Below are 112,549 nucleotides of genomic sequence, written 5' to 3'. Positions count from 1 at the left end.
GCGACATCATGGATGCGATCTTTGCGCGCGTGAACGTTGGCGCGCGGATCGCGCTCTGCGGGCTGATCTCCGGCTACAACGAGACCGACCCGCCGCCCGGGCCGCGCGCGTTCGGGAACCTGCTGATCCAGCGGGCCACCCTCAAGGGCTTCATCGTGCTCGATCACTTCCTTCGTGCACCGGAGGCGAACAGCGAAATCTCCGAGCTGATCGCCGCCGGCAAGCTCACCCCGCTCGAGACCGTCGTCGAGGGCTTCGAGCAGCTGCCGACCGCGATCAACATGCTGTTCGACGGCAAGAATGTCGGCAAGCTCGTGGTGAAGATCTCCCATTAGGGATGGCGGCGCGTGACCAGCGCGGGGGGCGCCCAGCTCGGCCAACTCGGGTCACCGATCTGGGCGCCCCCCGCGAACTGCGCCACAATCTTCGGCCCGGTCACGCGCGAATTGTCGTAAACCGTTGCGACGTCGACGATTCCGATCGCTTCGGCGACCAGGGGCCAGACCCGGTGGTAGCGCTCGCGGATCTTCTCCTCGGGAACGGCATGTCCACCGGCGGCCACCCGGTACCGCACGCGCTGGACCGCCAACGCTTCGGGGATGAGCACCGCATGCAGCACCACCGTGTATCCGTGGGCGTGTGCACCATGGATCAAGTCGATCTTCGATCCATGCGAGAACACCGTCTCGGCGATGAACGAACGCCCCGCCTCGATAAGTTTCATCCGGGTCTTTGCGGCCAGCCGCGCCGCATCGTAGGCGTGCGCGGCCACCTCGTCGGGCCAACGAGTCTTGGCGATTTCGTCGGCGTTGACGAACAGGGCCCCCGGCAGCAGGGGCGCCAGCGTGAGGGCAACAAAGGTCGACTTGCCCGCCCCGTTGGGGCCGACAACGAGGTCGAGCCGCCTCAGGGGGTCGGCTCCACGATCACCGAGGTGCCGTCAGGCCGGTATTCGACGATGCGGCCGTCGTCGTCGAGAGCCACGGTGGTGACGCCGCGCTCGGCTAGGATGTCGCCGTAGTGGGTATGCGCCAGGTGCTCCTCGATCGCTGCGGAGATCTCGGCGTTGAACACCACGCCCTCTTCGGCGGTCAATGCACCGGTCTCGAGGTGACCGGACAGCGCCGCCTCGACCCGTCGCCGCGCCGCACTCTGCTGCGCCGACACCGCACGGCCGACCCGCGCCCAGTGGTCGAGCTGCTGCTTGGCCGACCTGCTTTGGCGCGCGCCTTCGGCGGCCGCGCTGTCCACCAGGTCCGCGGCAAAACGGGTGACCCGGTCGGCGACCTCAGCCATCAGCGACCTCCCTCTTTTGTAGCATCTTGTAACGACGCATAGCAAAATGCTACACGGAGGGTTTTCGCCAGACCAGCCCGTAGTAGAACATCGGCAGCAGCCTCCAGCGCATCCCGGGGCAGCTCCGCCACGGCGATGCGCCGGACGTCGGAATAGGACTGCGCGGGCTGTAGCGTGGCCAAGGTGAATTCGCGTATGCCTCGGTTCGCCGTACTCGCCGCCGGTGTCGCTTCGGTGGCGGCGGCGCTCGCCGGTTGTGGCGGTTCGGACACCACCACGTCGTCGAAGACGTCGTCGGTCACCGACCTGTTCATGCCCCCGAGTGGCGACACCGTCACCGCCTGCCCGTCCACACCGCCGGATGAGGGCGTCGTCGCCGACTGGACGCTCAAGGGTGTCACCGGCAGCGTCGCGGTGACCGGCTCCACGAACTCCGCCGCGCCCAGCGTCGTCGTGACGGGGCCGTTCAAGGTGGCCCAGACCGAAGTGCACACCCTGCACGCCGGCGACGGCCGTGTGGTCTCCGACCACGCCACGGTCTCGGTCTGCTACATGGGTGTCAACGGACGTGACGGGTCGGTGTTCGACAGCAGCTATGAACGCGGCAAACCGGTCGACTTCGGCCTGGACCGGGTGGTCCCGGGGTTCCAGAAAGCCATTGCGGGTCAGAAGGTCGGGTCGACGGTGGCGGTTGCGATGGTCCCCGCTGACGGCTATCCCGAAGGGCAGCCGGCCGCCGGCATCCTGCCGGGCGACACGCTCGTCTTCGCGATCAAGATCCTCAACGCCTCACGCTGAGCCCGGGCCGCCATGGAATCGAGCCGGGTGGATCGGTGGCTGTGGGCGGTGCGGATCACCAAGACCCGGCCGGACGCCGCCGCTGCCTGCCGCGGCGGACATGTGCGGGTCAACAACCGCCCGGCCAAGCCGGCGACGACGGTCTCACCCGGTGACGTGGTCAGCGCCCTGGTGGGTGATCGCACCCGAATCGTCGAGGTGCTGCGGGTGATTCAGAAGCGGGTAGGCGCGGCCGACGCGGTGACCTGCTACCTGGATCGAACGCCCCCGCCTCCACCGGCATCCGAAACTGCGATGGCCACCCGTGACCGCGGCGCCGGACGGCCGACCAAACGGGATCGACGGGTGCTGGACAAGTGGCGGGCCCAGCAGCGCTGAGGTGTCACTGCGGGTGCGCGGCCAGATACTCCCCAACCGGAATCCGCGACGACGAGACATACCCGATAGGCAGCAGCAGATCGCCGGCGGTGGTCCGGTAGTAGGTGTCCCAGCGGTAGTAGCTGGCGAACCCGGCTGGGTCGCCTCCTATGACCGCGGCGTAGTCGTTGACCGCCCGCACGTAGTGGTCGGAATGGTTGTAACCCCAGATCGCCTTGTCGCGATTGGTGGCAAAACCGTTGGCGGCCAACAGGCGACCGGCCGCCATGATGGCATCGCGCGGCGAGTGGATGTCTCCCCCGTTGCCGTAGGCCGCGAACGTCGAGGGCAGGAACTGCATCGGGCCTTGGGCGGCGTCGTCGCTGACACCGTTGATGCGGCCAAAGCCGGTCTCGACGAAGTTGATCGCCGCCAGGTAGTTCCACGGCACCCCGGATGCGGCCTCGGCCGCGCGGTAGCTGGCCATCAGCTCGTTCGCCGGCACCGGCGGCACCACCCGCCAGGGCGGCATGGTGTCTTTCGGGTCGGTGAGCGCCATGAGTGCACGACGTGCGTCGATGTTGCGGTCGTAGACCGCGAGCAGCGCCGCCGGGATTTGCGGGCGAGCGATCGCATCCCACTCCGGGTGCGCACCGAGGGTGCGGTAGGCGACCTGTTGCCGGCGGGCCGCGGCGGCCAGCACCTGCTCCGGCGACGACGTATTCCGCAACGCCTGATCGGCAGCGACCAGGTCAGCGGCCAACGCGGCCGGATCCACGCCCGGCGCCGCGCCGGCGGGTAGCGCCGCCGTCACCGCGCAGCCGAAGGCGACAACCAGGGAGGCGACCAGACGCCACAACCGAACAGCCATGCCGTTCATCTTCTCCCCTGCGCCGCCGCGAACCGCGCAGGGCGGCCGATCGGAGCGTCCCAGGCCACCTAGAACACGTTTCGCTTTGCCTCGTAGGCCGACCAATCACTGCTGGTCACTTCCACAACCAGAGAACTACCGGCTGTTACATTGAGGGCCGTTCAGCTCACGTCGTCAAGGGAGAGCGCATGACCACCACCAGCGTGACGACCGATGTCGTCATCGTCGGGTACGGCGCCGCCGGTACCTCCGCCGCGATCACCGCCCGCGAACTGGGCGCCGAGGTGATCGCGGTGGACCGTGCCAACGGCGGCGGCGCCACCGCGATCTCGGGGGGCATCATCTACGCCGGCGGCGGAACGTCGGTTCAGAAAGACGCCGGCGTGCACGACACCACCGAGCAGATGCTGGACTACCTGCGTCTCGAGGTCGGCGACGCGGTCCGCCCCGAAACACTGCAGCGCTTCGTCGACGGCAGCCCGGAGATGATCGACTGGTTGCAGGCCCGCGGGGTGCCGTTCAACTCCGGACTGTGTCCCTACAAGACGTCTTTTCCGAACAACCGCTACTACCTGTACCACTCGGGCAGTGAGAACGCCGGAGCGTTCCGCGCCCACACCCCGCCGGTGCAGCGCGGTCACCGCGCCTACGGCAAAGGCACATCCGGCAAGAAGATCTATGCGCCGCTGGCCGAGTCGGCGCGCAAGCTCGGTGTGGACTTTCGCCCGCACACCACGGTCACCGAACTGCTGCAGGATTCGTCCGGTCGGGTGATCGGCGTGCGGGCCACGACCATGGGGCAGGCACCGCGGCGCATCCAGCGTCGCTATGCACGCCTGGCCGCGATCTCGTCAAAACCCGGGGTCTACTACCCGCCGCTGCGCGCCGCGATGGACCGGCGACTGGAGAAGCTGCAACGGCGCTACGGCCGGGAGATCGAGATCATTGCGCGGCGCGGGGTGATCATCTGCGCCGGAGGTTTCATCGCCAACACCGAGTGGCGTGAGCGCTACGCGCCGGAATTCAACGGCGGCCTGCCCCTGGGAACCAGCGGCGACGACGGCAGTGGCATTGCGCTGGCCCAGAGCGTCGGCGCGGTGACCGATCACATGGACAACGTCTCGGTCTGGAAGTTCATCACACCCCCGAGCGCATTCATCTCCGCGATCATCGTCGACGCCGACGGCCGCCGGGTGATCGACGAGTCCCGTTACGGCGCCGCGGTCGGGCAGGCCATGGTGAAGAACCATGGCAGCCGGGGCTGGATTCTGGCCGATTCCCGCCTCATGGCCGAAGCCCGGCGCCAGCTGCTCACCCAGACCCTGTGGTTCCAGCGTGCCCAGGGCGCCGCGCTGATGTTCTCCGGCGCCGTGCGCGGCGCGACGTTGGCTGAGGTGGCTCGAGCCGCCGGGATAGACGCCGAGGGTCTGGCAGCCACCGTCGCCGCGCACAACGACGCGATCGACTCCGGCGCTGAGGACCCGGCTGGCAAGCCCGCCGACTTCTGTCGACGCATCGATCAGGGCCCTTTCACCCTGATGGATATCTCGGTGCAGCCCAACGTCTTACGTCCCACGCCGATGCTCACCCTGGGTGGCGTCCGGGTGTCCGAGGACACCGGCGCGGTTATCGACGCGGACGGTGATCCGATTCCCGGGCTCTACAGCGCCGGCCGCACCGCCGTCGGCATCGCGTCGCGGTCCTACGTCAGCGGACTGTCGATCGCCGACTGCGTGTTCGCCGGACGTCGCGCCGGAGCCAGCGCCGCCAACGCGACCAGCTATCGCTGCGCTTCGACGAAATAGCCACGCGGCACGTCCGGTCCAGCGGCTGCGGCCACCGCCGGGAACCAGCGGTTCCACCGGTTGCCCGGCTCCGCCACGTCAGTCACCACGGCCGACCAACCGAGTCGTTCCGCAAGCTCGCCGGGTTCGTCCGTGCCGAACAGCCACGGCGATCCCTGCTGTGCCATGGACTGCAGCAACGGCGCCATCGACGGCGCTTCCAGCAGGGTCTTGCCGACCACGTCGTACAGCAGCACCGAGCCGGGCGCCGATAACGCGTCGACGCGGTCGAACAGCGCGCGTACTGCGGGCGCGTCGAGGTACTGCAGCAGCCCCTCGATGAGCCAGACGCTGGGAGCGGTCGCGTCGAAGCCCGCGGCCTCCAGGGCCGTGGGCCAATCCTCGTCGAGGTCGATGCCGAGCGGCACCCGCCGGCAACGCGGCTGGTCGTTGGCGAGCAGTTCGGCTTTGGCCGCGATGACCGCTGGTTGATCGACTTCGTAGACGGTGGTGTGGTCCGGCCAGGGCAGTCGGTATGCCCGGGCGTCCATGCCGGCCGCCAGGATGACCACCTGGGCGAGTCCGGCGCGCAGCAGGGCCTCATCCCAGAACCGGGTGCGCACGACGATCTGCCAGGTCGACTGCTCACCGGAGTTGGCGATGGCCGCGGCCAGCATCCGCCGCCCGTCCTCCCCCGCCAGCTTGTGGGCGAACGGATCGGTGAACAGGGCGTCATCGCGGGCGGATTCCTTGGCCCGGATCGCGGCGACAAGGATTCCGGTGCTGGCCACGGCTTCTCGGGTGCGGTACATGACACCATCATCTGGGATCGCGGTGGCGGTTGGCTTGGATATTTTTGCCGCCGCTCACCCGCGCCGCGTCGTCGCAGAATCCTCGGCCAGGTCAACGTGCCCGGCCAACCACGAACGGCGGCGCAGGTACTGGGTGGGGGTGGTCTCGGTGAACTCCCGAAACTCCCGCACGAAGTGCGCCTGATCGAAGTACCCCAGTTCAGCCGCCAGGGCGGCGCCACCGGCGGCCCCGCTGTCGAGGCGCTTGAGGGCGGCCTGCAATCGCCGCACCCGTAGGTACGCCTTGGGCGTCAGACCGATCTGCGCACGAAACATGTTGATCAGCCGTTTGGGCGACGAACCGGTGAGCGCGACCGCGTCACCGACGCGCATCGATGGGTTGCGTTCGGCGGCGTCCAACACGGTGGTCACATCCGGGTGCGGAGCGAATTGTGTGGCCTGCAAGCGCTTCACGAGGAAGGCTTCGAGCAGCCTGACACGTGTGGCACCCGAAGATGCCTCCGCCAACCGCTGGCGCAGCGTCACTGCCTCGCGCCCGCACAACTCGTCCAGCCCGACGCAGGCATCGGTCAACTCCCCCTGCGCGATGTCCAAGAACGGCCATGCGCCGCCGGGGCGAAAGTGGACCGTGATGACGGTCTGTGCCGTGTCGATGTGTGTCACGTAGGACACGGTGCCGGCACCGATAAAGAACGCGGGTGGCACCGTCAACCGGGTGTGCGCGTCGGCGTCGAAGAAATCCACTTCCGGCCGGTCGCCGACATCGATGACGATGGTCGCCGCCCCGCGTGGTAAGGCTCGACTGCGGTGTGGGCCACCGGTACGGCGGTCCCAGTACCCGAAGTAGGCGATGCTCTCCGACAGCGGCGGTCGGGGCCGAAACAGTTGCGGCTGCATCACCCCTCCTCGATGAGCCTTCGGAAACGCGCCGCCGGGCAGGTGGCCGCACCCGCCGACGTGACCCGCTCCACCAGGGCGATATCGGAGGTAACCACGGTGATGTCCTGCGGCCGGTCGTCGGCCCGGACCAGCCGCACGATCTCGTCGTCGGCGGAGTTGGCCCCGGGACGCGGCGCCGCGGCGATTGTGATGACGTCCGATGCGATGGGCGGCGACGGCGGCTTTTCGAACACGACGGTGACGTGTCCGTCGTGCGTCGCCGCCCAGGCTTCGAGCTGTCGGGTCAGCCGGACCATCGCGGCATGGCGGTCCTTCCACCAGCCGTCCGGACGCGCACCGATTACGTTCATCGCGTCGACGATCCATCGCACGACTCCGACGGTACGGTGCAGAAATGAGCGCCATGAGCCTGGTCACCTATGAGTGCCACGACCACGTCGCGACCATCACCCTGAACCGGCCCGAGGCCCGCAACGCCATCAATGGGGCGATGCGCGAAGACCTCAACGCCGCCTGGGACCGATTCCGCGCCGAGGAGGACGCCTGGGTCGGGATCCTCACGGCCGAAGGCGACGTGTTCTGCGCCGGAGCCGATCTCAAAGACTCGGCGGGCGCGGTCGGCACCTTTCCGGGCACGTTCTGGGAGAAGCCCACGATCAACTCGTTCGAGTCCGGCATGGAACTCTTCAAGCCGACCATCGCCGCCGTGCACGGCCCCTGTGTCGGCTACGGCCTCACCGGATTGTTGTTCTGCGACTTCGTCATCGCCAGCACCGATGCGGTGTTCCGCTTCCCAGAGGTGTCGCTGGGAGTGCCGACCATCGTGGGGGCGATCCGGCTACCCCAGCGGGTGGGCTGGGCCAACGCGATGGAGCTGCTGCTGACCGGAGAGCCGATGAGCGCGCAACGCGCCAAGGACATCGGCCTGGTATGGAAACTCGTCGAACCCGGCGCCCTGCAGGAAACAGCCGTGGCCTGGGCACGCACCCTCACCAAGGCCGCTCCCCTGGCCCAGCGGGCCACCAAGGAGGTGGCGTGGCGCAGCAGCGACATGAGCTGGATCGACGCCGTGCGGTTCGGCGAAACGATGCGCAAGGTGGCCGCGGCGACCGAGGACGTCGCGGAAGGCCTAGCAGCCTGGCGGGAGCAGCGGCCACCGCAGTGGCGGGGCCGCTGAACCGCCGGGGTTCAGGCCGCGGCCAGTGCCGCCAGCGCCGCGTCGTAGTTCGGCTCCTGGCCGATCTCGGGCACCAGCTCGGTATAGGCGACGTTGCCGTCCGCGCCGATCACCACGATCGCCCGGCCCAGCAGCCCGGCCAGCGGACCGTCGGTGATGGTGATCCCGTAGTCGGCACCGAAGCTGTCCCGGAAGCCCGAGGCGCTGGTGACGTTCTCGATGCCCTCGGCACCGCAGAACCGCTTCAGGGCGAACGGCAGGTCGTTGGAGACGCACAGCACGGCCCCACCGGCCGCGGCGGCCCGCTCGTTGAAGGTCCGCACGCTGGTCGCACAGACCGGGGTGTCGACCGACGGGAAGATGTTCAGCAGGACCGGCTTGCCGGCGAAGCCACCGCTGTCGACCACACTCAGGTCGGTTCCGGCCAAGGTGAAGGCGGGAGCGGCCGAACCCACGGCCGGCAACTCGCCTGAAGTGTTGATCTGGTTTCCCTTTAACGTGATCTGCGCCATGGCAACAGTCTGCCAAGCACGTCAACCGGCGTCGACGTCGGGCCGTGATCGGGGGGCTCAGTGGCCGGCGGCCACCGGCGCGGGGTTCTCCCGGGGCTCCAGGATCGGTGGAACGGTTGCCGCGGCCACGACACTCAGGTAAGCCGCCGTGAAGCACAGGACCACGTACCACAGACATCCCACCGGGTCACCGTTAGCGGTCAGCCCGCCCGACGCGTCGAGGTAGGCCGGCAAGGCCGTCAACCACAGCACCGTCATGACCGACAGATACACCGCGGCGTAGCGGACCATCAGCCGGTTGTCATAGCGGCCTTCCACGAAAAGATTCAGCCGCAGCCGCCGCCATGAGATGACCAGGATTGGTATGGCCACCGCCGTGATGATGAGAAGTTCTGCGGCATAGGCGATCCCAAGGAGCTTTCCGTCAGTGGCGGCACCGAGCAGGGTAGCCGGCAGCGGCAGGATGCCGGTCCCGAGCGAGGCCAGGATTCCGATCACGATCGTCCGCCAGATCACCTGCAGGCCGGTGAATCTCCTGCCGTGGTCGGCCTGGCGACCGACCAACAGTTGGACACAGAACGCCAGCGACGCCGGCCACAATGCCGCGAACACCACGACACTGCCCAGCGGCACCGAGGTGAACATGGGTTGGTTCAACGGGTTGTCCACCGACCATTCCCACCAGCGCAGCTGCGGGCCGAGGTGGTCGAAGATCTCGTAGAACGCATGGTGGACAAAGCCCACGCAGATCGCCCCGACGATGGCCCCGTAGCGGCGGAACACACCCAGGATCCGGACGATCTCGAAGGAAATGGTGGCCATCATCGGATAGATCGCGACGATGTACAGCGGCAGCCGGCCCCACAGGAATTCGACGCTGAACACGTTGTGCGCGAACATCGTGTCGACATGATCGGCGATGCCGAACGCGCCCGGAAAATACAGCGGGGGTTCGATGATCAGCAGATAGGCGATCGCCCCGAACCACAATGCCAAGTTGGTGGCATCCCCGCGGCGGTACCGGATGATCGCGTAGATCAGCGCCAGCACGGCCCCGGTGATCACGGTGATCTCGAGAACCGGCAGCGTCCAGTTCTCCAGCTGCAAGGGGCTGCGGAATTCCAGCAATCCCCCGGCGTCGCCGCAGGAGAAGCCCAGCGACTCGGCGAGGCGCTCGAATGTCGGGGTACACAAGTCGGGCATCAGGCGCTCTTCTCCTCTGCGGTGTACCACTTGGTCACGTCGTAGCCGTCGTCATAACGGGCGAACCACTCGTTGGCCAGGGCCGGGATCTTTTCGTGAGCCGGTTTGTGATTGGGCAGCTGGCTGCGGATGATACCGGCTACCGCGGTGGCCATTTCGCGCTTTGGCAGATGTTTGAAGGCATCAGCGACCGGGCCCTCGTCCGCGGGCCAGCCGAACGGAACCCGCCGCCGCCAGGCCTGCTTGGCACGGTAGGTGCTGAACAGTGACAGCGCGTCAACTTTGCGGTCTTGCAAGGGAATGTGCCGATTGAAACCTTCGCACGCCACCTTGATCACGCTCATCACGTGTTTGAAGATCGACGGCGCCATCCGCATCCGGTACCACGGGTCGTTGATGACGTGGTCGTAGATGATCAGCGCGGAGCTTCGGTGCTCGACTTCTTCAACGAAGTGCCACAAGAACAGTGACGCCACCCGGTCGTCACCCGGAGCGAACAGCGTGTTGTCGTGGTCGAGCATCAGCTTGAAGACCGGGGTGAAGGTCGCCTCGAGGTCGGCGGTGTAGGCCAGCCGGTAGTCCAGTGATTTTTCGGCGGCCATCTTGTCGAACATGGCGTTGCATTCGTCGACGGTTTCCTTGAGTCCCGGGTAGGCCCTGACCAGCGCCTTCGCATGGCCGCGATGGGCCATCGAGTGCTGGCCCTCCTGACGCACGAAGGCGTCGGCCTCTTCGGCGACCACGGGGTCGGTGATCAGCGGCATCGCCTCGGCGATCATGCCGCCGATCATCTTCTCGAAGCCGATCGCAAGCAGCGAGACCGCGTTGGCCATCGACGAGAACGCCGGGTTCGCTTCGTTCCACAAGAATGGCACCGGATACTCGGCGAACGCGAACCGCAGTTTGCGCACGATCAGGTCAGTCATCGCCACCTCAGCTCAAAACATACAACTAGACGTCTTCGCGTATGATTGTTCGATGCTCCAAGCTTGTCAAGCAGGTCACTGATGGCACGGCGACGCGGCTGGGGAGGTAACCCGCCGCACACCGACGAGGAAGCCAGCCGGCGGATTATCGCCGCGGCCGTCGAGCTGGTCGCCGAGACCGGTTCGGCGGTGTCGCTGGCCGACGTCGCCACGTCGCTCGGAGTGATCCGGCAGACGGTGTACCGCTACTTCCCCACCGCCGAGGCGCTGATGCGCGCCGTGGCCATCGCCTCGGTCGACGACTTCCTCGACCGGCTCACCGACCACGTGCACGGCATCCACGATCCCGCCGACGCGCTCGCCGAAGGTGCGGTCTACACCCTGGATGCGGTGGCCCGCTCGCCGCACCTGGGCGCCATGTTGTCGTCGTCGTCCGCGCACAACCGAGAGATGACCTCGCAAGAGGCCCGCGCCTTCGGCATGCGAATGATCGAGCGGTTCGACATCGACTGGAAGCGGTACGGCTACGACGAAGCGGCGCTGCGCGAGCTTGTCGAGTTCACCCTGCGGATCATGCTCTCGTTCGTCGTGGCGCCCAACGACCCAGATCGCTCCCCCGACGAGCTGCGCCGGTTCTTACGCCGCTGGCTCGGCGAAGCCGTCACCGCCCAGTCGCGGCACGCCGTCGACTGACAGTTCTCCGACACCCCGCGGGGTTCTTCGGGAATATTTGATATACCCTACGGGGTATAGTATTCACGAAGTGTTCGAGCGGATGGAAACGAGAGGTGATGGGCATGCGCGCGATCGTGAGCCGAGCCTGGGTGCCCGTCGTGGTCGCGTCGGCGGCGATCGTCGGAACGCTGGCAGTCGTGAACCTTCGCGGTGTGTTCGGCGCCGATGAGATCTTCCGCTGGGACGGCAGCGGTTCGCAGGTGATCAACTCGATCAACGAAAAACAGGTCCGCTACGAGGTTTTCGGGGCCGGCGCCGTCACCGGCTCGGTGAGCTATCTGGACCGGGAGGCCCAGCCCGCGCAGGCGACGTTCAGCGGCCTGCCCTGGAGCCACACGATGACCACGACGAGTCCGTCGGTCATCGGCAATCTGGTCGCCCAAGGTGACGGCGACCAGATCGGCTGCCGCATCACAGTCAACGGCGCCGTCAAGGACGAGCAGCTGGCCACCGGGCACCACGCCCAGGTGTTCTGTCTGGTCAAAGGCGCATGAGCGGCCACGGCACCCTTCGCCCGGGGTATATGCGGGCGGTTCGCCGGCTGGCCTGGCCGCTGGTGATCTTCTGGCTGCTGCTGACCGTCGGCCTCAATGTGCTGGTTCCGCCCATCGAGTCGGTGGCACGCGACAACGCGGTGACGATGTCGCCTCAGGACGCGCCGTCGATGATCGCGGCCAAGCACATCGGCGCCACGTTCGCCGAATTCGACTCCGACGCCATGGTGATGCTGGTGCTCGAGGGCGAGACGGAACTGGGCCCAGAGGCGCACCGCTACTACGACGCCGTGATCGCCAAGCTGGCGGCCGATCACGAACACGTCCAGCACATCGCGGACCTGTGGGGTGACCCGATCACCGCCGCCGGGGTGCAAAGCACCGACGGCAAGGCCGCCTACGCCCAGATCAACACCGCAGGCGACCAGGGCAGCACCCTGGGCAACGAGTCGGTCGACGCGGTCCGCAAGATCGTCGCCTCGGTGCCCGCACCGGCCGGTGTGAAGGCCTATGTCACCGGCCAGGCCGCGCTGACCACCGACATGAACGAAGCCGCCGACAAGAGCATGCTCAAGATGATGGGCGTGACCGGTGTGGTCATCATCATCATGCTGGCTATCGTCTACCGTTCCGCGGCCACCGTCGCGCTCGCGCTGGTGATGGTCGGCTTCGAAATGGGCAGCGCGCGCGGCCTCGTCGCACTTCTGGGACACCATGGCCTACTGGGCTTTTCGACATTCGTCGTCGCGATGCTGTCCTCGTTGGCGATCGCAGCCGGAACCGACTACGCGATCTTCCTGATCGGGCGCTACCACGAAGCCCGCAACGCCGGCGAGGATCCCGAGACCGCCTGGTACTCGATGTTTCGTGGCACCTGGCACGTCATTTTGGGCTCGGGGCTGACGATCGCGGGCGCGTCACTGTGTCTGCATTTCGCCCGGCTGTCCTACTTCAAGGCTCTGGGCATCCCGTCGGCACTGGGTCTGCTGGTGGTCATCGCGGGTGCGCTCACCGTGGCGCCGGCCATCGTCGCGATCGCCACCCGGCGCGGCCTGCTGGAGCCCAAGCGGACCGAGGGCCGCGGCTGGCGGCGTATCGGAACCGCCAATGTCCGCTGGCCCGGTGCGGTTTTCGTGGCGGCATTGCTGGTCACACTCGCCGGCATGCTGGCGGTGCCCAGCATGAAGATCAGCTTCAACGACCGCTATTACATTCCCGCGAGCCTGCCCGCGAACGTCGGCTACGACGCAGCCGAACGTCACTTCAGCGCTGCCCGGATGAACCCGGACGTCCTGATGGTCGAAAGCGACCACGATCTTCGCAATCCTGCCGACATGATCATCTTGGACCGGATCGCCAAGAACATGTTTCGCACCCGCGGGGTGGAACGCGTGCAGAGCATCACGCGGCCGCTGGGCAGCCCGATCGACCATACGTCGATTCCGTTCCAGGTCAGCATGCAGGCCGTCCCGATCCAGGAGAACCTGCAGTTCATGACCGACCGGCTATCAGACATGGAGCGGATGAGCCACGACCTGGGCGCCACCATCGACTCCATGGTCCGACTGCGCGACCTTGTCACCCAGATGAACAGCACTACGGACAAGATGAGCGCCGACATGGCAACGGTGACCGCGACCGTCGACGAGATCCGGGACCACATCGCAGATTTCGACGACGTCGTGCGCCCGATTCGCAACTACTTCTACTGGGAGCAGCACTGCTTGAACATCCCCGCGTGCGACGCGATCCGGTCGGTCTTCGATGCCTACGACGGGATGGACGAGTTCAGCGAGAACATGCGGCCGTTGCTGGCTGACATGGCCGACCTGAACGCGGTGATGCCGCAGATAGTCGGGCAGTTCGACCCGATGATCGCAGTGGCGAAATCTATGCAGGGCAGCCTGCTCTCGATGCATTCGACCTTCTCCGGCCTGGTGACCCAGATGGCGCGGATGACCGACACGGCGGCCGAGATGGGGCGGGCTTTCGACGCCTCCAAGGCCGACGACTACTTCTACCTGCCTCCGGAGGCCTTCGACAACCCGGACTTCCAGAAGGGCCTCAAGCTGTTCTTGTCCCCGGACGGCAAGGCGGCACGGTTCATCGTCACCTACGACGCCGACCCGGCCACCCCGAAAGGCATCTCGTTCGTCGAGCCGATGCTTGCGGCCGCTCACGATGCGGTGAAGGGCACCCCGCTGACGGGTGCGAAGTTCTATCTCACCGGAACCGCCGCGGTGTACAACGACATCCAGGTCGGCTCCACCTACGACATCCTGATCGTCGGGGTGGCGGCGGTGACGCTGATCTTCATCGTGATGCTGTTGATCACCCGGGCGCTGGTGGCCTCCGCAGTGATCGTCGGGACGGTGTTGCTGTCACTGAGCGCCGCCTTCGGCCTGACCGTGGTGGTGTGGCAGCACATCCTCGGCCTCCAATTGAACTGGATCGCACCGGTGTTCGGGGTGATCATCCTGCTTGCGGTCGGTTCGGACTACAACCTGCTGCTGGTCTCCCGGTTCCAGGAGGAGATCGGCGCCGGGATCAAGACCGGAATCATCCGCTCGATCGGCGGAACCGGATCGGTGGTCACGGCAGCGGGCCTGGTGTTCGCCTTCACGATGATGTCGATGGCGGCCAGTGACCTGTACTCCATCGGTCAGGCTGGCAGCACGATCGGGCTCGGCCTGCTGTTCGACACCCTGATCGTGCGCTCGTTCTTGACGCCCTCGATCGCGGCGCTGCTCGGCCGATGGTTCTGGTGGCCTCAAAAGATCCAGAACATCCGGCGAGCGCCGTCGGCGCCGTCCCGGCCCGCGCCCATCGAAGCCGACGCGGCCACTACCCCGCTGCCGGCGACCGCGGGACCACCGTAGGCCGAAAGTCGTACTGGGTGGCCGGACCGCCTACGCCACCGCGCGCGGCCAGGCTGCCGAACGGCACCATCGGCGGCACCGCCGCCGCGTTGCCCATCCCCGCCGCCGAGGCCGCTACCCCGCCGCCCGACGGCAGCGCCGCGGCCATCGGAGCGCTGGCCACACCCGGACCGGTCCAGGCCGGCGGCACCGACAACGCGCCGATCGAGGCGGCCCGGCCCAGACCTGCGGTCGCCGCCGATCCGCCGGAGAAGCCCGCCAACGTCACCGTGCCGGCCGCGCCACCAGCGGAGCTGAGCATGCCCGAGGCCGCCCCGCCGGCGGCCGCCACACCCGCCGCGGCGCCCTTGGCCCCGGTGGAGCCTCCCATGAGCATGCGCATCAGCATGCTCATCGGCATCATCGCCATGCGCATCGGCATCATCAGCGAGTTGAGGCTCGACATTGACGACGACATCGACCCGCCCGTCGAGGCCTCCTCGGTGGGTGAGGCCAGCGCCTGCAGCGCCGTCGGGGTGGTCGAGAGCAGTTGCGGCCCTTGCGACATCAGTGCCTCAGTGTCGGTACCGGTGGTCGCGGCCGCTGACTGCGCCACGGAAGCGACCTGGCCGGCCTGCCGGGACGGGTCAGTGGTCTGCGGTGGCGAGGCGAACGGCGTGACCTGGGTGGCTACCGCCGACGCCCCGGCGTAGCCGTACATGGCCGCGGCGTCCTGCGCCCACATCTCCAGATATTGCGCCTCGGTGGTGGCGATCGCCGCGGTGTTCTGCCCGAGGAGATTGGTGGCGATCAGCGTCTCTTGCAGGGTGCGGTTGGCGGTGATCAGCGGCGGCGGAACCGTTGCCGCGTAAGCGGATTCATAGGCCGTGACGGCCGCGGTCAATTGGGCGGCGGCCTGCTCGGCCTGTGCCCCGGTGGCACCGAGCCAGGCGATGTAGGGGCTTGCCGCGGCAGCCATCGTCGCCGCAGAGGTCCCCAGCCAAGGACCACCCGTCAGGCCCGTAATCACCGAGCCGTAGGACGCGGCCGCGGAGTTCAGTTCGGCGGCCAGATCCTGCCAGGCGGTCGCGGAGGCCAGTAACGAAGCCGGGCCGGGGCCGGCGTACATGCGCGCCGAATTGATCTCCGGCGGCAGGACTCCGTAATCCATTGCCTCCCCTTGTCTCTTGGCCGGCGAACGAGCCGGCGAGATGCCTTAGGAAGGCTAGCTAGCTATTTTTGGCGCCCGGCAGGTCTGCGCTGTGCGCCCGCTGTGCGCCCGGCAGAGCCGGCAGACCCCAGCACAGTCGTCTCAGTGCACGCCGAGCGTGCCCGCCACATACTGCTCGCGGCACGCGATCCGGCCGAGCTTTCCGCTGGTGGTCCGCGGAATGGCGCCGGCAGGGACGAACCGCACGTCCGAGGCGTTCACCCCATGCACCCGCTGCACCTCCGCTCGGATGGCCGCGATCGCCGGCGCTGGGTCTTGGCGGCCGGTGCCGGTCGCGCGCTCGGCGACGATCACCAGCTGGCCGGTGGTATCGGCGGGCGCCGCGAACGCCACCACATAACCGGCACGCACCATCGGTGAGGCCGCCGCCACGGTGGCCTCGATGTCCTGCGGATAGTGACCGCGTCCCCCAAGAACCATCAGATCCACCGTGCGGCCGGTCACGTAGAGCTCACCATCCAGATAGAAGCCCAGGTCGCCGGTGCGCAGCCAAGCCCCGTCGGCCGGTGTCGACCCGGCATGACTGCCGTGTTCCAGCCGAGACCGCAGCCGGGCACCGAACGCGCGCTCGGTCTCATCGGGCCGGCCCCAGTAACCGGCGGTGACGTTGTCGCCATGCAGCCAGATCTCGCCGATGCGACCGTCGGGCAGTTCCGCGTCGCCGTCGACGATCACCGCCGACAGGCTGCGGGCAACCTGCCCGCACGAGACCTGAGCCACCGCACCCGGCGCATCGGCGGCAACCGCTGAAGCGTGGCCGGCACCGAGTTGCTCGCGGTTCAGGTAGAGCACGCTCGCCTCGGCATCGGGAGCGATGGTGGCCACGAACAGCGTGGCCTCAGCGATCCCGTAGGACGGCTTGATGGCGGTGGGCGGCAACCCATACGGTGCGAACGCCTCGTTGAAGGCGGTGATCGCTGCCATGTTCACGGGTTCGGAGCCGATGATCATCACCACGTTCGAGAGGTCGATGTCGGCTCCCGGCCCGGGCAGGCCCCGCGCCGCGGTCAGTTCATAGGCGAAGTTCGGTGCGGCGGTGACCACCCGGCCGCGCCGCGAGGCATCCGACAGCGCAGTGATCCAGCGCTGCGGCCGGCGGATGAACGCCGTCGGCGAGATCAGCGTGGAGTGTCCCCCGTAGACGGCCGGAAACCCGATCATCGACAGACCCATGTCGTGATAGAGCGGTAACCAGCTGAGCCCGTGCGTGTTCCGGTCCAGCATGTCGATCGACAGGATCATCTGCAGCAGGTTGGTGGCAACCGAGCGGTGCGTCACCTGCACACCGACCGGCGGCCGCGTGGTGCCCGAGGTGTACTGCAGGTGCGACACGTCGTCGACGTCGATGTCGACGGGCACAAAGGCCTCCCCCGCCGAGTCCGGTATCTCGTCGATGACCAGAACGCGGGGCTGCAGCTGCTGGGGCAGCTTGCCCAGAAAATCGTCGACGATGCGCCGCACCACAGCTGTCGTCAGGACCACGGCCGGGGTGGAGTCGCGCAATGCGGTGTCGAGCCGCTCGGCGTGACCCGGCAATTCGGGGGCGAACAACGGCACCGCAATGGTCGCGCATTTGAGCGCGGCATAGAACCCGGTGACGTAGTCGAGTCCCTGTGGCGCCAGGATCGCCACCCGGTCGCCGGGAGCAGTAAGGCCCTGCAGCCGGGCGGCGATGGCGCGCAATCGCTCGCCGAGTTGCGTCCAGGTCAGCTCCACCGCCTGGCCCTCGTGCTGGCCGGCATAGTCGAGATAGCGGAACGCCACCGCGTCCCCGACGTTGGCGATATTGCGGTCGATCAGCGAGATCAAGGTGTCACCCGGTGGCAAAACGATGCCGCCGTCGGCGTCCAGGCACTCCTCGATCTGAACCAGCCCTTTGAGGGTCGTCGGGCGCTGCGACTGCGTCATGCCCCGCAGTCTAAGTCCCCGGCTTCTTCGACCAAGCCCGCTCGGACATCAAAGGACCTCCACCACAATGGAGTTGGGTGGTGATGATCACATAGCCGGTTCGCGCAGCGCGAGGCTGATGAAGAGGTAGCCCATACAGATCAGCAGATTGAGTGCGGCGAGCATCAGGCCGGCCACGATGAGCGCGTTGACCAGACGTCGCCGATTGCGTCGCGCCCGGGCCAGACGCTGCTCGTGCTTCATCTCCGTCGCAGCCAGCGCGAACGCGTAGTCGACTGACTCCGCCGACGCCAGCGGTGCACCGACCGCCAGCTCTCGTAGCCGCGCGGGCGGAATGCGGACGCCCACCCCGGCGAAGCGCCGGCTCATCCGCCGTGCAGCCCAGCGGCCCACCACGACAGGCTGCGGCGGCTGTTCCCAGTGCTCTCTCCACCGGTCCGACCGGGACGTCATAGAGCCTGAGCTTAGCCACCTCAGCCCACTAATCCGAGGCCTTCGTGCGAGTTCGGCGGCGACGGCCGCGCAGTGCTGAAGATGTAGGCAAAACCGAACTATCGCTCAGCGTACGGCGGCACAATACGGGGAAGGAGCATGCGGAACCCGGCGGTTCAGCGAGGCTCGACGGAGGAGAGACGAAGCTGGAACCGCCGCATCAACCCGGGCGAACAGGAGCGATATTCCATGACGACCATCGAGACGAACGCGGCGGCGAGTGCACCGGTCGAACGTGATGTGGACGCCGACATCGCAGCGGTGCAGAAGTACTTCGACAGCCCGCGTTTCGAAGGCATCACCCGTCTCTACACCGCCCGCCAGGTCGTCGAGCAGCGCGGCACCATCCCCTCCGACTACCCGGTGGCGCGCGAGGCGGCCACGGCGTTCTACGCCCGGCTCCGCGAGTTGTTCGCCGCCAAGAAGAGCATCACCACCTTCGGCCCGTATTCGCCCGGCCAGGCCGTGGTGATGAAGCGGGTCGGCATCGAGGGCATCTATCTGGGCGGCTGGGCGACCTCCGCCAAGGGCTCCATCACCGAAGACCCGGGCCCCGACCTGGCCAGCTACCCGCTGAGTCAGGTGCCCGACGAGGCGTCCGGGCTGGTGCGTGCCCTGCTCACCGCGGACCGCAACCAGCAGTACCTGCGCCTGCAGATGACCGAGGAACAGCGCGCCGCCACCCCCGCTGTGGACTACCGGCCGTTCATCATCGCCGACGCCGACACCGGGCACGGCGGTGATCCCCACGTGCGCAACCTGATCCGGCGCTTCGTGGAAGCCGGTGTGCCCGGCTACCACATCGAGGACCAGCGGCCCGGCACCAAGAAGTGCGGGCACCAGGGCGGCAAGGTGCTGGTGCCCTCGGACGAGCAGATCAAGCGCCTCAACACCGCCCGTTTCCAGTTGGACATCATGGGTGTGCCCGGCATCATCGTCGCGCGCACGGACGCCGAGGCGGCCAACCTGGTCGAGAGTCGCGGCGACGAACGCGACCAGCCGTTCATCCTGGGCACCACCAACCTGAAGATCCCGTCCTACAAGGCCTGTTTCCTGGCGATGACCCGGTCCTTCTACAACGCCGGGATCACCGCGATCAACGGTCATCTGCTCTACGCCCTGCCGGAGGGCGAGTACGCCGCCGCCGACGCCTGGCTGGAACGCAACGGCATCACCGCGTTGATCACGAAAGCCGCCGAAGGCTGGCGCGACAACGGCCGGCAGTCCGTCGACGTCGTCTTCGACGACATCGAATCAAAGTTCGTCGAGGCATGGCAGAACGACGCCGGGCTGATGACGTTCGGCGACGCCGTCGCCGAGATGCTCGAGTTCGCCGAACGCGAAGGCGAGCCGAAAGACATGAGTGCCGCGCAGTGGCGGGAATTCGCCGCCCGGGCACCGCTTTACACCGCCCGCGAAAAGGCGGCCGAGCTCAATGCCGACCCCGGCTGGGACTGCGAACGGGCCAAGACACCCGAAGGCTACTTCCAGGTGCGCGGCGGTATCCCCTACGCGATCGCCAAGTCACTGGCCGCCGCCCCGTTCGCCGACCTGCTCTGGATGGAGACCAAGACCGCCGATCTGGCCGATGCTCGTGAGTTCGCCGAGGCGATCCACGCGGTGTACCCCGACCAGATGCTGGCCTACAACCTGTCCCCCTCGTTCAACTGGGACACCACCGGCATGACCGACGAACAGATGCGGGCTTTCCCAGCCGAGATCGGCAAGCTGGGCTTCGTCTTCAACTTCATCACCTACGGCGGCCACCAGGTCGACGGCGTGGCCTCCGAGGAATTCGCGGCCACGCTGCTGCAGGACGGCATGCTGGCGCTGGCCCGCCTGCAGCGCAAGATGCGGCTGGTGGAGTCGCCGTACCGCACACCCCAGACACTGGTCGGCGGACCGCGCAGCGACGCCGCGCTGGCCGCATCGTCCGGGCGCACGGCCACCACCAAGGCGATGGGCGCCGGCTCCACGCAGCATCAGCACCTGGTGCAGACCGAAGTGCCCAAGAAGCTGCTGGAGGATTGGCTGGCGTTGTGGGCCGAGCACTATCGGCTCGGCGAGAAGCTGCGTGCGCAACTGCGGCCCACCCGTCCCGGATCCGACGTGCTGGAACTGGGGATCTACGGCGACAACGACGAGAAGGTCGCCAACGTGATCGTCGACCCGATCAAGGACCGGCACGGTCGCAGCATCTTGACGGTGCGCGACCAGAACACCTTCGCCGAGAAGCTTCGGCAGAAGCGGTTGATGGACCTCACCCACCTGTGGCTGATCCACCGGTTCAAGGCTGCGGCGGTGCACTACGTCACGCCCACTCAGGACAACCTGTACCAGACCGAGAAGATGAAGGAGCACGGCATCTTCAGCAACGTCAGCCAGGAGGTCGGCGAGATCATCGTCGCGGACGTCAACCAGCCGCGCATCGACGAACTGCTGGCATCCGACCGGGTGGCGCTGGGCAAGCTGATCGACAAAGCGGACTGACGCCGCCGACTCAGCGCACTGTCGTGCGGAACCGGTCGCGGTAGGCCTTCGGCGACACGCCCAAGTGGTCGACGAATACTCAACGCAGGGTTTCGGGGCTGCCGAATCCTGCTCGGCGTGCGGACTCGGTGACGCTGTGGCCGGCATCGAGCGCGGCACGCGCGGCATCGATGCGTACCTGTTCGACGTAGCGGGCCGGGGTGGTCCCGAGCTCAGCCTGAAACAGCCTTGTCAGTTGCCGGCTGCTCAAGGCGGCGCGCCTGGCAAGCGCGTCCACGCTGTGGTCGTCGGCCGGGTCGGCCACAATCGCATCGGTAACCTTGCGCAGCGCAGACTGGGGAGCCGGATCGGCCTCGACCAGCGCGGAGAACTGTGACTGTCCGCCTGCGCGTTTGAGATAGACCACCAACCATCGCGCGACCTCGCGAACCAGCTTGCTGCCGTGATCCATTTCGACCAACGCCAACGCGAGGTCGATGCCGGCTGACACCCCGGCCGAGGTGTAGACGTCGCCATCACGGATGAAGATGGCGTCCGGCTCCACCGCGATGTCGGGATATGCCCGCGCGAACAACCGGGCGTCATGCCAGTGGGTGGTGGCACGACGGCCGCTGAGCATGCCGGCCTGCGCAAGGATGAAGGACCCGGTGCAGATGGACGCCAGGCGCCGCGTTCGACCCGCCACCGACCTGACGGCTTCGACGAGTGCGGGATCGATGGGCCGCCGGGGTAACTGGTCGCCGCCGGCCACCAACACGGTGTCGGCCGACCCGATGGCGGCAATGCTGTCGGTGACGCCCAACCGGGCGCCGATCGAGGTCGTGACATCGCGGCCATCCACCGAGGCGATCTTGACCAGGTAATCCGCGCCAAACCGATTGGCTTCGACGAAGACTTCCGCGGCCCCGGCGACATCGAGCATCGTCACCTCGTCAAAGACGATGATCACCACCAGTCGCGCCCCGGCACCGGCGTCTGTCACGCAGCCATTATGTCGCTTTCGCTGACCAATCCGCTCAGGGAGCATGTCGCATTCTGTGGGAAAGGCGGCGTGAACGGCCGCGGTCGACTCGACGCGCCAAACACAGAATGGCTGCAGACCCAAGCAAGGAGATGCGTCCATGACCCAGTCGATCGAGACAATCGCCGACATCACCATTCCCGACTCTGCGCTGGCACGGGAGATCACCGCGTTCATTCGAGATGCCGAAGACGACTTACTCTTCGACCATTCGCGCCGGGTGTTTCTGTTTGGCGCGCTGCAGGGCCGCCGCCGCGGGCTGCGGCCAGATCTGGAACTGCTTTACGCCGCGGCGATGTTTCACGATCTGGGCCTCACCCAGCGCTACCTGGAATCAACCGTGCGCTTCGAGGTGGACGGCGCCAACGCAGCGCGAGACTTCCTGCTGCAGCACGGAGTCGGCGAAGCCGAGGCCCACAAGGTGTGGCTCGCCATCGCCCTGCACACCACCCCCGGCGTGCCCGAGTTCCTCGATCCGGAAATCGCCTTGGTCACCGCCGGCGTCGAAACCGACGTGATAGGCATCGGACGTGATGACCTCTCCCCCGCGAACATCGCTGCGGTCACGGCGGCCCATCCACGTCCGAACTTCAAAAAGCAGATCCTTGCCGCCTTCAACGAGGGGATGCGGCACCGGCCGCACACCACCTTCGGCACCATGAACGACGACGTCCTGAAGCACTTCGACCCCACCTTCGAGCCGGTCGACTTCGCCGACCTCATCCTGGGCAACTCATGGCCCGAGTAGGCGCCGACATGCGCGTGGTGGTCGCCATCACCGGTGCGACCGGAGCCGCGCTGGGCATCCGTCTACTGGAAGCTCTCGGGCAGCTGGGCGTCGAGACCCATCTCGTCCTGAGCGACTGGGCACGGGCAACCATCAAGATCGAAACCGACTTCACCGTCGAGCAAGTCCGGGCCCTGGCCTCGCACACCTACAGCGTCGGCGACCTGGCGGCCGGCATCTCCAGCGGGTCGTTTCGCATCGATGGCATGGTGGTGTGTCCCTGCAGCATGAAGACGTTGAGCGCCATCCGAATCGGCTTCAGCGACAACCTGATCACCCGAGCCGCCGACGTCACGCTCAAAGAACGCCGCAAGCTCGTCCTGGTCGCACGCGAAGCCCCGCTCAGCGAGATCCACCTGGAGAACATGCATCACCTGGCCCGCGCTGGGGCGGTGATCTTTCCGCCGACCATCGCCTACTACGGGCGACCTGGTTCCGTCGGCGAAGTGACCGACTACATCGTCGGCCGGGTCATCGACCAACTCGGGATCGAACACTCGCTGATCGACCGCTGGAAGGACCACCGGCCCGGCGGCGACGACGAACCGGCTCCGTTGGCCGTAGTGAGGGGACCGAAATGACCACCGGGACAGGGCTTTCCGAGTACGGCACCGGCGTCGACGGTCACCGGGCGGAACCCGACCTGCGTAGCTGGCTCGCCACGCTGGCGGCCGCCGGACAGTTGCGCCGGATCAGCGTGCCGGTGGACTGGGACGAGGAGATCGGCGCCATCACCCGGGCCAATCTCTGTCTCGGCGGCCCGGCACTGCTGTTCGAGAACATCATCGGCCACCAGGACACCCGGTGCACGAAGCTGCTGACCTCGGCGATCGGCAGCCGGCGCCAGGTCACCTTGATGCTGGGTCTGCCCGAGGACACCAGCGATTCGCAGATCGTGGCTTACCTGCGGGAGGCCTTCCGGCGGCCCATCCCGCCGCGGGTGGTCGATACCGGGCCGGTCAAACAGAACATTGTCGAGGGTGCCGACATCAACCTCTGGGAGCTGCCGGTGCCCAAGTGGCACGGTGAGGACGGCGGCCGCTACCTGGACACCTTCTGCGGGGTGGTCACCCAGGACAAGGTCACCGGATGCGACAACATCGGCCTGTACCGCGGCATGATCGTCGACCGCGACAAGATCGCCAAACTGCTGGTGCCCAGTCAGGGCTGGGGCGGCCACATGGCGGACTACCGGCCCGAGCCCATGCCGGTCGCCGTCGTCTACGGGTGGCACGACGTGCTGCCGTTCTGCGCCGGCAGCCCGTTCCCGAAGAACATCTGCGAGTGGGACATGATGGGCGCTCTGCTGGGCCGCCCCGTTGATCTGGTGGCCTGCGACACGGTGCCGCTGCTGGTGCCGGCCACCGCCGAGATCGTCGTCGAGGGTTTCATCGATCCCGATCCGTCCACCTTCGTCATGGAGGGCCCGTTCGCCGAGTACCCGGGCTTCATCGGCGACGCGGCGCCCGCCCCGGTGCTGCGCGTCACCCGGATCACCCACCGTGACGACCCGGTGCTGCGCGGCACCCTGGAAGGCATCCGGCCCGGAATGCTCAACGAGGACAGCATCATCAACTTCGCGCGCTCGGCGATCACCTGGAACACCCTTGACGATCTCGGCATCGGCGGCATCACCGACGTCTGGATGACCGAGGTCACCAACGGTCAGAACACCCTGGTTCAGATTCAGAAGCGGTACCGCGGGCATGCGCAACAGGTTGCGGCCGCGCTGTGGGGCACCGGCGGGTCGATGTGGTTCCACAAGAACGTCGTCGTTGTGGAGGAAGACGTCGATTTGCACGACCCAGCGGCCCTGGACTGGGCGATGTCCTACCGGGTCAACGCCGGCAGCGGCGACATCGCCTTCTTCGGTCCGGGACTGGGCTCGTCGCTGGATCCGTCGACCCCGCCGGAGCGGAATGACACCAACCTCTACGGCAGCGGCGAGTGGACGCGGGTGCTCGTCGACGCCACCCGCAGTTGGGGCGTCGCCCCCCGGCCGGCATGGGGCGGGCGGCGTTTCCCGCCGACCGACCGGCTGCCCGCGGAACTGGAATCGCAGATCGCCGCCCGTTGGTCCGAGTACGGGATCGGTATCCCCTATCTCGACGCCCGGGGCCGCGAGATGCTCACGCTGGAGAAGCTGAGCAGGCGGATGCCTCAGGTGTAGCCGCCGGCGGACGGGGCTACGCGCGGATGCCCGCCACGGTGTCGGCCAGAGTTTCGCGGACGTCACGGAACACCACGCTGAGGTCTCGCTCGGCAGGGGTGTCATCAGATTCGGGCATCTGGGTGTAGTACTGCATCCCGGCCTCGGTGAACGGAGTCGAGATCGGAAGCGCCCGCTCGACTTGATCCAGGAACCGGCCCGCCCAGCGCAGGGCGATATCCGGTATCGGCAGCGCGACCATGGGCGAACCCGACAGCTCTTGAAGCAGGTTCGCCAACTGCCCCGGCGGTATCCGCCGGCCGCCGGCCATGTAGCGGCGCGGGCCACGGCCCGGCTCCAGCAACGCGAGATGCATTGCCGCCAAGTCACGAACGTCGATCACCAGCCAGGCACTGCCACGCCCGGGGATGACATGCATCTGCGGCGCGGCCCGTACGCCTTCGCCGGCCTCCCCCAACCGGTTTCCGACCGGAGGTCCGAGCACCATGCCCGGATAGGTGATGTTGACCGGGGCCCCGGCGTCCTGCAGGCCGCGCGCGTAGAGGTCTTCACGGGCCTTCGACCGGCCATAGCCGTCCGCGCCCCCTGCCACCGGCAGGTCAGCCCGCAACGTCGTCAGTCCGGGGTGAAACAGCGCGGTGAAGCTGGAGACGTGAATGATCGGGTCCAGCCCCAGCTCAACCGCTCCGCCGAGCACGTTGTGGGCACCGGCCGAGTTCGTGGCCAGCATCTGCGCCGTCTGCCGCGGATCGGTGGCCACCACCGCGGCGGCGTGCACAACCGCATCGCAGCCGCGCAGGGCCTCGCGTACCGAGTCCGCGTCGGTAATGTCACCCACCACGTAGTCGGACACGTCGACACCCAGCCGCGCCACGCTGTCGTGCAGACCCGCCGGATTTCGCACCAGGAAGCGGACCCGGTGTCCGGCATCGGCGATCGCCTTGGCGGTCCAGCCTCCGACGAATCCCGTTCCGCCGGTGATCAACACCTGCATGTTCGCCAAGTCCCTTCTTCGCCCCCGGTCCGTTTCCGCTGCGGTCAGGTCCGTTTCGGCAGCTGGGCGCCGATCAGCGGTGCGATCTTGTCGGCCATGTAGGCGTGACCGGCATCGGTGGGGTGCACCCCGTCCGGGCCGATCAGGTCGGGCAGGCCGACGAACCACCGCTCGGCGAGCGGATCGACGAACTCCGCGCCGACCACACGTGCTTGCGTACTGAGGACATCGCGGATCCGCCACACGTTGCCCGGGACGTCGGCAACCGGCCACGGCGGCCCGATCACCAGCATCCGCGCCCCCGGCGCGGTGCGGCGAGCCAAACCCAGGGTGTCGGCGATCAGTCGGCTCAACTCGCCCGGCTCGACGTCCTGGTCGTTGCGCGAACCGAAGAACACCACCAACGCGTCGTCGGGTTGCACCGCACGGCGGGTCAGGTCGCCGAACAGCCCGCCGAGGTTGCCACGCACGCCATAACCCGCACCGCCCTCGGCCGCCACGTCGGCGCTGACGTACACCCCGCGGCCGGCCAGGTTCTGCCACGCCCGCTCGGTCCAGTTCGCCGCACCGCGACCGGTGTCCTCGTACCCGGCCGTGTAGGAGTCACCGATCACCGCAATCCGATTCGGCGAGGAACTCAGCGGCACGGTCTCGTAGTGGCGCGTCGACTCGTGATCGCGCGACAAGTAGCCGGTCCCTGCGACGACCGCGACGACGCCGGTCACCATCACGACGGCGAATGTCATCACCCGACCCACGGGCTACCTCCCCCAATCAACTTCAGCGCAGACTAGCCGGAACCGCGACCTTGGGCTCGCCGAGGACACCGTCGTCCGAGCCGGTCGACTCGTTCACGTCTCCCGAGTTGTGCGGCGGGCCCACCGGTTCGACCGGCTCGACCGCCAGGGGATCTTCTGTCGGTGTGACCTGCGCCGACTCGGGCCGGGCGCCGATCATCTTGCGCATCCAGTGCCGACCGGGCTCCTCAACAGCGTGGAACAGCAGCATCGACAACAACGTCGCCGCCACCAGCAAGCCGCACACCATCCACTTGGCCGCGGTCGCCCCCTCGTCGAGCACGATCTCGAATTGCTTTGCGGCCCAGTTCCAGGACGTGTGCACCAGCTCGTGGACCATATACAGGCAGAACGAGATCTGCCCGCCGTAGACCATCACGCGGGTGGACAGCAGCGCCGGAAGGCTTCCGATACCGATCGCCAGGGCCATGACCAACGGCACGAACAGCACATCCACCAGTCCGCCGCTGTCGTACAGCCCCGAGATCGGATGGCTGTCGAAGTAGTACAGAACGCCGACCATCGCGGCGATGAGCAGTGCGGAGCAATAACCCGCGGCACTGCGGAACCGGTCGGTAGGCGCCAGCTTGCGCACCGCGGCGCAGGCCAGGGCACCCGCGGTGAACTGCATGACGATGCGCGGCAACCAGCTCCACGGGCTGTAGAACTGGCCGGTCGCCAGCAACAGCAGCAGCGGCGGAAGCGAGGCGATGACCGCCAGTGCCGCCAGCCCGCGCGCCGAGGTCACCCGCATCATCCGGTAGACCGCCAGCACCAGCACGCCGAACAACAGGTAGGCCAGCCACTCGGCACTGATGGACCAGGCCGGGCCGTCCCAACTCGACCCGTCGAAGAACGGCTCGAACCACAGTTGCATCAGCAGGACCTGACGGACATAGCTGATCGCGGTGATCCGGCTGAGCTCCTCGGTGGGCACATGCCCGACATGAAGAGTGAAGATCACCCACAGCAGGGCCAGGTGCATCGTGACCAGGTAGATCGGCCAGACCCGGGCCAGCCGCAGCCACAGAAAGTGCACCGTGGCGCGCACCGAGAAGGTCTCCCCCATGCGCTCCAGGTAGTTCCAGGTCAGGACGAAGCCACTGAGGATGAAGAACAGATCGACGCCTTGGGCGCCTCGGTCGAGCACCGGGGCGAGCGCATCGCTGAGCTCCGGGGACGCCAGTCGCAACAACGGCCGGAAGTGAAACAGCACCACCCATACCGCGGCGATGATGCGAAGCCCGGTCAGGGCCTTGATCTCTCCGCTGCGCACAACACTCTTTCGCCGGTGGGCTTCGCATGCCTTGACTGCCTCGGGTGCGGGCCCGCCGAGACGACCCGGCGATCGGCAGCCGCAACCCGGTGGCCGGCAGCCCTCGAAGACTAGCAGCGGGACTGTCCCGGGTGAAGTTGTCGGCCGGGCACGTCGGCGACGATGCCGGCGGGGCCGTTGTGAATACTGTAGCGATGCCAGACGACTATCAGGTTGGGCGCGGAATCGCCGACATCACCGGCGAGCCGGCCGAGTGCGGAATGCTCGGCTACGGCGTGGCCTCGCAGCAGACCGACGGACTGCACAACCGGCTGCGCGCGCGGGCATTCGTCATCGCCGATGCGGCCGCCGGCACCCGGCTGCTGCTGGTGGTCTGCGAGATACCGCTGCTGCTGGAAAGCATCCACCACGAGGTGCTCGGACGCCTGGCCGCGACCTACGGCGGGCTGTACACATTCCACAACGTGATGTTGACGGCGACGCACACCCATTGCGGCCCTGGCGGCTACTCCGACCACCGGCTCTACAACTCGAACACCAACGGGTTCCGGCACCAGACCTTCAACGCGATCGTCGATGGGATCTGCGACGCCGTCGACCGGGCGCATGCCGACCTCGCCCCCGCCGGCTTGAGCCTCGCCGTGGGCCGGCTGCACGACGCCAGCAGCAATCGCTCGCCGTCGTCGTTCGCCCGCAACCCGGAAGCCGACCGTGCCCACTTCCCGGACAAGATCGATCCGCAGACCACGCTGCTGCGCATCGAACGGGACGGCCGGCTGGTCGGTGCGGTGAACTGGTTCGCCACCCACGGCACGTCCATGACCAACCGCAACACCTTGATCAGCGGCGACAACAAGGGCTACGCCGCCTACCAGTGCGAGCGCCTGGACCACGGCGTCGACTACCTGGCAGCCACGCCACCGGACTTCATCGCGGCCTTCGCCCAGACCAACTCCGGGGACATGTCGCCGAACCTCAACCATCGGCCCGGCAGCGGCCCCACCGAGGACGAGTTCGAGAACACCCGGATCATCGGGTCCCGCCAAGCCGCTGCGGCCACCGAACTGACCCTGGGGCATGGCACCGAGGTCACCGGCGGGCTTGACGCCCGCGCCACCTACGTCGACCTGACGGATTTCGAGGTCCGGCCCGAATTCACCGGCGACGGCCGGACCCATCGCACCGGTCCCGCGATCGCGGGTGCGTCGTGCCTAGCCGGCACCGACGAGGGCGCCGGCCCGCTGTACCCCGTGTTCAAGCAGGGCCGTAACCGCATCTTCGACGCACTGGTCGCCAACACGGTGTTCCGGCTCTCCCCTCGACTGCGCGACGCGCACGCCCCCAAGGGCGCGGTGGGCCCGGGAATCCGGCTGAACAAGGCGCTGTCGATGCTGATGCCGGAGGGCGGCCCGGTGCAGTTGCTGCGGATCGGGCAGCTCTACCTGATCGGTATTCCCGCCGAGGTGACCATCGTGGCGGGTCTGCGCCTGCGCCGCACGGTGGCTGAGATCGTCGGCGCCGAGCTGCGCGACGTGCTCGTGGCGGGCTACAGCAACGGCTATCTGCATTACGTGACGACGCCGGAGGAATACGACGAGCAGCGCTACGAGGGCGGCAGCACATTGTTCGGGCGCTGGGAGCTGCCGGCCCTGCAGCAGGTGGTGGCTGAGCTGGCCACGGCGATGCGGGAGCAGCGGCCGGCGCCCGAAGGCCAGCGGCCGGCCGAGCCGTCCCGCCGGCGGCGGTCACGTCGCCGGGCAAAGCCGGATGAGCTGCCCGGCGGCCAGCGGTTCGGCGATGTCTTGGCGGCTCCCCTGCCTGGCTACGCTCCGGGCACCACGGTGTCGGCGGTGTTCGCCGGCGCCTACCCGAATAATGACCTGCACCGCGGTGGCACCTACGTGCGGGTGGAGCACCAAACCGGTGGCGAGTGGAGCACCGTGGCCGACGACAGTGACTGGTCGACGACCTTCCGCTGGCGACGCGCCGGCCGGCGCGGGTCGACCATCACCGTGACCTGGACGATTCCCGACGACACCCCCGCCGGGCAATACCGGCTTCGCTATGACGGCGACGCCCGGGACCGAAATGGGCGGATCAGTGCGTTCACCGGGGCAACCGAGCCGTTCGAGATCTCACCAAAGCGTTAATCGGCCGCCCAAGACGCCTTAACTTCACCGCATAACGTCGGGAACATCGAGGTTGGCTCATCTGCCGACAGCGATCGACATAGAAGGCGGGGGCTGGCATGGCAATCGACATCACCACACGGGGCACCGCTCGGATCAACCCGGTCGTCGAGTGCGGCGACGCGCAGATTCGGGCCCACTACCGTCACCTCGCGACGGTGATCGCGATCCGGGGCCGGATCGATGCCACCAACGTAGACCAGCTCAGCGAGCACGCCCGGCGCTTCGTCCTCGCGAAGGAACCGCTGGTACTCGACCTGAGCGGGGTCACCTCGTTCGCCGCCGCCGGCATCTGGCTGCTGTGCGTCCTCGACGGCGACTGCCGTGCCGCGGGCGTGGGATGGACGCTCATCGAGAGCTCATCCGTGCACGAGCTGCTCGGCGACTTCGATGAGGACGCCATGTTCCCGACGTCGCGTTCGGTGGAGCAAGCGCTGCACGCGCTTGCCGACGGCAACGACCAGCGCCGCCAGATGCTGCTGCCGCTGTTCCAGAAGTCGGCCTGAGATAGGTCCCTGACATAGGTCGGGGTCTCGCCACCGCCTGGCGCTGGTGGCCGCTGGCCGGCGTGCTGGCGACATTGGGCCTGGGCTGGGCGGTGGGCCGCGACTCGACACCCATCGACAACTGGTTCAGTCGCGCCACCTTCACCCTCATCGGCGGGCAGCCCCGGTGGCTGTTGATCTTCACCAGCGGCTGGTTGGTATTGGCGGTGACGGTGGCGTGCCTGGTGGTCGCCTTGTCGCGGCGGCAGTGGGCGCTGGCGGCCGCGGTGCTGGCCTGCCCATTCGCCGTCACCGTCGCCACGGTGGCGCTCAAGCACTTCTTCGACCGGCGTAATGGGCCCTACCTCGAATACCCCAGCGGCCACACCGCGCTATTGGTGGCGGTGCTGGGAATGATGGTCGTGGTGGCCAGTTCGAAGTTGGCCCGGGTCTGGGCCCTGGCCGCAGCCGCGCTGGTAAGCCTGCTGGGGATCCTCGGGTTGGTGGCCTGCGGCTACCACTTCCTCACCGATACCGTCGGTGCGACGATGCTCGCCACCGCGCTGGTGTCTGGAACGGCTCGGTTAACGTCTGCGCTGTGATCGTGCTGCTGCCCCCGTCGGAGACGAAACGCGCCGGCGGCGACGGACCACCGCTGTGCCTCGATGCACTGGCATCCCCGCAACTCACCAGCCTGAGGGCGGAACTGGTCGACGAGCTGGTGGCCTTGGCCGCTGATCGGGACGCCAGCCGCAGCGCACTGGGTTTGTCGGCGTCCCAGGACGGTGAGATCGAACGCAACGCCGCGCTGCGGACCGCTCCTACCGCACCGGCGATCAACCGCTACACCGGTGTGCTCTACGAGGCGCTGGACGTCGACTCGATGCGCGGCGCCGCGGCCGCCCGGGCCACCGCCAGGCTGGCCGTCGGATCCGCCTTGTTCGGACTGCTGCGGGCAACGGACCCGGTACCCGCGTACCGCCTCTCGGCAACCTCGAAGTTGCCCGGACAACCCGGATTGGCCAAGCGCTGGCGACCGGTACTGGAACCGGTACTGGCCGAGATCGCCGCCGCCGAACTGATCGTGGACCTGCGGTCTGGGTCCTATGCGGCACTGGCCGCCATTCCCGGTTCCGTCCGCGTCGATGTGGTCGCCGAGCACGCCGACGGCCGGCGGACCTCGGTGAGCCATTTCAATAAGGCGCACAAGGGGCGACTGGCGCGGGCGCTGGCCACCACCCGGGCCGAACCCGACGACGCCGCAGCAGTGGCGGCCACGGCTCGCCGGGCCGGGATGCGGGTGGAACGCGACGACCGTCGGCTGACCATTGTGGTCGCCGCATGATCCGGGAACTGGCCGCGATCGCACTGATCACGACGGGATGGCTTGCCGGCGTGGCTTCCGCCGCCCCGGAGGTGCCACCGGTCAGCGCGCAGGCCGGTGCGGCCGGGTTCGTCGACGTCCGCACCGCCGTGCCGGACGCGATCATCGACCTGCGCTACGCCACCGCGAACAACTTCGTGGGCGAACAGCTCTACCCGTCCAACGCTCGGTGTCTGGTGCACGAGTCGCTGGCGCCGGGTTTGGCGACCGCCGCCGCCGCGCTGCGCAGCCGAGGCCGCATTCTGGTGTTCTGGGACTGCTACCGGCCCCACAGCGTGCAGGTGCGGATGTTCGAAGTGGTGCCCAACCCGAACTGGGTGGCCCGGCCGGGCTCACTGGCCCGCAGCCACGAGACCGGGCGATCGGTCGACGTGACTACCGCGGACGCGCAAGGGCGGCTGTCGGAGATGGGCACCGGGTTCGATGACTTCTCCCCGGCTGCAACGGCATTCGCCGACGGGATCAGCCCACGTGCCGCGGCCGAGCGTGCCGCCCTGCGCGACGCGATGAGTGCCGGTGGTCTGGCCGTGTATTCGGGCGAATGGTGGCATTTCAACGGCCCGGGCGCCGACGTGGGACGGCCGATCCTCGACGTGCCGGTCAATTAGGCGGCGGCTGCGCCAGGTGACGTTCCACCGATTCGACCTTGGTGTTCATCGCGTCGACCGCGCCGTCACGCCAATCGGCTTTGATTACGGTGCTGACCCGCGGTGACCGGGCCGCTACCGCTTCCACCGCCCGTTGCACCACGGCCATCGCCTCGGCCCAGCTGTCGCTTTCGATCACGGTGAACATGGAGTCGGTGCGATTGGGCAGGCCCGACTCCCGGACGACGCGGACCGCCTCCGCGACGATCTCGCCGACCCCCTCCCCCACACCGAGCGGCGTAACCGAGAACGCAACCAAGACCGACACGCGACTCACCCCTCCCGGAAGGCACCACGGCGAGCCTACCTAGCATCGATGCCGTGCGAGTTCTGGTCCAGCGTGTCTCGTCGGCCCGGGTCAGTGTCGACGGTCAGACGATCGGTGCGATCGACCCAGACGGCCAGGGCCTGCTCGCTCTGGTCGGTGTGACCCACTCCGACGATTCCGCCACGGCGCAGCGGCTCGCCGAAAAGCTTTGGCAATTAAGGATCCTCGACGATCAGAAGTCGGCAGCGGACGTGGGCGCGCCGATTCTGGTGGTCAGCCAGTTCACGCTCTACGCCGACACCGCCAAGGGGCGCCGGCCATCGTGGAATGCCGCCGCACCGGCTCCGGTCGCCGAGCCGCTGGTCGCCGAGTTCGCCGAGGCACTGCGAGGCTTGGGCGCGCACGTCGCGACCGGGCAATTCGGGGCGCATATGAAGGTGGAACTCGTCAATGACGGTCCGGTGACGGTGCTGCTCGAGCTCTGAGCCGAAACCGCCGTGCCTTCACCCCGTGGTCGTTAACGTGTCCGCATGAATACAGCCGCCAAGATCCGCTGCGGCGTCTACGCCGCAATTGCCCTCGCCGCGCTCGTCGCCACCTGGAGCCAGAATCTGGCCTACAACGGGGGCGACCGACCTCTGTCCCGGTTCATCCCCGACACAGCGGTGAACCCCGCGTCGCGCTCGATCACGGCAGACATCTTGCTGTTGACCTTGGCGGCGATGATTCTGATGGTTCTCGAAGCCCGCAGACACAACGTGCGGTTCGTCTGGGCCTACATCGCAGGTGCGTTCCTCACCGCGATCAGCGTGACCTTCCCGCTGTTCCTGATCGCCCGCGAACGCCGGTTGGCAGCCGAGGGCTCGGAAACACCCCGGCTGGGTGGCACCGATATAGCACTGCTTTCCGCGCTTACCCTCGTGGCGGCGGGCCTCACCCTGTGGGTCGACACCCGGTAGCGTCAGGAGCAACGACCTGTTCTGATCTACTTGATTGTGTCGGGACACAGTTCCTGTTGTGCGGTAACAGCAATACCGTGGCCGTCTACAAAAATGCCGTTTCCTCCCGGGAATCCGGCCACGGTATCCAGGCTTGACCCGTCACGCAAAGCCGAGCACATGATGTGTCCGAGTCCGATGAGTGTTGAATCGTTCATTCCTTGGCGAATTCCTTTGCTGTGGATGCTAGAGATAAATGATGCATCATCGGCATGGGCCTCACCCGCTGTTCCGATAATCAGCAGCCCTGCAGCAGCCGCGCCAGGACCGAGCTTCTTCTTAATGCGATTCATTGCAGCTTCTTTCGTTGACAAGGTCACGGGCATAGCGTTCGGTCGGCAATTTCCGCAGCTGTGGTTAGTGAATACGTCATGTTGAACGGGTGCGAATGCCAGTATGCGCCGTTGCCATTGGCCACTCGGGCAAGCGGTGCGCACTATCCAGACCATGTGGAACGCTATCGGCACCCTATTCGGCAGCAACGACCTGTTCTAATCTACTTGATGGTGTCGGGGCACAATTCCTGTTGTGCTGTAACGGCGATACCGTGGCCGTCCACAAGAATACCCGCCGGGAACCCGGCAACGGTGTCCAGGCTGGACCCATCTCGCAATGACGAGCACATGATGTGCCCGAGGGCGATGATTGTCGAGTCATTCATCGCGGCGACGCGAATCCCGTTACCGCGGATGGTTGAGATGAATGATGCGTCATCGGCATGGGCCTCACCCGCTGTCCCGACAATCAGCAGTGCTGCGACGGACATACCAGCACTGAGCGTCTTCGTTATGCGACTCATTGCCGTTTCTTTCGTTGACGCGGTCATGGCATAGTACGCGATCTGCGATGTCGAGATGACCGGTCCGGCGCTGGTAGGCCCTCCGGCAGGGGCACTGGAAGACCCGCCCGTATCAAGCCTTCAAGGTCAGCATTTGGAATCGGCGGCCGTACTCGATCTTTTACGATTTCGACCTGGGTACCCGCTGCTTGTTTGAGATCGACGGCCTGCTCTACACCGACCAAGTCAGTGCGGTCCGCATGTACTACGACGAGTCCACACCGAAAACGTTCGACATCACTATCGGCACTGGCGGTGATATGGAAGACCCCCTGGGGCAAGTCGTCCGCACCATACAAACCATGTGGAACGCCATCGGCACCATATTCGGCAGCAACGACCTACTCTGACAACGAGCTAATGCGGAAGCGTGTCGGGACACAGTTCGTGTTGTGCCGCGCCGACGATCTGATCGCGGAATAGCCCTGTGTATCCGAAGTATTGAATCGACTCGACCGGGCGGCCCCCGCGAAGTAGATCGCATATTGCATGACCCATTTGGATCACGCCCCAGTCTGGAAAGTACAAATTATTTGGCACACCGCTAGCTCGCGCGTATTCGAGATATGACTGATCGTCTGCCGTCGCCACGCCTGCTGTTCCGAGTAGTAGTCCCAGCGCCGCCACGCCGGCACCGAGCGTCTTCGTAACGCGACTCATCGCCGTTCCTTTCGTTGACACGGTCATGGAATGGTATGCGATCTGCGATGTCGAGGTGACCGGTCCTGCTGGCTTTACGCGCTACACCGATCCGCTAGGGAGATTGAAGCCGGCAACTTCGGTTACCTGGAGTACTTCACCCAGGACGGCGGCGGCACCGCCTACACCGTCAGCTCAGCTTTGGCTATGCGGCAGGGGCATTGGAAGACCCGCCCGTATCAAGCGTTCAAGGTCAGTATTTGGAATCGGCGGCCGTACTCGATTTTCTATGATTTCGACCTCGGCACCCGCTGCCTGTTCGAGATCGACGGTCTGCTCTACACCGACCAAGTCAGCGCGGTCCGCATGTACTACGACGAATCGACGCCCAAGACATTCGATATCACCATCGGCACCGGCGGTGACATGGAAGACCCACTGGGGCAAGTCGTCCGCACCATCCAAACCATGTGGAACGCCATCGGCACCCTATTCGGCAGCAACGACCTGTTCTAAGCTCCGGGGCACAGTTCCGATCGTGCCACGTCGATCATGTAGTCCGGCACCGAAGCGTTCATTAGGTAGTTGAATCCTGCACGTGGGTCACCGCTGAAGCGGATGTTGTCGCATATCATTCGCCCAGTTTGCATCGCCTCCGCCGGCGAAGTTAAACCGATGATCATGGATGCTGCACCACCGTAGGTCATGCCGTGCGCAGCCAGGCCGTCAAGGAATGACTGCTCGTCAGCGCATGCCACGCCTGCCGTTCCGAGTAGTAGTCCCAGCGCCGTCACGCTAGTACCGAGTGTCTTCGTTATGCGACTCATTGCCGTTTCTTTCGTTGACGCGGTCACGGCATAGTACGCGATCTGCGATGTCGAGATGACCGGTCCGGCGCTGGTAGGCCCTCCGGCAGGGGCACTGGAAGACCCGCCCCTATCAGGCGTTTAAGGTGTCGATCTGGAATCGGCGACCGTACTCGATCTTCTACGATTTCGACCTCGGCACCCGCTGCCTGTTCGAGATCGACGGCCTGCTCTACACCGATCAAGTCAGCGCGGTGCGCATGTATTACGACGAGTCGACGCCGAAGACGTTCGACATCACCATCGGCACCGGCGGCGACATGGACGACCCACTCGGCCAAGCCGTCCGCACGCTACAGACCATGTGGAACGCAATCGGCACCCTATTCGGCAGCAACGACCTGTTCTAGTGCGGCAGGGTGTCGGGGCACAGCTCGTGTTGCGCCCCTTCGATCATCACATCGGTCAGTGCCCAGTTAGCAAGTGGCATAAGGCCGGCGCGCGGGTTGCCCGTCTCATGGATCTTGTCGCACGTCTGGTGTCCCAACTCGATGGTCAACGGAGCCGCATACGCGCCTGGGTGGTACGTGAATCCGTGGGCGAATAGGTAGTCCAGGTAGGACTGATCGTCAGCCTGCGCCATCCCGGCCGTTCCGAGTAGTAATCCCAGCGAGGTCGTGCCCACGCCGAGCATCTTCGTGATGCGCCCAATCGCTGTTTTCACTTCGAGCCTTCCAGGGTGTCGGGACACAGCTCGTGCTGCGCGGCGTTCACCCAGGCCCACCCATCGCTGTTGGTGAAGCCATCGGCGACAACCTGGGGCGGCGTGCCACCCCGAAGCATCGTGCAAACGTTGTAACCGGTCATCAGTCGGCCTGCGTCGGATTGCCACATGGAGAAGTAGTTGCGCGGCGGAATTTGGTCCAGAAACGCTTGATCATCCGCGCCCGCAGCTCCCGCCAGCCCCAGAGCCATTCCCGCGGTGACTACGCCCACAGCTGCTGCTCTCGCAGTCCGTCTCATCATCCATTCCTTTCTAAGGAGGCCGGTGAAACCGCACATCAACCAGCTTGGCCAACTCAAGCTGCCCGAGATTCCCGAACCGGGCCCGGATGCCCACCCGCTCGACAAAGCCATGTGGGCTATTGCCGATGCCCTGAATTGCCCAGTATCACCCGACGGCACGATCTATGACCTGCGGTTTGTCAACATACCGGTGATCGCACGGCACCTGGCCCGCGCCGGAATGGGCCCCGTCGCTGGTCAGGCCGTCATCCGGGCCTGTGACGCCCCGGGCGGTTACCGGCAGTGGATCGACGTCGACGCGCCCGATCCAGAACCGGTCGACCTGGACAGCACACCCCTTTCCGACTTGGACCCCGATGACCCGCGGGTCCGGGCCCTGCTCGCCGAACGCTTCGGTGGCACTGACTTCGCACCACCACCGCCACCCGACGGGTGGCGTATCCGACCGTCCATCAAACTCGCAGAGGACTATCACTGATGACTGCACCCGTGCCCGCCAAGACCGGCGACGTCGTTCACCTGTTCAACACCCTGCTCTCGGCAGCCTGGTACGGGGTCGTCTGCGATGAAGACACCCCGCAGATGATGTCGGCCACCCTCGAAGCCGTCCAGGGCGACGCCGTGCTGACCACCCCGGTCCTGGTCGGCCGGCAAGGCGAACCTGGCAAGAACGCGCCGATCATCGAGCTGGAGTTCATCGATGGCCTTGAGACCTTCGAGGACGCAACCACGCTGCTGCCGGACTGGGATGAGTCGATGATCAACCATGGCGTGTGGCTGGTCGACGACAAGGACAATCCCACCAAGAGCCTGGTCTACATCTGGGACGGCACCAAATGGCACAAGGTGCTGCCCGGCCCGTCGGGGCCCGTCGGTGCCACACCGAACATCTCGATGTCGTATGAGACCATTCCCATGAATGAGCGCAGTCCCGGTGTCACCGACACCGTTGAGGTCTCCGGCGACGTCCGCAACCCGCACTTCACCATCCGGGCACTCTCGCCTCAGGGGCCTCCCGGCCCCTCCGCAGCGATTGAGAATTCGGACGGTTACGACCAGACGAAGACCAAGCACGTCGGAGATGTGCTGACGGTTCTCGATGACGGGCAATGGGGTCCGTCGCAGATGACCCTCAAGCAGTGCCGCCTGTACACGATCCCTGAAGGTGCGTTCACCAACACCCCGAACTTCATCGGTATCGGCCCGACCGACTTCAGCGTCGGGTCCTATGTGATTCCCGCGTAACCCTTCGCGTGGATTCCCTACATCACCGGGCACATCAAAGCCACCGGCCTCGAGCTCGACGACGACCCGACCGAGATCGGTTGCGCCCCTGGGCAATCGATTCCCGGCCGGTGCCACCGATCGCGTGCCGTCGCGGAGGAGCTATCGCCCCAACCTTCCAGCCGTAGCCATAGCTATCCACAATTGGCGATCTTGCTAACAGGTTGTAGCCAGCCGGCCTTTCCTGTCAGTGGTTCGCACTAGTGTTCGATGTATGGGTAGGAACGTGATCGCCGATCGGGACACCATCTTCGGGTGCCTCGACGCGATCGAGGCCGCCTACGACCAGCTGGCGCAGTGCTCGTTCGATGGCCTGAACGCCGAGGAATTGATGGCCGTGCTGACCCGCCGCGAAACGCTGGCCTGGCGCGCACCCGCGGTCGATCACCAGATCCTGGCCCGCCTGGCCGCACAAGCCAATCCCGGACTGCTCGGGGCGTGCTCGCTGACCAAAGCTCTGGCCGAACGACTTCGGATCAGCCGCGCCGACGCCCGCCGCCGGGTCGCCGAAGCCGCCGAATTGGGACCGCGCACCGCCATGACCGGCCAACCCCTCGATCCCGTACTGCCGGCCCTGGCGGCCGCCCAAGCCGACGGCCAGATCAGCCCCGAACACGTGGCGATCGCCCGCAAGGCATACGCGAAGATTCCAGCGACGGTCCCGGCCGATAAGCGTGAGCAAGTCGATGCCCATCTCGCCGTCCTTGCCGGTGAATACGAACCCGAGACCTTCACCCGATTCGCCGATCACCTCGTGGCAGTGCTCAACCAGGACGAAGAATTCAGCGAGCGGGAACGCCATGCCCACCGCGGGCTACGCCTGGGCCGCCAAGGCCCCGACGGCCTGAGCCCCCTGACCGGCAAAATCACCCCCGAACTACGTGCCACCTTGGAACCCATCCTGGCCAAACTCGCCGCCCCCGGCATGTGCAACCCCGCCGACGAACACCCCTGCGTGCAAGGCACCCCCACCGAAGATCAAATCCGCACCGATGACCGCCGACCCGACCAACGCAACCACGACGCCCTGCTGGCCGCCAGCCGCGCCCTGCTCGCCATCAAAGATCTCGGTCAACTCAACGGCCTGCCAGTCACCGTCATCGTCACCACCACGCTGGCCGAACTCCACGCCGCAGCAGGACACCCCCCACCCGACGCTGCACCTGTCACCGGCAAAGCCCACACCGCCGGCGGGACGCTGCTGCCCATGAGCGACCTGCTGCGGATGGCCGAACACGCCTACCACTATCTCGCCATATTCGACGGCAACGGGCGCGCCCTGTGGCTAGGCCGCACCAAACGCCTCGCATCCGCCGACCAACGCATCGTCCTGCACGCCCGCGACCGCGGCTGCACCCGCCCCGGCTGCACCGTATCGGGGTATCTGTCCCAGGCGCATCACCTCGACAACGACTGGGCCCACAACGGGCGCACCGACGTCGACGCTCTCGCCCTAGCCTGCCCACCCGACAACCGCATGGCCACCGAACACAACTGGCTCACCCGACTCGGCCCCACCGGCAAAGTGGAGTGGATCCCCCCGCCACACCTCGAACGCGGTCAGCCCCGCGTCAATCCGTATCACTTCATCGAAGACATCATCAACACACACCTGCGCCCAGACCCACCACCAGACGACCCGGATCCACCCGAAGATTGGGAACTAGCCCAATGACTAACGGGAACCGGGAGGCACCGACGTCCCGGCAGCCGAAACCGGCGACCGATAGACGCCCACCAGGTTGCGGTGCCACCAGGTCCCGTTGCATCGCCGCTCGGAGCGGGTGGTGAAGCGGTACTCGTAGAGCAGTATCCGCACGAAGCTCGGTGGGCTGTCCGGAAACGGGTTGTGGCGCAACAGACGTAACGTGTCCCGGTCATTGCGCAGTAACCGTTGCAGCAGCGCGTCACGCCACGGCAGCGCGTACCGGGGCGAGAGCGCGGCGAACCACATCAGCCAGTCCAGCCGCAGATGATACGGCGCCCATTGACGCGGAAGGCGTTCCACCGCACCGGGTTTCCCTTTGAACTGATATTCGCTCCAGGGCGTCCGCTCGGTGAGTTCGGTCGCCGCCGTGCCTTCGATCACCAGCTCCCGGCGGGAACGACCAACTGTCCCGAACGCACCGTAGCTGTTGACCAGATGAAGCGGATTGAAGCTGGCATTCATGCGCTGATGACGTGATGCCAGGTTGCGCACCGGCCAGTAGCTCAGTATCACCACCATCGCGGCGAACACCATCACCAGAGCGGTGAACCACACCGGGGCTGGCGCCATGGCTGGCGGTTGGAGGCCCGAAATCCTTCCGGTCAACCAGGATTCGTCGAGGGCGCCAGCAGCCAAGACGATCGTGATCCAGTTCAGCCAGGCGAAGTTGCCCGAGGCCACCAGCCACAACTGGGTGACGATGATGATCCCGGCGGCCACACCGGCGATGGGCTGCGGAGCGAATAGCCCGAACGGGACCACCAGTTGGGCGACATGGTTGCCCGCTGCCTCTATTCGGTGCAAGGGTTTGGGCAGGTGGTGGAAGAACCAGCTCAACGGCCCCGGCATCGGCTGGGTCTCGTGGTGGTAGTACAAGCAGGTCAAGTCACGCCAGCAGGAATCGCCGCGCAGCTTTATCAGCCCCGCGCCGAACTCGATGCGGAACAGCAGCCAACGAGCCAGCCACATGACCAGTACCGGTGGCGCGACGCGGTCATTGCCCAAGAAGACAGCCAACAGCCCGCTTTCCAGCAGGATCGATTCCCAGCCGAACGCGTACCACGTCTGGCCGACATTGACGATCGACAGATACAGCCCCCAGAGCACCAGCCAGATCGCCATCACCGCCCACAGCGGTACCAGCTCGCCGGCTCCCACCATCAGAGCCGCGGCCAGGCCCGCGCCGAGCCAGCACACGCAGGCGAAGAAGCGATCCGAGTAGTGCAGGTGAAAGATGCTGGGCGTCAGCCGAAACGGACGACGGCGCACGTACTGCGGCACCGGCGTCATGCCGTGTTCGCCGATCAGTGCACGGAACTGCCGGGCGGCCGCGACAAACGCGACGATGTAGATGGCGGCGATCCCGCGTTCGAGGATCAAGCGGCCCAGCCAGTAGCCGGAACCGCTCAACCACGCCCACTGTGTGTTCACACCTGCAACTCCTCGGTGTGATGTTCATACCACCGGTCGGGGCAGGAATCAGCCGGTTGACAGTGTGCGGTGCAGCAGATGCATGGCCACCGTTGTCGAGCGTTCCCGGACGTCGGCCCGTTCCCCTGGCAACCGGGTGGTCCGCGTGGTCATCCGGCCGTCGCCCAGCGCCACACAGAAGCACACCGTGCCCACCGGTTTGTCCGGCGTTCCGCCACCGGGCCCGGCAATTCCGGTGATCGCTACCGCGGTGTCGGCGGAGAAGCGGCGCAGCGCGCCCGCGGCCATGGCCTCGGCCACCGGCTCGGAGACCGCACCGTGTTCGGCGATCAATGCCGCGTCGACGCCGAGCAGTTCCACCTTCGCCTCGTTGGAGTAGGACACCACTCCGCCGGCCAAGTAATTCGACGCGCCCGGCGGGTCGGCCAACCGGCCCGCCAGTAGGCCCGCGGTGCAGGATTCGGCGGTCGCGATCAGTCGACCGGCTAAGAGCGCCGCCACCAGATCGTCGATCTGCGAACCGTCCTCGGAAAAGATGGCCCGGGAATGCCGTTCACGCAGCAGTGCCAGCAACTGCTCGTAGGCGCCGGCGGCGTCCGGCTCGTAGCGCGTGACGATCTCCAGTTCGCCGCGGCGCAGGCAGGTGGTGATCTCCAGCCGGCGAAAGTCGCCGACGACATCCTGCGCGTGCCGCAGCGTGTCAGCCAGACCGGACTCGGGCAAGCCGAACATCCGGATCATCTGCTGCTCGTAATGCGTCCGTCCGGCCAACGCCTCCTGCACCGCGGCAGTCTGGATGGCCTTGTGCCACATCGGCTGCAGCTCACGAGGCGGCCCCGGTAGCACCACGACGGTCGGCGCGCCGGGCACCACCACGCCGGGCGCGGTGCCCACCGGGTCCAGGACCGTCGCGCCGGCCGGAACCATCGCCTGTTTGCGGTTGGCCGCCCGGACCGTCGCGAAATCCGGAGCGCCCGGACCCGTGTAGCGCGCCATCATGGGTTTGATGATGTCGGCGATCCGGGCTTCCAGTTCGTCGTCGAGCACGACGTCACGGCCGCAGAACCTGGCGACGGTGTCGACCGTCAGGTCGTCAGCCGTCGGCCCCAGGCCGCCGCTGGTGATGATCAAGTCCACACCCTCGGCGGCCAGGAACCGCAGCTGACTCTCGATATCCCTGGGCCGGTCGCCGCAGATCGTGATGTGCGCCAACTCGACTCCGAGTTCTAGGAGCCGGTCGGCCAACCACGGTCCGTTCCGGTCGGTCACACGTCCGGTGAGTACCTCGGTACCGGTGACGACGATTCCTGCGCGTGCGCTCACCGGTCCGAGATTACGCAGTCAGCGTCAGGGCAAGCCCGGAATCAGCATGACCTCCATCGGCGACACCGGCGCGACCGGAGCCGTCGGCAGATACCCGGTGGGAGCCAACGCCGTCGTCGCCGTCACCGGTGCCGGACCGCCGAAGTTCGGCATCGGGAACGGCAGCACCGAGCTCAGGCTCGCCGGAAGGTTCCCCAAGCCGGGCAGCCCGGTGGCCGAGGCCTGCTGCTGCGGCATCGCGCTCGGCGAGGGCGGCACGTTGAAGGTCGCGGTGGCCAGCGGCGCCTGACCGGGCGTCGCGGGCGGAGCGAAGGTGGTGCCGCTCAGCGCCGAGGTGGTGGTCTGCAGCAATTGCTGCGGAATGCTCGTCGAGGACGCAACCATCTGCTCGACCACACCGGGCAGCCCGGGGTTGATCGGCACGGTGTCGGCGTTGGCAGTGGCGCTGGACGCCAGCGCCCCCAGGAACAGTCCCGCGGCGGTGCCGGCCGCGACGGTCAGGTACTTACGGATTCGTGACATGGCTTCTCCCCAATCCCAACAAATAGAAGGTCGGGACTGAAGTTATCCGTGTGAAAACTGTTGCCTGTGTGACACGAGGGGCGGTTATGCAACCGTTGCGAACCGGAGCCGCGACAGTTACCGTGCCGGCGTCAGCGGGCCAACCAGCCCTGAGTCTTCGCGAGATCCGTCGTGTACGTCAGCAAGATGGAGTCCTCGTAGTGCGATCCGCCGTTGAGGGTGTTGTTGTCGCGCCAAATCGCGTGGACGTGGTAGATCCCGCGACTGTAGACATCGACACGCTCGCGCTGGGTGCGCCGCCAGCCGTTCTGCTCCGCCTTTTCCGACAAAATCTCCCGCGCGTCGGTCGCGGTGGTCCCACTGGTCTCAGTGCTCATTGCGCCGGCCTTTTCATCCATAGGCCAAATACGCTATCAGCTGCCCAGATACGTCCTCCCGTCGCGCGGCGCGTGACCACCCCGGACCGCGAGGCGCCGACGTAACATCGACGGCGATGACCGCAGTACCGAGCGATCCGATCGCCGATGTCGCCCGGACCGAATCCGGCGCCCGGATCGGGGCGTTCTTCGACCTGGACGGCACGTTGGTGTCCGGGTTCACTGCCACCGCACATGCCGGCGACCGGATCCGCCGACGCCAAGCCCGCGCCGGTGAGGTGTTCGGCGTGGTCGAGGCCGCCGTTCGGTACCGCCTGGGACGCATGCAGTTCGAGCGGCTGCTGGTGCGAGCAGCGGGTTATCTGCGCGGCGAGTCCATCGGCGAACTCAACGACGTCGGCGCACGACTGTTCTCCGACCACATCACGAGCCGGATCTACCCACACATGCACGAGATCGTGCGGGCACATCAGCGGCGCGGACACACCGTTGTGCTGAGCTCGTCGGCACTGACCATCCACGCCGAACCGGTGGCCCGGTTCCTGGGCATCGGGCAGGTGCTGTGCAACCGGTTCGAACTCGACGAGCGGGGCATCCTGACCGGTGACATCATCAAGCCCGTGGTGTGGGGTGCCCAGAAGGCTGCCACGGTGCAGGCGTTCTGCGCCGATAACGGGATTGACCTCGAACAGAGCTTCTTCTACGCCGACGGCGACGAGGATGCCGCTTTGATGGCGCTGGTCGGCCGGCCCCGCCCGGTCAATCCTCGACCCGGGCTGGCGGCGCTGGCCGCCGAGAACGACTGGCCGGTCCTGCGCATCACCGGCCCCGTCCGCACCGGTGGGCGGTCCTTACGCCGCGCCGCCGGCTTCGGGGTGGCGGTACTGCGCGCATTTTCCACTCGCTGAACTACTAGCCGATGACCCCGGACACGATCGCCGGTAGTGTTAGGTATCACCAGCCCACCTAGGCCCGACTGGCCTCGTGATGCCGAGTCTGGTAGTTAATTAGAACACGTTTCACTTCGATCCCCGCCCCGTTAAGGAGTAGGTCATGCACACTCCCCTCTGCGACGAACTCGGCATCGAGTTCCCGATCTTCGCTTTCACCCACTGTCGCGACGTGGTGGTCGCCGTGAGTAAGGCCGGCGGTTTCGGGGTGCTGGGCGCGGTGGGCTTCACCCCGGAGCAGCTCGAGATCGAGCTGAAGTGGATCGACGAGAACATCGGCGACCACCCGTACGGCGTCGACATCGTCATCCCCAACAAGTACGAGGGCATGGACTCCGGACAGTCCGCCGAGGAACTGGCCGAATCGCTGCGCAAGCTGGTCCCCCAGCAGCACCTCGACTTCGGCAAGAAGCTCCTCGCCGACCACGGCGTGCCGGTCGAGGGCGCCGACGAGGACAGCCTGCAGCTGCTCGGCTGGACCGAAGCGACCGCCACCCCGCAGGTCGAGGTGGCACTGCAGCACCCGAAGGTGACGATGATCGCCAACGCGCTCGGCACTCCCCCCGCGGACATGATCAAGCACATCCACGAGTCGGGCCGCAAGGTCGCCGCGCTGTGCGGCTCCGCGCGACAGGCACAGAAGCACGCCGCGGCCGGCGTGGACATCATCATCGCCCAGGGCGGCGAAGCCGGCGGCCACTGCGGCGACGTGGGCTCGATCGTGCTGTGGCCCGAGGTCGTCAAGGCGGTCGCACCGGTGCCGGTGCTGGCGGCGGGCGGCATCGGCAGCGGCCAGCAGATCGCCGCGGCCCTGGCGCTGGGCGCACAAGGCGCGTGGACCGGTTCACAGTGGCTGATGGTCGAGGAATCCTCGAACACCGAGGCGCAGCACGCGGCCTACATCAAGGCGGGCAGCCGCGACACCGTGCGCAGCCGCTCCTTCACCGGCAAGCCGGCCCGGATGCTGCGCAACGACTGGACCGAGGCCTGGGAAGCCCCGGAGAACCCGAAGCCGTTGGGTATGCCGCTGCAGTACATGGTCTCCGGCATGGCCGTGCGTGCTACGAACAAGTACCCGAACGAGAGCGTCGACGTCGCGTTCAACCCGGTCGGGCAGGTCGTCGGCCAGTTCACCAAGGTGGAGAAGACCGCGACTGTCATCGAACGGTGGATTCAGGAGTACCTCGAGGCCACCAGCACCCTGGAAGCCCTCAACGAAGCATCGGGCGTCTGATCCACTACCCCTCGACGCGCAGAAAGGGTTGTGCGGCAACGGCGTACAAGCCGAACACCGCGAACGGCGCCAACAGCGGTAGCCAGGGCAGCCGCCACGGGAACACCGTCGCGATCAACCCCGCGACGGTGAACCCGACGGCGAAGATCACCGTCGGTACGGTCACCGTGCCGACGTGGCGCAGCGCAAGATAGCCGACCGCGGCCAGACCGGCCACCGCCGCAGAAACGTTGGGCGAATCGGCCAGGCCAATTGCGACGACGGCAAGCAGCACCGCCATCGTCGCCGCCACTCGCCACCGGAACCCGAGCACCACCGCACCGGCAGACAGCAACGCCGCGGTCGCCGCCGTACCCGACGCGCCCAAACCGGCGACTCCGGCCATCGCCAGCCCACACATGCCGGACAGCGCCGGCGGCAGGGCTCTGTCGGCTCCCGACGGAAGCGCCATCACCGCACCGCCCGGGGACGACGCCGCTGCGTCACCAGGCGCATCGCTTCTTCCAGCGGCTCCTGATCAGGCCACGAGGCGACGTCGACGCCGACGGTGGCCATGTCGCGATACATGGCGCTGCGCTGCAACGTCCAGATCCGGGCCACCAACGGATCCACATCGTTCTCAAACGGCGAGCCGGGCAGCACGTCGACCGCGAGTACCACGTGCCCGCGTTTGCGCAGATCGGTCAGCGCCAGCGCGAATTCGGTGTCGAGCAGCGTGGAGAACGCGATGATCAAGGCACCCGCCGGCACCGCGGCCCGGGGGGCCAGCGTTCCGGTGGTCGACTCGACTCGGTCACTGGCACCGAGGACGGCGTCGACGATCCGATAGAACTGGCGCTGCCCGATCTCCGTGCCGACCCAGCGCGGGTGGCGGCCACCGAGGATGACGACCCCGGCACGATCGCCATTACGCAACGCGGTCTGCACCACCTGCGCCGCGCCGAGCACCGACCGCTCGGTTGCCTCGGTCGCCGGGCCGGCAGGCTGCGGGTACGCGTCGATCAGGACCACCACGTCCGCGCCGCGATCGGTCAACCGCTGGGTCACATGCAAGCTGCCGCGTCGCGCACTGACCGGCCAGTTCACCGAGCGCAACGGGTCGCCGGGAACGTAGGCACGGATATCGGCGTACTCCACACCGCGCCCGGTATGCCGGGTCAGGTGGGTACCGACCCGGTCGAGTAGTTCGCTTCGCGGGAGCGGCGTGGACTGCGGCGGCGCCGGTGGGAACACGGTGATCTCGGCGATGTCGACGGTTCCGGTCCCGACCAGCAGCCCACCCCGACCCACTGCGCCCAGGGTGGCACGAATCGGATAGCGGCCCCAGCGTCCGGCCGTGGCAGTGACCGCCTTGCGGCACCCAGGCGCGGTGGTGCCCGCCGTGAGCGTGAGCGCGGGATGGGCCGACACCGCCAACTCCAGGCGGTCCACGTCGGGATCCGATGTCGTTGCGCCGAGCACCAATTCGACGGACTCGGTTTCGAAGCAGCGCTGAACCGCGGGTGTGGCGTGTACTCGTAACGCCGGAACGGGTCGCTGGCGCTCCAGCGAGCACAACACCGCCAGCAACGGAGCGGCGAACGCGATCAACTGCCAGCGCGATGCACCTACGGCCACCACCAGGGCCAGTGCGGCACCCGTCGCCAGCGCCTTGGCCAGTGGGGAGGCCCGCCAATGGATGGCGACATCCACCTCGTGGAAGTCGGGGTCTGGCGTCACGTCGGCGTCGCCTCGGGGGTTCTGGGCACCGGCAGCCGCCGCAGCAGCTCCTCCACCACGTCGGCGCCCTGGACTCGGCGCACCCACATCTCCGGCCGTAGCGTGATCCGGTGCGCGATCGCCGACGTGGCCAACGCCTTGACGTCCTCGGGGATCACGTAGTCGCGGCCGAGCAGCAGAGCACGGGCCCGGGCGAGCTGGACCAAGTCGATTTCCGACCGCGGGCTGGCGCCCACCGCCACCTGCGGATGGCGCCGGGTCCCGGTCGCCAGCGACACCACATAGCGCAGCACGTCGTCGTGCACGCTGACCTGTTCCACCGATTCGCGCATCGCCACCAGGTCGTCGGCGTCGACCACTTTGTGCACTATCGGTAAGGCGGCACCGCGATCCAGGCGCCGGCGCAGCATGGCCGCCTCCCCCTGCTCCGAGAGATAACCCAACCGCAGCCGGATCGCGAACCGGTCCAGCTGCGCCTCCGGCAGCGGGTAAGTGCCCTCGTACTCGATCGGATTGTCGGTTGCCAGCACGATGAACGGCGACGGCAACCGATGCGTGTGGCCGTCGATGCTGACCTGACCTTCGGCCATCGCCTCCAGCAGGGCCGCCTGGGTCTTGGGCGGCGTTCGGTTGATCTCGTCGGCCAGCACCAGGTTGGTGAAGATCGGCCCGCGCCGGAATTCGAAACGGCCCGAGGACATGTCGTAGACGGTCGTGCCGAGCAGGTCGGCGGGCAGCAGGTCGGGGGTGAACTGCACCCGGATGAAGTCCAGTCCGAGCGCGGCGGCGAACGACCGTGCGATCAGCGTCTTGCCCAGGCCGGGCAAGTCTTCGATGAGCACATGTCCGCCGGCGAGCACCGTGGTCAGAATGAGGGTGAGCGCGGACCGCTTACCGACCACGGCCCGTTCGATTTCGTCGAGCACCGCGGTGCAGCGCTCCGCGGTAGTGGCCGCCGCGCCGGACAGCCCGGTGCTCATCGCTGCTCCAGGCGGCACAGGATCTCCTCCAGGACAGCGCGTCCGGGTCCGGGTCCGCGGTCTCCGGTGGGCGCGACGTTGCCGGGATCGACCCACGGCCACAACTCGTCACCGAACAACAGCGCCCCGGTGGCGTCGAACGCCGCAGGGTCCTTCGTCCTGCCCCGCCCGGTGGAGGTCTCGAACCGCCGTGCCAGGATCGGTCGCCAGCGCCGATCCCAGTCGGCTCTGGTCGATTCCGCCCAGCGGATTCTGGCTTCGGTGCCCGTCAGCCACTGGCGTATTGCCTCACCGGGTTCGTCGATAGCAACCGGGGCTGCGGGCGGTGCCGAACCTCCGGTGGTCAACAGTCGCCGGATGCCGACTAACGGCAGCGCGACCGCGATGGCCGCCGCCCACAGCAGGAGCTGATGTTGGTGGGTGATCACCGCTACCAGCTCAGCGCCGGCCATCAGCAGGACACCTTGCAGGGCAAGCATTTTCATCGTGGATTCCGCAATTCGTCGAGTACCAGCCGCAGCGCAGCGACCGCGTCGGCGCGGTGTCGCTCGGTCATCAGGTGGGAGCTGAAGCGCGCCTCGGTGAACAGCGCCACCAGCTGGGCCGCGTTCTCCGCGGGCAGGGCATGGTGTTCCACGGCCCGGGCCAGCACTTCGGTGGGTGTGTCGCAGGCGCGGGGGGCGACGTCGGGAACGGCGCCGAGGTGGCTTTCCATCACCGCGTAGCAGGCGATGATCGCCGCCCGTGGCTCGCGACTGCGATCGACCACACGGGCCAGGCCGAGTTCCGCTGCCCGCGCAAGGTTTTCGCCGGCACTCGACACTTCCGCCTCAGCCGGAATGGCGATGGTCACGGGCGGTCTGGGATCGGGGCGCCGGGTGCGTGCAGCAACGACCGCGGTGGCGATCAGAGCCAGCAGCAGGGCGGCGACGGCCAGCAGATAGGCGGACGCGCCACCGGCCGGTCCGCCGGGAACCGCCCGCGACGGCGGGGCCGCTGCGTCGGGCGAGCCCGGCGGTGCTTCACCCAGCCCGGGCACCTCCGCGGGGATCTCGAAACGGTGCCCGCCGCCGAGCTTCGCCAGCACCACGATTGTCAGCAGCCACAACGCCAGCGCCGCCACGACTATCAGCACCCTGCGCCAGGCCGGCCCCCGACCGGCTCCGGCGGTCAGAGACAACTGGCCGATGCTGCCGACTCTCGCGGGGTGATGACGAGCCCGGTGCACGACGGCGGCCGCGATGATGGCGCCCGACACCGTTAACAGCGCCGCCAAAACGATCGGCTGTACCGTGCCTGGGTCGCTCGTCCGGTGCGGCTCGGGCGGGGCGCCGGGAACGTATCCGCGAATTGCGGCGCCGGCCGCGAACAGCAAGACGATCAGGGCGATCACCCGCACGGTCGTCCTGTCGCTACCGGCTGTCACCGGAACACCAGTCATCTGGGTTTCCCGCCGTCGCCACGGCATTCCCCATACTGGCATGCCGGGGCTGACAGCGGCCAGCATCGCGTGAAGGAAGCTGCGCTGTTCAGCCGGACTTCTCGTCGTGCCCGCCGAACTGCTTGCGCATGGCCGAAAGCACCTTCGCACCGAACTCGAACAGCTGGCGCGAGGCGAATCGCGCGTACAGCGCAGTGGTCAGCACCGGGGCGGGCACGCCCTCGTCGATCGCGGCGATCACGGTCCATCGTCCCTCGCCGGAATCGGAGACCCGGCCGGCGAATTCCTCCAACTCCGGTGATTTCTGCAACGCACTGGCGGTCAGATCCAGCAGCCAGGAGCCGATCACGCTGCCCCGCCGCCAGACCTCGGTGACCTGTTCGATATCGATGTCGTACCGATAGAACTCGGGATTGCTCAGTGGCGCGGTTTCGGCATCACCCTGCTGGTCCTGCTTGCCGATGTTGGCGTGGTGCAAGATGTTCAGACCCTCGGCGATCGAGGCCATCATCCCGTACTCAATTCCGTTGTGCACCATCTTGACGAAGTGCCCGGCCCCCGACGGACCGCAGTACAGATATCCGTTCTCGGCCTGCGAGACCGCACCCTCGCGCCCCGGCGTGCGCGGTGCCGCGTCCACCCCGGGAGCCACGGTCGCGAAGATCGGCTCGACATGGTCGAACGCTGCCCGATCCCCGCCGACCATGAGGCAGTAACCCCGTTCGCGGCCCCACACTCCGCCACTGGTGCCGCAGTCGAGTAGATGAATACCTTTGTCGGCCAACATCTTTGCGTGCATGATGTCGTCACGGTAATAAGAGTTTCCACCGTCGATCACGATGTCGCCGGCGGCCAGTGTGCCGGCCAGTTCTTCGATGACACCGGTCGTGATGGCACCGGCCGGCACCATCACCCAGACCACCCGCGGAGCGGACAGCTCCGCCGCGAGTTCGGCCACCGAAGACACCCCGGTGGTGTTGGCCTCGGTGAGCACTGCGCCGACCGCGTCGGCGTTGTGGTCGTAGACCACGCATTCGTGACCGCCGTCGACCATGCGCCGAACGAGATTGGCGCCCATTCGGCCCAGGCCGATCATCCCCAGTCGCATGGTGCGCTGCTCCTTACCGTGACCGGCCGTCATCCGCTCGAAGCTAACGCACCATCCTGGACAAAAGCTGACCTGCGGATGCGTCGGGCGCGATTACCCGACCTGGGCGATCCCCGGCGGGAAGTAGGGGCCGATGCCCCCGGTGTAGATGCCGGGCTGCCAGCCCCGCGCACCCAGGCACAGCAGCGGCAACCCGTCGGGCGACTGCGCCGCCGACTGTGGGTTCGGGCACGGCGAACCGATCTCCTGTACCCCGTAAAGCGGGTAGGAGATCTGCCAGAACCCGGTGTCCTTGGGCGGCCACTGGTTGGCGATGAAATGGCATGCCAGCGCTTGGCCGTTGGGGCCGTGGCCGTAGATGAAGCGCTCCCAGCTGAAGCAGGCGTCGCCCTGGCGCTGGCCATCGACCATGCCCGGCACATCGCCGGGGTAGGCATCGGCGTCCGGTGCGGCGCCGATAGCGACTGCACCCGCGGCTCCCACGATGAAAGCAGCTGCAGCTAGTTCACGAATCATTCTTCGCCCTCAGTCTGTCGATCCAGGCCACCCATCGGCGACGCGTCAGAGCCTAACGGGTGGTCGCCGCACGCCATCGCGAATCCGTCGAAACCTCGCGGGCCCGGCCCGCTAAAGTCCCGCGGATGACCAGAACGCAGTCGCGGCTCGACCCATCGCACGGCCAGCTGCTGCTCCGCACTGAGGTGGCGGGGCGTGCGGCAAAGATGGGCCATCGGCTCACCATCGTGATGGAGCGCTGGGAAGCAACCGTGTCGCGGTCCGGCGACCGGCCTACTGCCCTGGAGCTTGCTGTCGAGGTGGATTCACTGCAAGTGCTGCGGGGTGAGGGTGGAATGACGCCGCTGAGCGCGCCGGAGAAGACGCTGATCCGCAGCAATGCGCTCAAATGCCTCGACAGCAACAAATATCGGCTGATCCGGTTCGGGTCCACCGACGTCGAACAGACCGATGACGGTTATCGACTGACCGGAGAGCTGGAGATCCACGGCCGGCGCAAGCCGCACGTCATCGCGGTTCGGGTGGCCAAGGACGGCGACGCTGACGGCGGCTCCTGGCAGGTGGACGGCGACACCCGAGTACGTCACAGCGACTTCGGTGTGCGGCGCTATTCGATGCTGATGGGAGCCATGCAGGTCGCCGACGAGGTGACGGTGTCCTTCTCGGGGACCATCGCGGCCGACGAGCTCGACGGGGCCTGAGTCAGCGGCCGGGAAGGCCGAAAATGTGGTCCCGAACGCGTTGCAGCAGCGACGGGACGCCATCCGGAGAAGGTTCCTGCAGGTCCGGGTCAGCCAACGGCGCGTCCCACAGCGAGCCGAATTCCGCGGGTGCCTCTTCCGAGGTCTCGCCCGGGGGTGCCGTCGCGGCGGGTGACGGTGGCAGGGCCGGGGCGGCCGCCGGTGGGGCGGCGGGAACGGCGACGCGGGCCACCGTCGCGTGCTGCGGCGGAGGCAGATCCGGGACTGCCCTGTTTGGGCCGAGCTGCAAGCTCAACGCGGCGGCCACCGAGGACACCAATGTCACCGCTCCCCCCGCCAGCATCAGCAGGGCTCCGGCGTACGACAGTGACCGCACCCGGCGCCGGCCGGCGTTACCCATCTCCGTGCCGGCCGCGGGCGACTCAAGCGGCGCCGAGGTCAATTCGGCGTGCGGGGCCAGCGTCAGGGCCGCCCCGCGCGCCAACGCCTGAAACGCTCCGCCTTGGACGAAGACCGGCATCGACAGCTTGGACTCCAAACGGCGTCCGAGCCGGTCCATACCCCGCACCGATCCGGCCACCATAAGCAGCTCCGGCCGCCGACCCCCCGAGGCCAAGGCGTCAGCCAGCCAGCCGGTCACATCGTCGACGCCGCCGATCGGACAGGCGGTGACGATCGGATCCGGGGCTCCGGGCAGGACCAGGGTGGCCACACCGGCTTCGACCACGCATACCGCGGCCGGTGCATGTCGTGGGCCGATTCCGCCGGCCAGCGACACGGCAGCCCGGCTATAGCGCACCGGAACCACGTGTTCGAAGTCGGCGTCTGCCAGCGACTCAAGCAGCAGCGCGGCGCCGACCGCCGCTTCATCGCTCCAGGTCACTGCCACGCCGTGCAATCGCTCGCCACGGGAGGCCAACATGGTGCGCGCCCGGGCAGCCACCGCTGCCGCCTGCGCCGCCAGAGCCACCACGTCGGGTCCCGCGCCACCGACGGCGGCACTCAGCTCTTCACCGATAACCGTCGGGCAGCCCGAGTCGCCCGCGTCGGCCATGACCCAGCCGATTGTCGACGGCGTGATCGCCAGCCCCAGTACGGTGTCCAAAATCGCGCGCCCCAATCGTCCTGACCTGCGATGTCACCGCGTCTGCTCAGGGCCTTCACCGGGCCCGTGAACGGATCGGCGGGGCGCCGGAACGGACCGGGGACAGCTCAGGACTGTGTGGTCTTGTCGGCTTACCGGAGGGGAGCCTACGCGTGTCGTGCGGCTTGTCCTAACCGGGTCCCGCCCGAAAATCGGGTATGCTATATGCGAGTCGGATCCCGAGACGGCCGCTTGACTTGCAAATTGCGGCCGTTGCTGCATGTAAGGGCCGATGCCGAAGTGGTGGCGCGCGTGGCGTCGCGATCGAGAGATTGAACGTTCCACAGCAAGACGACAAGGGGCAGGAATGACAGACGTGACCAAGGGATTGCGCTGGGCACGCCGACTTTTGGTCGGCGCGGTAGCTGCCGCAGCGCTGCCGGGCCTGATCGGCCTGACAGGTAGCGAGGCAACCGCATCGGCGTTCTCCCGGCCGGGTCTGCCGGTCGAGTACCTGCAGGTCCCTTCGGCAGGTATGGGCCGTGACATCAAGGTGCAGTTCCAGCCTGGCGGGTCCGGCTCCCCGGGCCTGTACCTGCTCGACGGCATGCGCGCCCAGGACGACTACAACGGCTGGGACATCAACACCCCGGCGTTCGAGTGGTACTACCAGTCGGGCATCTCGGTGATCATGCCGGTCGGTGGCCAGTCCAGCTTCTACAGCGACTGGTACAAGCCGGCTTGCGGCAAGGTCGGCTGCCAGACCTACAAGTGGGAGACCTTCCTCACCAGCGAGCTGCCGGCCTACCTGGCCTCGGAGTACGGCGTGAGCCAGAGCCGCAACGCCGCGGTCGGCCTGTCGATGGCCGGCGCGTCGGCGATGACGCTGGCGATCTACCACCCCAACCAGTTCACCTACGCGGGCTCGCTGTCGGGTTACATCAACCCCTCCGACGGCAAGAGCTGGATCGGCCTGGCCATGGGCGACGCGGGCGGCTACAAGAAGGAAGACATGTGGGGCCCGGACGACGACCCGGCCTGGTTGCGCAACGACCCGACGGTCAACGTCGGCAAGCTGGTGGCCAACAACACCCGGCTGTGGGTCTACTGCGGTAACGGTCGCCCGAACGAGCTGGGTGGCGACAACATCCCCGCGACGTTCCTCGAGGGCAACTTCATGATCGGCCAGAACAAGAAGTTCCAGGAGCTCTACACCGCCGCCGGTGGCAACAACGCCGTGTTCAACTTCCCGGACTACGGCACCCACAGCTGGGAGTACTGGGGCGCTCAGCTGCAGGCCATGAAGCCGGACCTGCAGAGCCACCTGGGCGCCAGCGCGGGTTAAGCACCCGACCCGACCGCAGCGGTCTTACCACTGGGCCCCATCCGATTCCGGATGGGGCCCAGTGCTTTGTCCCCGATGGGGTTACCGTGGCGCCGCCGACGTGATTGGATGGCGAACATGCAGGGTTCGGCGACAGTTCATATGGCGGCCCCGGCCGAGCGGATCTGGGATCTGGTGGCCGACGTCCGTAACATCGGGAAGTTCTCACCGGAAACCTTTGAGGCTGAATGGCTCGACGGTGCCGATGGTCCCGCGGTGGGCGCACGATTCCGCGGGCATGTGCGACGCAACGGGATCGGGCCGGTGTACTGGACCACCTGCCGAGTCACCGAGTGCGAGCCGAACCGGGTGTTCGGCTTCGCGGTGCTCGCCGGTGACCGTGCGGTGAACCGGTGGCGCTACGAGCTCACCCCCACTGCGGATGGCACCGACGTCACCGAATCGTTCCAGCTGGCCAATTCCTTCCTCACCACCGTGTACTACTACGCATTCGGCGGTTTTCTACGGCAGCGCAACAACATTCGCGATATGCGGCGCACCTTGGAGCGAATCCGCGAGGTCGCAGAACAGCCCTAGCAGCTCAGGCCAGGCTGTCCGGGTCGGCCAGCGGCAGCAGCAGGAACGACGGGGTGGGGCCGCCCTGCTGCACCTGGTAAAGGCCGCCCGCCAGCGCCTGGCGGGTGGCCGCGGTCGGTACCAGGTGCGGAAAATCGTAGGTGGTCAACGTCAGCCGCAACCGGTGCCCCGGCGCCATCAGCGCCGCTGTCGGGAAGATCTCGATGTCGTAGCCGGTCAACTCCCCCGGCTCCACCGGTCGCACCGCAGCGCGGGTGCTGATGTGTTGGGGGCGCAGCACGGTGCCATCCGGCAGGTACCAAGTACGGTCCGGGTCCAACTCGCGGTGCGAGCCGAGCAGCGCTCCCATGGTCAGCGGGCGGTTGACTCCCTCGGGTGCGACGTCGTCGAGGTGCGCGACCCAGAGCGTCTCGGCGGTGTCGGCCGTCGCCTGCACACGCAGCGTGATCGGTCCGGCGATCAGTGTCGGCGAGTCGAACGCCTCGGTGGTGTAGGTAAGAGCTCCCCGCTGCACCCGGCGGTTGTCCTGGTCGTGCCGGGTACGTCCGCCGGCCACAGTGGTAGCAAAGCTGTTCAGCCCCAACGACCACTGTTCGAGGCTGCGCCCCGATACCGGACCGTGCGAGCGGTACGGCAACGCGGCGAGGCTTTGCTCCTCCTGAGCGTCGACAGTCAACCGACCGGCGTGCGACAGGTAGAGCCGGGTCGGCGTCGCCTCGGGAATCGGGTACTCGCGGGTGTGGTACCAGCGCCGGTCACCGATCGCCTGGAAGGTGAACGGTGCACCCGAGATAGCCGCAGCCGCATCGTCTTTGAGCCAATAATCGAACCAGCGCAGTTGCAGATCCAGCAGGTGCAGACCGCCATAGTCCGAAACGTGGTACCAGGGGCCCATCATCAGTTTGATTCGGTCGGTCAGGGGTTGCCCGGGCACCATCGGCGCATTGGGCGGCCGGCCGGTGTAGGCGTTCTGCAACGCCGCATAGTTCAGCGGTGCGCCGCGCTGAAAGGCATCGTGCCAACCGCCGGTCAGGAAAACAGCCACATTGTTGGCGGCGATCTCGGGCAGCACCAAGTCGGGCCGCATGCTGTCCCAGAACGGCCCGTCGTAGGCGGCATCACCGCCGGTGCGCGCCTCGGCGATCAGCGGCCCGAAGTAGCCGCGTTGGGCTCTGCCGCGCTGGCGCACCGCGGCCAGCCCGCCGGCACGGGGCCGCGAATGGCTGCCGGGGGTGAAGAACTCCAGCGTCGGGTTGAGCACGTTGAGCAACGCGTACACCGAGCCGTAGGCGCGCACCGTACGCAGGTGCGACACCCCGCCCATGGCGGCGGCATCCCGATAGAAGTCGTTGGCGGCCATCACCGGGAAGATCGCCTTCAGCGGTGAGTCCGGGCCCACCGCGGCCGCGGTGAACAACTGATTGATGGCCAGGTAGGAGATACCGAACATGCCGACTCGGCCATTGGAGTTGGGCAATGTGGCTGCCCAGGTGACCAGCTCGACGCCGTCGCGCGTCTGGTCCGCGCCGAACATCTCGAACGAGCCGCCGGATGCCCCGGTGCCACGGACGTCGACCATCACCTCGATGTAGCCCCGCCGAATCAGATGCGGCGAGGGCCCGCCACCTAACTGCGCCGCGGGCGGCGGCGCCAACTTGCCATACGGGGTCACCGACAGCAGCACCGGGAACGGCCCTTCAGCCGGCGCGCCGGTCTCGGGGACGGTGGGGTAATGGATATTGGCGCGCAGTACGACGCCGTCGCTCATCTCCACCGCGACATTGCGCCGTATCCCGACGCCGTAGCGCGCAGGTCCGGCTGTCCACTCCGGGCTCAGCGGCGATGGGTTGGTCTTGCGGGGACGCGCGGCCCCCGACTTCCGCATTGCGACGCCGGCGACCCCCGCCGCAGCAGCTGCCGCCAGCACCAATCCGACTTTGCGCGCCGTCCTACGATCAGCCATGCCCACCTCCGCACCAGACTCTAAACGGCGCACCAGTGCCGCTCGGACGCCTGTCCAGCGCCGGCGTATATTCCGGCATGTGATGTGCTGCGCCGGAAGTCGGTATCGGGATGCCGGCTGACGTCAAACACATCGTCGCCGGGATGTGGAAGGCCTTATCGCGTCGTGACTGGGACGCGGTGAAACCCTTTCTGGCGCAAGACTGCATCTATGTCGACATGCCGGTCGGCCCGGCCGCGGCCGCCCGCGGGCCACACGACATCGTCAAACGCCTCAAGATCGGTCTGGAGCCGCTGGCCGGATACGAGAACCACGCGGGCCTGCTGGTCGCCGACGGGTCCGACGTGCTCTACGAGCACTCTGAAACGTGGAACTGGGCCACCGGGGAAAGCGCGTTGCTGCGCTTCGTCACAGTGCACAAGGTGATCGACGGAAAGATCACGCTGTGGAAAGACTACTGGGATATGGCCGGCCTGACGGCCCACGCGCCGCCGACCTGGCTGGAGGACCTTGCCCAGGCCGACATGTCGTGGATGTTCGACGCCACCGGCCTGATCTGAGTCCGGATCAAGCCCTGCTGGGCAGGGTCAGCGCACAGGCCTGTCCGATGTCGAGGGTGCGCAGCAGCCGCCCCATTCCCAGCCAGAGCGCACACGACAGCGCGAGGTCGGCGAGCAGTTCGTCACTGAAGTGCTCGGCGCACCGCGACCAGAAGTCCTCGTCGTCCCGCAGGCCGGTGTGATCGGTGGCGAAGCGATGGGCGAACTCGGCCGCGAGCCGCTCCTGGGGGCTATAGCCCGGCCAGGTGCGCCACTGCGATACGTGCTCGTAAAGATCCTCGTCGACCCCGGCCGCTGGGCCGTCGGCGTCACGGGTGTTGACACATACCGTGCACTCGTTGTCGAACGCGATCACCATCCGGGCCAGCTCGCGGGTGCGCATCGGCAACCGGCCGTTGTTGTAGACCGCGGTGCTGAATCCGCCGATCCCGACCGCAAGTTCGGGTGACTTGACCATCCAGCCCATCACGTCGTCTGCGGGAAAGTCCCCGATTCGGCTCATAGCCAGGATGCTAGCTGGCTTGGCCGTCAGCCGTGGGCGGTGCCGCTGAACTCCGCCGACTCGCCCGCATCGTCGGGATCGATGACGGCCCGGCGGGCGATCCGCTCCAGCGCGGCTGAAACCTCGGCGCGATCCGGACGGCCCTCGAACCCGGGCGAGCGGGCCAGTTTGTCGACCACCCAATCCTGTACCAGCGAGGACACGAACCCGACCTGACGCAGACCGGCCCGGGTAAGACCGAGGTGATCGCCTTCGCGCAGCACGTAACCCTGAGCCACCAGCCGATCGACGGTGGGTTCGAGGATCTCGTAGGGCACCCGCAGGCGCTTGCCGATGTCACTGAGCCGCGCGGTCCGAAACACCTGCGTGTACCGGTAGATCCGTAACACGGTCCACAGCCCGGCGACGTCGAGCTGGCAGTCCGGCCGCAGCGCGATGGAGCGCAGCCGCATTCCCGGTTCGTTGTGCAGCAGTCGCCCGATTGCGTTCTCCAACAGATCGTCCGACGACGCGTTGGTGGGCATGCCGAACCCGTCGCCCAGATCGACCGCGCTGTCGCGCAGTTCCTTGAGCGGGACCTCGCGCAGGAACAGGGCCAGCACAAACCCGACCAGCGCGACCGGCGCGGCGCACAGGAACACCTGCCCGAGTGAGTCGGCATAGGCCGCCACGATCGGCTCCGCCTGCTGCGGCGACAGCCGACGCACCGCCTCGGGCGAGTCGGCCGCGCCGGCGGCCAGTCCGGCGCTACTCAGCGCCGAGCCCAGCCGGTGGCCCAGGAAGTTCACGAACAGCGACCCGAACACGGCGGCGCCGAACGAGCTGCCGATGGTCCGGAAGAACGTGACCCCGGACGTGGCCACTCCGAGGTCGGCGAAACTCGAGGTGTTCTGCACGACGAGAACCAGGACCTGCATCGACAGCCCGATGCCAGCACCCAGGATGACCAGGTAGACCGACTGCAGCAACGCCGGAGTGGCGGCGTCCATCTGGGACATCAGCGTGAACGCGATCGTCATCAGGGCCGTGCCGAACACCGGAAAGATCTTGTAACGGCCGGTACGTCCCACCAGTGCGCCGCTGCCGGTGGAGGTCACCAGCATGCCGACCACCATCGGCAGGGTGCGCAACCCCGAGGTGATCGCCGAGACACCGTCGACGTACTGCATGAAGGTGGGCAGGAAGGTGAGCGCGCCCAGCATCGCGAAGCCGACGACGAACGCCAGCACACAGCAGACCGCGAACACCGGGTCGGCGAACAGCCGGATCGGCAGGATGGGCGCGGCAGCGCGGCTCTCCACGAGGGCGAACAGCGCCAGCGCCAGCACCGACCCGCCGAACAGTCCGATGATCGCCGGCGATCCCCAGGCGTAGCGACTACCGCCCCAGCTGGTGGCCAGCGTCAACCCGGTGGCGCCCAAGCCGATCAGCACGATCCCGGCGTAGTCGATGACGGGCTTGGCACGGCCCGCCAAGGCCGGTATCGCCACGCCGGCCACGATCAACACGACCACCGAAATCGGCAGATTGATCCAGAACGCCCATCGCCAGGTGAGGTAGTCGGTGACGTAGCCACCCAGCAGCGGGCCGATGACGGTGGTGACCCCGAAAACGGCGCCCAGCATGCCCTGGTAGCGCCCCCGATCGCGCAGCGGAATGACTTCGCCGATGAGTGCGGCTGCGGTCACCGTGACGGCACCCCCGCCGATGCCCTGCAGTGCCCGGGCACCGACCAACATGCCCATTGAGGCGGACAACCCGCACAGCACCGACCCGGCCACGAAGCACAGCACGGCGGCTTGGAACACCCGCTTGCGGCCGAACAGATCGCCGAGCTTGCCCGCCAGGATCGTCGCGATCGTCGAGGTCAGAAGGTAACTGGTGACGACCCACGACTGATGCCCTGCGTTGCCCAGATCCGACACGATCGTCGGCAACGCGGTCGCCACGATGGTCTGGTCGAGGGCGGCCATCAGCAGGCCGAACACGATCGCCAGGAAGATCAGGTTACGGCGGTGCGGACTGACCGGCGCGGGTCGCACATCGTCGGCGACCGGCGTCGATTCGGTCATACTCCGGCTGCGTCGATCACGACGGCGGGCGCGAGACACACTGCGCCGAGTAGAGCGCCTCGCCGAGCTTGTCCATCAGCTCCAGTTGGGTTTCCAAGTGGTCGATGTGGGATTCCTCATCGACGAGGATGGTCTCGAGAATCTTGGCGGTGGTGCTGTCCTGCTTTTCGCGGCACATGACGATGCCGGGCCGCAGCCGGTTGAGCACGTCGTTTTCCAGCGCCAGGTCGCTCTCGAACTGTTCGCGGATCGTCTGGCCGATGCGCAGGGAGCCGATGCGCTGATAGTTGGGCAGGCCGCCGAGTACCAGAATCCGGTCGGTGACCGTCTCGGCGTGGCGCATCTCCTCCATCGACTCTTCGCGGGTGTGGCCGGCCAGCTCGGTGAAGCCCCAGTTGTCCTGCATCTTCGCGTGCAGAAAATACTGGTTGATCGCGGTGAGTTCACTGGTGAGCTGGTCGTTGAGCAGTTTGAGAACCTCGGGGTCGCCTTGCATGATGACTCCTCTTGTAGGAAGAACCTCGCAGGCCGGCCGCGACGGACGGGTTCGCTCATCGCGGTGACGCGCCGAATTTCAATCTAGTGCAGGTGACCGGTTACGGCGCGGTGTTTACCCGTGTTTTGACACGACTATTCGGGACGCCGGCTCCCCTGCGCCCCGCTCAATCTGTAGGACTTAGGTTAGACTCTACTAATAAGGTTAGGCTAGACTACATCAGTATGAAGCTTGCTTCGCCCGGGCGCCGTGTCGGCACGTCGGGCTGTGGCATGGCCTACCGCAACGATCCGCATTCGCTGGTGCTGGCTCTGGACTACCGGGTCGACGACGTGGGTCGGACCTGGTCGCTGATCCAGCAGGACCACTCCCCGCTTCTCAACCTGGGCGCCCGCCATGCGGTGCTCTACACCTCGGAGTTCGAGCCGGACCGGGTGCTGGTCACGATCGGCCTGCGGCACCGGGTCTCGGTCAAGGAGTTGTTGCGCTCCCCCGCGGTATTCGAATGGTTCGACCGCTCCGGGGTCAACGATCTGCCCGCGATCTTCGCCGGCGAGGTCACCGAGAAGATCAACCTGACCCAGCCCGGCGATGAGCAGGACGGTTCGGAGGTGATCGTCGGCGCAGTTGCCACCGTTGCCGACCCCGCGGACCTGATGGCCGAGGTGCACGCCGCATTGGACCGGTTCGCCGGCGCGGGAGTGCGCAAAGTGTGGGTGTATCAAGCAGTCGACGACGGGCATGAGGTGATGACGCTGCTGGAAATCGACAGTGCGGCAAGTGCACAGCGATGGATCGACCACCCGGACGCCGCCGCGGAGTGGATGTCCGGCATCGGAATCGGTGGTTATCCCCGGCCCTTCGTCGGCAAGTTCGCCACCGCAATCGATCTGATGGCGCCCGCAGGCGACGGTCGGTAGGGGTATCGCGATGTACGTATGCCTGTGTGTCGGAGCCACCAATCAGATGGTGTCCGACGCCGTCGCCGCCGGAGCGTCGACGTCGAAAGAGGTTGCCGCGATGTGCGGCGCGGGCGGCGACTGCGGCCGGTGCCGCTGCACCGTTCGCGGCATCATCGAAGCCACCCTGGCCGCGACGCCCACTCCTGCCGACAACGGTGCGCTGCGGCACCTCGCGCTGGACATCAGCGCCGTCGGATCACACTGATCCGCTGCCTCGCCGCGCGGTGAATTCGGCCAGCGCGTCGGCGTTGGCTTGGCCACCCAAGAGTTCGGCGAAGAACGCATTCTCCCGCTCGACCGCAGCCAGCGTCTCGGCCCGCGTCGGCTCGACCATCGCGCTCTTGACCGCCATCAGGCTTGAAATAGGCCGGGATGCAAGAACTTCCGCATGCCGACGGGCCTCGCCCAGGAGTTCCTCCGGCTCGCAGACTGCGAAGACCAAGCCCATCCGCAGTGCCTCGTCGGCGGTGACCCACTCCGAGGACATCAGCAGCCAGGCGGCGTTCTGCCGTCCCATCAACTGCGGAAGCAGGTAGGACGAGGCGGCTTCGGGCGCCACCCCCAGGCTGGTGAACGGACACTTCAACCTGGCGGTCGATGACATGAACGCCAGGTCGGCGAAGCCCAGGATGGTCGTTCCGATCCCCAGGCCGAGACCGTTGACCGCGCAGATCAGCGGCTTCGGGAAACGCCCCAGCGCGCTGATCAGACCGCGGAAACCGTGCTTACCGGGCACGAAGTCCGGGTCGGTCACCATGGCCTGCATCTCGGCCAGGTCGGTGCCGGCGCTGAACGCCCGCCCCGCCCCGGTGATCAGCACCACCGCGACCTCGGGGTCGTCGGCCGCGGCAAGCAATGCCTCGGCGGTGGCGTCGTAGAGCGCCTCGTTGAACGCGTTAAGCGCCTCCGGGCGATTCAAGGTGCACGTCCGAACCCGGTTCTCGTCTTCGATCGTCAGGATCACCCGTGCAGCCTAAACGGCGGCCACCAACCCGCGACCGCGACGCTGCTCAGACCAGCTCGACTTCGTGACCCGCGGCAATGACCTGGCCGATGATGCCCGCCAAGCGCCGATAGGACTCATCGCGTCCGCTGGAGGCGCGAAACACCAGCCCGATCCGCCGGCCGGGCTGGGGTGGCGCGAAGTAAGCCAATTCCAGGCCGTTGCGCTCGGCCTCGACCGCCACCGCGGTCTGCGGAATCAACGTCACCCCCAGCCCACCGTTGACGCACTGGACCGCGGTGGCCAGCGATGCGGCGCGGGTGGTGGCCAACTCGGCCCGCACGCCCGCGTTACGGCAGATCTCCAGGGTCTGGTCCCGCAGGCAGTGACCCTCGTCGAGCAGCAGCAGCGGCAGGTCCGCCAGCGCAGTCGGCGGCACCCGACGCTTACCGGCCAGCGCATGGCCGGGCGGCAGCGCCAACACGAAATCCTCGTCATAAATGGGTATTTCGGTCAGCCCGGCGACGTCGGCCGGCAACGCCATCACGGCCGCGTCGACCGCGCCCTCCCGCAATCCGGTGAGCAGCCGTTCGGTCTGGTCCTCTATCACGCGCAAGTTGAGGTCGGGCAGTTGTTCGGACAGTGCGGCCAGCACGGCGGGCAGCACATACGGCGCCACCGTCGGGATCAGGCCGAGTCGCATGGCGCCCTGCAGCGGGTCGGCCACTCCGGCGGCGGCCGCCGAGAACTGCCCGGCCGCGTCCAGCACGGCGTGGGCATACGGGAGCAACTGCTGTCCTTCGGCGGTCAGGAAGACCCGCCGGGTGGAGCGCTCGATGAGTTGGACGCCCAAGCCGGCCTCCAACGACGACAAGGCCTGCGACAGTGTCGACTGGCTCAGGCCCAGCCCGGCCGCCGCCAAGCTGAAGTGGTGCTTCTCGGCCACGGCGGCGAATGCCCGCAGGCCCGCAAGTGTCGGCTGATAGCTTGCATCGGTCATGCCGATAATTATAGTGCGTGGTATCACCTTTTATTTTTAATTGCGATAAGGCACGATGGAGCGTGCGGGCGTCGAACGCGCCCCCAATGCGCAAATCTCATACACAAAGGAGTGACATGGCACTGCTGACCATCGGCGACCAGTTCCCGGCTTACAAGCTGACCGCCCTGATCCCGGGCGACCTGTCGAAGGTCGACGCGAAGGGGCCGGACGACTACTTCACCACCATCACCAGCGATGACTATGCCGGCAAGTGGCGCGTGGTGTTCTTCTGGCCCAAGGACTTCACCTTCATCTGCCCCACCGAGATCGCGGCGTTCGGCAAGCTGAACGACGAGTTCGCCGACCGCGACGCCCAGATCCTCGGCGCCTCGACCGACAACGAGTTCGTGCACTACCGGTGGCGCGAGCAGCACGAGGACCTCAAGACGCTGCCGTTCCCGATGCTGTCGGACCTCAAGCGTGAGCTGGCCGAGGCGACCGGCGTGCTCAACGCGGACGGCGTCGCCGACCGGGCCACCTTCATCATTGACCCGAACAACGAGATCCAGTTCGTGTCGGTGACCGCCGGTTCGGTGGGCCGCAACGTCGACGAGGTGCTCCGCGTGCTCGACGCGCTGCAGTCCGACGAGCTGTGCGCCTGCAACTGGAAGAAGGGCGAGGCCACCCTGAACGTCGGTGAGCTGCTCAAAGAATCCGTCTGATCGGAGTCGCATGAGCATCGAGAATCTCAAAGAAGCGATCCCGGAGTACGCCAAGGACCTCAAGCTCAACCTGGGTTCGATCGCCCGCACCACGGTCCTGAACGACGAGCAGCTCTGGGGCAGCCTGCTGGCCAGCGCGGCGGCCACTCGCAACGCCACGGTGCTGGCCGAGATCGGTGCCGAGGCCGCCGACAACCTGTCGGCGGAGGCCTACCAGGCCGCCCTGGGCGCCGCGTCGATCATGGGCATGAACAACGTGTTCTACCGTGGTCGGCACTTTCTGGACGGCAGCTACGACGACCTGCGGCCCGGGTTGCGGATGAACATCATCGGCAACCCGGGGGTCGACAAGGCCAACTTCGAGCTGTGGAGTTTCGCGGTCTCGGCGATCAACGGCTGCCAGGCGTGCGTTGCCTCGCACGAGCAGGTGGTGCGGGAGGCGGGCGTCAGCCGGGAGGCGGTGTTGGAGGCCCTCAAGGTCGCCTCGATCGTGGCGGGGGTGGCGCAGGCGGTCTTCGCCGCCGGCGCCGACCCCACCGCCTCGTAGGCGGTCCAGTCCCTATCGGCGCGCGCCGGGTGATGCCCGGCGCGCGCCGTAGACTTTGAGCCTGTGACGCTCAGCGATGCCGACCGTCGTCATCTGGCCCGCTGCGTCGAGTTGGCCAGCGAGGCGGCGGCACACGGCGACGACCCGTTCGGTTCACTGTTGGTCGACGCCGACGACACGGTGCTCTTCGAGGACCGCAACCGCGCCGGCGACGGCGATGCCACCCGTCACCCCGAGTTCGCCATCACCCAGTGGGCGGTGGCCAATCTCAGCCCGGCACAACGTGTCCGGACCACCGTCTACACCTCCGGTGAACATTGCGCCATGTGTGCGGCGGCCCATGCGTGGGTCGGATTGGGCCGGATCGTTTACGCGTCATCGGCGGCGCAACTGACCGACTGGCTGCGCGAGCTTCAGGTGCCGGCGGCCCCGGTGGCCCCGCTGCCGATCACCACAGTCGCTCCGCGCACGGTGGTCGACGGGCCGGCGCCGGAATTCGAAGCGGACTTGAAGGCGCTGTTTCGGGCCCGCTACCAGGACCGGTGACGCTCACTCTCTGGCAAGCCACGCCAGCCGGTCCAGGGTCACCGGATCCTCCTGCCCGTCGTAATAGCGGTCCAGCACCGTACGAAAGCCGCTGCAGCAGCACCGGCCGGTGTGGCCGCCACTCTCACAAGCCCGCCCGAACAACGTCATCGAGGAACGCAGCTTCATGTCGTCGGGCCAGCCCAGGATCTCCTCGATGGACCGGCCGCGCACCGCGGTGATCAGCCCCACGCACTCCTGCAATCGCGGCCCCAACACGGGGTGAGCCAGGTAGGCGCGCGCCTCCGCGGGCGACGCGATGCCGTAGCGCTGGGCCATCGCGCTGGCCCCCAAGCCGGCAAGCTGCGGAAAGACGAACCACATCCAGTGGCTGCGCTTGCGGCCGGCGCGCAGTTCGGCGACCACGGTGTCGTACACACCGGCCTGTGCGTCGACGAAACGCTGTAGCTCGAACGGGTCGGAGGTTCCGGCCATGCCATCAACCGTGGCACAGTTCGACGAGCGGCGGTGAAGGAGTCAGCGATGTCGGCGATGCAACGGCGGTTTCCCAGAATCCGTGATCTTGCTCCACTGATCCGTCTCCGCAGGCCACGGTCGAACCGCACCGCGCGGCGTCTGGAGAACGCGCTGACGGTCGAGGATCTGCGGCTGCTCGCCAAACGACGTACCCCGCGAGCCGCCTTTGACTACACCGATGGCGCCGCCGAAGACGAGATCTCGTTGGAAAGAGCCCGACAGGCCTTCCGCGACATCGAGTTTCATCCGGCCATCCTGCGCGACGTCTCATCCGTCGACACCAGCCGCGACGTGCTCGGCGCGCCGGTGGCGTTGCCTTTCGCGATCGCCCCGACCGGCTTCACCCGGCTGATGCACACCGCGGGAGAGCTGGCCGGCGCCCGCGCCGCCGAGGCTGCCGGCATCCCGTTCTCGCTGTCGACCCTGGGCACCGCCTCCATCGAAGACGTCGCGGCGGCCGCCCCCGGCGCCCGCCGCTGGTTTCAGCTGTACATGTGGCATGACCGCGACCGGTCGATGGCGCTGCTGCGTCGCGCCGCCGACGCCGGCTATGACACATTGCTGGCGACCGTCGACTGTCCGGTCGCCGGGGCGCGGCGCCGCGACTCCCGCAACGGCATGTCCATCCCGCCGGCGCTGACGCTGCGCACGGTGGCCGATGCCGCCGTGCATCCGGCCTGGTGGTTCGACCTGCTCAGCACCGAACCGCTGTCCTTCGCCTCGCTGGACCGGTGGTCGGGCACCGTCGCGCAGTACATGGACACCATGTTCGATCCAAGCCTGACCTTCGACGACTTGGCCTGGGTCAAGTCGCAATGGCCGGGCCGATTCGTCGTCAAGGGCATTCAGACCGTCGCCGATGCCCGCGCTGTGGTCGATCTCGGTGTCGACGGCATCGTGTTGTCCAACCACGGCGGCCGCCAGCTCGACCGGGCGCCAGTACCGTTTCAGCTGCTGCCCGACGTGGTCCGCGAGGTCGGATCCGACACCGAGATCCTGCTGGACACCGGGATCATGTCCGGCGCCGACATCGTCGCGGCGGTCGCGCTGGGCGCCCGGTGCACTCTGATCGGCCGGGCCTATCTCTACGGCCTGATGGCCGGCGGGCAAGCCGGCGTGCATCGCGCGATCGACATCCTCGCCGAGCAGATCCGGCGCACCATGCGGCTGCTCGGGGTCAGCGAGTTGGCCGAGCTGTCCCCGCAGCATGTCACCCAGCTGCAGCGACTGGTGCCGCGCCGGTAGCCGCCGCGCGCCGGCACGCCATGGCGGGTTTCCGCTGCGGTGAATCCGGGTATTCGCGCTGCTGTGACTACCCACAAGGAACTGGTACGCCGCCTACTGCGGCGTGCGGGTACCACCTACGCCCAGGAAGCCGGTATCCGGTTGCGCAACCAACCGATGCCACTGTTCCAGCTGCTGATGCTGTGCATGCTGGCCAGCAAGCCGATCGACGCCACGATCGCCGCCCGCGCGGCCCGCGAGCTGTTCAAGACCGGGTTGCGCACGCCGCACAAAATTCTCGAAGCGGATCGACAGACCCTGATCGATGCCATGGGCCGGGCCCACTACCGCCGCTACGACGAGAGCTCCGCCACCATGCTGGTCGAATTGGCCGAGGCGGTGCAAGAGGACTACGGCGGTGACCTCCGCCTGCTGGCCGAACGCAGCGGACGCGATATCGCGGTGGCCACCGAGGCACTGAAGGCATTCAAGGGAATCGGTGATGTCGGCGCGAGCATCTTTCTCCGCGAAGTCCAGGACGTCTGGCCCTGGGCCCGTTCCACGTTCGACGACCGCGCGTTGGATGCCGCGCGCGACCTCGGGTTGCCCAGTGACGCAGACCAACTCGGTGCACTGTCGCAGGGACGCAATGCCGAACTCGCTGCGGCACTGGTGCGCTACTCCGCCGACGCCGGTGTCCGCGAGCGTCTGACCGAATGACGAGCAGAGGAAAGCACGTGTCTACATCGGCCACGTTCGTGATCGTCGGTGCCGGTCTGGCCGGAGCCAAGGCCGCCGAAGCCCTCCTCGACAAGAACTTCGACGGAACTATCGTGCTTGTCGGGGAGGAGCAACAGCTGCCCTACGAGCGGCCTCCACTGTCCAAGGAATTCCTTGCGGGTAAGAAGACCCTCGACGACTTCACCGTGAAACCCCGGGCCTGGTACCGCGAACACGAGATCGACCTGCGGCTGGGCGCCCGCGTCGCCGGCGTGGATCCGTCCGGTCACAGCATCGCGCTGGCCGACGGCTCCAGCCTCGGCTACGACAAACTGTTGCTGGCGACGGGTTCGCGGTCTCGTCGGATACCCCTGCCGGGAGCCGACGCCTCCGGCGTGCACTATCTGCGGACGGTTGAGGACGCGTCGGCGCTGGATTCGGCGCTGGCCAGCGGTGATTCGCTGGCGGTGGTGGGTGGGGGCTGGATCGGTATGGAGGTGGCCGCCGCCGCACGCCAGCGCAACCTCGAGGTCACCGTGGTCGAAAGCGCCGCACTGCCGCTGCTGGCCGGCCTCGGCGCGGAGAACGCCGCGGTCTTCGCCGACCTGCACCGCAAGCACGGGGTGGACCTGCGCACCGGGTCGACGGTCGCCGAGGTCACCACTGCCGGCGGTGCCGCCGCCGGTCTGCGGTTGGGCGACGGCTCGCAGGTCCGCGCGGACGCGGTGCTCGTCGCGGTCGGCGCCCAACCCAACATCGAATTGGCGCGCGACGCCGGCCTTGCCACCGATGACGGCGGCGTGCTCGTAGACGCCGGCCTGCGCAGCAGCGACCCCGACATCTACGCCGTCGGCGACATCGCAGCCGCACAGCATCGGCTGTTCGGTACCCGGATCCGCACCGAACACTGGGCCAACGCCCTCAAGCAGCCGGCGGTCGCGGCGTCGGGCATGCTCGGGGAAGCAGCCGAATACACTGATTTGCCTTACTTTTTCACCGACCAGTATGACCTCGGCATGGAGTATGTCGGCTACGCGCCGCACTACGCTCGCGTCGTGTTTCGTGGTGAACCCGCCGGCCGCGAATACACCAGCTTCTGGCTCGATGACGACAATCGAGTGCTCGCCGGGATGAACGTCAATATCTGGGAGGGCCTCGACGACATCAAGGCCCTGATCAGCGCACGCACCCCGGTCAATCCGGACCGGCTGGCCGATGCCCGGGTATCGCTGGGCGAACTGTCGGGTTAGGCGCCGAGATCTAACGCAGCGTCGCAGTGCCGTCTTCGTGCACGTCGACCGCGACACCCGCAATGTCTTCGCGCACCGTCGATTCGGCGGCCGCCGGGTCCCGTATCACCGCCAGGGTCCGCGACCCGTCGGGCGTGCGGACCGCCAAGAATGCCTGCAGGGGGCGCCCGTCGCGATCGAACGGTGTGGTCCAGGACTCCACCTCACCGGTTCCCTGCCACTGCACCACCGAAAGCCGGGTGGCCTGCGCATCCACCTCGGGTTGCACGTCCTCCCAACGGAATCCGTCCGGCGGCGGCTGGGTTCCGTACACGCCGAAACTGTGCTTGGTCAGGTAGCCGCCGTTGGCGGTGATCAGGCCGCGCCGCCCGGGATTGGCCACCAGAAGTTCGGCCAGGGTGGCGATCGAATGCATCACGTAGTTGTTCCACGGGCCACCGGCGAAGGTGAGCCCGCCGGTCACGGTCAGCGGCCGGCCCGGGTCATCGATGGGAAGTCCGAGTTCGGAGGCCGCAACCTGCACCGCAGAGGGGAAGCACGAGTACAGGTCGACGTAATCGATCTCGCTGATGCCGGCGCCGGCCAGCTCCAAGGCCCGGGCCCCCGCGATCCGGATCGCCGGCGATCGGTGCAGTTCGGCGCGGTTGGCAATGGCGTAGGTGTCATGGGCGTCGGCACCGGCCTGGGGGAACACCCAGTTCTCGGTTGGGATCCGCAGCTCGGTGGCGGTCTGAACCGAGGTCAGCACCAGCGCGGCCGCCTGGTCCACCATGTTGTTGGAGTTCATCAACTTGGTGTAGGGCCAGCTGATCATCCGGTTCTTCGGGCCCGGCTGCCAGATCTCCTCGGCGCCGACGGGTTGCCGGATCCACGCGTGCGGGTTGTCGACGGCGACCGCATTGAACCGAGACCACAGTTCACCGATGCGCCGGCGATGGTCTTCGACCTTCTCCCCCGCGGCGATGCGCAACGCCTGCTCGAACAATGGGTAGACGTAGGCGGGCCGGTCCAATCCGATGCGCTCTTCGGCCGGGCCGACCATCGGCACATCTTCGCCCTCGCACTCGGCCATCGGGACCGTGTCGTCCTGCTGCGTCCAGACCAGTTTGCCGCCGGCACGCCGCAGCCTGGTCCGGGTGCGCCACGTCTCGCCGCCGGCCACCAGCACCACACCGGCCCGGCCGTCGCGGATATCCAGGCAGGCTTGATTCACCAGGGACTGCGGCACGTTGCCGCCCACCGGGCTGTACCGGGTGGCGAAGCGCTGCGCACCGATCCGCTGTCCGAGCAGCGCGCCCGGATCGCGGTAGCGCGCCGAGAGCAGGTTCACCACCCGAATCGAGTCGACGGCGCGCAGCACCCGGTCGTGGGCGGCATTGCGTGCCGCGACCACCATCAGATCGACGGGTTCTATCACGTCGGTGTCGTCGCGGTGGTTGACCTGGCCATAGCCGATCAGTACCGGTGTCCGGGGGTCGACAGGCATGGACGTCAGACTAATCCGCGGGTTTCGGCGAACAGCACGCCGTCGGCGATCAACCGGTCGGTCTCACCGTCATCGAGTCCGAGCACCGAGCGGCAGATCTCCCGGGTGTCCTGGCCGGGCAGCGGCGCGGGTCGCTGCGGCGCCACCGGGATGTTGCGGAACGGGGCGGGGCCGGTTTCGGCCGGCAGCGGGTGCTCGATCAGCGGGTGGGTCATGGCCGCGAACACCGCACGGTGCGCCAGCTGGGGGTCGTCGGCGACGTCGGGTGGCCGGCACATCGGCGCGGCGGGCACACCGCTGCCCTGCAGCAGTTCACCCACCTCGAAGTGGGTACGGACCGCGGTGTGGCGGCCCAGCTCTGCGGCCAGCTCCGCACGGTGGGCGACGCGGTCCGCGCCGGCGCTGAAACGTGGCTCGGCTGCCAGCCCGTCATCGCCGAAAGCTGCAGCGACAGCGCGCATATCGGCGTCGGTGCGGATCGAGATCACGCACCACTCATCATCGCCGCCGCACGGGCAGACCAGATCCACCGCGGTGTCCGGCTGGACAGAAGAGCCCGCGGCTCGGGCGACATAGCTGGTGTCGAGTTGGTTGACGGCAGTCTCGGCCTGCGAAACGTGAACGTGACTGCCGGCAGCGGTTCGCCGGCCCCCGATCAGCGCGGCCAGCGCCCCGATCGCGGCGACCCGCGCAACCACATGGTCGGGGAAGACCGTGGTCGCGTCGTAGAACGGATGGCGCTCGGTGTCTCCTGGATCCTCAGGGGCCGTCCACAGCGCGGTGACCCCGGTAGTGGCGCGTACCAGCGGGCCATACCCCATCCGGTCGCTCCACGGTCCCCTCTCACCGAAGGCGCTGCTCTCGGCGAGGACGACCCGCGGGTTGATCTTCCGTAGCACATCGTAGGAAAATCCCAGGGCGGCAAGCGTTCCCGGCTTGAAGTTGGCGAACACCGCGTCCGCCGCGCCGACCAGGCGAGCGAAAATGTCCTTGCCGGCCGGGCTGCGGAGATCCAGGCCGAATCCGGAGTTGTTGCGGTGCGTCCAGGCGAACGACTCGCTCATCGCCGACCCGGGGCGGGCCTGCCGCAGCCCGTCCGGGTAGGCCGCACTCTCCACCTTGATGATCTCGGCGCCCAGATCGCCGAACAGCCGGCTGGCCTCCCCGCCGGCGACGATGACGCCCAGGTCGACGATCCGCAGGCCCTCGAAGGGGCGGTCGCCGACCGCGCCGCGCAACGGCTGCTCGGTCAACGGCTCGGCCAGCCATCCGGTGTCCGCCTCGCCGGGAGCCGGAGCCGGAGTCCGAAAGCCGGCTCGATGGTCATCGACCACGTAGTAGCCGGTCGGGATCACCGCGGGCAGCCCCGGGGCCAGGTCGGTGCGGGTGGCGGCCTCCGCGGCCACGAAGTGTTCCGCGGCCAGCACCTGCGCCGGATCGCCGACCGCGGCGATGGGCACCCCGCGGGATTGCCCGGCGGTGACCAGATCCGCCATGTCCTGGTCGGCGAACAGTTCGCGTATCAGGGCACTGATCTGCGGCCAGACGGCGAACCGCTCGCCGATCACACCGAACTTGGGGTCGGCGTATTCGGCCGGCTCCCCCAGCCAGCTCCACAGTGCGCGCCACTGGCGCGGGGACATCACGCAGAGCCGGACGTAGCCGTCGCGGCACGCGTAGATCGGGTAGGCGTCCTGGTTGCGGGGCCGCCCGCGCCACCGGGTCGACGCGCGTTGGGCCGCCGCGACCTGGCCGTGCGCGCCGAATATCGGGTCGAGCACAGTGACCACCGCGTCGAACCGGGAGAAGTCGATGTAATCCCCGCTTCCGCAGCGCAACCGGTTGTAATAGGCGACCAGCACCGCCCAGGCGGCCTGAACCGCCGCGGTCGCCGAGGCGATCCCGTCCGGCGGCAGAACCGGGGTCCCGGTGGTGGGGCCCGACCGGGACAGCGCGCCGGAGAGTGCGTAGAGCACCGCGTCGGTGGCCCGCCACTGCGAGCGCGGTCCGCTGGCCCCGAAGTCGGTGACCGACATCGTCACCAGGTGAGCGAACCGGTCGGCCAGCTCACCACAGGAGGTCCCGAAGTCGGCGGCGCGTCCCGGCAGGCCGCTGTCCACCACAATGTCGGCGGTGCCCGCCAACTCATCGAAGCGGCGACGGTCCCGCTCGTCGGTGGGGTCCAGGGTGACGCTGCGCTTGTTCGCGTTGTGCAGCGCGAACGAGATGCTCACACCACCCAGCAGCGGGGCCGCGCCGCGCGCCGGGCTGCCCCCGGGGGGTTCCACCTTGAGCACGTCGGCTCCCAGGTCGGCGAGCAACCGGGTGACCGCGTCGGCGTCGCCGTCGGCCAAATCGAGCACACGAACCGATTTCAGCAGCACGCAGTCAGGGTAATGAATCGGTTGCCGCGTTCGGAGTTGGGCGTGACAATGGCAAAGGTGAGTGCAGCCAACGCGACTCCGTCAACGCCCACACTCTCCGACGATGAACTGGCCCGCCTCGATGCCTACTGGCGGGCCGCCAATTACCTCTCCGTAGGTCAGATCTATCTGCTGGACAACCCGCTGCTGGCCGAACCGTTACGGGCCGAGCACGTCAAACCACGACTGCTGGGGCACTGGGGCACCACGCCGGGACTGAACCTGCTCTACCTGCACCTGAACCGGATCATCCGCGAGCGCGATGCGGACGTCATCTTCGTCACCGGACCCGGCCACGGAGGCCCGGCACTGGTAGCCAACGCTTATCTCGAGGGCACCTACAGCGAGGTGTACACGGGCATCGGCGAGAACGCCGATGGGCTGCGGAAGTTGTTCCGGCAGTTCTCTTTTCCCGGCGGGATCCCCAGCCACGTGGCAGCCGAAACGCCGGGCTCCATCCATGAGGGCGGCGAGCTCGGTTACGCACTGGTGCACGCCTTCGGTGCGGCCTTCGACAACCCGGAACTCGTGGTCGCATGCGTCATCGGGGACGGCGAGGCCGAGACCGGACCACTGGCGGCAAGCTGGCACTCGAACAAGTTCCTCAACCCCGCCGTGGACGGCGCGGTCCTACCTATCCTGCATCTCAACGGCTACAAGATCGCCAATCCCACTGTGCTGGCACGTATTCCGCAGACGGAACTGGAGTCGCTGCTGCGCGGTTACGGTTACCGGCCGATCACCGTCGCCGGCGACGATCCCGCCGTCGTCCACCAGCTGCTCGCGGCCGCCCTCGATGACGCGTTCGACGACATCGCGGCGATCCGGCGAGCCGCACGGACCGACGGCTCGACGATGCGGCCGGTGTGGCCGATGATCGTGCTGCGCACCCCCAAGGGCTGGACCGGCCCGTCAGTGGTGGACGGCGTACAGGTGGAGGGGACCTGGCGCGCCCATCAAGTGCCGCTCGCGCAGACCCGCACCGACCCCGAGCACCGCCGTCAATTGGAAGAATGGTTACGCAGCTACCGCCCGGCGGAACTGTTCGACTCCTGCGGCCGGCTGCGCCCGGAACTGTCGGCGTTGGCTCCCAGCGGCGAGCGCCGAATGAGCGCCAACCCGCATGCCAACGGCGGACTGTTGCTCCGCGATCTGGACCTGCCTGATTTCCGCGACTATGCGGTGCCGGTGACCCGGCCCGGCACCGAAATGCACGAGGCCACTCGGGTACTCGGCACGTTCCTGCGCGATGTCATCGATCGCAACCGTGACCGGTTCCGGGTGATGGGTCCCGACGAGACCGCCTCCAACCGGCTCTCGGCGGTCTTCGAGAAGACCGACCGGGTCTGGTTGTCGCAGACCGTCCCCGGTGACGATCACCTGGCCCCCGACGGCCGGGTCCTCGAAGTGCTGTCCGAACACCTGTGCCAGGGCTGGCTGGAGGGCTATCTGCTGACCGGCCGGCACGGGCTGTTCAACTGCTACGAAGCATTCGTGCACATCGTCGACTCGATGTTCAACCAGCACGCCAAATGGCTGGCCGTCAGCCGCGAACTCCCGTGGCGACGGCCGATCGCCTCGCTGAACTATCTGCTGACCTCCCATGTCTGGCGTCAAGACCACAACGGGGCCTCGCACCAGGATCCGGGGTTCATCGATCTGGTGGCCAACAAGCGGCCGGAGGTAGTGCGGGTCTACCTGCCGCCGGATGGCAACACGCTGCTGTCGGTAGCCGATCATTGCCTGCGTAGCCGCAATTACGTCAACGTGATCGTTGCCGGAAAGCAGCCGGCTCTGGCCTATCTGGACATGCCCGCGGCGGTGGCGCACTGCACCCGTGGCCTGGGAATCTGGGACTGGGCCGGCACCACCAGCGGTGAGCCGGACGTGGTGCTCGCCTGCGCGGGGGATATTCCGACGCTGGAAACACTGGCCGCCGCCGACATTCTGCGCGACGAACTTCCCGACCTCGGCGTGCGCGTGGTGAACGTCGTGGACATCATGCGCCTGCAACCGGCCACCGAACATCCGCACGGGTTGCCGGACAACGAATTCGACGCGCTGTTCACCCGCGACAAGCCAGTGATCTTCGCCTATCACGGCTACCCCTGGCTGATCCACCGGCTCACCTACTCGCGGGCCAACCACGACCAGATGCATGTGCGCGGTTACCGCGAACGCGGCACCACGACGACGCCGTTCGACATGGTGATGCTCAACGACCTGGATCGGTTCCACCTGGTGATGGACGTGATCGACCGGGTGCCGCGACTGGGCGGTCGCCACGCGGTGCTGCGCCAACGGATGGTCGATGCCCGACTGGCCGCGCGGCTCTACACCCGCGAGCACGGGGAGGACGATCCCCGGATCACCAACTGGACCTGGCGATCGGGCGCAGACCGCAACGGGGGCGAGATAAGGTGACGGCCATGACTGCTCACCCCTCACCGGTCCGGATGCCCCGCAAGGCGATGTCGTTGCTGCTCGGCGCCCTTGTCGCGTCGGCCACCGTCGCCGGTGCCGGGTCGGCTGGCGCTACGCCGGACCTCACCAAAGTGCCGGTCCGCTACGACCTCACCGGCACCGGGGTCGCCAGTTACATCACCTACCAAGGCCAGAACGGTCAGGCGCACGCCACCAACGCCCCGCTGCCGTGGTCCATTCAGCTGACCGGTTCGATGACGAACGCGGCGAGCCCGGCGTCCTACTCACTGAGCGCTCAGAGCGCGGGTCCCGGCGCCTTGACCTGCACGGTCACCGTCAACGGCAAGGTGGTCAGCCAGAACACCGCCACCGGCGACCCGGCGCGGGTGCTGTGCGAGACCCACGGCCCCAGGTAAGCCGGCGGTAGGCGGCCCGAAACGAGGCGAGGCGTCTGCTCGTCGCCGCGGGTAGAATTCGCGACAATGTCTGGTCACGAGTTCGCGGTGCCCTGGGGGCGGCACCCGTTGGTGTCGCAACTCTCGGCGCTGAACCACTTCCGCGCCTTCGTCGACGTCGCCGTCGTCGTGGTGGTGCTGGCGCTCGCCAACTTGATCGCACACTTCACCACCCCGTGGGCCGCGGTCGCCACCGTCCCGGCCACCGCTATCGGCTTGATCGCCCTGGTCCGCTATAACGGGCTGAGCTGGAGCGAGCTCGGCCTCGGCCGCGCGCACTGGAAAGCCGGGTTCGGCTACGCGCTGGCCGCGGTGTTGGTCGTGGTGTCGGTCATCGCGATCGGCGTGCTGTTGCCCGCGACGCGGCCGATGTTCTTGAACAACCACTACGCCACGGTGTCCGGTGCGCTGGTGGCATCGATGGTCGTCATCCCGCTGCAGACGGTCATCCCCGAGGAGTTGGCGTTCCGCGGGGCGCTGCACGGCGCGCTGCACCGGGCCTGGGGGTTTCGGGGGGTGGCCGCGGCTGGCTCCCTGCTGTTCGGACTGTGGCATGTCGCCACGTCCCTCGGTCTGACCAGCAGCAATGTCGGTTTCACCCGAGTATTCGGGGGCGGGTTCTTCGGCATGCTGGCCGGTGTGACGCTCGCGGTGCTGGCCACCGGAGCGGCGGGCTTCGTGTTCAGCTGGTTGCGGCGACGCAGCGGCAGCCTGATCGCGCCCATCGCGCTGCACTGGTCACTCAACGGCGTCGGCGCGCTGGCCGCCGCGCTGGTGTGGCAGGTGTCTGCCTGAGCGGCCCGGCTCACACCAGCAGCACGGCTGCACCTGCAATACGGCCCGCACCCAGATCCGCCAAGGCCCGGTCGGCGTCACCCAGCGAGTACACCGGCGTGGTCACGTCGATGTGGTGCGCCGCGGCGAAGTCGAGAAAGGCGCGGGCATCGGCGCGCGTGTTGGACGTGACCGACCGGATCTGGCGCTCACGGAACAGGTGACGCTGGTAGTTCAGCGGTGGGATGTCGCTGAGATGGATGCCGGCAATCGCCAGTGTGCCGCCGGCGTCCAGTGCCTGACAAGCGGGCAACACCAGCTCGCCGACCGGAGCGAACAGGATCGCGGAGTCCAGCGGCACCGGTGGCGGATCGGCGGCGCCCTGGGCCGAGGCGACGCCCAGCTCCAGCGCCAGTTCCCGTGCCCGTTCGCCGCGGGTCATCACGTGTACCTCGGCACCGCGGGCGAGCGCGACCTGCGCGGTGATGTGCGCGCTGCCCCCGAAGCCGTAGATCCCCAGCCGCCCACCCGGCGGCAGCTCCGCGCGCTGCAACGAGCGGTAGCCGATGATGCCCGCGCACAGCAGGGGCGCCAATTCGGTGTCGCTGTAGCCACTGGGCAGGTGGTGGGCGAAAGCCGCCGGGACCGTGGCGAATTCGGCATAGCCGCCGTCGTCATCCCAGCCGGTGTAGCGCGACTGCGGGCACAGGTTCTCGTCACCTCGTCGGCAGTAACGGCACGAGCCGCAGGTGTGCCGTAACCAGGCGATTCCGACCCGGTCGCCCACCGCGAAGTCGTCACCGGCGTCGGCGCCGACCTCGACCACTTCACCGACCACCTCGTGGCCGGGGATCACACCGGGCCGGTGCACCGGAAGGTCACCTTCGGCGACGTGCAGGTCGGTACGGCACACGCCGCAGGCATGCACGGCCAGCAGCAGTTCCGACGGCTGGGGTCGCGGCACCGCGGTGCTGACCCGCTCAAGTGGTCGGCTGGCTATCGGGCCGGGCCGTTGGACGCGCCATCCCGACATCGACACACCGGCCACCTGCGACGCCATAGACCTATGGTGCGCGTTCTGGGGCGCTGTGGCTACCTTCGGCGAATCAGGCCGACGACCCACAGCAGGACGATAGCCCCGCCCAGGGAGACGAAGAAGGTGAACCATCTGCGGCCGTGCTCGACGTCGACACCGAACCAGCCGAGCAGCATGCCGCCAATGAACCCGCCGATCACACCGATCACGATGTTGAGCAGGATGCCCGAGCCGCCGCGCTTCATGATGCGGTTCGCCAACCAGCCGGCGATGCCGCCGATCAGTATGTACGCCAGCCAGCTGACCGACGTCGGGGTGGACAGTGCAGCGGCGAGATAGCTTCCGGCCATGGGCGTGATCAGCGGGGTTACGCGGCGGGTGCCGGGGCCGGAGCAGGGGCGGGCGCCGGTGCAGGTGCCGGCGCCGGGGCGGGCGCCGGGATTCCCGGAATGCCCGGTGCCGGCGCGGGTGCCGCTTCAGCGGGGGGTGGCCCCAACGGCCTGATGGATTCGGCGAGCGCGATGGCCGCGCCGGTGTCCACCGGGTTGTTGGCGGTGCCCAGCCACACCACGAACCAACGCTCGGTCTGCGGACCAGTCCCGCTGGCCGGCGGCACGCCGATCACGCCGCTCCAGATCTGGCCGACCGGCTTGGCCGGGTCGGTGAACTTGACCTCGTAGTACGACGCGCTACCGGTCAGGCCGCCCCCGTTGAGGGGAGCGTTCACCTGGTTGGCACGGGTTCCGGGGTAGGGCATGAAGAATTCGCCCATGTCGGATCCGAGGCGCGTGGCGGCCTTGGCGTTGTCGGTCTCGGCGCTGGCGTAGAGCCGCTGGTCGAGCTTGCCGAGCACGATCCTGGTGTCGTTGGCCACCGGTGCCGGTTGTCCCGGCAGCATCGGCTCACCGGTCTTCTTGCTCAACAGTGACGAACCGTATTCGAGGTGACTGGTGTCGGACTGCACCCAGCCGGCCGGCAGCACGAAGCTGAACCCGCCGGCGACGTCATCGACACGGCCCACCTCGGGTGCGACGGGCTCGCCGGCCGGAGCCGGGGCGTTCGCGTCGGGCGGCGGAGCGTCGGCGCTGGCCGGCGGCGCGGGCGGCGGTGGTGGCACCGGGTCCGCGTACACCGGCGCCGCAACGGCGAATGCCAACGCGCCGGCGACCGCGGTCGCGGCCATCGCTCGAATGCCCCTTGAGGTCAGGTCCACCTGCTTCATGGCAGAAAAACCTACCGTGTTGCCATCGGTACGCAAGTTACGCCGTGCCGGGGTGTGTCGCGCGCAGCGTGACTTCCTGGGCTTTGGCCCCGAACCACACCGTCTCCCCCGGCGCCAGGCGCAGCTCCGCCGCCGCGTCTGCGGTGATGTCTGCGGCCAGTCCGGGCGCCCCGTCCGGCTGGTCCACACCGCGCACCGCCACCGTGCTGCCGCGGACATCGAGCTCGGCCACGACCACCTCGACGAGATTGCGGGGACTGCTGCCCGGCCGCGGTCGCTCCCGGTAGACCGCCACCGCCTGCGGTGTGCTGACCGCGACCGCCGGCTGGCCCGGTTCCAAGCCCTCGTCGGCGATGCCGTGCCACTGGTCCCCCCACCCGGTGCGCAGCACGCCGGCAGCATCAAGCACGCCGGCGACCAGATTGAGCCCCGCGATCTGCGCTCCGAAACGACTCCGTGGTGCGGCCAATACATCTGCGGTGCGGCCGATTTCGGCGACCTGACCGGATTCCAGGACCAGCACCCGATCCGCCAGCGCAAATACGTCGAGCAGATCGTGGGTGACCAGCACGGTGGTGCGACCGGCGGCACTGAGCACGTCGCGCAGCACCGTGCGCACGGCGGACGCCGCGCCGACGTCGAGCCCGGCCAGCGGCTCGTCGAGTAACAGCACCTCCGGTTCGGCGGCCAGGGCGCGCGCGATAGCGACCCGCTGGGCCTGTCCGCCGGAGAGCCGCCGCGGCCGGCGCTCGGCCAGCCCTTCGGCGTCGACCGCCCGCAGCCACGGCTCCGCGACGGCTCGAGCATGCATTCGGCGCAGGTCCCAGCGACGCCGCCGGCGATGCGCCCCGAACGCCACATTGGCCGCCACACTCAGGTGCGGGAACAGCAGCGGATCTTGCAGCAGCAGACCCACCCGGCGGTCACAGGTGGCGACCTGCACGCCGGATCGGGTGTCGGTCAGCACCCGATCCCCCGCCCGCACCAACCCGTCGTCGGGCCGCAGCACGCCGGCTATCACGTGAAGCAATGTGGACTTCCCGGCGCCGTTAGGCCCCAGGACCGCCAGCACTTCGCCCGGCGCGACGTTCAGCCGCACGTCCAGGCCACGCTCGGCGACCACCGCCCGCAACGTGAGTCCGCCGGCTTCAGCGCTCATCCGATGCTGCCCAGCCGTCGGGCACCCAAGACGAGCACCACCACCGCGGCAACCGCCACCAACAACAGTGACATCGCGGCCGCGGCGTCGGCGTCCGACACCCGCTGCAGGTAGATGGCCAGCGGCAGCGTGCGGGTGACGCCCTCGCGGGAGCCGGCGAAGGTCAGCGTCGCCCCGAATTCGCCGAGGGAGCGCGCGAATGCCAGAACCGCTCCGGAGATCAGGCCGGGGGTCAACAGCGGCAGCGTGACCCGCCACCACACCGCGCTGGGTCCGGCTCCCAGTGTGGCCGCCACCACCTCGTAGTCGGCACCTGCGGTCCGGGCCGCGCCCTCCAGGGCGATCACCAGAAACGGCAGCGACACGAACGTCTGCGCCAGCACCACCGCGGTGGTGGTGAACGCGATATGGATTCCGGCGGCGTCCAGATAGCGTCCCAGCAGCCCGAGCCGGCCGAACGCATAGAGCAACGCAATCCCGCCCACCACCGGTGGCAGTACCAGCGGCAACAGCACCAGAGGCCGCAGCAGGCGCACCACCCGCGCCTGACTGCGCGCCAGGACCAGCGCCATCGGCACACCGAGCAATACACACAGCACGGTGCTGGCGGCGGCGGTACGCACGCTCAGTTGCAGCGCCGTGGTGGCGGAGGGACTGCTGATCAACGACCAGAAGTGCGGCCAGTCGACTTTGGCTGCGATCCCCACCAGCGGCAGCACCACGAACGCAGCGCCGATCGCGGCGGGCACATAGACCCAGCCCGGCAAGTCATCAGGCCGGCCGACCACGGCCGATCAGGGCTTACCGAAACCGGCCGCGTGCAGCACCTTCTGCCCCGCCTCGCCGGTGACCAGGTCGACGAACGCGCGGGCCGGCCCGGGCGACGGCGCTTCCCGCAGCAGCGCGATCGGGTAGGTGTTGACCGCGCCGGCGGCCTCGGGGAATTCGATGGTGGCCACCTTGTCGCCGGCGTGCAGCGCATCGGTGCGGTAGACGACGCCGGCGTCGGCCTGGCCGGTGGTGACCTTGTTGAGGACGTCGGTGACGTCAGGCTCCTCGCTGACCGGTTTGACCGCGACTCCGGTTGCTTGCTCCACCTTGTGGGTCGCCGCGCCGCACGGGACCGGCGATTGGCACACCACGACGGCGAGACCGGGCACAGCCAGGTCGGCGAAGGACCGCACCCGGTGCGGGTTGCCGGGTGCCGTCACGATCACCAGCGTGTTGGTGGCAAACGGCACCGCCGCGTCGTCCAGCAGACCGGCCTGGACGACCTTGTCCATCTGGGTGGTGTTGGCCGAGGCGAAGACGTCGGCGCGAGCACCCTGGGTCAGCTGGGTGGCCAGGTCCGATGATCCGGCGAAGTTGAAGGCCACCGCCACGCCGGGATTGTCGGTCTTGAACTGCTCGGCGATCTCGGTGAACGCCGGCTGCAGCGATGCCGCGGCGAACACTGTGATCGACGGCGTCGCCGGCTCTGAGCTACAGCCGGTCAGTCCCGCCGCCAGCATGACCCCCACCAACCCGCAGACCGCCTGGGTACGCGCCATGGCTGGCAGCCTAGCGCGCACCCCGGACTGTGGCCGGATCGTGTCTGTGCCGAGTTCCGCCCCATCCCCGCAAACCGGCTACCGTCCAGTAACATAGCCCGCAACACGAGGAGGATCTACCGATGGATGTGCTGGTCACCGGTGGTGACACCGAATTGGGTCGCACCGTTGCCGAAGGTTTCAGCGAGGCTGGCCACAAGGTGACGCTCGCCGGTTTGCGCGGACCCGAACTCGAGGTCGCCGCCAAAGAACTCGACGCCAACGCGGTTGTCTGCGACAACACCGACCCGGCCAGCATGCTGGCTGCCCGCGGACTGTTTCCGCACCACCTCGACACCATCGTCAATGTCCCGGCACCGCGCTGGCAGGGCGGCGACCCTCGCGGCTATTCCCTGGCCGACCAGGCCAACGCCTGGCGCAGCGCACTCGACGCCACGGTGCTCTCGGCAGTGTTGACCGTCGGGACCGTCGGCGACCACCTGCGCTCGGGCGGCTCGATCATCTCGGTGCTGCCGGAGAACCCCCGCGACGGCGGTGCCGAGGCAGCAGTCAAGGCCGCATTGTCGAACTGGACCGCCGGGCAGGCCACCACGTTCGGCACCCGCGGGATCACCGTCAATGTGGTAGCCGCCGGCGACGGCGCCCGCCCGGGCTACGACGGGCTGACCCACGTGCCGCCCACCGGGGCCGCTGAAATCGCCCGTCTCGCAGTGTTTTTGACCTCGCCGGCGTCCCGGCACATCACCGGCCAGACGCTGCACGTCGGCCACGGGGCGCTGGCCTGCTTTAGCTGACTGTGACGGGAGTGGCTAATCCCACAACCAGCGGATGCGGTGACCGCCTTTTAGGTCGACTAGCGTATTGGGGGAACGCAGTCACCGTCGAGGAGCAACCGGATTCCCATGAGCGCCCAGCCTGAAGTCACTGCGCAGCAGAGCCGACGACACCAGGTCGTCATCATCGGCTCGGGGTTCGGTGGGTTGACAGCGGCCAAGAAGCTCAAGCGGGCCAACGTCGACGTCAAGTTGATCGCCCGCACCACCCATCACCTGTTCCAGCCCCTGCTCTACCAGGTTGCGACCGGAATCCTCTCCGAGGGCGAGATCGCGCCGTGCACCCGCGTCGTGCTGCGCAGGCAGCGCAACGCCCAGGTGCTGCTCGGCGATGTCACACGCATCGACCTGGCCGGCAAGTTCGTCACCTCCGAGGTGCTCGGCCACACTTACGACACCCCGTTCGACAGCCTGATCATCGCGGCCGGCGCGGGGCAGTCCTACTTCGGAAATGACCAGTTTGCCGAGTTCGCGCCCGGCATGAAGACCATCGACGACGCCCTGGAGCTGCGCGGCCGCATCCTGAGCGCCTTCGAGCAGGCCGAGCGGTCCAGCGACCCCGAACGGCGCGCGAAGCTGCTGACGTTCACCGTCGTGGGTGCCGGACCGACCGGCGTCGAGATGGCCGGTCAGATCGCCGAACTGGCCCACCACACCCTCAAGGGCTCATTCCGCCACATCGACTCCACCCAGGCGCGGGTGATCCTGCTCGACGCCGCCCCGGCCGTGCTGCCCCCGATGGGCGAGAAGCTGGGCCGCAAAGCAGCCGAGCGCCTGCTGAAGATGGGCGTCGAGATCCAGCTGGGCGCCATGGTCACCGATGTCGATCGCAACGGACTGACCGTCAAGGACGCCGACGGAACCATCCGGCGAATCGAATCCCAGTGCAAGGTGTGGTCCGCCGGTGTCTCGGCCAGCCCGCTGGGCCGCGACCTTGCCGAACAGTCTCCGGTCGAACTCGACCGTGCCGGACGAGTCAAGGTGCTGCCGGACCTGTCGGTGCCGGAGAACCCGAACGTCTTCGTCATCGGCGACATGGCGGCCGTGGACGGTGTCCCCGGCATGGCGCAAGGCGCCATCCAGGGAGCCAAGCACGTCGCGAGCACCATCAAGGCCGAACTCGGCGGCGCCGACCCGGCTGACCGAGAGCCCTTCCAGTACCTGGACAAGGGCTCGATGGCCACGGTGTCCAGGTTCTCCGCGGTGAGCAAGATCGGGCCGCTGGAGTTCAGCGGGTTCATCGCCTGGCTGGCCTGGTTGGTGCTGCACCTGATCTACCTGGTCGGGTTCAAGAACAAGGTAAGCACGCTGCTGTCGTGGAACCTCACGTTCTTGAGCACCGGACGGGGTCAGTTGACGATCACCGAACAACAGGCCTTTGCCCGGACCCGTCTCGAACAGCTCGAAATGCTGGCGGCCGAGGCGCAGCGCGGCGTCGATCGCGCGGTCAGCTAGCGGCCTAACTCGCCAGGTTCTGCAACCGGACCTGGCCGCGGGCGAGCACCCGCTCGTCGGAATCGGTGATCGTCACCAACCACAACTGCTGGCGCCGCCCGCGATGGATCGGCGTGGACGCGGCGTAGACCGTTCCGGACGAGACGGCCCGGAGGAAGTCGGTGTTGTTGTTGACCCCGACGACTGTGCCGTGCGCGTCGCCACCCTCGTGGTTGAGCCAGGTGTACGCCGACACGCTGGCCACGCTTTCGATGATCGAGCAGTACACGCCGCCGTGCACGATGCCCGCCGGCTGGCACAGCTTGGGCTGCAGCTCCAGTTTCGCGTGCGCGCCGTCCGGGCCGACGTCGGTGTAGACCAGGCCGATCTCGGAGTCGAAGGGCGCGGAGAAGTCGGACGGAAATCCGGTGGCAGCCATGTGATGGTTTTACACGATGCCCGCACGCGCGATCCGGTCCCGTCACATCGGGGTCGCAGCAGACCCTCAGCTTCTGATACGACGCCCGGTAGTAATTAAGGGTAGGCTTGCTCCGTTGCCCGGGGAGTTGATGACGAACATGGCGAAGCAGACCCATTTAGGGGACTTGGAGCGAGCGGTGATGGACCACCTGTGGTCGTCGCCGGAGTCTCAGACGGTGCGCGAAGTCCACGAGGCACTGTCGGCGCAACGCGACCTGGCCTACACGACCGTGATGACGGTCCTGCAGCGATTGGCCAAGAAGAACCTGGTGTCGCAGATTCGCGATGACCGTGCACACCGCTACACCCCGGTCCGGGGCCGCGACGAGTTGGTTGCCGGGCTGATGGTGGAGGCACTCGATCAGGCTGCCGACTCCGGAGACCGCCGGGCTGCGCTGGTGCATTTCGTCGAACGCGTCGGCGTCGACGAAGCCGACGCGTTGCGGCGTGCGCTGGACGAACTGGAGGCCAAGCACCGTATTCGCCTCCCAGGTAGCGGCCGACCTGCGTCCTGAGGGAGACTTACAGCGTGTCCGCGCTGGCCTTTTCCATCGTCGCGCTGTTGCTCGTAGGGCCGGTTCCCGCCCTGCTGGCGCGCGCCGAGTGGCCGCTACGCGCCCCGCGGGCCGCGCTGGTGCTCTGGCAGGCCATCGCGATTGCCGCGGTGCTCTCAGCATTCAGCGCGGGCCTGGCCACCGCGAGCCGCCTGCTGATGCCGGGTCCGGACGGCCGGCCCACCTCGACGATCCTCGGCTCCCTGGACCGCTTGGGTTGGCCGCTGTGGACCTTCTACGTCGCGGTCTTCGCACTGACCCTGATGGTCGGGCTGCGCCTCTCCTGGACGGTGTTGCGGGTCGCGATTCGCACCCGGCAGCGCCGGGCCCACCACCGCATGCTCGTCGACCTGGTGGGCGTCACCGACCGCCCGCCCGCGGTGCGCACCAGTGGCCTGCGGATTCTGCAGGTTGTGCAGCCGCTCGCCTACTGCCTGCCCGGGGTGCGGAGCCGGGTGGTGGTCAGTTCGGGCACGCTGGACGCACTCGGTGACACCGAGTTGGCCGCGCTGCTCTGCCATGAGCGGGCCCATCTGCGCGCGCGGCACGACCTCGTACTGGAGGCGTTCTCGGCGGTGCACACCGCGTTCCCCTGGTTCGTCCGTAGCGCCAGCGCGCTGGATGCGGTGCGGTTGTTGATCGAACTGCTCGCCGACGACGCGGCCGTTCGAGTTGCCGGCGCCCCTCCCTTGGCGCGAGCCCTGGTGACCTGTGCCTCAACCAAAGTCCCCGCCGGCGCGCTGGCGGCCGGCGGCACCAACACGGTGCTGCGCGTGCAGCGGTTGTCGGGTCGGGGCAACAGTCCGGCGCTGGCGGCCGCTGCCTATTCGGCCGCAGCCGGGGTGCTGACGGTGCCCACGGTGGCGCTGGCGGTACCGTGGCTGACCGAGCTGCACCGACTGATCGCGGGGTAACCCGCCCGCCCGGCGTGCCGGGCATCGCACGCACCTACCACCGAGAGGCGAATACATGAGCGCGTCGGACGTTGTTGGCACTGCCCAGATCGGTGTGACCGGGCTGGCAGTCATGGGATCCAACATCGCGCGCAACTTCGCCCGCCACGGCTACACCGTGGCGCTGCACAACAGGTCGGTCGCGAAAACCGACGCGCTGCTCGACGCCTACGGTTCCGAGGGCAACTTCGTTCGCAGCGAGTCGATTCCGGAATTCCTTGCCGCCCTTGAGAAGCCGCGCCGAGTGCTGATCATGGTCAAGGCCGGTGACCCGACCGACGCCGTCATCAACGAACTCGCCGACGCGATGGAGCCCGGCGACATCATCATCGACGGCGGCAACGCGCTCTACACCGACACCATCCGCCGGGAGAAGGCGATGGCCGCCCGCGGCCTGCACTTCGTGGGGGCCGGTATCTCGGGCGGCGAGGAGGGCGCCCTGAACGGGCCCTCGATCATGCCGGGTGGCCCCAAAGAGTCCTACGAGTCACTCGGGCCGCTGCTGGAGGAGATCTCGGCGCACGTCGACGGGGTGCCATGCTGCACCCACATCGGGCCGGACGGTGCGGGGCACTTCGTGAAGATGGTGCACAACGGCATCGAGTACTCCGACATGCAGCTGATCGGTGAGGCCTACCAGCTGCTGCGCGACGGGCTGGGGCTCTCAGCACCGCAGATCGCCGAGGTGTTCACCGAGTGGAACGGCGGGGAGCTGGACAGCTACCTGGTCGAGATCACCGCCGAGGTCCTGCGCCAGGTCGATGCCAAGACCGGCCAGCCGCTGGTCGACGTCATCGTCGACGAAGCCGAGCAGAAGGGCACCGGACGCTGGACCGTGAAGTCTGCCCTGGACCTGGGGGTCCCGGTCACCGGGATCGCCGAGGCGGTGTTCGCCCGGGCGCTGTCGGGCTCGGTACCCCAGCGTCGCGCCGCCGCGGGCTTGGCGGCGGGAAACCTCGGCGAACGCCCCTCGGATGCGGCCCAGTTCACCGAGGACGTCCGCCAGGCGCTGTATGCCTCCAAGATCGTCGCTTATGCGCAGGGCTTCAACCAGATTCAGGCCGGCAGCGCCGAATACGGCTGGCATGTCACCCCGGGAGACCTGGCGACGATCTGGCGGGGCGGCTGCATCATCCGCGCGAAGTTCCTCAACCGCATCAAAGAGGCCTTCGACACCGACCCCGACCTGGTGAGCCTGCTCGCCGCGCCGTATTTCCGCAGCGCGGTCGAGGCTGCCATCGACTCCTGGCGGCGGGTGGTGACCACGGCGGTCAGCCTGGGCATCCCGGTCCCCGGTTTCTCCTCGGCTCTGGCCTACTACGACGGCCTGCGGACCGAGCGGCTGCCGGCCGCCCTGACCCAGGCCCAGCGCGACTACTTCGGCGCGCACAGCTACGGCCGGGTGGACGCGGAGGGCAAGTTCCACACCCTGTGGAGCGCCGACCGCAGCGAAGTGCCGGTCTAGCGGCCTAAACCAGCAGGCTCAGCACGCCGTCGGTGAAGGCCTGAGGGTCCTCGATCTGCGGATAGTGGCCCAACCCGGGCAGTTCGACGACGTCGGCGGTCGGGCGCAGCTGCCGCAGGCCGTCCAACACATTGGTGGTGGCGACCGGATCGCCCAGCCCCCACATGAAGCCCAACGGCTTGGGCCAGTCACGCACCGCGCCGTGCCAGCGCTGCGCATACCGCACCCGTTCGTCGAGGTAGGCCGAGAGCAGATGCGCGATCCGGTTTCCGCCGTTGAGGGTCAGCAGTGCCCACTGCGCGGCGGCCTCATCGGCGCTCAGCGGGTGCTCCGGGCTGAACAGCCGGCCGAAGCCACGAACGAAGCTGCGGCGATTGGTCAGCCGGGCGGCGACACCACCGAACGGGCCACGGAGCACCTTCTGGATCGGCCGCAGACTGGCCCGCTCCAAGATCACACTGCCGTTGGTCAGCACCGCGCGCTGCAGGTCAAAGGTCAGTGTGCCCTCGAGGTCTCGAGCCAACAGTTCGGTCGCCACCGAGGTGCCCATGTCGTGGGCGGCCAGCACCACCGGACCCGTTGCGCTCACCGCCACCACCTGCTCCACCAGGTCGGCCTGCTCGAACAGGCTGTACCGATGCGGGCGCGGCTTGTCCGACAATCCGAAACCGAGGAAGTCCATCGTCAGCCAGGACCGGCCGGCGAGCCGGTCCACGACCGACCGGAAATCATAGGAGCAGGATGGAAAGCCGTGCAGCAGAAGAATAGTCGGCCCATCCCCCACACCGGATCGCACAAACACCCGGCCGGCGCCGGTAGCCAACCACCGGCCACCGTCTTGCCACTCACTCACACTGCTGCGCCACGCCGTATTCGTCATCGCGGTCATTGTGCGCTGCGGCTCAGACGAGCGCCAGCAGATCGGCAAGCGCCGAGCCGGACGCGTCGGCCGCACCGAGATTCGACAACGCATCGGTGATGTCGTTGAACACCGCCTCCGGAAATCCCAGGAACGTCGCGCTGATGTCATGCAGTCCGGCCTGCAGCGCGTCACCGATGGTGGTCGCGTCGCCGCCGAGCAAGGCCTGGTAGAGGTTCCACGCGGCAACCTGCGGCGTGGTGATCAGATCACGCACGTCCATGATCAGTTTCGTCAGTAGCCCGGGGTCTTCTGGGACGGCGATCCCGTTCCAGCTGACCAGCGTCCAGCCGTCGGTGGGGTTGCCCTCGATCTGCACAATGCCGGTGTTGGGCAGCATCGGGGATCCGTCGTCGTTGGCGAACATGGTCTGCAGCGTCAACGGCAGCAGCAGTGAGATGTCGGGGTTCTTGACGTTGAGCGCCACCCAGGCCGCGATGTCGGCTTCGTTGTTAAAGGCCACCGCGGTGATGTCGCCGTTGTCGCTGACGACCGGGTTGGCCATCGCTGCGCTGTACATCGCGTTGACGGCGCCGGTGAAGTTCTGGTCCATCACCACGCCATTGGGGTCCTCGATCGAGCCCGGTATGGGCGCCAACACCAATCCGAACAAGGTCCAGAGCATCGGCGTGAACTGGTACAGGAACCCGGCCAGGCTGGCGATCGGTTGCCCGGCGTAGATGCCGCTGTCGATCTCGTTGAGTCCGGACAGGATCTGTGTCGTCATGTGCTCCAGGTCGGCGAACGGCGCAGCGGTGTCCATATCCCTGATGGCTTGTCCGGAGAAGATCCCCGCGACGTGGTCGCCGAGTTCATCGTGCAGCTTGTCAGCCACCGCCTGTGCCTGCTGCACGCCCAGATCGCTGAGCGGCGGACCGGGATGGTCCGGCGAGGGGGTGATGACATCGTTGAACGGCGGCATGCGCTGCCCGTGCCGCACTATATCGATGACGACATCTTGAATTGCGCCGTCTTGGGCCTCACCGCTGGTGAGCGTAATGCCGGAGACCGCGCCACCCGATTGCGCCGGCGGGACGACGGCTATGACACCTGCTCCGACGAGGGCGACACCGGCGGCAATCGGAGAGATCGAATATATCGGCATGGCGGCTACCTCCTAACCGAGATTTCCGAAGGCGTCGATGATGTCGGTGAACACCGATCCGGGGAACTGGACCAGTGCCGAGCCGACGTCGTCGAAGCCGGTCTGCACCGCGTTCATGATCGTCGTGGGATCACCGCCGAGGATGGCCTCCCAGGTGTGCCAGAGCGCCGCTTGCGCCGGCAGCATCACGTCGCGCACGTCGACGAACAGCGCGCTCAGCAGATCCGGATCCGCCGCGATGGCGTGCCCGTCCCAGCTGACCAGCGTCCAGCCGTCGGTGGGGTTGCCCTGGACTTCGACGACGGCGGTGTTGGGCAGGAAAATGGTCGTCTGGCCGTTCGGAACACTGTTTGCCTCTTTGATGAGGTCCAGGAAGAACGGTATGTCGGGGTTGTCGACGTTCTGCATGACCCACGTGAAGATCGACGCTGTGCTGGTGAACGCGACATCGGTGACCTGGCCGTTATCGCTGACGACGTCGCTGTTCGCCAGTGCGTGGTCATACATTGTTTGAACACCGTCGTCGAATCTTTCACCCATGACGATCCCGTTCGCGTCGTGCGAGCCCGGGGCTGACAGCAGTGCCAACCCCAGCGGCGCTCCCAACGTCCAGCCGCCCACGGTCAGAAAGCCCAGGCGGCCGCCGAGGCTTTCGATGGGATCGAGCGCGTAGATTCCGCTGTCGACCTCGTCGAGTTGGGTCAACAACTGTGGGGTCATGCCCTCCAGATCGGCGAACGGCGCGGCGGTTTCCGTCACCCGCAGACCCAGCCCGCTGAAGATGCCGGCAACCTGGCCGAGCTCGTTGAAGAGCTGGTTCCCGACGTCGGACGCCTGTTGTTGTCCGAGGTCGCTGAGCGGAGCCCCGGGATGATCCGGGGAGGGGGTGAGCATGTTTTCGTACGGCGAGATCATTTCTGCGTGCCGCACGAAGTCGATAACGATGTCTTGGGCGCTACCGCTGGCGAGCCGGATGTCGAGGACAGCTGCGGCCGCCGGTGGCGACGACGCCGCGACCGGGACGACGGCGATGCCGCCGGCCAGCGCGGCGCCGGCGGTGAGGGACAGAACGTGGCTTGCCTGCATGGCGCCTACCTCTTTTGGTGTTATCGGATTCAGCAATGATTCAGTTAGTTCTCAGTTTCGGAAGCACTATTCAGTCGCAAGCGAGCTAACTGAAATAGGGCCAGATCATCGCGCAGTCGACAGCGTGTCCTGAATTGCCGTGCCTGCGCCGTCCACGATCACGTTCGATGCTGCGCAAGAGCGCTTCGCATCTCGCTCTGCGCGCCCAGTGGGGGGTACGCCGCTTCGGCGTCGGAAATCGTCGATCGGACCGGAAGGCCGAAGCTCGCTGATCTGCTCGTCAGCAGATAGCTCCGTCAAATTACTTGTGCTGCAATCCAATACAGAGCACAGACTTGAGCCTTCGCGGCCGATTGCGAGTCGGATTGGGCGGGTTACGATCCCCGGTTGCGCCACTGCCGGTGCAGTTTGCGCTGCAGGTATCCCTCGACGGTGCATTCCCGCCGCTCCAGCGTCGCCTCGATCGCCTGTCGGCGGACGCCACGACCGACCTCCGGGGGGACGCAAGAAGCTGCAACCGGGGCCGCGGTGGCGGCGCCTCGCTGGTGGCAGCTAACTGTCATCTCCGCTCCCTTAAAAGTCTTCATGAGTTTAACCGACGAACCTGCTGTGAGGAAGATCAATTTTTCATTCGGTTGATATCGCGTCAGGTGGTGTCCGTCGTCATGGTGGCGGTAGCGTGGCTGACCGGGCCGAAACGGTGCCGGCCGGCGGGTGGTGAAGGCCGGCTCATGACATGTGGAGGCGAACAAGATGGGCTCGTCCGAACCCGACAGACCGGTGGTGGACTCTCGATGAGATTCGTCAGCGGATACGACCCCACCCACGACCTGACCTACAACGACGTCTTCATCGTCCCCAACCACTCGGCCGTCGCCTCACGTCTTGACGTCGACCTGTCCACCCGTGACGGGTCGGGCACCACCATCCCGGTGGTGGTGGCGAACATGACCGCGGTGGCGGGCCGCCGGATGGCCGAGACGGTGGCTCGGCGCGGTGGTCTGGTGGTGCTGCCCCAGGATCTGCCGATCGATGTGGCGCGCCAGACCGTGACGTTCGTGAAAAGTCGCGATCTGGTCGCCGACACCCCGGTCGTGCTCTCCCCCGAGGACTCGGTGTCCGACGCGATGGCCCTGATCACCAAACGCGCGCACGGCGTCGCGGTGGTGGTGGTCGACGGCCGGCCCACCGGCTTAGTCACCAAGGCGTGCTGCGAAGGCGTGGATCGCTTCACCCGGGTCCGTGATGTCGCGGTGGCCGAGCTGATCAGCGCGCCGGTCGGCTCCGATGCGCGCATGGTGTTCGAGCTGCTGGAGCACGCGCCCGTCGACGTCGCGGTACTGACCAATCCCGACGGCACGCTGGCCGGTGTGTTGACCCGCACCGGCACGGTCCGGGCCGGGATCTACACCCCCGCCACCGACGGCGACGGACGGCTGCGCATCGCCGCCGCAGTGGGTATCACCGGCGACGTCACGTCCCGGGCCGCCGCCCTGCTGTCGGCCGGGGTGGACCTGCTGGTCATCGACACCGCCCACGGGCATCAGGAGAAGGCCTTGCAGGCTATCCGCGCGGTCGCGGCGCTGAATCCGGGAGTGCCCCTGGTGGCCGGCAATGTGGTGTCGGCTGACGGCACCCGGGACCTGATCGCCGCGGGGGCGGACATCGTCAAAGTCGGTGTCGGCCCCGGCGCCATGTGCACCACTCGGATGATGACCGGCGTGGGCCGCCCCCAGTTCTCCGCCGTCCTCGAATGTGCGGCCGCGGCGCGCGAACTGGGCGCACACGTGTGGGCCGACGGCGGGGTACGCCACCCCCGCGATGTCGCGCTGGCCCTGGCCGCGGGGGCGTCGAACGTGATGATCGGCTCCTGGTTCGCCGGCACCTACGAGTCCCCCGGCGACCTGATGTTCGACCGCGACGACAGGCCGTACAAGGAAAGCTACGGAATGGCGTCCAAACGTGCGGTGGCCGCGCGCACCGCCGCCGACAGTGCCTTCGACCGCGCCCGCAAGGCACTCTTCGAAGAAGGCATTTCGACGTCGCGAATGGCCTTGGACCCCGAACGCGGCGGCGTCGAGGATCTGCTGGACCACATCACCTCGGGCCTCCGCAGCACCTGCACCTACGTCGGAGCCGCCGACCTGGCCGAGTTGCATGACCGGGTGGTGCTGGGCGTGCAGTCGGCTGCGGGATTCGCCGAAGGCCATCCGCTACCGTTCGGCTGGTGAGACCCATGGTGGCGAGTGAGGCCCCATCATGACCATCGCCGTCACGGTGGCCAGCCTGCTGGCGTTCGCGATCCTGACCCTGGGCACCGCGGTGTTCGTGGCCGCCGAGTTCTCCCTGACCACCCTGGAACGCAGCGTCGTGGAGGCGAACGCCCACCGTGGCGGCCGTCGCGACGCCTACATCCAAGACGCCCACCGCACGCTGTCCTTTCAGCTGTCCGGCGCCCAGCTGGGCATCTCGATCACCACGCTGGCCACCGGTTATCTGGCCGAACCGGTGCTGGCCCGCTGGCTGCGCCTCCCGCTGGCCGCGGCGGGCCTGTCCGAGCGGACGACTGCCGGGGTTGCGCTGGTCCTCGCGCTGGTGATCGCCACGTCGTTGTCCATGGTCTTCGGCGAGTTGGTACCCAAGAACCTGGCCGTGGCGCGCCCGTTGCCGATCGCCCGCGCGGTGGCCGGGCCGCAACTGCTGTTCTCCCGGCTGTTCGCGATCGCGATCAGGGTGACCAATGGGACGGCGAACCGCATCCTGCGCCGGCTCGGAATCGAGCCCGCCGACCGGCTGGCATCGGCCCGCTCGGCGCGGGAGCTGGCGTCGCTGGTGCGCAATTCCGCCCGCAGCGGTGCCCTCGACCCGGCGACCGCCGCTTTGGTGGAGGGTTCACTGCGATTCGGTGCCCTGACCGCCGCAGAGCTGATGACGCCGCGATCCAAGATCGTGAGTTTGCAGGCCGGCGATACCGTCGCCGATCTGGCCGCGGTCGCCATCGAGACCGGTTTCTCCCGGTTTCCGGTGGTCGACGGCGACCTGGATGCCACGGTCGGCATCGTCCACGTCAAACAGGTGTTCGCGGTGCCCGTCGCCGACCGGGCGTCCACTCGGGTCACGACTGTGGCCCAACCGGTCGCCGTGGTGCCGTCGACCCTCGACGGCGACGCGGTGATGGAGCAGATCCGGGCCAACGGCCAGCAGGCGGCCATGGTCGTCGATGAATACGGCGGCACCGCGGGCATGGTCACCGTCGAGGATCTGATCGAAGAGATCGTGGGTGATGTCCGCGATGAGCACGACGACGCCACCCCCGACGTCGTCGCCTCCGGCGCCGGTTGGCAGGTCTCGGGCCTGCTGCGCATCGACGAGGTGGCCGCCGCCACCGGCTACCGCGCACCGGAGGGCTCCTACGAGACCATCGGCGGCCTGGTGCTGCAGGAACTCGGCCACATTCCAGAGGCCGGCGAGACCGTCGAGCTGACCGCGTTCGACCCCGATGAGCTCTCCGCGCACCCGCCACGCTGGCTGGCCCGGGTGGTCCGGATGGACGGCCGGCGTATCGACCTGCTGGCGCTCACCCATCTGGAGGCCGGCCGTGGCTGATGTGGTGAACGTGCTGCTCACGGTGGCGCTGATCATCGGGAACGGGTTTTTCGTCGGCGCGGAGTTCTCGTTGATCTCAGCACGCCGGGACCGGCTGGAGACGCTGGCCGAACAGGGCAGGCGCAGCGCGGTCACCGTCATCCGTGCCGGCGAACAGCTCCCGCTGATGCTGGCCGGCTTCCAGCTGGGAGTCACGGTGTGTTCGATCCTGCTCGGCCGTATCGGCGAGCCCGCGGTGGCCGACCTGCTCGAGCACCCGTTCGCCCTGGCGGGGATCCCGGACCCGCTGCTGCACACGGTGTCGTTCGTCGTCGCGCTGGCGGTCGTGGTCACCCTGCATGTGCTGTTCGGCGAGATGGTCCCGAAGAACATCACCCTGGCCGGCCCGGAGACGGCGGCGATGCTGCTGATCCCGCCCTACCTGCTCTACATGGCCGCGGCGCGGCCGTTCATCGTGTTCTACAACTGGTGCGCTCACGTCATCATGCGGGTCCTGCGGGTGGAGCCCAAGGACGAGCTGGAGATCACGGTGTCCACCGTCGAGTTGAGCGAGATGATCGCTGAGTCGGTCTCGGCGGGTCTGCTCGACCTCGAGGAATACACCCGGTTGACCCGTGCCCTGCAGATCCGCACCCGGGTGGTCGCCGATGTCGCGTTGCCGATCGGCGACATCCGTGCTGTGCCGGTGGCAGCCGCCGGGCGCGGCCCGACCGTGGCCGCCATCGAAAAGGCCTTCGCCCAGACCGGTTACTCCCGGTTCCCGGTCGTCGATGAGGGTGAATTTGTCGGCTACCTGCACATCAAGGATGTGTTGGCGCTCAGCGAGACCTCCACCGGGCCAGGGCCGGACACGGTTGTCGACGTCGCCGCCGTGCGGCCGCTGCCGCGCATCCCCGCTTCCCTGCCGCTGGCCGATGCGTTGTCCCGGCTGCGCCGACGTAACAGCCATCTGGCACTGGCGGTCGCCGACGACGGTACGGCGGTGGCGATGGTGACCCTCGAAGACCTGGTCCAGGACGTCGTCGGCACTGTCCGCGACGGGACGCACCGTGTTTGACCTGGCGGAACGGGTTCTGGGGGTAACGGAGTGGCAGGCCCGGGCCGAGGCGTACCGACAGCGCCTCGAGGACTTCCTGGCCCCACATCTGCGCCGGATCGCGGCCGGTGACCCGGTGCCGAAATTCCTGTTCAGCTACTACAGCCTGCGGCCGGCACAGTTGCGCAGCTGGAATCCCGGCTTCAGCGTGACGCTCGCCGGGCAGGAGGCGTTGCGCGACTACAGCAGACGACGCGGCTACGCGGTGCGCGGTGGCCAGGTGCGCGTGGCCGAGGAATACCTGCGTGAGCGAGTCGACACCGTGACGTTCGTCGCACGGCTGTTGCGCGCCACCGGCACGCGGCCGGCTCAGCTGAACTGCTTCGGCCTGCACGAGTGGGCGATGGTGTATCGCGGCGATAGCGTGCGGCATGGTCATATTCCGCTGCGACTCAGTGCAACCGAGACTGACCGGGTGGTCGAGTCAATTCCACTGCGCTGCACCCACTTCGACGCGTTCCGGTTCTTCACTCCCGCAGCCGCACCACGCAACGCCGGAGCGCCGAGCCGGGCCACCCAAATCGCTTGGGAGCAGCCGGGTTGCCTGCACGCCAACATGGACCTCTACAAGTGGTGTTACAAGCTGGGGCCGCTGATCGACTCCGAACTACTGCTGGAGTGCCTGGAGCTGGCCGCGTCGGCGCGCGAGATCGACATGCGCGCCAGCCCCTATGACCTGAGCGACTACGGCTATGCGCCGATCACCATCGAAAACGCGGCCGGCCGTGCCGAATACGTCCGCCGCCAAGGCGAGATAGCGCGCCGCGCCACGCCGCTGCGAGCGGCGCTGCTGGACCGGTGTGACCTGCTGCTGGGAGTCGCCGGATGCGGATAGCCGAGCTACCTGCCGGTAAGGTGGTAGGTCGGCTACGAGGGAGGAAACCATGACGGACCGGGTGCCGGTGGGCGACTTGCAGGTCGCTCGCGTGCTGTACGACTTCATCACTGACGAGGCACTGCCAGGAACCGGTGTGGACCCCGACAGCTTCTGGGCTGGGGTGGACAAAGTCGTCACCGATCTGACGCCGAAGAACCAGCGACTGCTGGCGCGTCGCGACGAGCTGCAGGCGCAGATCGACAAGTGGCACCGGCACCGGGTCATCGAGCCGCTGGACACCGAGGCGTACCGGGCCTTCCTCACCGAGATCGGCTACCTGCTGCCCGAACCCGAGGACTTCACGGTCACCACCTCCGGCGTCGACGATGAGATCGCGGTGCAGGCCGGCCCGCAGCTGGTGGTGCCGGTGCTCAACGCTCGGTTCGCGCTCAACGCCGCCAACGCCCGGTGGGGATCGTTGTACGACGCCCTGTACGGGACCGACGTGATCAGCGAGGACGGCGGGGCCGAGAAGGGAACTGGCTACAACCCCGTGCGCGGCGACAAGGTGATCGCTTACGCCCGTAGGTTCCTCGACGACTCCGTGCCGCTGGCCAACGGCGCCTGGACCGAGGTCAAGAGCTTCGCGGTGAACGACGGCGCGCTGGTGGTCACGCTGGGCGACGGCCTGGAGACCGCGGTCGCCGCGCCCACCGAATTCGTGGGCTACACCGGTGAAGCCGCATCGCCGTCGTCGGTGCTGCTGTCCCACCACGGCCTGCACATCGAAATCCTGATCGACCCGACATCACCGATCGGATCCACCGACGCCGCCGGCATCAAGGACGTGGTGCTGGAGTCGGCGGTCACCACGATCATGGACTTCGAGGACTCGGTGGCCGCGGTCGACGCCGAGGACAAGGTGCTCGGCTACCGCAACTGGCTGGGCCTGAATCGCGGCGACCTGTCCGAGCAGGTCAGCAAGGGCGACAAGACTTTCACTCGCACGCTGTCCGCCGACCGCGAGTTCACCGCCCCGGACGGCGGAACCCTGACGCTTCCGGGCCGCAGCCTGATGTTCGTCCGCAACGTGGGTCACCTGATGACCAACGACGCCATCGTCTATAGCGCCGACGGCGCGGAAGACCGAGAGGTGTTCGAGGGCATCCAGGACGCGCTTTTCACCGGGCTGATCGCCATGCACGGCCTGACCGCCTCCGACGACAACGGTCCGCTGGTCAACAGCCGCACCGGGTCGATCTACATCGTCAAGCCCAAGATGCACGGTCCGGACGAGGTCGCCTTCACCGCCGAGCTGTTCAGCCGGGTCGAAGACGTCCTGGGTCTACCGCAGACCACCCTCAAGATCGGCATCATGGACGAGGAGCGGCGCACCACGGTCAACCTGCGGGCGTGCATCAAGGCCGCCGCCGACCGGGTGGTGTTCATCAACACCGGCTTCCTGGACCGCACCGGAGACGAGATCCACACCTCCATGGAGGCCGGTCCCATGGTGCGCAAAGCGAGCATGAAGTCGCAGCCGTGGATCCTGGCCTACGAAGACAACAACGTCGATGCGGGATTGGCCACCGGCTTGACCGGCCACGCCCAGATCGGCAAGGGCATGTGGGCGATGACCGACCTGATGGCCGACATGGTCACCCAGAAGATCAGCCACCCGCGCTCGGGTGCGAGCACCGCGTGGGTGCCCTCTCCCACCGCCGCCACCCTGCACGCGATGCACTACCACCAGGTGGACGTGTTCGAGGTGCAGAAGGAACTGGCCGGAAAGCGCCGCGCCACAATCGATGCGCTGCTGACCATTCCGCTCTCCGAGGGCCTGGCCTGGGCGCCGGACGAGATCCGCGAAGAGGTCGACAACAACTGCCAGTCGATCCTGGGCTACGTGGTGCGCTGGATCAGCCAGGGTGTGGGCTGCTCGAAGGTTCCCGACATCCACGACGTGGCTCTGATGGAAGACCGTGCCACGCTTCGGATTTCGTCGCAGTTGCTGGCGAACTGGCTGCGGCACGGGGTGATCACCGCCGACGACGTGCAGTCCAGCCTGGAGCGGATGGCCCCGGCGGTGGACCGCCAGAACGCCGGTGACGCGAATTACCTGCCGATGGCACCCGATTTCGAATCCAGCATCGCGTTCGCGGCCGCACGCGAGCTGATCCTGTCCGGGACCAGCCAGCCCAACGGCTACACCGAGCCGATCCTGCACCGGCGCCGGCGGGAGTTCAAAGCCCAGGCCGGTATCTGACCCGACGCAGAACCGAATGGACATCACCGTGGCCGGACAACTGACCAGGCGGAGAGGACGCACCCACCGTGGGTAGGCACAGTTTCCCCGGCCCGGACGATTCCGACGACGAGCCGCTGGGGGGCGGCGAGCCCGACGACAGCCACTTTTCCGGCGGGCCTGATCTGTTCGGCTTCGGCGACCCGGACGACGACGACTACGTCGACGACTATCACGACGCCTTCGACGACGAGTCGTTTCCCGACGGTGGCGATGCCGGATACCGCGAGCCGAGATACGACGACGCGGGATACGACGATGCGGGATACGACGACGCCGACCCCGCGCAGTACATGCGTCGCGGTGGTGAGCCTGATGAGGAATCGCGTTACCGCACCGGGCCTTTCGGTGTCGTAGGCGGTATCGCCGGCGGGTCGCCGCCGTCCGATCGGGAGGAGCCGCGCGGCGGCCACCGCGATCTCGATCGGTGGCGCCGGCATCGCAACGACTCGGGGCCGCGCGGTGTCAGCGTCGGCGTGATCGCCGCGCTGGTGACGGTGATCGTTGTGGTGGGCGCGGTGATCCTGTGGCGCTTCTTCGGCAACTCGCTGTCGCATCGTTCCGCCGTCGCCGCCGGCAACTGCGCTGCCGGTGATCTGACGGTTGCCGTCGTGGCGGACCCGTCGATCGCCGACCACGTGCAGGGTTTCGCCGACCGGTTCAACAAGACCGCCAAGCCGGTCGGCGATCGCTGTGTGTCGGTACAGGTCAAGCCCGTCGATTCCGATGCCGTCGTCGGCGGTTTCATCGGCGACTGGCCCGCGCAACTCGGCCAGCGCCCGGCGCTGTGGATTCCAGGCAGTTCGGTCTCCACCGCCCGGCTGCAGGCATCCGCGGGGGCGGAAACGGTCAGCGACAGTCGCTCATTGGTCACCTCGCCGGTGTTGTTGGCGATCCGACCCGAGCTCAAGAGCGCGCTACAGAAGCAGAGCTGGGCAAGTCTGCCGGACCTGCAGGCCGACCCTGACGGGTTGGGTCATCTCGGGCTGGCCGGCTGGGGGCCGCTGCGGCTGGCGCTGCCGATCGGCGGCAACGGCGACGCCGCCTTCCTGGCCGGCGAGGCAGTGGCTGCCGGCGTCACCCCCAAAGGCGCCCCCATCATCGATGGGGTCGGGGGGGTACACCGGCTCGCGGGAGAGCAACCCAAGCTCGTCGATGCGTCGCTCGCTGAGGCCATGAATGTTCTGCTGCGCCCCGGAAACCTGGCGGCTGCACCGGTGCATGCCGTGGTGACCACCGAGCAGCAACTGTTCACCCGCGGCCAGTCGCTGTCGGATCCGGCTACTCAACTGGGCTCCTGGCGGCCGCCGGGGCCGGTGCCGGTGGCCGACTACCCCACCGTGTTGCTCGCGGGCTCCTGGTTGTCACAGGAGCAGGTGAGTGCCGCCAGCGAGTTCGCCCGCTTCGCCCGCAAACCCGACCAGCTCGCAGAGCTGGCCAAAGCCGGATTCCGAGTCGAAGGCGTCGAACCGCCGAGCAGCGAGGTGACCGGCTTCCCGGCAGTGTCGGACACTCTGTCGGTGGGCGACGATGCGACACGCGCCGCCCTGGCCAACGCCCTGACCACGTTGCCGGGCAGCGCGGCCGTCACGGTGATGCTCGACCAGTCGATGACCACCGACGAAGGCGGCAAGAGCCGGTTGGCCCATGTGATCGCCGCACTCGACCAACGGATCAAAGCCCTGGCCCCGAATTCGTCGGTGGGCCTGTGGACCTTCGACGGCACCGAGGGCCGCAACGTGGTCACCGGGGGCCCACTGGACGAGCCGCTCAACGGCGGGACTCGCGCAGAGACGTTGATCAGCGAGCTCGATGAGCTGAGCTCGACGGCCGGGGGTGCGGTGTCGTTCACGACGCTGCGCCTGGTGTACAACCAGGCCTTGGCCAACTACCGCCCCGGGCAGGCCAATTCGGTGCTGGTCATCACCGCGGGTCCGCACACCGACCGGACCTTGGACGGCTCCGGGCTGCAGGACTTCATCCGGACCAACACCGATCCCGAACGGCCGGTGGCCGTCAACGTCATCGACTTCGGCGCGGACGCCGACCAGGCGACCTGGCAGTCGGTGGCGCAGCTTTCCGGTGGCACGTACCAGAATCTGCGCGGGGCGAACTCCCCCGAACTGGCCGGTGCGCTGAACTCGCTGCTGAGCTGAGGCAGCGTTCTGCGGCGCCCCGCCGGCTAGTAGCCCAGCATGGCGAGAACTTGCTGCGGCCAGCTGACGAACAGCTCGGTGAACGTCCCGCCGAAGGCGCCGACGCTGGCACCGGCCAGGTTCACATCACCCTGGACGAAACCCTCCAGCAGGTCGGCGAGGTAGGGGTTCACCCAGTCCCCAACAAGGTCGCCGAGGTTGAGCGACAGGTCGTCGAGCCCCAGAAAGCCGACCAGGTCACCCACATCAAAGCCGTTCAACAACCAGGTGAGGTCCAGCCCGAGCGGACCATCGGTCAGGACACCGCCCAGCGCGCCCCCGAGGCCATCCAGCACGTCGCGCAGCGTCAGGGAGCCGACGGAATCGTCGAAGCCGAGATCTTGCAGGACGCCGCCGAGGGTCAGGTTGCCGACCGACAGCAATGCGCCGCCCACACTCGCCAGCACCGAACTGACGGTGTCGTCGAGGTGCAGGTCGCCCAGCAGATCGCCGACGGTGAAGTTGTTGAGCAGAGCTTCCAGACCATCGCCACCCAGCAGGTCGCTCAACAGGCCAGTCAGCAGCGGCCCTAGCAGAGGAATGGGGTCGAAGAGGTCAGCTGCAGTCGCGTTGAGCCAACTGAGGACTTCGGTGAGGAGGCCGACGTCGGACAGCAGGCTGCCGAGCTGTTCACCGGCCAAGTCGCCGTCGCCCAGACCGGCCAGCACCTGCCCGAGGCCCAGGGGAATCGCGGCGTCGACCCCGAACGCGCTCAGCACGTCGACGAGCCGGAAGTTGCCCAGTGCCAGGTCCAGATCGAGATTGCGGTAGAAGTCGGTGTCGGGGCCCAGGTCACCCAAGAGGGCGGTCAGGCTGTAGCGGCTCAGCCCCAAGTCGCCCAGGCCCAAGAAGTCGAGCAGGTCTCCCAGGGTGCTGACGTTGGTGGCCGACTTCAGCAGGTCCCCGACGCCGTCGTCGCTGAACCCCAGACCGCTGAGCAGCCCGCCGAGCGTCAGGGTGCCGAGGCGGACCTGGTCGATCACCCCGTCGAGGTTCAGGTTGCTCAAATCCGGAGTGCCCAAGCCGAGCATCTGCAGCAGCCTGGACAAGTCGAGGTCGATCTCCAGGTTCTGTTCGGGCGCCAGAATCCCGTTGAACACCGGAATGCTGATGATGCCGCCCAGCAGGGACAGATTGTGCTGGCCGTTGAGGTAGGCATCCAGCAGGGTGGCCGGCGCGTTGAACAGCGCGGTGAACGCGGTGGCGGGGTCGCCCAGGTCGTCGACCACGCCGAACAGCGCGTCCAGAGTCGCCACGTGCGATGCCAGGCCCGCGATCAGCAACTCCAACCCCGGCGACAGCTGCACCGAGACCGTCGCCGGCAGCGACGCGGCGTCGGCGTCCACCGCCAGCGTGAAGTTGCTGGCCGCTTCGATCACCCCGACCGGATTGGAGAACATCGCGGTGAACAGCTGCGAGATCGCCGACCAGTCGGTGTTCGCACTGATGCGCTCGATGTTGTCCCAGGTGTTGGCGAACAGATCACCGTAGGAGGTGGTCAGCGCCACGCCAGGCGAAGCCGCGGTGGCCGGCAGTGGCACGCTGACCGGAGCGACCGTGACGATCCCGGCGCTGACCAGGGCGAGGCCGGCGGTGACGCAGGAGCGAGAAATGGGCTCCTGCACGAGTCCTCCTAGAAGCGAACCTCAACCATGAATTGGATAAGGGCGATCCTAGACTCTTTTGGACGCTAGCTGAGGCTTTGCTGGCTATTTGCCGAATACCAGCGACTCAGCTGAACGCCTCCACCGGCGGGCACGAGCAGACGAGGTTGCGGTCGCCGAACGCTCCGTCGATCCGGCGCACCGGCGGCCACACCTTCGGCCGGAATCCGCGGCCCAGCGGGTAGGCGGCCTGCTCCCGGGTGTACGGGTGCTCCCACTTGTCGACCATCAGGCACTCCGCGGTGTGCGGGGCCCCGCGCAACGGGTTGTCCTCAACCGTCCATTCGCCGGTTCCGACTCGGTCGATCTCGCCGCGAATGGCGATCATCGCCTCGCAGAACGCATCGACTTCGGCGAGGCTCTCACTCTCGGTGGGCTCCACCATCAGGGTTCCGGCCACCGGGAAGCTCATGGTCGGGGCATGGAAACCGTAGTCGGCCAACCGCTTTGCGACATCGTCGACGGTCACACCGGTGCTCTTGGTGATCTCCCGCAAGTCCAAGATGCATTCGTGGGCGACCATGCCGTTCTCACCGGTGTAGAGCACCGGGTAGTGCTCGTCTAGACGGCGGGCGATGTAGTTCGCCGACGCGATCGCCGTCAGCGATGCCGCGCGCAGGCCGTCGGCGCCCATCATCCGGATATAGGCCCAGGTGATCGGCAGGATCGACGCGGACCCGTAGGGAGCCGCTGACACCGGATGCCCGCCGGGCAACTCGGCGGCCAGCGGGTGCCCGGGCAGGAACTCGGCCAGGTGCGCGCGCACCGCCACCGGGCCGACGCCCGGGCCGCCGCCCCCGTGCGGGATGCAGAAGGTCTTGTGCAGGTTCAGGTGGCTGACGTCTCCGCCGAACTTTCCGGGCCGGGCCAGCCCGACCAGCGCATTGAGGTTGGCTCCGTCGACGTAGACCTGGCCGCCGGCGTCGTGCACGGCGGCGCAGATCTCGGCGATGTCGTGCTCATAGACGCCGTGCGTGGAGGGGTAGGTGATCATCAACGCCGACAACGCCGCAGCGTGCTGGTCCACCTTGGCGCGCAAGTCGTCGAGGTCGACGTCGCCGTTGTCACGGCAGGCCACCACCACCACCCGCATCCCGGCCAGCGCCGCCGACGCGGCGTTGGTGCCGTGGGCGCTGGAGGGGATCAGGCAGATGTCGCGATGCGACTCGCCACGGCTGGCGTGATAGGCGTGGATCGCCAACAGGCCCGCGTACTCGCCCTGCGATCCGGCATTGGGTTGCAGCGACACCGCGTCGTATCCGGTGATCCCCGCCAGCCAGGTCTCCAACTGGGCGATGAGCGTCCGCAGGCCCACGGCGTCGCCGGCCGGGGCGAACGGGTGCTGGCGCGCGAATTCCGGCCAGGTGACCGACTCCATCTCGGCGGCGGCGTTGAGCTTCATCGTGCACGACCCGAGCGGAATCATGCTGCGGTCCAAGGCGATGTCCTTGTCCGACAGCGAGCGCAGGTAACGCATCATCGCGGTTTCGGTCCGATAGCGGGTGAACGCCGGGTGTGTCAGGAATTCCGATCTGCGGGTGTCGATCGGTGCGCCGGTGGGCTCGGCCGCGGCCACCCCGAATGCGTCCAGTACCGCGGCCACCTGGGCGTCGGTGGTGGTCTCGTCGCAGGCCACCGAGACGTGGTCGGCGTCGACGCGCCACAGGTTGATCCCGCCGGCCTTGGCCGCGGCGATGACCTCGTCAGCGCGGCCCGGCACCCGGGCCAGCACCGTGTCGAAATAGCGGTCGTGCACCAGCGCGTCACCGAGTGCGGCGCCGATCTTCTCGGCTTGAGCGTGCACTCGCCGTGCGATGGCGGTCAGGCCGTCGGCGCCGTGGTAGCTGGCATACATCGCGGCCATCACCGCCAGCAGCACCTGCGCGGTACAGATGTTCGACGTCGCCTTGTCCCGGCGGATGTGCTGTTCGCGGGTTTGCAGCGCCAGCCGGAACGCTGCTGATCCATCCGCGTCCATGGACACCCCGACCAGCCGGCCGGGCAGCTGGCGGGCGTGGCCCGAGTGCACCGCCAGGTAGCCGGCGTGCGGGCCACCGAAGCCCATCGGCACCCCGAACCGCTGGGCACTGCCGAACGCCACGTCGGCGCCGAGCTCGCCGGGCGGGGTGAGCAGCGTGCATGCCAGCAGATCCGCGCCGACCGCCACCAGCGCGCCTCGCTGGTGAGCCGCCTCGACCAGTCCCGACCAGTCGGTGATCCGGCCCGAGGCGCCCGGCAACTGCACGACCACCCCGAAGAAGTCGCCGTCGGGAAGTCCATCGCGCAGGTCGGCGGTGACGATCTCGATACGCAGCGGTTCGGCTCGCGTAGCCAGCACTGCCGCGGTCTGGGTGAACAGGTCGGCGTCGACCAGCAGCCGTTGCGAGGTGCCGCGCGTCGCGCGATGCATCAACGTCATCGCCTCGGCGGCTGCGGTGCCCTCGTCCAGCATCGAGGCGTTGGCGATCTCCAGGCCGGTCAGATCGGCGATCATGGTCTGGAAGTTCAGCAGGGCCTCCAGCCGGCCCTGGCTGATCTCCGGCTGGTAGGGCGTGTAGGCGGTGTACCACGCCGGGTTCTGCATGATGTTGCGCAGCAACACCGGCGGGGTGAGCGTGTCGTAGTAGCCCTGGCCGATCATCGACACCGCGACCGTGCTGGCATCGGCCAGTTCGCGCAGTTCGGTCAGGGCCTGGGCCTCGGTAGCCGGGGCCGGAAGGACATCCAGCCCGGGCGCGGTCCCCTCGGCGCTCAGCGCATCGAGGATGCCGGCGGGAACAGCTTTGGCCGCGAGATCTTCCAGCGACTCGACACCGATGGTGGCGAGCATCGCGCTGATCGCGGCACTGTCGGGGCCGATATGCCGGTCAACAAAGCGGGATTCGGTGTACTCGGACACGGGAACTCCTGGGCGCTAGACGACTGCGAGACGAATTCGTGTCCTCCCCCTCTGTCGTCTGCCCGACCCGGGCGCCTGAGAGATTCGGCGCCGAGATATCTGCAGCGCCTTTCCCCATGGGCGGGTGTAACCCGAAGGGGCGCCACCGCTTTCCAGAGGCATCAATGCCGGCGCGGTCCGGGTGCCTGAGAGGTTGACGGAGAGGTATTGCTCCTTCGGCGTCCGCGGCTGGCTGCCACGGAACTCTCCCGCGCGAGGCTGATGCGGACCCGATACTACCCGCCGAGCCCGGCCGGCAGGATCCGCTGGGCGCCGGACCACCACCATGGTATATATAAGACTATATCTGTCACATTTATACCAATGGGCGGTTGAAAATGGGCACGCTACGGCACCGCATCGTGGACGAATTTCAGAACATCGCCGGACGACATGACGATCCCCGCGTTTACGGTGGTGAGCCGGGCGACCCGGGTCTGATCGGTCCGGGCAGTGTGTCGTGGGAGGTGAACGCGGACCTTGCCGCGGTGGCGCAGGCCGGGTTGCCGGCGATCGTGCTGGAGATTCTGCATCCGTCGGTGATCGCCGGCGTGCAGGACCTTTCGACGTACCGTGCGGACCCGTTCCGGCGCGCCCGCACCACCCTCGGTTACGTGCTGACCACGACCTTCGGCAATACCGAAGCGGCGACGCAGCTGATCGAACAGGTCAAGTCCATCCATTCCCACGTGACGGGCACCCGGCCCGACGGTGTGGCATACCGGGCCCTGGACCCCGAACTGCTGGCGTGGGTGCACACCTGCATCCCGTGGATGATCATGCGCGCGTTCGAGCGCACGAATCGGCCGTTGTCGCAGCACGAACGCGACCAATACCTAGCCGAGCAGGCGACGATCGGTCGGATGGCGGGCGCCGAGTGGGTGCCATCGAACATGGCTGAACTCGACGACTACGTTCGCCGGGTGCGCCCGCAATTGGGTGTCAACGCGCAGACCCGCGAATTCATCGACTTCCTGCTCACCGCACCCTTCTTCCCCGACCTGCCCGGTCCCCTCGATCGCGCACTGCACCGGTTCGCGGTGTATGCCGGGATGAGTTACGCCCCCCGCTGGGCACGAGAACTCACCGGATTCGACCACCCTTCCCTCCTGGCTCGGCGACTGATCGGCCCGGCACTGCAGTTCGACGCTCGCCGGATACGGTGGGCTTATGGCCTTCCTCCCTATGCCCGGTTGGCGCGCGAGCGCGCCAACGGTGTCGGTGTCACGACCGCAGGCACGCCATGATTGACCCGCAGTTCGTCACGGTCATCGGCGAGGCCGTCGCCGGAATGCCCGCCGAACATGCCACCGATGCGACCGCCCAACGCATTCTCGACGCCGCCGTTCACGAAGCCGCGACCGTCGGACTGCGGCGCATCACCATCGAAGACGTGGTCCGGCGCGCGGGCGTGTCACGCATGACCGCCTACCGCCGCTATCCCCGGCGCGAAGATCTGATTCAGGCGCTGATCCGTCGGGAGACCGGGCGCTTTCTCGCGACGGTGGCCGACGCCATCGAAACCACACCCGACCCCCATCACGGTGTAGCCGAGGCCTTCGTCGCCGCCATCAGTTTCGCCCGTGAGCATCCGATGCTGAGCCGAGCCGCGCAGTTCGAGCCACTACCGTCCGCCGATGCCAAGGACCTGCTCGCGATGGGGTCAGCGTTCATCGCCAACTACATTCACGGCGAGGCGCCCGGCAGTCCGACCCAGTCGGTGCGCTGGGTGGCCGACGTGTTCGCCCGGCTGTTCTTGACCTATATCTCGCTGCCATCCACCGATCCGGATTTTCGCGACGATGCGGCGCTGCGACGCTTCGCTCAGGAAGTCCTCACCCCGATGGCCGAACACGCTGTCGGATGAATTCTTCGACCTAGTGCGCCGGCGCCACGACGACGTTGACGGTGGTGGCACCGGCGTCTGAGGCGATGATCAGCACCGGCACGTTGGGGATTGACACCACGTGGCCACCGGTGACGCTGACCTGGTAGCCGTGCGGGTATTGGATGGCCGGCACCGAGATGGTGGTCTGCGCGCCCGCTGCGAAGCTGCCGGTGCCATCGGCCCGCGCCGTGGCGTAGCTGAGCTGGAAGATGCCGTGGTCGAACGACCAGGAGCTCGGGGTGCCGGCCACCGCCTGCGGATACGGCTCGGCCAATGCCGCCAGGGTGGCGACGTTGACGTTGTCGCCGACGGGCGGCTTGCTCGGATCGAACACCAGCGCCTCGGAGTTCTGCGAGGACGCGCCGGTGGTGATGTCGTCTTTGCCGGTGTAGGCCCACTCCGTCCATCCGTAATGGCGTTGACTGGCGCCTCGCAGCATGTCGATGATGACCGCGATATTGTCGGTGGCTCCGAATCCGCCCATCAGTGCCGGAATATTGTGTGCGCCTGCATAAGCCACGACATTGTTCAGGGCCATATCGTCGAGCACGTCGCAGAACAGGCCATCGCCGAGCAGCGATGTGGGGCAGAAATAGGCGAACTCGAAGGCTTTGTTCGGATCGTTCACCGTGCCCAAGTGGGTCGGGAACCCCAAGTCGAAGTTGACGTTGTGTTGGAAGTAGACGGTGGTGTTGGGATCGACGGCCCGGATCGCCGAGGTCACCTGGTTGTAGAAGGGAGTCAGCTGCTGGGCATCGAAGTGCGGGTTGCCCAACATGCTCGACAGCCATTGTGAGCCTGCGGACGGCTCGGTCATGATGTTGAGCCCGACTACGTTGGGGTCGTCCTTGAAATAGTCGGCCACGTATTCCCAAGCCAGCGCGTAATGATTCTCGAGTCCAACGCCATCGGATGCTGGGGCGTTGGACCAGAACGTATCCCAGGCATACATCTCGGCGGGGTTGAGGTAGTAGCTGTTGGGGAAGCCGAAGTCGGGGTTGGGCAGTCCGCCGGTCTGCACCGCCCAGTCGGGCGCTCCTTCTCCCCCGAATACCGTGCTGTAGAGGTCTTGGTGCATACCCAGAACGGTGACGATGCCGTGGTTGCTCAGGGTTTGTACGGTCTCGGCGATTGAGTCGAGGTACGTCTGGCTGAACACCCCGGGCTCGGGTTCCAGAGCGGCCCAGACGATGCCCAACCCCACGCTGTTGAAGCCATTGGCGGCCAAGAAAGCTGCGTCGTCGTCGCCGAATCCGGAAGCCGACGGCTCGTACGGTGACAGCTTGTAGACCTCGTCGAGGCCATGCAGGATCACGACTCGTCCGGCACTGTCGGTGATCCAGGTGTCGGCGGTGGAAAACCCTCCACTGCCGCCGCTCAACGGGATGCCGGTACCGAAGTGCCCGACCACACCGTGGCTGCCCAGCATGCTCCCGTTGCCGCCAGCGCCACCCAGTGCGGGTAAACCGGCAGGGGCAGAACCTATTCCGCTTTCACCGCCGCTGCCGCCATTTCCACCGCTTCCCAAGACCCCGATCGCGTCGCCGCCGTCACCACCATGACCTCCGGCGCCGCCGTCACCCCCTGCCCCGCCGTGTCCGCCCATCCCGAACAACCAGCCACCGTCACCGCCGTGCCCGCCGATCCCGCCGACAAGGCCCTGTCCGCCGGCCCCGCCCGCGCCGCCAACACCGAGCAGCCAGCCCCCGTCACCGCCCGCTCCACCGGCCGCACCGGCGCCCGCGGCCCCACCGGTGCCGCCATCACCGAACAGCCCCGCGGCCCCGCCGGCGCCGCCGGACAGCCCGGCGCCCGTCGAATCCCAGCCCGCCCCGCCGTCACCGAAGATCCAGCCGCCGGCCCCGCCGTCGGGATGATCAACCGTTCCCGCGGCACCGTCGCCGATCGCATACGAACCCAGCAAGGCGTTGAGGACGCCGTCAAGTTGTTGGCCGAGGTCACTGTGGATCCAGTTTTCGATACCGGCGTGAACCGGCTCGTAGACGAACTGCTCGAACCATCCGCTCAGATCGGTGGCCGCCGCCGGTCCCGCGATTAGCCCGCCGAGCAGGCCCTCCCCAGGTGCCGGGTCGAGCAGCGGCTCCCACGAGGACCACCCCGAGATCGCATCCGTACCAAGAGAATTGCTCGCCGCATCCATCATCGGCTCCACCATCGCATCGAGGACGTCGGCCCGAGCCTGCGGTGCAGCCAGCACCGGCAACCCGGCAAGAGCCGCCGTCACAGCCCCCGTCGCCAGGGCACGCGCGCCGCTCATCCGAACCTCTGATGGTATATCTGTTACACGAAGTGTCCTAGATATACCACAGCACAGTCGGCGCGGCGCCGTTCCATGACAGGTCGGCAGATCGGTAAAGAGAAGTCGGTCGCACCGACCACCGGGACCGCAATTCGGTCGGTGCGGCGCTATGAGGGTGCGATAACGGGCTGCAGCCCTAGCCGGTCTTGCGGTCGCGGAACTTGCGGCGGCTGGCCAGTTCGTCTTCCGGTGCGGCGATCGACTCGCCGCCGTCGGCGCGCTCACCCGGGAAGTCGGAGATCACGCCGGTCAACTCGCGCATCGCGCCCGACACCGCGATCCCGAACACACCCTGGCCGCCCTGCAGCAGGTCGACGACCTCCTCGGCCGAAGTGCACTCGTAGACGGTGGTGCCGTCGGAGAACAGCGTGATGTTGGCCAGATCCTGCACACCGCGCTCACGAAGGTGGTCGACAGCGATCCGGATGTTGTGCAGCGAGATTCCGGTGTCGAGGAGTCGCTTCACGATCTTGAGCACCAGGATGTCTTTGAACGAGTACAGCCGCTGGCTGCCGGAGCCGGCCGCCCCCCGGATCGACGGCACCACCAGGGAGGTACGAGCCCAGTAGTCGAGCTGGCGATAGGTGATGCCGGCGATTTGGCAGGCACTGGGGCCGCGGTAGCCGACGAGTTCGTCGGGAACGGAGTCGTCGGGGAACAGTCCGCCCTGTACGGGTTGGCCGGCGCTGGAAGGGGCCGCGGGGACTTCGCGGTCACCCGTGTCGGACTGACCCGTGAAGTCCAGCTGTTCCTGCCCCGGTTGGTCGCCCACGCTGCTTCCTCTCGCCGATCGCGCTCGTTGCCACTGGCTGGCCGGTGGCCGCGTTTGCTCTTGCCCGAGTTGGTCGTGAGCATACGCCGTCCGACGAGCTGCCGTGCAGTTGTTCCCGCCGTGGTTCAAGTATGGGGGCCCCGTTTTGCGCGTGTTGCTTTCGTATGGGCGTGTCGCGCCGACCGCAGAGAGATGAAACGGATCTGTGACGAGGCTGAGTCCGCCGCGCCGGGTCAGGTTGCTTTGAAATCGTCGGGCGACACGCTATCGAGGAATTCCTTGAACTTCTCCACCTCGTCTTCACGCACCGCACCCGCCGTCTCGTCGTCACCCTCGTCGGGGATCAGCAGGCCCGCTTCGGCCAGCACCGCTTCCTCGACGTAGATCGGCACCCCCACCCGCAAGGCGATGGCCACCGAGTCCGACGGACGCGCCGACACCGTGATGTCGCGGTCGAAGATCAGGTCGGCGTAGAACGTGCCCTCCTGCAGGTCGACGATTCGGACCTCTTTGAGCGAATGTCCGAGGGCACCGATCAGGTCGCGGATCAAGTCGTGGGTCAGGGGGCGGGCCGGCTCCACGCCCTGCTGCTCCAGAGCGATGGCGGCGGCTTCGGCCTGCCCGATCCAGATCGGGAGATATCGATCACCGTCGGCCTCACGCAGGAGCAGCACCGGCTGGTTCTGCGGCTGCTCGACGCGGATGCCGACCACGCGTACTTCACCCATCTCCAGTCAGCCCTCCGCGTTCGCCTCTGTCACAAGTCCGTGTCACAAGTCCTCAGTGCGTCCCAAGTCCTTGTCGTCCCAGTATGACTCGCTGCGAAACCCGCGGTCGGACACGCAACAAGCCGCCGAGGCGAAGTCTAGTCCTCAGCCGTGCAGTACGTCGTGTACCGAGGACTTGAGCAGCGCGGTGTGCAGTGCGATCGCCAGCGCCGCGACCTCGCGCGCCAAGTCGTCGGCCCGGTCACGGGCGCCCGCCTTGCCCCCCTTGACCAGCGGACCGGCGATCTGGGAGATCAGGTCGGATTGCCGGTCGGCCGCCGAGCGGAACGCCCGCAGGTGCCGCGGTTCCACGCCGTAGTCGGCCAGCCCCCGCGCGCACTGGACGATCACGACCGCGTGCTCGTCGAACAGCCCGCCCGGCCCGGGGGTGATGACGCCCGATCTGACCAAAGCCGTCAGCAGTGCGTCGTCGCCGCCCGAGCGCGCCAGCAGATCCTCCCGGCTCAGCCGCACCTGCCGAGGCGACGCAGGCAGCGCCGTCCCACCGGCGGTTTCGCCGCCGGCTGCCACAAGACGCGGCACGGGGTACGGCGACTCGGGTGACGGCAGCGCGCCGTCCGGTTCGGCATCCAGCCGCGCCTTGATCACCTTCAGTGGCAGGTAGTGGTCGCGTTGCGCGGTCAGCACGTAACGAAGCCGGGCGCAGTCGTACGCGCTGAATCGGCGGTAGCCCGACGCCGCCCGCTGCGGCATGACCAGCCCCTCGGCCTCCAAGAAGCGAATCTTGGAGACCGTGACGTCGGGAAAATCCGGCCGCAGCAGATCCAGCACCGCTCCGATTGACATCCCGGCCAGTTCAGGGCTGTCGGGCGCGGTCATTAGCTGCCCGGCCCGGCCTCGGTCTCACCCGTCTTCGGGCCGGTCAGGAAGACCAGGCGGAACTTACCCACCTGCACCTCGTCGCCGTTGACCAGGACCGCCGAATCGACCGGTTCCCGGTTGACGTAGGTCCCGTTGAGGCTGCCGACGTCGACGACCTGAAACTCGTTGCCCTCCAGCCGGAACTCGGCGTGCCGACGGCTCACCGTGACGTCATCGAGGAAGATGTCGCTGTCGGGGTGCCGACCGGCTGCGGTGACCGGTTGGTCGAGCAGGAACCGCGATCCGGCGTTGGGACCACGCTTGACGACCAGCAACGCCGAGCCCACGGGCAGGCCCTCCACACCCGAGGTCAGGCTCTCGCCGCCCGCCTGCGCGGGAGCGTCGAGTTCGTTCAGGAAGTCAGCGCGGAAAACCGATGTGGTTTCCACGGTGACCTCGTCGCCTGCCTGGTCTTGCCCCGTCGCCGGGTCCTTCTCCGTCACCCGCTACTCCTCACTGGCCGCTGTT

General features: G+C 67.4%; 113 protein-coding genes, 3 pseudogenes and 1 riboswitch (1 of these 117 cut by a window edge). Of the genes and pseudogenes, 55 read left to right on the top strand and 61 right to left on the bottom strand.

What is annotated here, in order from left to right; genetic code table 11:
• Positions 1-335: the end of an NADP-dependent oxidoreductase gene (locus K3U94_RS11575; protein WP_220696564.1), read on the top strand. 679 nt of this gene lie to the left of the window's left edge; 335 of the gene's 1,014 nt are visible here — the last part of the coding sequence; its start codon lies off the left edge, out of view; it ends in the stop codon at positions 333-335.
• On the opposite strand, the gene K3U94_RS11570 is transcribed toward K3U94_RS11575, so the two are convergent.
• Together K3U94_RS11570 and K3U94_RS11565 are read right to left on the bottom strand one after the other, a co-directional pair.
• Positions 332-910, bottom strand: coding sequence for an ATPase (locus tag K3U94_RS11570; RefSeq protein WP_220696770.1), 579 nt, complete (start codon positions 908-910; stop codon positions 332-334). The two genes, K3U94_RS11575 and K3U94_RS11570, sit on opposite strands and share 4 nt — an antisense overlap.
• A complete protein-coding gene (locus K3U94_RS11565; protein ID WP_047317834.1) occupies positions 907-1,296 on the bottom strand; it encodes a TA system antitoxin ParD family protein in 390 nt (129 codons plus the stop codon). Before K3U94_RS11565 ends, K3U94_RS11570 begins: the two co-directional genes overlap by 4 nt.
• 174 nt (positions 1,297-1,470) lie before the next feature.
• Between K3U94_RS11565 and K3U94_RS11560 the strand changes: the two genes are divergently transcribed.
• Together K3U94_RS11560 and hslR are read left to right on the top strand one after the other, a co-directional pair.
• Positions 1,471-2,094: an FKBP-type peptidyl-prolyl cis-trans isomerase gene (locus tag K3U94_RS11560; protein WP_434084915.1), complete on the top strand. Its 624-nt coding sequence runs from the start codon at positions 1,471-1,473 to the stop codon at positions 2,092-2,094.
• A 12-nt stretch (positions 2,095-2,106) separates the two neighbouring features.
• A complete protein-coding gene (gene hslR, locus K3U94_RS11555) occupies positions 2,107-2,472 on the top strand; it encodes an Hsp15 family ribosome-associated heat shock protein (protein WP_220696563.1) in 366 nt (121 codons plus the stop codon).
• Positions 2,473-2,476: 4 nt separating this feature from the next.
• Here hslR and K3U94_RS11550 read toward each other — a convergent pair whose 3' ends face one another.
• The gene (locus K3U94_RS11550; RefSeq protein ID WP_220696562.1) at positions 2,477-3,322 is read right to left on the bottom strand and encodes a lytic transglycosylase domain-containing protein; all 846 of its coding nucleotides are present in this window, start codon (positions 3,320-3,322) and stop codon (positions 2,477-2,479) included.
• A gap of 188 nt (positions 3,323-3,510) precedes the next feature.
• On the opposite strand from K3U94_RS11550, the gene K3U94_RS11545 reads away from it, so the two are divergent.
• On the top strand, positions 3,511-5,127 hold the full coding sequence (locus tag K3U94_RS11545; protein ID WP_220696561.1) for an FAD-binding protein: 1,617 nt from the start codon (positions 3,511-3,513) through the stop codon (positions 5,125-5,127).
• Here K3U94_RS11545 and K3U94_RS11540 read toward each other — a convergent pair.
• Genes K3U94_RS11540 through K3U94_RS11530 form a run of 3 tightly spaced genes read right to left on the bottom strand, consistent with a single transcriptional unit; the run spans position 5,103 to position 7,189 of the window.
• Positions 5,103-5,918 (bottom strand): class I SAM-dependent methyltransferase, encoded by an 816-nt coding sequence (locus K3U94_RS11540; protein WP_220696560.1) that lies wholly within the window; start codon positions 5,916-5,918, stop codon positions 5,103-5,105. The genes K3U94_RS11545 and K3U94_RS11540 overlap by 25 nt on opposite strands.
• Before the next feature lie 54 nt (positions 5,919-5,972).
• Positions 5,973-6,818, bottom strand: a complete 846-nt coding sequence (locus K3U94_RS11535) for a helix-turn-helix domain-containing protein (protein WP_220696559.1) — start codon at positions 6,816-6,818, stop codon at positions 5,973-5,975.
• Entirely contained in the window at positions 6,815-7,189 is a 375-nt protein-coding gene (locus K3U94_RS11530) for an NYN domain-containing protein (protein ID WP_220696558.1), read from the bottom strand. Before K3U94_RS11530 ends, K3U94_RS11535 begins: the two co-directional genes overlap by 4 nt.
• A gap of 32 nt (positions 7,190-7,221) precedes the next feature.
• Here K3U94_RS11530 and K3U94_RS11525 point away from each other — a divergent pair, with 32 nt between their 5' ends.
• Positions 7,222-7,995 carry an enoyl-CoA hydratase/isomerase family protein gene (locus tag K3U94_RS11525; protein ID WP_047317828.1) on the top strand — a complete coding sequence of 258 codons (774 nt, stop codon included), beginning with the start codon at positions 7,222-7,224 and terminating at the stop codon, positions 7,993-7,995.
• A gap of 11 nt (positions 7,996-8,006) precedes the next feature.
• Here the strand turns inward: K3U94_RS11525 and tpx are convergent, their stop codons facing one another.
• The 3 genes from tpx to K3U94_RS11510 are packed head-to-tail and all read right to left on the bottom strand — an operon-like array spanning position 8,007 to position 10,636.
• A complete protein-coding gene (gene tpx, locus K3U94_RS11520) occupies positions 8,007-8,507 on the bottom strand; it encodes a thiol peroxidase (RefSeq protein ID WP_220696557.1) in 501 nt (166 codons plus the stop codon).
• 57 nt (positions 8,508-8,564) lie between these two features.
• Positions 8,565-9,710 carry a hypothetical protein gene (locus K3U94_RS11515; RefSeq protein WP_220696556.1) on the bottom strand — a complete coding sequence of 382 codons (1,146 nt, stop codon included), beginning with the start codon at positions 9,708-9,710 and terminating at the stop codon, positions 8,565-8,567.
• Positions 9,710-10,636 carry a metal-dependent hydrolase gene (locus K3U94_RS11510; protein WP_220696555.1) on the bottom strand — a complete coding sequence of 309 codons (927 nt, stop codon included), beginning with the start codon at positions 10,634-10,636 and terminating at the stop codon, positions 9,710-9,712. Before K3U94_RS11510 ends, K3U94_RS11515 begins: the two co-directional genes overlap by 1 nt.
• Positions 10,637-10,717: 81 nt before the next feature.
• Here K3U94_RS11510 and K3U94_RS11505 point away from each other — a divergent pair, with 81 nt between their 5' ends.
• The 3 genes from K3U94_RS11505 (at position 10,718) to K3U94_RS11495 (ending at position 14,744) form a co-directional block, all read left to right on the top strand.
• Positions 10,718-11,329: a TetR/AcrR family transcriptional regulator gene (locus tag K3U94_RS11505; protein WP_047317824.1), complete on the top strand. Its 612-nt coding sequence runs from the start codon at positions 10,718-10,720 to the stop codon at positions 11,327-11,329.
• A gap of 104 nt (positions 11,330-11,433) precedes the next feature.
• Positions 11,434-11,865 (top strand): MmpS family transport accessory protein, encoded by a 432-nt coding sequence (locus K3U94_RS11500; protein WP_220696554.1) that lies wholly within the window; start codon positions 11,434-11,436, stop codon positions 11,863-11,865.
• Positions 11,862-14,744 (top strand): MMPL/RND family transporter, encoded by a 2,883-nt coding sequence (locus tag K3U94_RS11495; RefSeq protein WP_220696553.1) that lies wholly within the window; start codon positions 11,862-11,864, stop codon positions 14,742-14,744. The genes K3U94_RS11500 and K3U94_RS11495 overlap by 4 nt, the downstream gene beginning before the upstream one ends.
• On the opposite strand, the gene K3U94_RS11490 is transcribed toward K3U94_RS11495, so the two are convergent.
• The 3 genes from K3U94_RS11490 to K3U94_RS11480 form a co-directional block, all read right to left on the bottom strand.
• Positions 14,710-15,894 carry a PPE family protein gene (locus tag K3U94_RS11490; protein WP_220696552.1) on the bottom strand — a complete coding sequence of 395 codons (1,185 nt, stop codon included), beginning with the start codon at positions 15,892-15,894 and terminating at the stop codon, positions 14,710-14,712. The two genes, K3U94_RS11495 and K3U94_RS11490, sit on opposite strands and share 35 nt — an antisense overlap.
• Before the next feature lie 141 nt (positions 15,895-16,035).
• On the bottom strand, positions 16,036-17,862 hold the full coding sequence (locus K3U94_RS11485; RefSeq protein WP_220696551.1) for a fatty acyl-AMP ligase: 1,827 nt from the start codon (positions 17,860-17,862) through the stop codon (positions 16,036-16,038).
• An 87-nt stretch (positions 17,863-17,949) separates the two neighbouring features.
• On the bottom strand, positions 17,950-18,315 hold the full coding sequence (locus K3U94_RS11480) for a hypothetical protein (protein WP_047317820.1): 366 nt from the start codon (positions 18,313-18,315) through the stop codon (positions 17,950-17,952).
• Between the two features lie 228 nt (positions 18,316-18,543).
• Between K3U94_RS11480 and aceA the strand changes: the two genes are divergently transcribed.
• Positions 18,544-20,844 carry an isocitrate lyase ICL2 gene (gene aceA, locus K3U94_RS11475; RefSeq protein ID WP_220696550.1) on the top strand — a complete coding sequence of 767 codons (2,301 nt, stop codon included), beginning with the start codon at positions 18,544-18,546 and terminating at the stop codon, positions 20,842-20,844.
• An 82-nt stretch (positions 20,845-20,926) separates the two neighbouring features.
• Here aceA and K3U94_RS11470 read toward each other — a convergent pair.
• Positions 20,927-21,799 (bottom strand): annotated as a pseudogene (locus tag K3U94_RS11470) (GlxA family transcriptional regulator); the annotation flags it as partial.
• A gap of 166 nt (positions 21,800-21,965) precedes the next feature.
• Between K3U94_RS11470 and K3U94_RS11465 the strand changes: the two are divergent.
• The 3 genes from K3U94_RS11465 to K3U94_RS11455 are packed head-to-tail and all read left to right on the top strand — an operon-like array spanning position 21,966 to position 24,822.
• Positions 21,966-22,613, top strand: coding sequence for an HD domain-containing protein (locus K3U94_RS11465; RefSeq protein ID WP_220696548.1), 648 nt, complete (start codon positions 21,966-21,968; stop codon positions 22,611-22,613).
• Between the two features lie 8 nt (positions 22,614-22,621).
• Positions 22,622-23,233, top strand: coding sequence for a UbiX family flavin prenyltransferase (locus K3U94_RS11460; protein ID WP_220696547.1), 612 nt, complete (start codon positions 22,622-22,624; stop codon positions 23,231-23,233).
• The gene (locus tag K3U94_RS11455; RefSeq protein WP_220696546.1) at positions 23,230-24,822 is read left to right on the top strand and encodes a UbiD family decarboxylase; all 1,593 of its coding nucleotides are present in this window, start codon (positions 23,230-23,232) and stop codon (positions 24,820-24,822) included. Before K3U94_RS11460 ends, K3U94_RS11455 begins: the two co-directional genes overlap by 4 nt.
• A gap of 16 nt (positions 24,823-24,838) precedes the next feature.
• On the opposite strand, the gene K3U94_RS11450 is transcribed toward K3U94_RS11455, so the two are convergent.
• From K3U94_RS11450 to K3U94_RS11440, 3 genes are read right to left on the bottom strand one after another with little or no spacing between them, the layout of a single operon-like run.
• Positions 24,839-25,816, bottom strand: coding sequence for an NAD-dependent epimerase/dehydratase family protein (locus K3U94_RS11450; protein ID WP_220696768.1), 978 nt, complete (start codon positions 25,814-25,816; stop codon positions 24,839-24,841).
• 44 nt (positions 25,817-25,860) lie between these two features.
• Entirely contained in the window at positions 25,861-26,562 is a 702-nt protein-coding gene (locus K3U94_RS11445; RefSeq protein ID WP_047317815.1) for an Rv0518 family GDSL lipase, read from the bottom strand.
• Between the two features lie 34 nt (positions 26,563-26,596).
• Entirely contained in the window at positions 26,597-27,889 is a 1,293-nt protein-coding gene (locus tag K3U94_RS11440) for an acyltransferase family protein (RefSeq protein WP_220696545.1), read from the bottom strand.
• A gap of 194 nt (positions 27,890-28,083) precedes the next feature.
• On the opposite strand from K3U94_RS11440, the gene K3U94_RS11435 reads away from it, so the two are divergent.
• From K3U94_RS11435 to K3U94_RS11415, 5 genes are all read left to right on the top strand, one after another.
• On the top strand, positions 28,084-30,039 hold the full coding sequence (locus tag K3U94_RS11435; protein ID WP_220696544.1) for a neutral/alkaline ceramidase: 1,956 nt from the start codon (positions 28,084-28,086) through the stop codon (positions 30,037-30,039).
• A gap of 98 nt (positions 30,040-30,137) precedes the next feature.
• Positions 30,138-30,584, top strand: a complete 447-nt coding sequence (locus K3U94_RS11430; protein WP_220696543.1) for an STAS domain-containing protein — start codon at positions 30,138-30,140, stop codon at positions 30,582-30,584.
• A gap of 62 nt (positions 30,585-30,646) precedes the next feature.
• The gene (locus K3U94_RS11425; RefSeq protein WP_220696542.1) at positions 30,647-31,165 is read left to right on the top strand and encodes a phosphatase PAP2 family protein; all 519 of its coding nucleotides are present in this window, start codon (positions 30,647-30,649) and stop codon (positions 31,163-31,165) included.
• A complete protein-coding gene (gene yaaA / locus K3U94_RS11420) occupies positions 31,162-31,908 on the top strand; it encodes a peroxide stress protein YaaA (protein WP_220696541.1) in 747 nt (248 codons plus the stop codon). Before K3U94_RS11425 ends, yaaA begins: the two co-directional genes overlap by 4 nt.
• Positions 31,905-32,555: a M15 family metallopeptidase gene (locus K3U94_RS11415; RefSeq protein ID WP_220696540.1), complete on the top strand. Its 651-nt coding sequence runs from the start codon at positions 31,905-31,907 to the stop codon at positions 32,553-32,555. Before yaaA ends, K3U94_RS11415 begins: the two co-directional genes overlap by 4 nt.
• Here the strand turns inward: K3U94_RS11415 and K3U94_RS11410 are convergent.
• Positions 32,548-32,862 carry an MTH1187 family thiamine-binding protein gene (locus K3U94_RS11410; protein WP_047318088.1) on the bottom strand — a complete coding sequence of 105 codons (315 nt, stop codon included), beginning with the start codon at positions 32,860-32,862 and terminating at the stop codon, positions 32,548-32,550. The genes K3U94_RS11415 and K3U94_RS11410 overlap by 8 nt on opposite strands.
• A gap of 53 nt (positions 32,863-32,915) precedes the next feature.
• On the opposite strand from K3U94_RS11410, the gene dtd reads away from it, so the two are divergent.
• A complete protein-coding gene (gene dtd, locus K3U94_RS11405) occupies positions 32,916-33,347 on the top strand; it encodes a D-aminoacyl-tRNA deacylase (protein ID WP_220696539.1) in 432 nt (143 codons plus the stop codon).
• 45 nt (positions 33,348-33,392) lie between these two features.
• Positions 33,393-33,821, top strand: a complete 429-nt coding sequence (locus K3U94_RS11400) for a DUF2834 domain-containing protein (RefSeq protein ID WP_220696538.1) — start codon at positions 33,393-33,395, stop codon at positions 33,819-33,821.
• Between the two features lie 26 nt (positions 33,822-33,847).
• Here the strand turns inward: K3U94_RS11400 and K3U94_RS11395 are convergent, their stop codons facing one another.
• Complete coding sequence (locus K3U94_RS11395) at positions 33,848-34,180, bottom strand: DUF732 domain-containing protein (RefSeq protein ID WP_220696537.1); 333 nt, start codon at positions 34,178-34,180, stop codon at positions 33,848-33,850.
• Positions 34,181-34,356: 176 nt separating this feature from the next.
• Positions 34,357-34,686: a DUF732 domain-containing protein gene (locus tag K3U94_RS11390; RefSeq protein ID WP_220696536.1), complete on the bottom strand. Its 330-nt coding sequence runs from the start codon at positions 34,684-34,686 to the stop codon at positions 34,357-34,359.
• Positions 34,687-34,751: 65 nt separating this feature from the next.
• Here K3U94_RS11390 and K3U94_RS11385 point away from each other — a divergent pair.
• Positions 34,752-35,048, top strand: a pseudogene (locus K3U94_RS11385) (Gp37-like protein); the annotation flags it as partial.
• Positions 35,049-35,055: 7 nt separating this feature from the next.
• Here the strand turns inward: K3U94_RS11385 and K3U94_RS24365 are convergent.
• Positions 35,056-35,358 carry a DUF732 domain-containing protein gene (locus K3U94_RS24365; RefSeq protein ID WP_220696534.1) on the bottom strand — a complete coding sequence of 101 codons (303 nt, stop codon included), beginning with the start codon at positions 35,356-35,358 and terminating at the stop codon, positions 35,056-35,058.
• A gap of 30 nt (positions 35,359-35,388) precedes the next feature.
• Between K3U94_RS24365 and K3U94_RS11375 the strand changes: the two genes are divergently transcribed.
• Positions 35,389-35,853, top strand: coding sequence for a Gp37-like protein (locus tag K3U94_RS11375; protein WP_491562385.1), 465 nt, complete (start codon positions 35,389-35,391; stop codon positions 35,851-35,853).
• Here the strand turns inward: K3U94_RS11375 and K3U94_RS11370 are convergent.
• Positions 35,850-36,131, bottom strand: a complete 282-nt coding sequence (locus K3U94_RS11370) for a DUF732 domain-containing protein (protein ID WP_220696532.1) — start codon at positions 36,129-36,131, stop codon at positions 35,850-35,852. The genes K3U94_RS11375 and K3U94_RS11370 overlap by 4 nt on opposite strands.
• A gap of 125 nt (positions 36,132-36,256) precedes the next feature.
• Here K3U94_RS11370 and K3U94_RS11365 point away from each other — a divergent pair.
• A pseudogene (locus tag K3U94_RS11365) lies at positions 36,257-36,553 on the top strand (Gp37-like protein); the annotation flags it as partial.
• On the opposite strand, the gene K3U94_RS11360 reads toward K3U94_RS11365, so the two are convergent.
• Positions 36,550-36,867, bottom strand: coding sequence for a DUF732 domain-containing protein (locus K3U94_RS11360; RefSeq protein ID WP_220696530.1), 318 nt, complete (start codon positions 36,865-36,867; stop codon positions 36,550-36,552). The pseudogene K3U94_RS11365 and the gene K3U94_RS11360 sit on opposite strands and share 4 nt — an antisense overlap.
• Positions 36,864-37,139, bottom strand: coding sequence for a DUF732 domain-containing protein (locus K3U94_RS11355; RefSeq protein ID WP_220696529.1), 276 nt, complete (start codon positions 37,137-37,139; stop codon positions 36,864-36,866). The genes K3U94_RS11360 and K3U94_RS11355 overlap by 4 nt, the downstream gene beginning before the upstream one ends.
• A 52-nt stretch (positions 37,140-37,191) precedes the next feature.
• On the opposite strand from K3U94_RS11355, the gene K3U94_RS11350 reads away from it, so the two are divergent.
• The 3 genes from K3U94_RS11350 (at position 37,192) to K3U94_RS11340 (ending at position 40,128) form a co-directional block, all read left to right on the top strand.
• Entirely contained in the window at positions 37,192-37,647 is a 456-nt protein-coding gene (locus K3U94_RS11350) for a phage gene 29 protein family protein (RefSeq protein WP_220696528.1), read from the top strand.
• On the top strand, positions 37,647-38,414 hold the full coding sequence (locus tag K3U94_RS11345; protein ID WP_220696527.1) for a hypothetical protein: 768 nt from the start codon (positions 37,647-37,649) through the stop codon (positions 38,412-38,414). Before K3U94_RS11350 ends, K3U94_RS11345 begins: the two co-directional genes overlap by 1 nt.
• 253 nt (positions 38,415-38,667) lie before the next feature.
• Positions 38,668-40,128: an HNH endonuclease signature motif containing protein gene (locus tag K3U94_RS11340; RefSeq protein ID WP_220696526.1), complete on the top strand. Its 1,461-nt coding sequence runs from the start codon at positions 38,668-38,670 to the stop codon at positions 40,126-40,128.
• Here K3U94_RS11340 and K3U94_RS11335 read toward each other — a convergent pair whose 3' ends face one another.
• From K3U94_RS11335 to K3U94_RS11320, 4 genes are all read right to left on the bottom strand, one after another.
• Positions 40,129-41,592: a lipase maturation factor family protein gene (locus K3U94_RS11335; protein WP_220696525.1), complete on the bottom strand. Its 1,464-nt coding sequence runs from the start codon at positions 41,590-41,592 to the stop codon at positions 40,129-40,131.
• 48 nt (positions 41,593-41,640) lie between these two features.
• Positions 41,641-42,915: a competence/damage-inducible protein A gene (locus K3U94_RS11330; RefSeq protein ID WP_220696524.1), complete on the bottom strand. Its 1,275-nt coding sequence runs from the start codon at positions 42,913-42,915 to the stop codon at positions 41,641-41,643.
• A 24-nt stretch (positions 42,916-42,939) separates the two neighbouring features.
• Positions 42,940-43,437 carry a hypothetical protein gene (locus K3U94_RS11325; protein WP_220696523.1) on the bottom strand — a complete coding sequence of 166 codons (498 nt, stop codon included), beginning with the start codon at positions 43,435-43,437 and terminating at the stop codon, positions 42,940-42,942.
• Between the two features lie 131 nt (positions 43,438-43,568).
• On the bottom strand, positions 43,569-43,814 hold the full coding sequence (locus K3U94_RS11320) for a hypothetical protein (protein WP_047318087.1): 246 nt from the start codon (positions 43,812-43,814) through the stop codon (positions 43,569-43,571).
• A 116-nt stretch (positions 43,815-43,930) separates the two neighbouring features.
• On the opposite strand from K3U94_RS11320, the gene K3U94_RS11315 reads away from it, so the two are divergent.
• Positions 43,931-44,722, top strand: coding sequence for an HAD family hydrolase (locus K3U94_RS11315; protein WP_220696522.1), 792 nt, complete (start codon positions 43,931-43,933; stop codon positions 44,720-44,722).
• 145 nt (positions 44,723-44,867) lie between these two features.
• On the top strand, positions 44,868-45,998 hold the full coding sequence (locus K3U94_RS11310; protein ID WP_047317802.1) for a nitronate monooxygenase: 1,131 nt from the start codon (positions 44,868-44,870) through the stop codon (positions 45,996-45,998).
• Between the two features lie 4 nt (positions 45,999-46,002).
• Here the strand turns inward: K3U94_RS11310 and K3U94_RS11305 are convergent, their stop codons facing one another.
• From K3U94_RS11305 to K3U94_RS11275, 7 genes are all read right to left on the bottom strand, one after another.
• Positions 46,003-46,449, bottom strand: a complete 447-nt coding sequence (locus K3U94_RS11305; protein ID WP_230987549.1) for a hypothetical protein — start codon at positions 46,447-46,449, stop codon at positions 46,003-46,005.
• On the bottom strand, positions 46,449-47,717 hold the full coding sequence (locus tag K3U94_RS11300) for a DUF58 domain-containing protein (protein ID WP_230987548.1): 1,269 nt from the start codon (positions 47,715-47,717) through the stop codon (positions 46,449-46,451). Before K3U94_RS11300 ends, K3U94_RS11305 begins: the two co-directional genes overlap by 1 nt.
• Positions 47,714-48,685 (bottom strand): AAA family ATPase, encoded by a 972-nt coding sequence (locus K3U94_RS11295; protein ID WP_047318085.1) that lies wholly within the window; start codon positions 48,683-48,685, stop codon positions 47,714-47,716. Before K3U94_RS11295 ends, K3U94_RS11300 begins: the two co-directional genes overlap by 4 nt.
• 8 nt (positions 48,686-48,693) lie before the next feature.
• On the bottom strand, positions 48,694-49,182 hold the full coding sequence (locus tag K3U94_RS11290) for a hypothetical protein (protein ID WP_047317800.1): 489 nt from the start codon (positions 49,180-49,182) through the stop codon (positions 48,694-48,696).
• Positions 49,179-50,138 carry a DUF4129 domain-containing protein gene (locus K3U94_RS11285; RefSeq protein ID WP_230987547.1) on the bottom strand — a complete coding sequence of 320 codons (960 nt, stop codon included), beginning with the start codon at positions 50,136-50,138 and terminating at the stop codon, positions 49,179-49,181. The genes K3U94_RS11290 and K3U94_RS11285 overlap by 4 nt, the downstream gene beginning before the upstream one ends.
• 88 nt (positions 50,139-50,226) lie before the next feature.
• On the bottom strand, positions 50,227-51,246 hold the full coding sequence (gnd, locus tag K3U94_RS11280; RefSeq protein ID WP_220696764.1) for a phosphogluconate dehydrogenase (NAD(+)-dependent, decarboxylating): 1,020 nt from the start codon (positions 51,244-51,246) through the stop codon (positions 50,227-50,229).
• Positions 51,247-51,339: 93 nt separating this feature from the next.
• Complete coding sequence (locus K3U94_RS11275) at positions 51,340-51,762, bottom strand: hypothetical protein (protein ID WP_047317798.1); 423 nt, start codon at positions 51,760-51,762, stop codon at positions 51,340-51,342.
• Positions 51,763-51,887: 125 nt separating this feature from the next.
• Between K3U94_RS11275 and K3U94_RS11270 the strand changes: the two genes are divergently transcribed.
• Positions 51,888-52,463: a YceI family protein gene (locus K3U94_RS11270; protein ID WP_220696521.1), complete on the top strand. Its 576-nt coding sequence runs from the start codon at positions 51,888-51,890 to the stop codon at positions 52,461-52,463.
• Between the two features lies 1 nt (position 52,464).
• On the opposite strand, the gene K3U94_RS11265 is transcribed toward K3U94_RS11270, so the two are convergent.
• Positions 52,465-53,568 (bottom strand): DUF7159 family protein, encoded by a 1,104-nt coding sequence (locus K3U94_RS11265; RefSeq protein WP_220696520.1) that lies wholly within the window; start codon positions 53,566-53,568, stop codon positions 52,465-52,467.
• A gap of 346 nt (positions 53,569-53,914) precedes the next feature.
• Between K3U94_RS11265 and K3U94_RS11260 the strand changes: the two genes are divergently transcribed.
• Together K3U94_RS11260 and K3U94_RS11255 are read left to right on the top strand one after the other, a co-directional pair.
• Positions 53,915-54,892, top strand: coding sequence for an esterase family protein (locus K3U94_RS11260; protein ID WP_220696519.1), 978 nt, complete (start codon positions 53,915-53,917; stop codon positions 54,890-54,892).
• Between the two features lie 108 nt (positions 54,893-55,000).
• Positions 55,001-55,468, top strand: coding sequence for an SRPBCC family protein (locus K3U94_RS11255; protein WP_220696518.1), 468 nt, complete (start codon positions 55,001-55,003; stop codon positions 55,466-55,468).
• A gap of 4 nt (positions 55,469-55,472) precedes the next feature.
• Here the strand turns inward: K3U94_RS11255 and K3U94_RS11250 are convergent, their stop codons facing one another.
• Positions 55,473-57,236, bottom strand: a complete 1,764-nt coding sequence (locus K3U94_RS11250) for a CocE/NonD family hydrolase (protein ID WP_230987601.1) — start codon at positions 57,234-57,236, stop codon at positions 55,473-55,475.
• A 305-nt stretch (positions 57,237-57,541) separates the two neighbouring features.
• Here K3U94_RS11250 and K3U94_RS11245 point away from each other — a divergent pair, with 305 nt between their 5' ends.
• Positions 57,542-57,991 carry a limonene-1,2-epoxide hydrolase family protein gene (locus K3U94_RS11245; RefSeq protein ID WP_220696516.1) on the top strand — a complete coding sequence of 150 codons (450 nt, stop codon included), beginning with the start codon at positions 57,542-57,544 and terminating at the stop codon, positions 57,989-57,991.
• 7 nt (positions 57,992-57,998) lie between these two features.
• Here K3U94_RS11245 and K3U94_RS11240 read toward each other — a convergent pair whose 3' ends face one another.
• Genes K3U94_RS11240 through bfr form a run of 3 tightly spaced genes read right to left on the bottom strand, consistent with a single transcriptional unit; the run spans position 57,999 to position 61,061 of the window.
• Positions 57,999-58,493, bottom strand: a complete 495-nt coding sequence (locus K3U94_RS11240) for a carboxymuconolactone decarboxylase family protein (protein ID WP_047317792.1) — start codon at positions 58,491-58,493, stop codon at positions 57,999-58,001.
• A gap of 26 nt (positions 58,494-58,519) precedes the next feature.
• Positions 58,520-60,565: an MDR family MFS transporter gene (locus K3U94_RS11235; protein WP_220696515.1), complete on the bottom strand. Its 2,046-nt coding sequence runs from the start codon at positions 60,563-60,565 to the stop codon at positions 58,520-58,522.
• A gap of 16 nt (positions 60,566-60,581) precedes the next feature.
• Complete coding sequence (bfr, locus tag K3U94_RS11230) at positions 60,582-61,061, bottom strand: bacterioferritin (protein ID WP_047317790.1); 480 nt, start codon at positions 61,059-61,061, stop codon at positions 60,582-60,584.
• 272 nt (positions 61,062-61,333) lie between these two features.
• Between bfr and K3U94_RS11225 the strand changes: the two genes are divergently transcribed.
• Positions 61,334-61,981 carry a hypothetical protein gene (locus K3U94_RS11225; protein ID WP_047317789.1) on the top strand — a complete coding sequence of 216 codons (648 nt, stop codon included), beginning with the start codon at positions 61,334-61,336 and terminating at the stop codon, positions 61,979-61,981.
• A 10-nt stretch (positions 61,982-61,991) separates the two neighbouring features.
• Positions 61,992-62,228 carry a (2Fe-2S)-binding protein gene (locus tag K3U94_RS11220; RefSeq protein WP_047317788.1) on the top strand — a complete coding sequence of 79 codons (237 nt, stop codon included), beginning with the start codon at positions 61,992-61,994 and terminating at the stop codon, positions 62,226-62,228.
• On the opposite strand, the gene K3U94_RS11215 is transcribed toward K3U94_RS11220, so the two are convergent.
• Positions 62,220-62,987: an enoyl-CoA hydratase/isomerase family protein gene (locus tag K3U94_RS11215; RefSeq protein WP_220696514.1), complete on the bottom strand. Its 768-nt coding sequence runs from the start codon at positions 62,985-62,987 to the stop codon at positions 62,220-62,222. The two genes, K3U94_RS11220 and K3U94_RS11215, sit on opposite strands and share 9 nt — an antisense overlap.
• Positions 62,988-63,033: 46 nt before the next feature.
• Positions 63,034-63,966, bottom strand: coding sequence for a hydrogen peroxide-inducible genes activator (locus tag K3U94_RS11210; protein ID WP_047317786.1), 933 nt, complete (start codon positions 63,964-63,966; stop codon positions 63,034-63,036).
• A gap of 116 nt (positions 63,967-64,082) precedes the next feature.
• Between K3U94_RS11210 and K3U94_RS11205 the strand changes: the two genes are divergently transcribed.
• The 3 genes from K3U94_RS11205 (at position 64,083) to K3U94_RS11195 (ending at position 65,763) form a co-directional block, all read left to right on the top strand.
• Positions 64,083-64,670 (top strand): peroxiredoxin, encoded by a 588-nt coding sequence (locus K3U94_RS11205; RefSeq protein ID WP_085265416.1) that lies wholly within the window; start codon positions 64,083-64,085, stop codon positions 64,668-64,670.
• Between the two features lie 10 nt (positions 64,671-64,680).
• Positions 64,681-65,217: an alkylhydroperoxidase, AhpD family gene (gene ahpD / locus K3U94_RS11200; RefSeq protein ID WP_047317784.1), complete on the top strand. Its 537-nt coding sequence runs from the start codon at positions 64,681-64,683 to the stop codon at positions 65,215-65,217.
• A gap of 63 nt (positions 65,218-65,280) precedes the next feature.
• On the top strand, positions 65,281-65,763 hold the full coding sequence (locus tag K3U94_RS11195; RefSeq protein ID WP_220696513.1) for a deaminase: 483 nt from the start codon (positions 65,281-65,283) through the stop codon (positions 65,761-65,763).
• 3 nt (positions 65,764-65,766) lie between these two features.
• Here K3U94_RS11195 and K3U94_RS11190 read toward each other — a convergent pair whose 3' ends face one another.
• Complete coding sequence (locus K3U94_RS11190; RefSeq protein ID WP_220696512.1) at positions 65,767-66,237, bottom strand: DUF1810 domain-containing protein; 471 nt, start codon at positions 66,235-66,237, stop codon at positions 65,767-65,769.
• Between the two features lie 48 nt (positions 66,238-66,285).
• Between K3U94_RS11190 and K3U94_RS11185 the strand changes: the two genes are divergently transcribed.
• From K3U94_RS11185 to K3U94_RS11175, 3 genes are all read left to right on the top strand, one after another.
• Positions 66,286-67,524: an alpha-hydroxy acid oxidase gene (locus K3U94_RS11185; RefSeq protein ID WP_220696511.1), complete on the top strand. Its 1,239-nt coding sequence runs from the start codon at positions 66,286-66,288 to the stop codon at positions 67,522-67,524.
• A gap of 63 nt (positions 67,525-67,587) precedes the next feature.
• Positions 67,588-68,223, top strand: coding sequence for an HhH-GDP family DNA glycosylase (locus tag K3U94_RS11180; RefSeq protein ID WP_047317780.1), 636 nt, complete (start codon positions 67,588-67,590; stop codon positions 68,221-68,223).
• Positions 68,224-68,240: 17 nt separating this feature from the next.
• Entirely contained in the window at positions 68,241-69,473 is a 1,233-nt protein-coding gene (locus K3U94_RS11175; protein WP_220696510.1) for an NAD(P)/FAD-dependent oxidoreductase, read from the top strand.
• A 10-nt stretch (positions 69,474-69,483) separates the two neighbouring features.
• Here the strand turns inward: K3U94_RS11175 and K3U94_RS11170 are convergent, their stop codons facing one another.
• Positions 69,484-70,959, bottom strand: coding sequence for an acetyl-CoA acetyltransferase (locus K3U94_RS11170; RefSeq protein WP_220696509.1), 1,476 nt, complete (start codon positions 70,957-70,959; stop codon positions 69,484-69,486).
• A 5-nt stretch (positions 70,960-70,964) separates the two neighbouring features.
• Complete coding sequence (locus K3U94_RS11165) at positions 70,965-73,361, bottom strand: CoA transferase (protein ID WP_220696763.1); 2,397 nt, start codon at positions 73,359-73,361, stop codon at positions 70,965-70,967.
• Positions 73,362-73,400: 39 nt separating this feature from the next.
• On the opposite strand from K3U94_RS11165, the gene K3U94_RS11160 reads away from it, so the two are divergent.
• The 3 genes from K3U94_RS11160 (at position 73,401) to K3U94_RS11150 (ending at position 77,056) form a co-directional block, all read left to right on the top strand.
• On the top strand, positions 73,401-75,806 hold the full coding sequence (locus tag K3U94_RS11160) for a phosphoketolase family protein (protein ID WP_230987546.1): 2,406 nt from the start codon (positions 73,401-73,403) through the stop codon (positions 75,804-75,806).
• A 5-nt stretch (positions 75,807-75,811) separates the two neighbouring features.
• Positions 75,812-76,222, top strand: a complete 411-nt coding sequence (locus tag K3U94_RS11155) for an MmpS family transport accessory protein (protein WP_230987545.1) — start codon at positions 75,812-75,814, stop codon at positions 76,220-76,222.
• 66 nt (positions 76,223-76,288) lie between these two features.
• On the top strand, positions 76,289-77,056 hold the full coding sequence (locus K3U94_RS11150) for a CPBP family intramembrane glutamic endopeptidase (RefSeq protein WP_047317775.1): 768 nt from the start codon (positions 76,289-76,291) through the stop codon (positions 77,054-77,056).
• A gap of 10 nt (positions 77,057-77,066) precedes the next feature.
• Here K3U94_RS11150 and K3U94_RS11145 read toward each other — a convergent pair whose 3' ends face one another.
• Genes K3U94_RS11145 through modA form a run of 6 tightly spaced genes read right to left on the bottom strand, consistent with a single transcriptional unit; the run spans position 77,067 to position 82,002 of the window.
• Positions 77,067-78,095 (bottom strand): zinc-binding alcohol dehydrogenase family protein, encoded by a 1,029-nt coding sequence (locus K3U94_RS11145; RefSeq protein ID WP_047317774.1) that lies wholly within the window; start codon positions 78,093-78,095, stop codon positions 77,067-77,069.
• Positions 78,096-78,127: 32 nt separating this feature from the next.
• Positions 78,128-78,421 carry a GlsB/YeaQ/YmgE family stress response membrane protein gene (locus tag K3U94_RS11140; RefSeq protein ID WP_047317773.1) on the bottom strand — a complete coding sequence of 98 codons (294 nt, stop codon included), beginning with the start codon at positions 78,419-78,421 and terminating at the stop codon, positions 78,128-78,130.
• 17 nt (positions 78,422-78,438) lie between these two features.
• The gene (locus K3U94_RS11135; protein ID WP_047317772.1) at positions 78,439-79,293 is read right to left on the bottom strand and encodes an alanine and proline-rich secreted protein Apa; all 855 of its coding nucleotides are present in this window, start codon (positions 79,291-79,293) and stop codon (positions 78,439-78,441) included.
• A gap of 37 nt (positions 79,294-79,330) precedes the next feature.
• A complete protein-coding gene (locus K3U94_RS11130) occupies positions 79,331-80,452 on the bottom strand; it encodes a sulfate/molybdate ABC transporter ATP-binding protein (RefSeq protein ID WP_220696508.1) in 1,122 nt (373 codons plus the stop codon).
• Positions 80,449-81,240, bottom strand: a complete 792-nt coding sequence (locus K3U94_RS11125; RefSeq protein ID WP_220696507.1) for an ABC transporter permease — start codon at positions 81,238-81,240, stop codon at positions 80,449-80,451. The genes K3U94_RS11130 and K3U94_RS11125 overlap by 4 nt, the downstream gene beginning before the upstream one ends.
• Before the next feature lie 6 nt (positions 81,241-81,246).
• Positions 81,247-82,002 carry a molybdate ABC transporter substrate-binding protein gene (gene modA / locus K3U94_RS11120; protein ID WP_220696506.1) on the bottom strand — a complete coding sequence of 252 codons (756 nt, stop codon included), beginning with the start codon at positions 82,000-82,002 and terminating at the stop codon, positions 81,247-81,249.
• Between the two features lie 122 nt (positions 82,003-82,124).
• On the opposite strand from modA, the gene K3U94_RS11115 reads away from it, so the two are divergent.
• Together K3U94_RS11115 and ndh are read left to right on the top strand one after the other, a co-directional pair.
• Positions 82,125-82,796 carry an SDR family oxidoreductase gene (locus K3U94_RS11115; RefSeq protein WP_220696505.1) on the top strand — a complete coding sequence of 224 codons (672 nt, stop codon included), beginning with the start codon at positions 82,125-82,127 and terminating at the stop codon, positions 82,794-82,796.
• A gap of 108 nt (positions 82,797-82,904) precedes the next feature.
• On the top strand, positions 82,905-84,290 hold the full coding sequence (gene ndh / locus K3U94_RS11110) for a type II NADH:quinone oxidoreductase Ndh (RefSeq protein ID WP_220696504.1): 1,386 nt from the start codon (positions 82,905-82,907) through the stop codon (positions 84,288-84,290).
• A gap of 4 nt (positions 84,291-84,294) precedes the next feature.
• Here the strand turns inward: ndh and K3U94_RS11105 are convergent, their stop codons facing one another.
• Positions 84,295-84,708: a PaaI family thioesterase gene (locus K3U94_RS11105; protein WP_220696503.1), complete on the bottom strand. Its 414-nt coding sequence runs from the start codon at positions 84,706-84,708 to the stop codon at positions 84,295-84,297.
• 139 nt (positions 84,709-84,847) lie between these two features.
• Between K3U94_RS11105 and K3U94_RS11100 the strand changes: the two genes are divergently transcribed.
• The 3 genes from K3U94_RS11100 to gnd (K3U94_RS11090) are packed head-to-tail and all read left to right on the top strand — an operon-like array spanning position 84,848 to position 87,721.
• Positions 84,848-85,264 carry a BlaI/MecI/CopY family transcriptional regulator gene (locus K3U94_RS11100; protein WP_024442783.1) on the top strand — a complete coding sequence of 139 codons (417 nt, stop codon included), beginning with the start codon at positions 84,848-84,850 and terminating at the stop codon, positions 85,262-85,264.
• A gap of 14 nt (positions 85,265-85,278) precedes the next feature.
• Positions 85,279-86,217 carry a M56 family metallopeptidase gene (locus K3U94_RS11095; RefSeq protein ID WP_047317765.1) on the top strand — a complete coding sequence of 313 codons (939 nt, stop codon included), beginning with the start codon at positions 85,279-85,281 and terminating at the stop codon, positions 86,215-86,217.
• A 55-nt stretch (positions 86,218-86,272) separates the two neighbouring features.
• Positions 86,273-87,721: an NADP-dependent phosphogluconate dehydrogenase gene (gnd, locus tag K3U94_RS11090; protein ID WP_047317764.1), complete on the top strand. Its 1,449-nt coding sequence runs from the start codon at positions 86,273-86,275 to the stop codon at positions 87,719-87,721.
• Positions 87,722-87,725: 4 nt separating this feature from the next.
• Here the strand turns inward: gnd (K3U94_RS11090) and K3U94_RS11085 are convergent, their stop codons facing one another.
• Genes K3U94_RS11085 through K3U94_RS11075 form a run of 3 tightly spaced genes read right to left on the bottom strand, consistent with a single transcriptional unit; the run spans position 87,726 to position 90,831 of the window.
• Positions 87,726-88,601 carry an alpha/beta fold hydrolase gene (locus tag K3U94_RS11085; RefSeq protein WP_220696502.1) on the bottom strand — a complete coding sequence of 292 codons (876 nt, stop codon included), beginning with the start codon at positions 88,599-88,601 and terminating at the stop codon, positions 87,726-87,728.
• Between the two features lie 22 nt (positions 88,602-88,623).
• Positions 88,624-89,745 carry a histidine phosphatase family protein gene (locus K3U94_RS11080; protein ID WP_220696501.1) on the bottom strand — a complete coding sequence of 374 codons (1,122 nt, stop codon included), beginning with the start codon at positions 89,743-89,745 and terminating at the stop codon, positions 88,624-88,626.
• A 12-nt stretch (positions 89,746-89,757) separates the two neighbouring features.
• Complete coding sequence (locus K3U94_RS11075; RefSeq protein WP_220696500.1) at positions 89,758-90,831, bottom strand: phosphoglycerate mutase family protein; 1,074 nt, start codon at positions 90,829-90,831, stop codon at positions 89,758-89,760.
• A gap of 794 nt (positions 90,832-91,625) precedes the next feature.
• On the opposite strand from K3U94_RS11075, the gene K3U94_RS11070 reads away from it, so the two are divergent.
• The 6 genes from K3U94_RS11070 to K3U94_RS11045 all read left to right on the top strand — a co-directional run bounded on the left by K3U94_RS11070 (position 91,626) and on the right by K3U94_RS11045 (position 100,811).
• On the top strand, positions 91,626-93,062 hold the full coding sequence (locus K3U94_RS11070) for a GuaB1 family IMP dehydrogenase-related protein (RefSeq protein WP_220696499.1): 1,437 nt from the start codon (positions 91,626-91,628) through the stop codon (positions 93,060-93,062).
• Positions 93,063-93,090: 28 nt separating this feature from the next.
• The gene (locus K3U94_RS11065) at positions 93,091-94,437 is read left to right on the top strand and encodes a hemolysin family protein (protein WP_220696498.1); all 1,347 of its coding nucleotides are present in this window, start codon (positions 93,091-93,093) and stop codon (positions 94,435-94,437) included.
• On the top strand, positions 94,430-95,494 hold the full coding sequence (locus K3U94_RS11060; protein ID WP_220696497.1) for a hemolysin family protein: 1,065 nt from the start codon (positions 94,430-94,432) through the stop codon (positions 95,492-95,494). The genes K3U94_RS11065 and K3U94_RS11060 overlap by 8 nt, the downstream gene beginning before the upstream one ends.
• Complete coding sequence (locus tag K3U94_RS11055; protein ID WP_220696496.1) at positions 95,487-96,368, top strand: 3-methyladenine DNA glycosylase; 882 nt, start codon at positions 95,487-95,489, stop codon at positions 96,366-96,368. The genes K3U94_RS11060 and K3U94_RS11055 overlap by 8 nt, the downstream gene beginning before the upstream one ends.
• A 49-nt stretch (positions 96,369-96,417) precedes the next feature.
• On the top strand, positions 96,418-98,616 hold the full coding sequence (locus K3U94_RS11050) for a malate synthase G (protein ID WP_220696495.1): 2,199 nt from the start codon (positions 96,418-96,420) through the stop codon (positions 98,614-98,616).
• 68 nt (positions 98,617-98,684) lie between these two features.
• Complete coding sequence (locus K3U94_RS11045) at positions 98,685-100,811, top strand: vWA domain-containing protein (protein ID WP_220696494.1); 2,127 nt, start codon at positions 98,685-98,687, stop codon at positions 100,809-100,811.
• Positions 100,812-100,837: 26 nt separating this feature from the next.
• Here K3U94_RS11045 and K3U94_RS11040 read toward each other — a convergent pair whose 3' ends face one another.
• Positions 100,838-102,475 carry a hypothetical protein gene (locus K3U94_RS11040; RefSeq protein WP_220696493.1) on the bottom strand — a complete coding sequence of 546 codons (1,638 nt, stop codon included), beginning with the start codon at positions 102,473-102,475 and terminating at the stop codon, positions 100,838-100,840.
• A 106-nt stretch (positions 102,476-102,581) separates the two neighbouring features.
• Positions 102,582-105,413: an aminomethyl-transferring glycine dehydrogenase gene (gene gcvP, locus K3U94_RS11035; protein ID WP_220696492.1), complete on the bottom strand. Its 2,832-nt coding sequence runs from the start codon at positions 105,411-105,413 to the stop codon at positions 102,582-102,584.
• 163 nt (positions 105,414-105,576) lie between these two features.
• A riboswitch (glycine riboswitch) is annotated at positions 105,577-105,674 on the bottom strand.
• A gap of 116 nt (positions 105,675-105,790) precedes the next feature.
• Here gcvP and K3U94_RS11030 point away from each other — a divergent pair.
• Both K3U94_RS11030 and K3U94_RS11025 read left to right on the top strand, forming a co-directional pair.
• Positions 105,791-106,699, top strand: coding sequence for an oxygenase MpaB family protein (locus K3U94_RS11030; RefSeq protein WP_052956779.1), 909 nt, complete (start codon positions 105,791-105,793; stop codon positions 106,697-106,699).
• Positions 106,696-107,319: a TetR/AcrR family transcriptional regulator gene (locus K3U94_RS11025; protein WP_052956778.1), complete on the top strand. Its 624-nt coding sequence runs from the start codon at positions 106,696-106,698 to the stop codon at positions 107,317-107,319. The genes K3U94_RS11030 and K3U94_RS11025 overlap by 4 nt, the downstream gene beginning before the upstream one ends.
• Before the next feature lie 10 nt (positions 107,320-107,329).
• Here K3U94_RS11025 and K3U94_RS24135 read toward each other — a convergent pair whose 3' ends face one another.
• From K3U94_RS24135 to garA, 5 genes are all read right to left on the bottom strand, one after another.
• Positions 107,330-109,618: a cellulase family glycosylhydrolase gene (locus tag K3U94_RS24135; protein ID WP_220696491.1), complete on the bottom strand. Its 2,289-nt coding sequence runs from the start codon at positions 109,616-109,618 to the stop codon at positions 107,330-107,332.
• Positions 109,619-109,796: 178 nt separating this feature from the next.
• On the bottom strand, positions 109,797-110,432 hold the full coding sequence (locus K3U94_RS11015; RefSeq protein WP_047321563.1) for a MerR family transcriptional regulator: 636 nt from the start codon (positions 110,430-110,432) through the stop codon (positions 109,797-109,799).
• A 233-nt stretch (positions 110,433-110,665) separates the two neighbouring features.
• Positions 110,666-111,160, bottom strand: coding sequence for a bifunctional nuclease family protein (locus K3U94_RS11010; RefSeq protein ID WP_047321562.1), 495 nt, complete (start codon positions 111,158-111,160; stop codon positions 110,666-110,668).
• A 144-nt stretch (positions 111,161-111,304) separates the two neighbouring features.
• On the bottom strand, positions 111,305-112,039 hold the full coding sequence (gene ftsR, locus K3U94_RS11005) for a transcriptional regulator FtsR (RefSeq protein ID WP_220696490.1): 735 nt from the start codon (positions 112,037-112,039) through the stop codon (positions 111,305-111,307).
• Positions 112,039-112,524, bottom strand: coding sequence for a glycogen accumulation regulator GarA (garA, locus tag K3U94_RS11000; protein ID WP_024442764.1), 486 nt, complete (start codon positions 112,522-112,524; stop codon positions 112,039-112,041). The genes ftsR and garA overlap by 1 nt, the downstream gene beginning before the upstream one ends.
• Positions 112,525-112,549 lie beyond the last annotated feature (25 nt).

Source organism: Mycolicibacter heraklionensis (assembly GCF_019645815.1).
GTDB lineage: Bacteria > Actinomycetota > Actinomycetes > Mycobacteriales > Mycobacteriaceae > Mycobacterium > Mycobacterium heraklionense.
The sequence above is the reverse complement of the archived record's forward strand: the minus strand, read 5'-3'. Positions and strand labels throughout refer to the sequence as shown.

Coding starts and splice junctions, on each gene's coding strand:
- K3U94_RS11565 (WP_047317834.1), bottom strand. CDS start 1,296: ATGGCTGAGGTCGCCGACCGGGTCACCCGTTTTGCCGCGGACCTGGTG.
- hslR (WP_220696563.1), top strand. CDS start 2,107: ATGGAATCGAGCCGGGTGGATCGGTGGCTGTGGGCGGTGCGGATCACC.
- K3U94_RS11550 (WP_220696562.1), bottom strand. CDS start 3,322: ATGGCTGTTCGGTTGTGGCGTCTGGTCGCCTCCCTGGTTGTCGCCTTC.
- K3U94_RS11545 (WP_220696561.1), top strand. CDS start 3,511: ATGACCACCACCAGCGTGACGACCGATGTCGTCATCGTCGGGTACGGC.
- K3U94_RS11540 (WP_220696560.1), bottom strand. CDS start 5,918: ATGTACCGCACCCGAGAAGCCGTGGCCAGCACCGGAATCCTTGTCGCC.
- K3U94_RS11525 (WP_047317828.1), top strand. CDS start 7,222: ATGAGCCTGGTCACCTATGAGTGCCACGACCACGTCGCGACCATCACC.
- tpx (WP_220696557.1), bottom strand. CDS start 8,507: ATGGCGCAGATCACGTTAAAGGGAAACCAGATCAACACTTCAGGCGAG.
- K3U94_RS11515 (WP_220696556.1), bottom strand. CDS start 9,710: ATGCCCGACTTGTGTACCCCGACATTCGAGCGCCTCGCCGAGTCGCTG.
- K3U94_RS11510 (WP_220696555.1), bottom strand. CDS start 10,636: ATGACTGACCTGATCGTGCGCAAACTGCGGTTCGCGTTCGCCGAGTAT.
- K3U94_RS11505 (WP_047317824.1), top strand. CDS start 10,718: ATGGCACGGCGACGCGGCTGGGGAGGTAACCCGCCGCACACCGACGAG.
- K3U94_RS11500 (WP_220696554.1), top strand. CDS start 11,434: ATGCGCGCGATCGTGAGCCGAGCCTGGGTGCCCGTCGTGGTCGCGTCG.
- K3U94_RS11495 (WP_220696553.1), top strand. CDS start 11,862: ATGAGCGGCCACGGCACCCTTCGCCCGGGGTATATGCGGGCGGTTCGC.
- K3U94_RS11490 (WP_220696552.1), bottom strand. CDS start 15,894: ATGGATTACGGAGTCCTGCCGCCGGAGATCAATTCGGCGCGCATGTAC.
- K3U94_RS11485 (WP_220696551.1), bottom strand. CDS start 17,862: ATGACGCAGTCGCAGCGCCCGACGACCCTCAAAGGGCTGGTTCAGATC.
- K3U94_RS11480 (WP_047317820.1), bottom strand. CDS start 18,315: ATGACGTCCCGGTCGGACCGGTGGAGAGAGCACTGGGAACAGCCGCCG.
- aceA (WP_220696550.1), top strand. CDS start 18,544: ATGACGACCATCGAGACGAACGCGGCGGCGAGTGCACCGGTCGAACGT.
- K3U94_RS11465 (WP_220696548.1), top strand. CDS start 21,966: ATGACCCAGTCGATCGAGACAATCGCCGACATCACCATTCCCGACTCT.
- K3U94_RS11460 (WP_220696547.1), top strand. CDS start 22,622: ATGCGCGTGGTGGTCGCCATCACCGGTGCGACCGGAGCCGCGCTGGGC.
- K3U94_RS11455 (WP_220696546.1), top strand. CDS start 23,230: ATGACCACCGGGACAGGGCTTTCCGAGTACGGCACCGGCGTCGACGGT.
- K3U94_RS11450 (WP_220696768.1), bottom strand. CDS start 25,816: ATGCAGGTGTTGATCACCGGCGGAACGGGATTCGTCGGAGGCTGGACC.
- K3U94_RS11445 (WP_047317815.1), bottom strand. CDS start 26,562: ATGACATTCGCCGTCGTGATGGTGACCGGCGTCGTCGCGGTCGTCGCA.
- K3U94_RS11435 (WP_220696544.1), top strand. CDS start 28,084: ATGCCAGACGACTATCAGGTTGGGCGCGGAATCGCCGACATCACCGGC.
- K3U94_RS11430 (WP_220696543.1), top strand. CDS start 30,138: ATGGCAATCGACATCACCACACGGGGCACCGCTCGGATCAACCCGGTC.
- K3U94_RS11415 (WP_220696540.1), top strand. CDS start 31,905: ATGATCCGGGAACTGGCCGCGATCGCACTGATCACGACGGGATGGCTT.
- K3U94_RS11400 (WP_220696538.1), top strand. CDS start 33,393: ATGAATACAGCCGCCAAGATCCGCTGCGGCGTCTACGCCGCAATTGCC.
- K3U94_RS11390 (WP_220696536.1), bottom strand. CDS start 34,686: ATGACCGCGTCAACGAAAGAAACGGCAATGAGTCGCATAACGAAGACG.
- K3U94_RS24365 (WP_220696534.1), bottom strand. CDS start 35,358: ATGAGTCGCGTTACGAAGACGCTCGGTGCCGGCGTGGCGGCGCTGGGA.
- K3U94_RS11375 (WP_491562385.1), top strand. CDS start 35,389: ATGGTATGCGATCTGCGATGTCGAGGTGACCGGTCCTGCTGGCTTTAC.
- K3U94_RS11345 (WP_220696527.1), top strand. CDS start 37,647: ATGACTGCACCCGTGCCCGCCAAGACCGGCGACGTCGTTCACCTGTTC.
- K3U94_RS11340 (WP_220696526.1), top strand. CDS start 38,668: ATGGGTAGGAACGTGATCGCCGATCGGGACACCATCTTCGGGTGCCTC.
- K3U94_RS11325 (WP_220696523.1), bottom strand. CDS start 43,437: ATGTCACGAATCCGTAAGTACCTGACCGTCGCGGCCGGCACCGCCGCG.
- K3U94_RS11320 (WP_047318087.1), bottom strand. CDS start 43,814: ATGAGCACTGAGACCAGTGGGACCACCGCGACCGACGCGCGGGAGATT.
- K3U94_RS11315 (WP_220696522.1), top strand. CDS start 43,931: ATGACCGCAGTACCGAGCGATCCGATCGCCGATGTCGCCCGGACCGAA.
- K3U94_RS11310 (WP_047317802.1), top strand. CDS start 44,868: ATGCACACTCCCCTCTGCGACGAACTCGGCATCGAGTTCCCGATCTTC.
- K3U94_RS11305 (WP_230987549.1), bottom strand. CDS start 46,449: ATGGCGCTTCCGTCGGGAGCCGACAGAGCCCTGCCGCCGGCGCTGTCC.
- K3U94_RS11290 (WP_047317800.1), bottom strand. CDS start 49,182: ATGAAAATGCTTGCCCTGCAAGGTGTCCTGCTGATGGCCGGCGCTGAG.
- K3U94_RS11285 (WP_230987547.1), bottom strand. CDS start 50,138: ATGACTGGTGTTCCGGTGACAGCCGGTAGCGACAGGACGACCGTGCGG.
- gnd (WP_220696764.1), bottom strand. CDS start 51,246: ATGCGACTGGGGATGATCGGCCTGGGCCGAATGGGCGCCAATCTCGTT.
- K3U94_RS11275 (WP_047317798.1), bottom strand. CDS start 51,762: ATGATTCGTGAACTAGCTGCAGCTGCTTTCATCGTGGGAGCCGCGGGT.
- K3U94_RS11270 (WP_220696521.1), top strand. CDS start 51,888: ATGACCAGAACGCAGTCGCGGCTCGACCCATCGCACGGCCAGCTGCTG.
- K3U94_RS11260 (WP_220696519.1), top strand. CDS start 53,915: ATGACAGACGTGACCAAGGGATTGCGCTGGGCACGCCGACTTTTGGTC.
- K3U94_RS11255 (WP_220696518.1), top strand. CDS start 55,001: ATGGCGAACATGCAGGGTTCGGCGACAGTTCATATGGCGGCCCCGGCC.
- K3U94_RS11250 (WP_230987601.1), bottom strand. CDS start 57,236: ATGAGCGACGGCGTCGTACTGCGCGCCAATATCCATTACCCCACCGTC.
- K3U94_RS11245 (WP_220696516.1), top strand. CDS start 57,542: ATGCCGGCTGACGTCAAACACATCGTCGCCGGGATGTGGAAGGCCTTA.
- K3U94_RS11240 (WP_047317792.1), bottom strand. CDS start 58,493: ATGAGCCGAATCGGGGACTTTCCCGCAGACGACGTGATGGGCTGGATG.
- K3U94_RS11235 (WP_220696515.1), bottom strand. CDS start 60,565: ATGACCGAATCGACGCCGGTCGCCGACGATGTGCGACCCGCGCCGGTC.
- bfr (WP_047317790.1), bottom strand. CDS start 61,061: ATGCAAGGCGACCCCGAGGTTCTCAAACTGCTCAACGACCAGCTCACC.
- K3U94_RS11225 (WP_047317789.1), top strand. CDS start 61,334: ATGGCCTACCGCAACGATCCGCATTCGCTGGTGCTGGCTCTGGACTAC.
- K3U94_RS11220 (WP_047317788.1), top strand. CDS start 61,992: ATGTACGTATGCCTGTGTGTCGGAGCCACCAATCAGATGGTGTCCGAC.
- K3U94_RS11210 (WP_047317786.1), bottom strand. CDS start 63,966: ATGACCGATGCAAGCTATCAGCCGACACTTGCGGGCCTGCGGGCATTC.
- K3U94_RS11205 (WP_085265416.1), top strand. CDS start 64,083: ATGGCACTGCTGACCATCGGCGACCAGTTCCCGGCTTACAAGCTGACC.
- ahpD (WP_047317784.1), top strand. CDS start 64,681: ATGAGCATCGAGAATCTCAAAGAAGCGATCCCGGAGTACGCCAAGGAC.
- K3U94_RS11190 (WP_220696512.1), bottom strand. CDS start 66,237: ATGGCCGGAACCTCCGACCCGTTCGAGCTACAGCGTTTCGTCGACGCA.
- K3U94_RS11185 (WP_220696511.1), top strand. CDS start 66,286: ATGTCGGCGATGCAACGGCGGTTTCCCAGAATCCGTGATCTTGCTCCA.
- K3U94_RS11170 (WP_220696509.1), bottom strand. CDS start 70,959: ATGCCTGTCGACCCCCGGACACCGGTACTGATCGGCTATGGCCAGGTC.
- K3U94_RS11155 (WP_230987545.1), top strand. CDS start 75,812: ATGACTGCTCACCCCTCACCGGTCCGGATGCCCCGCAAGGCGATGTCG.
- K3U94_RS11150 (WP_047317775.1), top strand. CDS start 76,289: ATGTCTGGTCACGAGTTCGCGGTGCCCTGGGGGCGGCACCCGTTGGTG.
- K3U94_RS11145 (WP_047317774.1), bottom strand. CDS start 78,095: ATGGCGTCGCAGGTGGCCGGTGTGTCGATGTCGGGATGGCGCGTCCAA.
- K3U94_RS11140 (WP_047317773.1), bottom strand. CDS start 78,421: ATGGCCGGAAGCTATCTCGCCGCTGCACTGTCCACCCCGACGTCGGTC.
- K3U94_RS11135 (WP_047317772.1), bottom strand. CDS start 79,293: ATGAAGCAGGTGGACCTGACCTCAAGGGGCATTCGAGCGATGGCCGCG.
- K3U94_RS11130 (WP_220696508.1), bottom strand. CDS start 80,452: ATGAGCGCTGAAGCCGGCGGACTCACGTTGCGGGCGGTGGTCGCCGAG.
- modA (WP_220696506.1), bottom strand. CDS start 82,002: ATGGCGCGTACCCAGGCGGTCTGCGGGTTGGTGGGGGTCATGCTGGCG.
- K3U94_RS11115 (WP_220696505.1), top strand. CDS start 82,125: ATGGATGTGCTGGTCACCGGTGGTGACACCGAATTGGGTCGCACCGTT.
- ndh (WP_220696504.1), top strand. CDS start 82,905: ATGAGCGCCCAGCCTGAAGTCACTGCGCAGCAGAGCCGACGACACCAG.
- K3U94_RS11105 (WP_220696503.1), bottom strand. CDS start 84,708: ATGGCTGCCACCGGATTTCCGTCCGACTTCTCCGCGCCCTTCGACTCC.
- K3U94_RS11100 (WP_024442783.1), top strand. CDS start 84,848: ATGGCGAAGCAGACCCATTTAGGGGACTTGGAGCGAGCGGTGATGGAC.
- gnd (WP_047317764.1), top strand. CDS start 86,273: ATGAGCGCGTCGGACGTTGTTGGCACTGCCCAGATCGGTGTGACCGGG.
- K3U94_RS11085 (WP_220696502.1), bottom strand. CDS start 88,601: ATGACGAATACGGCGTGGCGCAGCAGTGTGAGTGAGTGGCAAGACGGT.
- K3U94_RS11080 (WP_220696501.1), bottom strand. CDS start 89,745: ATGCCGATATATTCGATCTCTCCGATTGCCGCCGGTGTCGCCCTCGTC.
- K3U94_RS11075 (WP_220696500.1), bottom strand. CDS start 90,831: ATGCAGGCAAGCCACGTTCTGTCCCTCACCGCCGGCGCCGCGCTGGCC.
- K3U94_RS11070 (WP_220696499.1), top strand. CDS start 91,626: ATGAGATTCGTCAGCGGATACGACCCCACCCACGACCTGACCTACAAC.
- K3U94_RS11065 (WP_220696498.1), top strand. CDS start 93,091: ATGACCATCGCCGTCACGGTGGCCAGCCTGCTGGCGTTCGCGATCCTG.
- K3U94_RS11050 (WP_220696495.1), top strand. CDS start 96,418: ATGACGGACCGGGTGCCGGTGGGCGACTTGCAGGTCGCTCGCGTGCTG.
- K3U94_RS11030 (WP_052956779.1), top strand. CDS start 105,791: ATGGGCACGCTACGGCACCGCATCGTGGACGAATTTCAGAACATCGCC.
- K3U94_RS11025 (WP_052956778.1), top strand. CDS start 106,696: ATGATTGACCCGCAGTTCGTCACGGTCATCGGCGAGGCCGTCGCCGGA.
- K3U94_RS24135 (WP_220696491.1), bottom strand. CDS start 109,618: ATGAGCGGCGCGCGTGCCCTGGCGACGGGGGCTGTGACGGCGGCTCTT.
- K3U94_RS11010 (WP_047321562.1), bottom strand. CDS start 111,160: ATGGGTGAAGTACGCGTGGTCGGCATCCGCGTCGAGCAGCCGCAGAAC.
- ftsR (WP_220696490.1), bottom strand. CDS start 112,039: ATGACCGCGCCCGACAGCCCTGAACTGGCCGGGATGTCAATCGGAGCG.